The 114,025-nt window shown below is 66.1% G+C and carries 108 protein-coding genes and 1 tRNA gene (2 of these 109 cut by a window edge); 66 read left to right on the top strand and 43 right to left on the bottom strand.

Translation table 11 applies throughout. The features are described 5' to 3' along the window. On the top strand, positions 1-2,155 hold the 3' portion of the coding sequence (locus ACQP2D_RS41480) for a LuxR C-terminal-related transcriptional regulator (protein WP_433681339.1). It extends 455 nt beyond the left edge of the window; the window shows 2,155 of its 2,610 coding nt (coding positions 456-2,610); its start codon lies off the left edge, out of view; the stop codon is at positions 2,153-2,155. A 10-nt stretch (positions 2,156-2,165) separates the two neighbouring features. After that, positions 2,166-3,086 carry an AraC family transcriptional regulator gene (locus tag ACQP2D_RS41475; protein ID WP_433681338.1) on the top strand — a complete coding sequence of 307 codons (921 nt, stop codon included), beginning with the start codon at positions 2,166-2,168 and terminating at the stop codon, positions 3,084-3,086. Positions 3,087-3,254: 168 nt separating this feature from the next. Here the strand turns inward: ACQP2D_RS41475 and ACQP2D_RS41470 are convergent, their stop codons facing one another. The 7 genes from ACQP2D_RS41470 to ACQP2D_RS41440 all read right to left on the bottom strand — a co-directional run bounded on the left by ACQP2D_RS41470 (position 3,255) and on the right by ACQP2D_RS41440 (position 10,298). Beyond that, a complete protein-coding gene (locus ACQP2D_RS41470) occupies positions 3,255-4,007 on the bottom strand; it encodes a DUF427 domain-containing protein (protein ID WP_433681337.1) in 753 nt (250 codons plus the stop codon). Positions 4,008-4,044: 37 nt separating this feature from the next. Continuing rightward, complete coding sequence (locus ACQP2D_RS41465) at positions 4,045-4,509, bottom strand: MarR family winged helix-turn-helix transcriptional regulator (protein WP_433681336.1); 465 nt, start codon at positions 4,507-4,509, stop codon at positions 4,045-4,047. A 114-nt stretch (positions 4,510-4,623) separates the two neighbouring features. Next, positions 4,624-5,682 (bottom strand): acyl-CoA dehydrogenase family protein, encoded by a 1,059-nt coding sequence (locus tag ACQP2D_RS41460; protein ID WP_433681335.1) that lies wholly within the window; start codon positions 5,680-5,682, stop codon positions 4,624-4,626. Next, positions 5,679-6,680, bottom strand: a complete 1,002-nt coding sequence (locus tag ACQP2D_RS41455; protein WP_433681334.1) for an acyl-CoA dehydrogenase family protein — start codon at positions 6,678-6,680, stop codon at positions 5,679-5,681. The genes ACQP2D_RS41460 and ACQP2D_RS41455 overlap by 4 nt, the downstream gene beginning before the upstream one ends. Beyond that, the gene (locus tag ACQP2D_RS41450; protein WP_433681333.1) at positions 6,677-7,819 is read right to left on the bottom strand and encodes an acyl-CoA dehydrogenase family protein; all 1,143 of its coding nucleotides are present in this window, start codon (positions 7,817-7,819) and stop codon (positions 6,677-6,679) included. The genes ACQP2D_RS41455 and ACQP2D_RS41450 overlap by 4 nt, the downstream gene beginning before the upstream one ends. After that, positions 7,819-8,745: an enoyl-CoA hydratase gene (locus ACQP2D_RS41445; protein WP_433681332.1), complete on the bottom strand. Its 927-nt coding sequence runs from the start codon at positions 8,743-8,745 to the stop codon at positions 7,819-7,821. Before ACQP2D_RS41445 ends, ACQP2D_RS41450 begins: the two co-directional genes overlap by 1 nt. Beyond that, positions 8,745-10,298, bottom strand: coding sequence for a FadD3 family acyl-CoA ligase (locus ACQP2D_RS41440; RefSeq protein ID WP_433681331.1), 1,554 nt, complete (start codon positions 10,296-10,298; stop codon positions 8,745-8,747). Before ACQP2D_RS41440 ends, ACQP2D_RS41445 begins: the two co-directional genes overlap by 1 nt. Positions 10,299-10,395: 97 nt before the next feature. Here ACQP2D_RS41440 and ACQP2D_RS41435 point away from each other — a divergent pair, with 97 nt between their 5' ends. The 5 genes from ACQP2D_RS41435 to ACQP2D_RS41415 all read left to right on the top strand — a co-directional run bounded on the left by ACQP2D_RS41435 (position 10,396) and on the right by ACQP2D_RS41415 (position 15,445). Further along, positions 10,396-11,586, top strand: a complete 1,191-nt coding sequence (locus tag ACQP2D_RS41435; protein ID WP_433681330.1) for an acyl-CoA dehydrogenase family protein — start codon at positions 10,396-10,398, stop codon at positions 11,584-11,586. A 23-nt stretch (positions 11,587-11,609) separates the two neighbouring features. Beyond that, the gene (locus ACQP2D_RS41430; RefSeq protein WP_433681329.1) at positions 11,610-12,434 is read left to right on the top strand and encodes an SDR family oxidoreductase; all 825 of its coding nucleotides are present in this window, start codon (positions 11,610-11,612) and stop codon (positions 12,432-12,434) included. Positions 12,435-12,795: 361 nt separating this feature from the next. Further along, positions 12,796-13,527 carry a hypothetical protein gene (locus tag ACQP2D_RS41425; protein ID WP_433681328.1) on the top strand — a complete coding sequence of 244 codons (732 nt, stop codon included), beginning with the start codon at positions 12,796-12,798 and terminating at the stop codon, positions 13,525-13,527. 38 nt (positions 13,528-13,565) lie between these two features. Beyond that, positions 13,566-14,171, top strand: coding sequence for a TetR/AcrR family transcriptional regulator (locus ACQP2D_RS41420; protein WP_433681327.1), 606 nt, complete (start codon positions 13,566-13,568; stop codon positions 14,169-14,171). 86 nt (positions 14,172-14,257) lie between these two features. Next, positions 14,258-15,445: an acetyl-CoA C-acetyltransferase gene (locus ACQP2D_RS41415; protein ID WP_433681326.1), complete on the top strand. Its 1,188-nt coding sequence runs from the start codon at positions 14,258-14,260 to the stop codon at positions 15,443-15,445. Between the two features lie 408 nt (positions 15,446-15,853). Here the strand turns inward: ACQP2D_RS41415 and ACQP2D_RS41410 are convergent, their stop codons facing one another. Genes ACQP2D_RS41410 through ACQP2D_RS41395 form a run of 4 tightly spaced genes read right to left on the bottom strand, consistent with a single transcriptional unit; the run spans position 15,854 to position 19,339 of the window. Further along, positions 15,854-16,942: an NAD(P)H-dependent flavin oxidoreductase gene (locus ACQP2D_RS41410; RefSeq protein WP_433681325.1), complete on the bottom strand. Its 1,089-nt coding sequence runs from the start codon at positions 16,940-16,942 to the stop codon at positions 15,854-15,856. Beyond that, a complete protein-coding gene (locus tag ACQP2D_RS41405) occupies positions 16,939-17,697 on the bottom strand; it encodes a CoA-transferase subunit beta (protein ID WP_433681324.1) in 759 nt (252 codons plus the stop codon). Before ACQP2D_RS41405 ends, ACQP2D_RS41410 begins: the two co-directional genes overlap by 4 nt. Then, positions 17,694-18,566, bottom strand: coding sequence for a CoA transferase subunit A (locus ACQP2D_RS41400; RefSeq protein ID WP_433681323.1), 873 nt, complete (start codon positions 18,564-18,566; stop codon positions 17,694-17,696). Before ACQP2D_RS41400 ends, ACQP2D_RS41405 begins: the two co-directional genes overlap by 4 nt. Beyond that, entirely contained in the window at positions 18,566-19,339 is a 774-nt protein-coding gene (locus ACQP2D_RS41395) for an enoyl-CoA hydratase family protein (protein WP_433681322.1), read from the bottom strand. Before ACQP2D_RS41395 ends, ACQP2D_RS41400 begins: the two co-directional genes overlap by 1 nt. A gap of 53 nt (positions 19,340-19,392) precedes the next feature. Between ACQP2D_RS41395 and ACQP2D_RS41390 the strand changes: the two genes are divergently transcribed. The 5 genes from ACQP2D_RS41390 (at position 19,393) to ACQP2D_RS41370 (ending at position 24,754) form a co-directional block, all read left to right on the top strand. Beyond that, positions 19,393-20,190, top strand: coding sequence for an SDR family oxidoreductase (locus tag ACQP2D_RS41390; RefSeq protein ID WP_433681321.1), 798 nt, complete (start codon positions 19,393-19,395; stop codon positions 20,188-20,190). Positions 20,191-20,227: 37 nt separating this feature from the next. Beyond that, positions 20,228-21,142: an SDR family oxidoreductase gene (locus ACQP2D_RS41385; RefSeq protein ID WP_433681320.1), complete on the top strand. Its 915-nt coding sequence runs from the start codon at positions 20,228-20,230 to the stop codon at positions 21,140-21,142. 1,076 nt (positions 21,143-22,218) lie between these two features. After that, complete coding sequence (locus tag ACQP2D_RS41380; RefSeq protein ID WP_433681319.1) at positions 22,219-23,220, top strand: hypothetical protein; 1,002 nt, start codon at positions 22,219-22,221, stop codon at positions 23,218-23,220. 11 nt (positions 23,221-23,231) lie between these two features. Beyond that, positions 23,232-23,747 carry an ImmA/IrrE family metallo-endopeptidase gene (locus tag ACQP2D_RS41375; protein ID WP_433681318.1) on the top strand — a complete coding sequence of 172 codons (516 nt, stop codon included), beginning with the start codon at positions 23,232-23,234 and terminating at the stop codon, positions 23,745-23,747. After that, entirely contained in the window at positions 23,744-24,754 is a 1,011-nt protein-coding gene (locus ACQP2D_RS41370) for a hypothetical protein (protein ID WP_433681317.1), read from the top strand. The genes ACQP2D_RS41375 and ACQP2D_RS41370 overlap by 4 nt, the downstream gene beginning before the upstream one ends. A gap of 313 nt (positions 24,755-25,067) precedes the next feature. On the opposite strand, the gene ACQP2D_RS41365 is transcribed toward ACQP2D_RS41370, so the two are convergent. Both ACQP2D_RS41365 and ACQP2D_RS41360 read right to left on the bottom strand, forming a co-directional pair. Further along, the gene (locus ACQP2D_RS41365) at positions 25,068-25,484 is read right to left on the bottom strand and encodes a helix-turn-helix domain-containing protein (RefSeq protein WP_011207048.1); all 417 of its coding nucleotides are present in this window, start codon (positions 25,482-25,484) and stop codon (positions 25,068-25,070) included. Positions 25,485-25,844: 360 nt separating this feature from the next. Then, positions 25,845-27,008, bottom strand: a complete 1,164-nt coding sequence (locus ACQP2D_RS41360; protein WP_433681316.1) for a steroid 3-ketoacyl-CoA thiolase — start codon at positions 27,006-27,008, stop codon at positions 25,845-25,847. Between the two features lie 99 nt (positions 27,009-27,107). On the opposite strand from ACQP2D_RS41360, the gene ACQP2D_RS41355 reads away from it, so the two are divergent. Beyond that, complete coding sequence (locus ACQP2D_RS41355; protein ID WP_433681315.1) at positions 27,108-28,415, top strand: cytochrome P450; 1,308 nt, start codon at positions 27,108-27,110, stop codon at positions 28,413-28,415. 121 nt (positions 28,416-28,536) lie between these two features. On the opposite strand, the gene ACQP2D_RS41350 is transcribed toward ACQP2D_RS41355, so the two are convergent. From ACQP2D_RS41350 to ACQP2D_RS41330, 5 genes are read right to left on the bottom strand one after another with little or no spacing between them, the layout of a single operon-like run. Continuing rightward, positions 28,537-28,953: a nuclear transport factor 2 family protein gene (locus tag ACQP2D_RS41350; protein ID WP_433681314.1), complete on the bottom strand. Its 417-nt coding sequence runs from the start codon at positions 28,951-28,953 to the stop codon at positions 28,537-28,539. Continuing rightward, on the bottom strand, positions 28,950-29,840 hold the full coding sequence (locus tag ACQP2D_RS41345; RefSeq protein WP_433685924.1) for a TIGR03619 family F420-dependent LLM class oxidoreductase: 891 nt from the start codon (positions 29,838-29,840) through the stop codon (positions 28,950-28,952). The genes ACQP2D_RS41350 and ACQP2D_RS41345 overlap by 4 nt, the downstream gene beginning before the upstream one ends. 31 nt (positions 29,841-29,871) lie before the next feature. Beyond that, positions 29,872-31,041, bottom strand: a complete 1,170-nt coding sequence (locus tag ACQP2D_RS41340) for a thiolase domain-containing protein (protein WP_433681313.1) — start codon at positions 31,039-31,041, stop codon at positions 29,872-29,874. Beyond that, on the bottom strand, positions 31,038-32,102 hold the full coding sequence (locus ACQP2D_RS41335) for a thiolase domain-containing protein (RefSeq protein ID WP_433681312.1): 1,065 nt from the start codon (positions 32,100-32,102) through the stop codon (positions 31,038-31,040). Before ACQP2D_RS41335 ends, ACQP2D_RS41340 begins: the two co-directional genes overlap by 4 nt. Before the next feature lie 9 nt (positions 32,103-32,111). After that, a complete protein-coding gene (locus ACQP2D_RS41330) occupies positions 32,112-33,074 on the bottom strand; it encodes a Zn-ribbon domain-containing OB-fold protein (RefSeq protein WP_433685923.1) in 963 nt (320 codons plus the stop codon). A 151-nt stretch (positions 33,075-33,225) separates the two neighbouring features. Here ACQP2D_RS41330 and ACQP2D_RS41325 point away from each other — a divergent pair, with 151 nt between their 5' ends. Next, complete coding sequence (locus ACQP2D_RS41325) at positions 33,226-34,263, top strand: LLM class F420-dependent oxidoreductase (protein WP_433681311.1); 1,038 nt, start codon at positions 33,226-33,228, stop codon at positions 34,261-34,263. 22 nt (positions 34,264-34,285) lie between these two features. Next, positions 34,286-35,833 carry an acyl-CoA synthetase gene (locus tag ACQP2D_RS41320; RefSeq protein ID WP_433681310.1) on the top strand — a complete coding sequence of 516 codons (1,548 nt, stop codon included), beginning with the start codon at positions 34,286-34,288 and terminating at the stop codon, positions 35,831-35,833. A gap of 645 nt (positions 35,834-36,478) precedes the next feature. Here ACQP2D_RS41320 and ACQP2D_RS41315 read toward each other — a convergent pair. The 3 genes from ACQP2D_RS41315 to ACQP2D_RS41305 form a co-directional block, all read right to left on the bottom strand. Next, the gene (locus ACQP2D_RS41315; protein WP_433681309.1) at positions 36,479-37,081 is read right to left on the bottom strand and encodes a DUF6461 domain-containing protein; all 603 of its coding nucleotides are present in this window, start codon (positions 37,079-37,081) and stop codon (positions 36,479-36,481) included. A 440-nt stretch (positions 37,082-37,521) separates the two neighbouring features. Beyond that, entirely contained in the window at positions 37,522-38,877 is a 1,356-nt protein-coding gene (locus ACQP2D_RS41310; protein WP_433679144.1) for an IS110 family transposase, read from the bottom strand. Positions 38,878-39,209: 332 nt separating this feature from the next. Then, positions 39,210-40,211: a sigma-70 family RNA polymerase sigma factor gene (locus tag ACQP2D_RS41305; protein WP_433681308.1), complete on the bottom strand. Its 1,002-nt coding sequence runs from the start codon at positions 40,209-40,211 to the stop codon at positions 39,210-39,212. A gap of 184 nt (positions 40,212-40,395) precedes the next feature. Here ACQP2D_RS41305 and ACQP2D_RS41300 point away from each other — a divergent pair, with 184 nt between their 5' ends. After that, positions 40,396-40,812, top strand: coding sequence for a VOC family protein (locus ACQP2D_RS41300; protein ID WP_433681307.1), 417 nt, complete (start codon positions 40,396-40,398; stop codon positions 40,810-40,812). A gap of 62 nt (positions 40,813-40,874) precedes the next feature. Here ACQP2D_RS41300 and ACQP2D_RS41295 read toward each other — a convergent pair whose 3' ends face one another. Continuing rightward, on the bottom strand, positions 40,875-41,657 hold the full coding sequence (locus tag ACQP2D_RS41295; protein WP_433681306.1) for a crotonase/enoyl-CoA hydratase family protein: 783 nt from the start codon (positions 41,655-41,657) through the stop codon (positions 40,875-40,877). A gap of 97 nt (positions 41,658-41,754) precedes the next feature. Between ACQP2D_RS41295 and ACQP2D_RS41290 the strand changes: the two genes are divergently transcribed. Both ACQP2D_RS41290 and ACQP2D_RS41285 read left to right on the top strand, forming a co-directional pair. Continuing rightward, complete coding sequence (locus ACQP2D_RS41290; RefSeq protein ID WP_433681305.1) at positions 41,755-43,404, top strand: acyl-CoA synthetase; 1,650 nt, start codon at positions 41,755-41,757, stop codon at positions 43,402-43,404. 148 nt (positions 43,405-43,552) lie between these two features. Continuing rightward, positions 43,553-44,374: an acyl-CoA thioesterase domain-containing protein gene (locus ACQP2D_RS41285; protein ID WP_433685922.1), complete on the top strand. Its 822-nt coding sequence runs from the start codon at positions 43,553-43,555 to the stop codon at positions 44,372-44,374. Between the two features lie 29 nt (positions 44,375-44,403). On the opposite strand, the gene ACQP2D_RS41280 is transcribed toward ACQP2D_RS41285, so the two are convergent. Continuing rightward, positions 44,404-45,156: a helix-turn-helix domain-containing protein gene (locus tag ACQP2D_RS41280; RefSeq protein WP_433681304.1), complete on the bottom strand. Its 753-nt coding sequence runs from the start codon at positions 45,154-45,156 to the stop codon at positions 44,404-44,406. A gap of 6 nt (positions 45,157-45,162) precedes the next feature. Further along, complete coding sequence (locus ACQP2D_RS41275; RefSeq protein WP_433681303.1) at positions 45,163-45,753, bottom strand: TetR/AcrR family transcriptional regulator; 591 nt, start codon at positions 45,751-45,753, stop codon at positions 45,163-45,165. Positions 45,754-45,842: 89 nt separating this feature from the next. Here ACQP2D_RS41275 and ACQP2D_RS41270 point away from each other — a divergent pair, with 89 nt between their 5' ends. The 6 genes from ACQP2D_RS41270 (at position 45,843) to ACQP2D_RS41245 (ending at position 51,853) form a co-directional block, all read left to right on the top strand. Further along, positions 45,843-46,988, top strand: coding sequence for a cytochrome P450 (locus ACQP2D_RS41270; protein WP_433681302.1), 1,146 nt, complete (start codon positions 45,843-45,845; stop codon positions 46,986-46,988). 65 nt (positions 46,989-47,053) lie between these two features. Next, positions 47,054-47,881 carry an SMP-30/gluconolactonase/LRE family protein gene (locus tag ACQP2D_RS41265; RefSeq protein ID WP_433681301.1) on the top strand — a complete coding sequence of 276 codons (828 nt, stop codon included), beginning with the start codon at positions 47,054-47,056 and terminating at the stop codon, positions 47,879-47,881. A gap of 46 nt (positions 47,882-47,927) precedes the next feature. Continuing rightward, entirely contained in the window at positions 47,928-49,061 is a 1,134-nt protein-coding gene (locus tag ACQP2D_RS41260) for a cytochrome P450 (RefSeq protein ID WP_433681300.1), read from the top strand. Between the two features lie 70 nt (positions 49,062-49,131). Continuing rightward, positions 49,132-49,923, top strand: coding sequence for an alpha/beta fold hydrolase (locus ACQP2D_RS41255; RefSeq protein ID WP_433681299.1), 792 nt, complete (start codon positions 49,132-49,134; stop codon positions 49,921-49,923). 191 nt (positions 49,924-50,114) lie between these two features. Further along, positions 50,115-51,089: a hypothetical protein gene (locus ACQP2D_RS41250; RefSeq protein ID WP_433681298.1), complete on the top strand. Its 975-nt coding sequence runs from the start codon at positions 50,115-50,117 to the stop codon at positions 51,087-51,089. Continuing rightward, entirely contained in the window at positions 51,086-51,853 is a 768-nt protein-coding gene (locus ACQP2D_RS41245) for an SDR family NAD(P)-dependent oxidoreductase (RefSeq protein WP_433681297.1), read from the top strand. Before ACQP2D_RS41250 ends, ACQP2D_RS41245 begins: the two co-directional genes overlap by 4 nt. Here ACQP2D_RS41245 and ACQP2D_RS41240 read toward each other — a convergent pair. Further along, positions 51,850-52,434 (bottom strand): TetR/AcrR family transcriptional regulator, encoded by a 585-nt coding sequence (locus ACQP2D_RS41240; RefSeq protein ID WP_433681296.1) that lies wholly within the window; start codon positions 52,432-52,434, stop codon positions 51,850-51,852. The two genes, ACQP2D_RS41245 and ACQP2D_RS41240, sit on opposite strands and share 4 nt — an antisense overlap. Positions 52,435-52,534: 100 nt before the next feature. Between ACQP2D_RS41240 and ACQP2D_RS41235 the strand changes: the two genes are divergently transcribed. The 5 genes from ACQP2D_RS41235 to ACQP2D_RS41215 all read left to right on the top strand — a co-directional run bounded on the left by ACQP2D_RS41235 (position 52,535) and on the right by ACQP2D_RS41215 (position 57,447). Further along, entirely contained in the window at positions 52,535-53,716 is a 1,182-nt protein-coding gene (locus tag ACQP2D_RS41235) for an FAD-dependent monooxygenase (protein ID WP_433681295.1), read from the top strand. A 341-nt stretch (positions 53,717-54,057) separates the two neighbouring features. After that, positions 54,058-54,360 carry a hypothetical protein gene (locus ACQP2D_RS41230; protein WP_433681294.1) on the top strand — a complete coding sequence of 101 codons (303 nt, stop codon included), beginning with the start codon at positions 54,058-54,060 and terminating at the stop codon, positions 54,358-54,360. Then, complete coding sequence (locus ACQP2D_RS41225; RefSeq protein ID WP_433681293.1) at positions 54,357-55,634, top strand: hypothetical protein; 1,278 nt, start codon at positions 54,357-54,359, stop codon at positions 55,632-55,634. Before ACQP2D_RS41230 ends, ACQP2D_RS41225 begins: the two co-directional genes overlap by 4 nt. A 1-nt stretch (position 55,635) precedes the next feature. Next, on the top strand, positions 55,636-56,292 hold the full coding sequence (locus ACQP2D_RS41220) for a hypothetical protein (protein WP_433681292.1): 657 nt from the start codon (positions 55,636-55,638) through the stop codon (positions 56,290-56,292). Between the two features lie 9 nt (positions 56,293-56,301). Then, positions 56,302-57,447: an RDD family protein gene (locus tag ACQP2D_RS41215; RefSeq protein ID WP_433681291.1), complete on the top strand. Its 1,146-nt coding sequence runs from the start codon at positions 56,302-56,304 to the stop codon at positions 57,445-57,447. Between the two features lie 126 nt (positions 57,448-57,573). Here the strand turns inward: ACQP2D_RS41215 and ACQP2D_RS41210 are convergent, their stop codons facing one another. Beyond that, entirely contained in the window at positions 57,574-58,680 is a 1,107-nt protein-coding gene (locus ACQP2D_RS41210; RefSeq protein WP_433681290.1) for an acyl-CoA dehydrogenase family protein, read from the bottom strand. A 20-nt stretch (positions 58,681-58,700) separates the two neighbouring features. Then, positions 58,701-59,894: an acyl-CoA dehydrogenase family protein gene (locus tag ACQP2D_RS41205; protein WP_433681289.1), complete on the bottom strand. Its 1,194-nt coding sequence runs from the start codon at positions 59,892-59,894 to the stop codon at positions 58,701-58,703. 367 nt (positions 59,895-60,261) lie between these two features. Here ACQP2D_RS41205 and ACQP2D_RS41200 point away from each other — a divergent pair, with 367 nt between their 5' ends. From ACQP2D_RS41200 to ACQP2D_RS41145, 12 genes are all read left to right on the top strand, one after another. Beyond that, a complete protein-coding gene (locus ACQP2D_RS41200) occupies positions 60,262-60,450 on the top strand; it encodes a ferredoxin (RefSeq protein ID WP_354959653.1) in 189 nt (62 codons plus the stop codon). Between the two features lie 43 nt (positions 60,451-60,493). Continuing rightward, the gene (locus ACQP2D_RS41195) at positions 60,494-61,411 is read left to right on the top strand and encodes a 3-oxoacyl-ACP reductase (RefSeq protein WP_433681288.1); all 918 of its coding nucleotides are present in this window, start codon (positions 60,494-60,496) and stop codon (positions 61,409-61,411) included. Positions 61,412-61,730: 319 nt separating this feature from the next. Further along, positions 61,731-62,495 carry an MlaE family ABC transporter permease gene (locus tag ACQP2D_RS41190; protein WP_433681287.1) on the top strand — a complete coding sequence of 255 codons (765 nt, stop codon included), beginning with the start codon at positions 61,731-61,733 and terminating at the stop codon, positions 62,493-62,495. Positions 62,496-62,499: 4 nt separating this feature from the next. Beyond that, positions 62,500-63,351, top strand: coding sequence for an MlaE family ABC transporter permease (locus tag ACQP2D_RS41185; RefSeq protein ID WP_433681286.1), 852 nt, complete (start codon positions 62,500-62,502; stop codon positions 63,349-63,351). A gap of 6 nt (positions 63,352-63,357) precedes the next feature. Continuing rightward, positions 63,358-64,569: an MCE family protein gene (locus ACQP2D_RS41180; RefSeq protein WP_433681285.1), complete on the top strand. Its 1,212-nt coding sequence runs from the start codon at positions 63,358-63,360 to the stop codon at positions 64,567-64,569. Beyond that, positions 64,566-65,597 (top strand): MCE family protein, encoded by a 1,032-nt coding sequence (locus ACQP2D_RS41175; protein WP_433681284.1) that lies wholly within the window; start codon positions 64,566-64,568, stop codon positions 65,595-65,597. Before ACQP2D_RS41180 ends, ACQP2D_RS41175 begins: the two co-directional genes overlap by 4 nt. Next, positions 65,594-66,661: an MCE family protein gene (locus ACQP2D_RS41170; protein WP_433681283.1), complete on the top strand. Its 1,068-nt coding sequence runs from the start codon at positions 65,594-65,596 to the stop codon at positions 66,659-66,661. The genes ACQP2D_RS41175 and ACQP2D_RS41170 overlap by 4 nt, the downstream gene beginning before the upstream one ends. Beyond that, a complete protein-coding gene (locus ACQP2D_RS41165) occupies positions 66,658-67,929 on the top strand; it encodes an MCE family protein (RefSeq protein ID WP_433681282.1) in 1,272 nt (423 codons plus the stop codon). Before ACQP2D_RS41170 ends, ACQP2D_RS41165 begins: the two co-directional genes overlap by 4 nt. Continuing rightward, positions 67,929-69,152, top strand: coding sequence for an MCE family protein (locus ACQP2D_RS41160; RefSeq protein ID WP_433681281.1), 1,224 nt, complete (start codon positions 67,929-67,931; stop codon positions 69,150-69,152). Before ACQP2D_RS41165 ends, ACQP2D_RS41160 begins: the two co-directional genes overlap by 1 nt. Then, positions 69,149-70,558: an MCE family protein gene (locus tag ACQP2D_RS41155; protein WP_433681280.1), complete on the top strand. Its 1,410-nt coding sequence runs from the start codon at positions 69,149-69,151 to the stop codon at positions 70,556-70,558. Before ACQP2D_RS41160 ends, ACQP2D_RS41155 begins: the two co-directional genes overlap by 4 nt. Before the next feature lie 73 nt (positions 70,559-70,631). Then, positions 70,632-71,411: a hypothetical protein gene (locus tag ACQP2D_RS41150; RefSeq protein WP_433681279.1), complete on the top strand. Its 780-nt coding sequence runs from the start codon at positions 70,632-70,634 to the stop codon at positions 71,409-71,411. Next, positions 71,408-71,893 carry a h domain protein gene (locus tag ACQP2D_RS41145; RefSeq protein ID WP_433681278.1) on the top strand — a complete coding sequence of 162 codons (486 nt, stop codon included), beginning with the start codon at positions 71,408-71,410 and terminating at the stop codon, positions 71,891-71,893. Before ACQP2D_RS41150 ends, ACQP2D_RS41145 begins: the two co-directional genes overlap by 4 nt. A gap of 162 nt (positions 71,894-72,055) precedes the next feature. On the opposite strand, the gene ACQP2D_RS41140 is transcribed toward ACQP2D_RS41145, so the two are convergent. The 4 genes from ACQP2D_RS41140 to ACQP2D_RS41125 form a co-directional block, all read right to left on the bottom strand. Further along, the gene (locus ACQP2D_RS41140) at positions 72,056-73,552 is read right to left on the bottom strand and encodes a sensor histidine kinase (RefSeq protein ID WP_433681277.1); all 1,497 of its coding nucleotides are present in this window, start codon (positions 73,550-73,552) and stop codon (positions 72,056-72,058) included. Continuing rightward, entirely contained in the window at positions 73,549-74,283 is a 735-nt protein-coding gene (locus tag ACQP2D_RS41135) for a response regulator transcription factor (RefSeq protein WP_433681276.1), read from the bottom strand. Before ACQP2D_RS41135 ends, ACQP2D_RS41140 begins: the two co-directional genes overlap by 4 nt. A 116-nt stretch (positions 74,284-74,399) precedes the next feature. Next, positions 74,400-75,977 carry an alpha,alpha-trehalose-phosphate synthase (UDP-forming) gene (locus tag ACQP2D_RS41130; protein WP_433685921.1) on the bottom strand — a complete coding sequence of 526 codons (1,578 nt, stop codon included), beginning with the start codon at positions 75,975-75,977 and terminating at the stop codon, positions 74,400-74,402. Positions 75,978-76,064: 87 nt separating this feature from the next. Then, a complete protein-coding gene (locus tag ACQP2D_RS41125) occupies positions 76,065-76,235 on the bottom strand; it encodes a hypothetical protein (protein ID WP_169338030.1) in 171 nt (56 codons plus the stop codon). Positions 76,236-76,423: 188 nt separating this feature from the next. Between ACQP2D_RS41125 and ACQP2D_RS41120 the strand changes: the two genes are divergently transcribed. From ACQP2D_RS41120 to cutA, 4 genes are all read left to right on the top strand, one after another. Continuing rightward, positions 76,424-77,257, top strand: a complete 834-nt coding sequence (locus tag ACQP2D_RS41120) for an alpha/beta fold hydrolase (RefSeq protein WP_433685920.1) — start codon at positions 76,424-76,426, stop codon at positions 77,255-77,257. A gap of 129 nt (positions 77,258-77,386) precedes the next feature. Then, the gene (locus ACQP2D_RS41115; protein ID WP_011207082.1) at positions 77,387-77,629 is read left to right on the top strand and encodes an MbtH family protein; all 243 of its coding nucleotides are present in this window, start codon (positions 77,387-77,389) and stop codon (positions 77,627-77,629) included. A 126-nt stretch (positions 77,630-77,755) separates the two neighbouring features. After that, a tRNA-Thr gene (locus tag ACQP2D_RS41110) sits at positions 77,756-77,827 on the top strand. Positions 77,828-77,913: 86 nt separating this feature from the next. Then, a complete protein-coding gene (gene cutA / locus ACQP2D_RS41105) occupies positions 77,914-78,246 on the top strand; it encodes a divalent-cation tolerance protein CutA (RefSeq protein ID WP_433681275.1) in 333 nt (110 codons plus the stop codon). Between the two features lie 35 nt (positions 78,247-78,281). Here the strand turns inward: cutA and ACQP2D_RS41100 are convergent, their stop codons facing one another. After that, complete coding sequence (locus ACQP2D_RS41100; protein ID WP_433681274.1) at positions 78,282-78,707, bottom strand: HIT family protein; 426 nt, start codon at positions 78,705-78,707, stop codon at positions 78,282-78,284. A 107-nt stretch (positions 78,708-78,814) separates the two neighbouring features. Between ACQP2D_RS41100 and ACQP2D_RS41095 the strand changes: the two genes are divergently transcribed. Continuing rightward, positions 78,815-79,879 (top strand): alpha/beta fold hydrolase, encoded by a 1,065-nt coding sequence (locus tag ACQP2D_RS41095; protein ID WP_433681273.1) that lies wholly within the window; start codon positions 78,815-78,817, stop codon positions 79,877-79,879. A gap of 18 nt (positions 79,880-79,897) precedes the next feature. On the opposite strand, the gene ACQP2D_RS41090 is transcribed toward ACQP2D_RS41095, so the two are convergent. After that, on the bottom strand, positions 79,898-80,272 hold the full coding sequence (locus tag ACQP2D_RS41090) for a PH domain-containing protein (protein WP_354959645.1): 375 nt from the start codon (positions 80,270-80,272) through the stop codon (positions 79,898-79,900). Between the two features lie 240 nt (positions 80,273-80,512). Between ACQP2D_RS41090 and purD the strand changes: the two genes are divergently transcribed. Next, positions 80,513-81,784: a phosphoribosylamine--glycine ligase gene (gene purD, locus ACQP2D_RS41085; RefSeq protein ID WP_433681272.1), complete on the top strand. Its 1,272-nt coding sequence runs from the start codon at positions 80,513-80,515 to the stop codon at positions 81,782-81,784. Positions 81,785-82,099: 315 nt separating this feature from the next. Here purD and ACQP2D_RS41080 read toward each other — a convergent pair whose 3' ends face one another. Continuing rightward, positions 82,100-83,083 (bottom strand): M23 family metallopeptidase, encoded by a 984-nt coding sequence (locus tag ACQP2D_RS41080; RefSeq protein WP_433681271.1) that lies wholly within the window; start codon positions 83,081-83,083, stop codon positions 82,100-82,102. A gap of 132 nt (positions 83,084-83,215) precedes the next feature. Between ACQP2D_RS41080 and ACQP2D_RS41075 the strand changes: the two genes are divergently transcribed. From ACQP2D_RS41075 to ACQP2D_RS41055, 5 genes are all read left to right on the top strand, one after another. Beyond that, positions 83,216-84,382: a pyridoxal phosphate-dependent aminotransferase gene (locus ACQP2D_RS41075; protein WP_433681270.1), complete on the top strand. Its 1,167-nt coding sequence runs from the start codon at positions 83,216-83,218 to the stop codon at positions 84,380-84,382. A 143-nt stretch (positions 84,383-84,525) separates the two neighbouring features. After that, the gene (locus ACQP2D_RS41070; protein WP_433681269.1) at positions 84,526-85,164 is read left to right on the top strand and encodes a TetR/AcrR family transcriptional regulator; all 639 of its coding nucleotides are present in this window, start codon (positions 84,526-84,528) and stop codon (positions 85,162-85,164) included. Between the two features lie 6 nt (positions 85,165-85,170). After that, positions 85,171-86,592, top strand: a complete 1,422-nt coding sequence (purB, locus tag ACQP2D_RS41065) for an adenylosuccinate lyase (protein ID WP_433681268.1) — start codon at positions 85,171-85,173, stop codon at positions 86,590-86,592. A 273-nt stretch (positions 86,593-86,865) separates the two neighbouring features. After that, entirely contained in the window at positions 86,866-87,288 is a 423-nt protein-coding gene (locus ACQP2D_RS41060; protein WP_433681267.1) for an HIT family protein, read from the top strand. 157 nt (positions 87,289-87,445) lie between these two features. Beyond that, positions 87,446-88,402, top strand: a complete 957-nt coding sequence (locus ACQP2D_RS41055; protein ID WP_433681266.1) for an alpha/beta hydrolase — start codon at positions 87,446-87,448, stop codon at positions 88,400-88,402. A 35-nt stretch (positions 88,403-88,437) separates the two neighbouring features. On the opposite strand, the gene ACQP2D_RS41050 is transcribed toward ACQP2D_RS41055, so the two are convergent. Together ACQP2D_RS41050 and ACQP2D_RS41045 are read right to left on the bottom strand one after the other, a co-directional pair. Continuing rightward, positions 88,438-89,346, bottom strand: coding sequence for a DUF2330 domain-containing protein (locus ACQP2D_RS41050; RefSeq protein ID WP_433681265.1), 909 nt, complete (start codon positions 89,344-89,346; stop codon positions 88,438-88,440). Beyond that, positions 89,277-90,053: a hypothetical protein gene (locus ACQP2D_RS41045; RefSeq protein WP_433681264.1), complete on the bottom strand. Its 777-nt coding sequence runs from the start codon at positions 90,051-90,053 to the stop codon at positions 89,277-89,279. The genes ACQP2D_RS41050 and ACQP2D_RS41045 overlap by 70 nt, the downstream gene beginning before the upstream one ends. Between ACQP2D_RS41045 and ACQP2D_RS41040 the strand changes: the two genes are divergently transcribed. From ACQP2D_RS41040 to ACQP2D_RS41030, 3 genes are all read left to right on the top strand, one after another. After that, positions 90,052-90,216 (top strand): hypothetical protein, encoded by a 165-nt coding sequence (locus ACQP2D_RS41040; protein ID WP_433681263.1) that lies wholly within the window; start codon positions 90,052-90,054, stop codon positions 90,214-90,216. The two genes, ACQP2D_RS41045 and ACQP2D_RS41040, sit on opposite strands and share 2 nt — an antisense overlap. A 10-nt stretch (positions 90,217-90,226) precedes the next feature. Next, on the top strand, positions 90,227-92,431 hold the full coding sequence (locus tag ACQP2D_RS41035; protein WP_433681262.1) for a S9 family peptidase: 2,205 nt from the start codon (positions 90,227-90,229) through the stop codon (positions 92,429-92,431). A gap of 143 nt (positions 92,432-92,574) precedes the next feature. After that, entirely contained in the window at positions 92,575-93,276 is a 702-nt protein-coding gene (locus ACQP2D_RS41030; RefSeq protein ID WP_433681261.1) for a DUF2334 domain-containing protein, read from the top strand. A gap of 146 nt (positions 93,277-93,422) precedes the next feature. Here ACQP2D_RS41030 and ACQP2D_RS41025 read toward each other — a convergent pair whose 3' ends face one another. Further along, positions 93,423-94,841 carry a glutamate decarboxylase gene (locus ACQP2D_RS41025; RefSeq protein ID WP_433681260.1) on the bottom strand — a complete coding sequence of 473 codons (1,419 nt, stop codon included), beginning with the start codon at positions 94,839-94,841 and terminating at the stop codon, positions 93,423-93,425. A gap of 580 nt (positions 94,842-95,421) precedes the next feature. Here ACQP2D_RS41025 and ACQP2D_RS41020 point away from each other — a divergent pair. Beyond that, a complete protein-coding gene (locus ACQP2D_RS41020; protein WP_433681259.1) occupies positions 95,422-96,789 on the top strand; it encodes a dipeptidase in 1,368 nt (455 codons plus the stop codon). Positions 96,790-96,876: 87 nt separating this feature from the next. On the opposite strand, the gene ACQP2D_RS41015 is transcribed toward ACQP2D_RS41020, so the two are convergent. Continuing rightward, positions 96,877-97,521: an MBL fold metallo-hydrolase gene (locus tag ACQP2D_RS41015; protein ID WP_433681258.1), complete on the bottom strand. Its 645-nt coding sequence runs from the start codon at positions 97,519-97,521 to the stop codon at positions 96,877-96,879. Positions 97,522-97,616: 95 nt separating this feature from the next. Between ACQP2D_RS41015 and purS the strand changes: the two genes are divergently transcribed. Next, positions 97,617-97,853, top strand: coding sequence for a phosphoribosylformylglycinamidine synthase subunit PurS (purS, locus tag ACQP2D_RS41010; RefSeq protein WP_062988386.1), 237 nt, complete (start codon positions 97,617-97,619; stop codon positions 97,851-97,853). Then, a complete protein-coding gene (gene purQ, locus ACQP2D_RS41005) occupies positions 97,850-98,530 on the top strand; it encodes a phosphoribosylformylglycinamidine synthase subunit PurQ (RefSeq protein ID WP_433681257.1) in 681 nt (226 codons plus the stop codon). Before purS ends, purQ begins: the two co-directional genes overlap by 4 nt. Positions 98,531-98,687: 157 nt before the next feature. Here purQ and ACQP2D_RS41000 read toward each other — a convergent pair whose 3' ends face one another. Further along, a complete protein-coding gene (locus ACQP2D_RS41000; RefSeq protein ID WP_433681256.1) occupies positions 98,688-99,764 on the bottom strand; it encodes a substrate-binding domain-containing protein in 1,077 nt (358 codons plus the stop codon). A 49-nt stretch (positions 99,765-99,813) separates the two neighbouring features. Here ACQP2D_RS41000 and ACQP2D_RS40995 point away from each other — a divergent pair, with 49 nt between their 5' ends. Further along, complete coding sequence (locus ACQP2D_RS40995; RefSeq protein WP_433681255.1) at positions 99,814-100,239, top strand: MarR family winged helix-turn-helix transcriptional regulator; 426 nt, start codon at positions 99,814-99,816, stop codon at positions 100,237-100,239. A 329-nt stretch (positions 100,240-100,568) separates the two neighbouring features. Beyond that, the gene (locus tag ACQP2D_RS40990; RefSeq protein ID WP_433681254.1) at positions 100,569-101,867 is read left to right on the top strand and encodes a M18 family aminopeptidase; all 1,299 of its coding nucleotides are present in this window, start codon (positions 100,569-100,571) and stop codon (positions 101,865-101,867) included. Between the two features lie 123 nt (positions 101,868-101,990). Here ACQP2D_RS40990 and ACQP2D_RS40985 read toward each other — a convergent pair whose 3' ends face one another. Continuing rightward, the gene (locus ACQP2D_RS40985) at positions 101,991-103,286 is read right to left on the bottom strand and encodes a glycosyltransferase 87 family protein (protein ID WP_433681253.1); all 1,296 of its coding nucleotides are present in this window, start codon (positions 103,284-103,286) and stop codon (positions 101,991-101,993) included. Positions 103,287-103,520: 234 nt separating this feature from the next. Between ACQP2D_RS40985 and purL the strand changes: the two genes are divergently transcribed. Both purL and ACQP2D_RS40975 read left to right on the top strand, forming a co-directional pair. Beyond that, a complete protein-coding gene (purL, locus tag ACQP2D_RS40980) occupies positions 103,521-105,815 on the top strand; it encodes a phosphoribosylformylglycinamidine synthase subunit PurL (RefSeq protein WP_433681252.1) in 2,295 nt (764 codons plus the stop codon). A 53-nt stretch (positions 105,816-105,868) separates the two neighbouring features. Further along, the gene (locus ACQP2D_RS40975) at positions 105,869-107,590 is read left to right on the top strand and encodes an alpha/beta hydrolase (protein ID WP_433685919.1); all 1,722 of its coding nucleotides are present in this window, start codon (positions 105,869-105,871) and stop codon (positions 107,588-107,590) included. A gap of 81 nt (positions 107,591-107,671) precedes the next feature. On the opposite strand, the gene ACQP2D_RS40970 is transcribed toward ACQP2D_RS40975, so the two are convergent. After that, positions 107,672-107,962 (bottom strand): YiaA/YiaB family inner membrane protein, encoded by a 291-nt coding sequence (locus ACQP2D_RS40970; RefSeq protein WP_433681251.1) that lies wholly within the window; start codon positions 107,960-107,962, stop codon positions 107,672-107,674. Between the two features lie 411 nt (positions 107,963-108,373). Between ACQP2D_RS40970 and ACQP2D_RS40965 the strand changes: the two genes are divergently transcribed. The 3 genes from ACQP2D_RS40965 to ACQP2D_RS40955 are packed head-to-tail and all read left to right on the top strand — an operon-like array spanning position 108,374 to position 111,203. Next, the gene (locus ACQP2D_RS40965) at positions 108,374-110,125 is read left to right on the top strand and encodes an alpha/beta hydrolase (RefSeq protein ID WP_433681250.1); all 1,752 of its coding nucleotides are present in this window, start codon (positions 108,374-108,376) and stop codon (positions 110,123-110,125) included. After that, positions 110,122-110,856 carry a lysostaphin resistance A-like protein gene (locus tag ACQP2D_RS40960; protein ID WP_433681249.1) on the top strand — a complete coding sequence of 245 codons (735 nt, stop codon included), beginning with the start codon at positions 110,122-110,124 and terminating at the stop codon, positions 110,854-110,856. The genes ACQP2D_RS40965 and ACQP2D_RS40960 overlap by 4 nt, the downstream gene beginning before the upstream one ends. Then, positions 110,808-111,203 (top strand): sterol carrier family protein, encoded by a 396-nt coding sequence (locus ACQP2D_RS40955; protein ID WP_433681248.1) that lies wholly within the window; start codon positions 110,808-110,810, stop codon positions 111,201-111,203. The genes ACQP2D_RS40960 and ACQP2D_RS40955 overlap by 49 nt, the downstream gene beginning before the upstream one ends. A gap of 203 nt (positions 111,204-111,406) precedes the next feature. Here ACQP2D_RS40955 and ACQP2D_RS40950 read toward each other — a convergent pair whose 3' ends face one another. Beyond that, a complete protein-coding gene (locus ACQP2D_RS40950) occupies positions 111,407-112,423 on the bottom strand; it encodes an acyl-CoA dehydrogenase family protein (protein WP_433681247.1) in 1,017 nt (338 codons plus the stop codon). Between the two features lie 68 nt (positions 112,424-112,491). Next, positions 112,492-113,760: an ABC transporter permease gene (locus tag ACQP2D_RS40945; RefSeq protein ID WP_433685918.1), complete on the bottom strand. Its 1,269-nt coding sequence runs from the start codon at positions 113,758-113,760 to the stop codon at positions 112,492-112,494. A gap of 215 nt (positions 113,761-113,975) precedes the next feature. On the opposite strand from ACQP2D_RS40945, the gene purF reads away from it, so the two are divergent. Further along, on the top strand, positions 113,976-114,025 hold the beginning of the coding sequence (purF, locus tag ACQP2D_RS40940) for an amidophosphoribosyltransferase (RefSeq protein WP_433685917.1). The gene runs 1,510 nt beyond the window's last position; 50 of the gene's 1,560 nt are visible here — the first part of the coding sequence; the start codon lies at positions 113,976-113,978; its stop codon lies beyond the right edge, outside the window.

Here is a 114,025-nt window from a genome sequence, read left to right as displayed (position 1 = left end):
GCTGCGTACCGACCTCAACCCGTTCACCCAGCAGCAGAGCGTCGATCTGGTCGAGCAGATGCTCGGCGGACAGCTCGAGGGTTTCACCGCCAATCTGATGTGGGAGTCCTCCGGCGGAAATGCCCTGTTCCTCAGGCATTTGGTGGAGGGCGCGCTGGAGGCGGGTTCGCTGCGGCAGGTGAACGGCGTCTGGCAGCTGCGCGGCCGGGCCGCGGTGACCTCGGAATTGGCCGCGCTACTCGAGGATCGGGTCGAACAGCTGCCCGACTCGGTGCTGCGGGTGCTCGAACTGCTCACCTTCTGCGAGCCCATCGACCTCGACGTGCTCGCCGAAGTGGCGGGTGAGGAGGCCGTGGAGGCCGCCGAAACCCGTGGTCTCATCCGGGTTGTCGAGAACGCCAACCAGTTGATCGTGCGCTACAACCATCCGCTGTTCGGTGAGGTCATCCGGCGCAGGCTCGGCATCGCCTCGGCGCGGCGACTGCGCGGCCGGCTGTACTCCTCGCTCAAGGAGCGGCCGATCAATTCCGCCCCGGACCGCATCCGGCTGGCCGAATTGGCCTTGGACAGTGATAAATCCGCCGATCTCGAACTCTTCGAGGCCGCGGCCGCCGATGCGATCGGGTTGGCCAATCTGCCGCTCGGTGAGCGATTCGCCAGGGCCGCGGTGGAACGTCGGGGCGGGGTGGAGGCCGCGGATCTGCTGGCGCGTGCGCTGCTGTGGCAGGGCCATCGCATCGAGGCCGAACGCACCCTGGCCAGCTTCGATCCGGATCAGATGAGCGAGGTGCAGCTGGCCCGCTGGGGCAGCACCCGGGTGTCGAATCTGTTCTGGGCCATGGGCGATGCCGAGCGTGCCGATGAGGTGCTCGCGATGCTGCGGACCAAGGCGCGGCATCCGAAGATCGTCGCGACCTTCGACGGCCTGGCCTCGGCGTGCGCGGTCAATGAGAATCGGCTCGAGGACGCGTTTTCCGCGGCCGAGGCGGTGATGGAGGCCAAAGGCGCACCGCCGTGGGCGGTTTGGTGGGCCTCCTTCGGCGGTGGACTTGCGTTGGCGCTGATGGGCAAGGGCGAGGCGGCGCGACAGTACGCGGCCCGCGGGCATCAGGTGGAGTCGCATATCGATGGGCTCAACCGGTACATCTCGACCCACGCGGAGGTGCTCGCGCTGACCTTCACCGGTGATCTCGAGGCCGCACGTCGTTGTGCCTCAGGGGATTTCGGCTATTCGTCGGCGGGTCAGTACCTGGCTTGGGGTATGTCGAAGATCCTGCAGGGGACCGTCGACGTGGCACAGGGCCGCTTCCTGGACGGGATCGAACATCTCGAACAGGCAGTGGCCGCGCTCACCGCCGAGGGTGCCGCGGCCTGGCACATTCCGGCGAGAATCCGTTTGGCCGAGGCGTATTCGGCACTCGGCCGGGCGCCGGAGGCCGCCGAATCCATTGCCGAGGCCATCGCGCGCGGCGGCAGGCACAGTGCGGTCTACGACCCGCAATTGGAGATCGCGCGGGCCTGCGTCGCCGCCGCGGAGGGCACCGTCACCCCGGCCATTCGACTGGCCATGGGCGCCGCCGATGCGGCGGCCCGCTCACATCAGCACGCCATCGAGGCCATGGCGCTGCATGCGGCCGCCCGCTTCGGTGACCACTCCGCGGCCGGCCGACTCGCCGATCTGGCGGTTCGGGTCGACGGCGGTTTGGTGCAGGTCCAGGCCAGCCATGCGGTGGCCTTGGCCGCCCACGACGGACCCGGCCTGGATGCGGCCGCCGCCCAATTCGAGCGCATCGGTGCCTTGCTCTCGGCGGCCGACGCCGCCGCCCAAGCGGCATCGGCCCATGAGCGCGCCGGAGACCGCCGCCGCCTGCTGGAATCCGCCGCCACCGCGAACCGTCTGGCCGCGGCGTGCGGCGGCGCGAGCACTCCCGCGCTGCGCCAAGCCGCCCAGCCGTTACCGCTCACCTCCCGTGAGCGCGAAATCGCGAATCTCGTTGCGGCCGGGCTGTCCAACCGGCAGATCGCCGACCGCCTCACCGTCTCGGTCCGCACCGTGGAGGGCCACCTCTACCGTGCCTGCATCAAGATGGACGTGACGGACCGGGAATCCCTCGGAGCGCTCATGCGCGGTGAGTCCTCCGGCGGAGCCAGTTGAGGAAGAAAGGGTGGACATCCTCAGCGAGACCATCGCGGCCATCCGCACGGGCAACCCGACCTCCGGGCTGTTCGTCCGGCACGCGCCGTGGGGCCGTGCCTATCCGGTGGTCCCCGGCGCGGGTTTCCATGTGGTGCTGCAGGGTTCGTGCCTGGCGGTGCCGTCCGGCGGGGAACCGATCGCTCTCGGTGTCGGCGATGTCCTGTTCATGCCGCGCGGTGCCGACCATGATCTGGTCGACCGTCTCGACAGTCCGGTCACCGAGCAGGCGCAGCCGGGTGAGCCGCGCGAGATCATCGGACCCGGCGCCCGCACCGCATTGCTCTGCGGCGCATATGAACTCGGCAGGCAGCGCAGTCACCCGCTGCTCGACGAACTCCCGGAATTCATCCATCTCCCGGCACGTCTCGGCCGGCATCCGTCCCTGCGCGCCGCCGTCGACCTGCTCGCCGCCGAGGTCGCCGAACCGAAACAGGGCAGCGATGCCGCCGTTCCCACCATTCTGGAGACCCTGCTCCTGTTCATCCTGCGCGCCTGGTTCGACGAACAGGCCACCGGGGAACCGGCAAACGGTTGGGCCGGTGCGTTCGCCGATCCGGCGGTCGCCGCCGCCCTGCGCGCCGTACACGAAGAACCTGCCCGTGCCTGGACCGTCCCCGACCTCAGCGATATCGCGGGCGTATCCCGCGCCACCCTGGCCCGCCGCTTCGCCGCCACTGTCGGCGAACCGCCCCTGGCCTACGTCACTCGCTGGCGCATGCTCACTGCCGCGCGCCTGCTCCGCGATACCGACAGTCCCCTCGGCGCCGTGGCCCGAAAGGTCGGCTACACCTCGGAATTCGCCTTCGCCAAAGCCTTCAAACGCGAATACGGCCTGCCGCCGGGCCAATACCGCCGCGCCGATGACCAGCCACCGCTGATCGCGGTCTGAAGCTCACCCGGCCTCAGGGCCGGCAAGGTGCGGCTGGCGGCGCCGTCGAGCCTCCCCGCGACCTGCGGCGCTGCCGAATCGGTCGGACGTAACGCGGAGGGCCTGCCATCGCGGCGACAGGGTCGACCGGCAGTAAGGATTCCCGTGGTCGCGAGAGCTCGAGGTGAATCAGCTGAACGGGGTGTGGGGGCGGGGCTGGAGTTCGCCGTCCACGTAGATATCGACCTTCTCGTTGTAGAAGCAGGCGAGGCCCGCGATCTTCTGGCTCTCCGGGAGTGGGGTGCGGTAGCCCCAGACGATGTCCGGGTATTCCTTGTCCGCGATGTGGACGGTCCAGTATTCGGCGGTGCCTTTGTATGGGCAGCTGGTGTGGGTTGGGGAGGAGCTCAGCAGGTCCATGCGGACGTCGGTCAGCGGGAGGTAATACCGCGCGGGAAGGCCGGTTTCGAAGAGGATGCGCGGGGAGTGGGAGTCGGCGACGGTGACGCCCTCGATCTCGACGCGGACGTGGCGCGAGCTGGCGAGGATATCGACCCGCGAATACGGATCGCGAGGGTGGACGTAGACCGGCTCGTCTTCCTCGAACCACTCGTCCATCGAATTCCAGTCCAGCCGCACCAGCTCGTCGAGTTCGGGAATCGGCGAATCATGGTGGCGCAGTGCGGCACCCGGCGCGGTCACACCGTCGAGCACCACATCGTATTCGGTCGCTTCACCGCGACTCGGGGAATGTTTGGTCTTGCCATTGGGCTCGAGCTTCGCGTGCAGATCCGCGACCGGCAGGTAGTACGTCGGATAGTGCGGTCCTTCCCATACCAGCACCGGCCGTACGGTGTCGGCGACCAGCTGTCCGCGCAGGTACACCCGCACCCGTTTCTGCCCGGTCTCGACCTTCACCCGGCCCCGCATCTGATCAGTCATATCTCCCGACCGTACTCCGCCCGGGTTACCGGCCAGGTCAGTCGCCGACGGTGATCTGCCGCGGCGCCGCCTTCTTCAGGGCGTCCAGCAGTTCTGTCAGATCTGTCTCCATGCGGGCGAGGCGGTCGGTATCGAACTCGGATAGTCGGGTGGCGAGTGCGGCGCCGAAGGCGCGGCGGGCGCGCTGCAGCCGGTCACGTCCGGCCGGGGTGAGTTCGACGACGACGGCCCGCGAATCCTGCGGGTCCTTGCCTCGGGTGGCGAATCCGTCCGCGACGAGTCGCCCGATCAGCGCCGTTGCCGCCGGTTGCGAACATCGATCGATGCGGGCGAATTCACTGACCCGCACGGCGCCGTGTTCATCGAGCACCGCCAGTGCCCGCATCACGGCCCGCGGCAGGTCCTCGCCACTGATCACCCCGGCCAGCCGGGTCAGCCGACCGGCGGTGACGAGTAGATTGACGACGCTGTCCTCTGCGGATGTCACCGGAGTCTGCTGCACACCAATATTATTACATAACCTAACTATCTATGGGTCGTGACCCCCTCTACCTGCGGAAACGATAGCGCCCCGGGGAGCGTGAGAGCTCCGCCCGGGGCGCTGCCGGTGGGGTGACTACGCGGGTTGGACGAGCGGTCGGTGCGGCGCGCCGAACAGCTGGGCGTCACCGTGCGCGCGCTTGAAGAACAGGTGCGCGTCGTGCTCCCAGGTAATGGCGATGCCGCCGTGCAGCTGCACCATCTCGGCGACGATGGTGCTGAACGCTTCCGAACAGTGCAGGCGAGCCGCCCAGACATCCTCGGCCGCCGACGCCGACGCCGACCGCTCCGCGACGGCGGTGGTCGCCGCGTATGAGGTGGACTTGGCCGATTCCACCAGCACATACATATCCGCCATGCGGTGCTTGAGCGCCTGGAAGCTGCCGATCGCGCGACCGAACTGCACCCGTGACTTGGTGTACTCGACCGTCAATTCCAGGCAGCGCTCGGCCGCGCCCACCTGCTCGGCCGCGATGGCGGCCCAGGCGATTTCGTGCAGTCGCGCGGTGACGGCGGCGGGATCGCCGGTCCCGAGCCGTCGCCCTGCGACGCCGGTGAAGGTGATTTCGGCGAGCTTGCGGGTCGGATCCATGGTCGGTACCGCATGCCGGGACACGCCGTCGGCCGCGGCATCGACCTCGAAAAATCCCGTCGGGGTCACCACGACAAGGGTGTCGGCGTGCAACCCGTCGAGAACATAGTGCGCTGTGCCGGACAGTATTTCGCCATCTGCATGCACGCCGGGCACCGTCCAGCCGTCCGCGCCCGCCCAGCAGACGGCGATCGTCCTCGCGCCCTCGGCGACCTCCGGCAGCAGCCGCTCACATGCGTCGATGTCGCCGGAGAGCAGCACCGCCTGCGCGCCGAGCACGGCCGAACCGAGCATCGGCACCCCGGCGAGCGTGCGTCCCAATTCGGTGACCACCAGCAGGGATTCGACCAGACTCGCGCCGAATCCGCCGTATTCCTCGGGAATCGCCAGCGCGGCGACGCCGACCTGCTCGCACAACAGCCGCCACAGCTTCTCGTCGTAGCCGAGCTCGGATTCCATGCCCGCGCGCACCGCCGCGGAGCCCGCGTGCTTGGTCAGCAGCGCTCGGACCGATGCGATGAATTCCTGATGCTCGGTGCTCATGCGGAACCTCGCAGAGCCTCGGCGATCCGGGCGCGATGCAGATCCGGTGTGCCCCAGGCCGACCGAAGCGCCGTCACCCTGGTCAGCCACAGCGACAGGTCGTACTCGGCGGTGTAGCCGATGGCGCCGTGCACCTGTAGCGCCGCCCGCGCGGCGCGATAGGCCGCGTCACCGCAGGCGACCACCGCCGCCGAAACGTCTCGGCCGCGTGTGGTCTCGCCCATGGTCAGCGCCGCCCGGTAGAGCAGCGGCTCGGCCAGATCCAGCCCGATCAGCACATCGGCCAACTTCTGCTTGACGGCCTGGAATTCCCCGATCGGCTTGCCGAACTGCTTGCGCTGCTTGGCATATTCGGTCGCGGCGGCCAAGAGCGCCCGACCCGCGCCCAGCAGCTGCGCCGCATTGGCCAGCGCCCCGGTATCGAAGGCGGCAGCGATGGCGGGCCGTACCTGATCGCTCTCGGCCACTACCTCATCTGCTTCGACGGTGAACAGCCGTCGCGCCGGATCTACCGACCGCACCAGCCCCGTCCGGTGCGCGGTGCGCAGCTGATCACCGTCCGCGATCAGCACCACCTCGGCGGCATCCGCATCCAATGCGACCGTGCCGTGCGCTGGTGACGCAAATGCCAGCGTGCCCAACGACGCACCGTCGGCGAAGCCGGGCAGCCAGCGCGCGGCCAGCGCGGTATCCGGAAGGGCCTGCAGCAGTGCGGGTATCGCGGCCGCCGTCTCCACCAGGGGGCCGGGCGCGGCGGACCGGCCGATCTCCTGGAATGCGACGACCAGATCGATCGGCTCCGCGTCCATGCCGCCGTGCCGCTCCTCGATGGCAAGGCCGAGCGCTCCCGCACCGGCCAACTGCCGGATGAGCCCGCGGCCGGGTTGCGGATCTCCACTGGCCCACAACCGTACGGCCGCGGGGGTGCGTCCGGCATCGAGCAGCTTGCGCAGGCTGGTGCCGAAGTCGAGTTGTTCCGGGCTGAGCGCGAATCTCATCGGCTGCTCCCTCTCGGTAATCCGAGCAGCCGCTCGGCGATGATATTGCGCTGAATCTCGTTGGTACCGGCGTAGATCGGGCCGGACAGCGAGAACAGATAGCCGTCGGTCCACGGCCCGGACCGTTCGGCCGCGCCGCCGAGTACCTCCAGTGCGGTCTCGTGCATGGCGATATCGAGTTCGGACCAGAACACCTTGGTGATCGACGATTCCGCGCCCAGCTTGCCGCCCTCGTTCAGCCGGGTGACCGTGCCGAAGGTGTGCAGTCGATAGGCCTCGCTGCCGATCCAGGCGTCGACCACCGCATCGCGCTGCGCGGTATTGGTGTGATCGCCGGTATCGAGCCACAGGTCGATCAGCCGCTGCGCGGTCGCGCTGAAGCGGCCCGGACTGCGCAGCGACAGGCCGCGCTCATTGCTCGAGGTGCTCATCGCGACCCGCCAGCCGTCACCGGGCTCGCCGATCACATCGCGATCCGGCACGAAGACATCGTCGAGGAAGATCTCCGCGAATCCGGGCTCACCGTCCAACTGCGGGATCGGCCGCACCGAAACACCATCCGCCGAGAGCGGGAACATCACATAGGTGAGTCCGCGATGCCGCTCGGCGTCGGGATCACTGCGGAACAGCCCGAAGGCCCAGTCCGCGAACGACGCTCGTGAACTCCAGGTCTTCTGTCCGCTCAGCAGCCAGCCGCCGGTGGTGCGGCTCGCGGTCGAGCGGATACCGGCCAGATCGCTGCCCGCCTCCGGCTCGGACCAGGCCTGTGCCCAGATATCGTCGCCGCGCGCCATCCGCGGCATGATCCGGTCCAGCTGCTCCGGGGTGCCGTGCTCGAAAAGCGTCGGTGCCAAGAGGAAGATGCCATTCTGGCTGACCCGCCCCGGCGCAGCGGCGGCGTAATACTCCTGCTCGAAGAGCACCCACTCCAGCAGCGAGGCATCGCGTCCGCCGTACTCCCGCTGCCAGGAGACGACCGATAGGCGCGCATCGGCGAGGGTGCGTTCCCATTCGCGATGCGCCTCGAAACCGGCCTTGGTATCCATCGAGGGCAGCGGTTTCGCGGGTTTGTTGGCGGCGAGGAAGTCGCGAACTTCCTGTTGGAATTCGCGGGTCGCCTGATCGAGATCCAGATCCACTACGTTGTCCCGTTCTGCTCGGACGTCGACTTGGTGGTCACCGAGGCCGATGCGGAGGCCGAAGTGGTCGCGGTGCTCTTCATCGACTTGGCGTTCATGCCGCCGAGTGAATCCGCGCCGACCTCGGCATTGTGCGCGTGCGCGAAATGGTGCAGGCCGAATGCCGAATCCATGCCCGCGCGCATACCCATCAGATCCTCGGCCTGGTTGACCGCCTTCTTGGTCAGCGCCAGCCCGAATTGCGGCATGGTGGCAATCTTTTCGGCCAGCGCGAGAGTTTCGGTTTCGAGTTCGGCGCGCGGCACGACGCGATTGACCATGCCCCATTCCTTGGCCTGGGCCGCATCGAAGCGATCCCCGGTGAACAGGAATTCCTTGGCCGCGCGCGGCCCCATCACCCACGGATGCGCGAAATACTCCACCCCCGGAATGCCCATGCGGACAACGGGATCGGAGAAGAACGCGTCATCGGAGGCGATAATGAGATCGCAGACCCAGGCCAGCATGAGCCCGCCCGCGATACACGCGCCCTGCACCATCGCGATGGTCGGCTTGGGGATTTCCCGCCAGCGCCGGCACATCCCCAGGTACACCTCGGTCTCGCGGGCGAAGCGCTGATCGCCGCCGACCCGGTCGACATGGTCCCACCACAGCGTGGCCTTGTTCTGATAGCGCACATGGTGATCGCGCCCCGGCGTGCCGATGTCATGGCCCGCGCTGAAATGTTTTCCGTTGCCCGCCAGGACGATCACCTTGACCTCGGCGTCTTCGACGGCACGCTCGAACGCGGCATCGAGGGCATAGGTCATCACCGAATTCTGCGCGTTGCGGTAGTCCGGCCGGTTCAGCGTGACGATCGCGATCGGGCCGCGCCGCTCATAGATGACGACGTCTCCCTCATCGGGAACACCGTTCTCGTCGGACATTACGACTTCTCCTCACGTAGTTGACGCTTGAGCACTTTCCCGGCCGCGCTATAGGGCAGTTGGTCCCGGAATTCGATGAATCGCGGCACCTTGAAATTGGCCAGCACGGTGCTCGCGTGCGCGCGCACCTGCTCCTCGGTAAGCGCGGCACCCGGTTTGCGCACCACGAATGCCTTGCCCACCTCACCCATTCGGGTATCCGGCACCCCGATGACCGCGGATTCGGCCACGCCGTCGAGCCGGGCCAGTGCCTGCTCGATCTCGGCCGGATACACATTGAAACCGCCGGAGATGTACATATCCTTGAGCCGGTCGGTGATCTTCAGGTACCCGCGCTCGTCGAGTGTGCCGATATCGCCGGTGTGCAGCCAGCCTTCGGCATCGATGGTTTCGGCGGTGCTCTCCGGATCGTTGAGGTAGCCGAGCATCACATTCGGCCCGCGCAGCAATACTTCGCCCTCTGGGCTCAGCCGCAATTCGAAATCGGCGATCGGGCGGCCACAGGTGCCCGCGATGGTGGCGGCATCGTCATCGGCCCGGCACATGGTGCCGAATCCGGCGGCCTCGGACAATCCATAGCCGGTGATGACCACAGTGAAATCGAGTTCCGAGCGCATGCGCTCGACCAGTACCACCGGCACGGTCGCCGCACCGGTCACCGCGACGCGCAAGGTGCTCAGGTCGTAGTTGTCCCGGTCCGGGAAGTCGAGAATGGTCTGGTAGATGGTCGGCGGTCCGGGCAGCACGGTGATCTTCTCGTCGCCGACCAGGCGCATGGTCGCGGGCACATCGAAGGTCGCCTGCGGAATGACCGTCGCGCCGGTCACCAGGCAGGCGAGTATGCCCGCCTTGTAGCCGAAGTTGTGGAAGAACGGGCTGACGACCAGATAGCGATCGGAGCCGGTCAAGGTGGTGCACTCGGCCCATGCGCGCACCACCGACAGCGCCTGCCGATGCGCGACCAGGGTGCCCTTGCTGCGTCCGGTGGTGCCGGAGGTGAACAGGATGTCGGAAATATCCTCCGGGTCGACGCCTTCGGCGCGCCGCACGGCCTCGGCCACCGAGACCGATTCGGCGATACCGGCGAGCTGCGACCAGTTGACGGCCGCGGCGTCGGTGGTTTCGGTGCCCGGCTCCACCGGGATGACCACCACCGTGTCGATACGCAATTCCGGTGCGGCGGAGCGCAATTCAGCGAGCCGATCCCGGCCGAGGAAGGTTCCGGCGATGAACAGCGCCTTGGCCTCGACGCGCTCGAGCACATCGGCGGCCTCATCGGCGACATAGCGGGTATTGAGCGGTACCAAGGCCGCGCCCGCGTAGTGCGCGCCCAGCGCGGCGACCACCCAGTGGTAGGTGTTCGGTGCCCACATGGCGACTCGGTCGCCCGACTGCACGCCGCGGGCTATGAGCGCCCGCGCCACCTCCTGCACCGCCGTCAGCAACTGCGTCCAGTCGAGCCGGACCGGGCCGTCGCCGAGGGCGGGCGCGGCGCCGAAGGAGCGCGCGGCATCGTGCAGTGCCATGGGTGTCGTTTGTGCAGGGGTTGTCACGGTTGTCCTCACCGTCGGCGGGGTCTTTTGCTGCCTTTGCTCGATCAAAGTGGTCAGCCTCTAACAAAGCAAGTGCTTGGTAGGTTATCCTACCGGCGTGGGTGCGATCCAGACCTCAGATTCCGACACTGCTGCACAGGACGCGCGGTTTTCCGCAGAAGTGCGCGAGTGGTTGGCCGAGAACCTCAACGGCGAGTTCCGCGCGCTGCGCGGTCTCGGCGGGCCCGGCCGCGAGCACGAGGCCTTCGAGGAGCGGCTCGCCTGGGACCGGCACCTGGCCGCGTCCGGGTGGACCTGTCTCGGCTGGCCCAAGGAGTGGGGTGGCCGCGAGGCCTCGGTGCGCCAACAGGTGATCTTCCACGAGGAGTACGCCAAAGCGAATGCGCCGGCGCGGGTTTCCCATGTCGGTGAGGAATTGCTCGGTCCGACCGTGCTCGCCTTCGGAACCCAGGCGCAGAAGGAACGGTTCCTGCCCGGGGTCCGGAATGTGACCGAGCTGTGGTGCCAGGGCTACTCCGAGCCCGGCGCTGGCTCGGATCTGGCCGCCATCACCACCAGTGCCCATCTCGACGGCGACGAATGGTCGATCAACGGGCAGAAAATCTGGACTTCGCTGGCCCATGTGGCCGACTGGTGCTTCGTGGTGGCGCGCACCGAAAAGGGGTCGACCCGGCACAAGGGCCTGTCCTACCTGCTGGTTCCCATGCATCAGCCGGGTATCGAGGTCCGCCCGATCATCCAGTTGACCGGCACCTCGGAATTCAACGAGGTCTTCTTCGACAATGCGCGCACCGCCGCGGATCTGGTCGTCGGCGATCCGGGCGACGGCTGGCGCATCGCCATGGGCACGCTGACCTTCGAGCGCGGCATCTCCACCCTCGGCCAGCAGATCCGGTTCGCCCGCGAACTCGCCGATATCGAGGCGCTGGCCCGCCGCACCGGTGCGGCCGACGATCCGCTCATCGCCGACCGGATCGATAAGGCGTGGGTCGGCCTGCGTGTGCTGCGCGCGCACGCGCTGCGCACCATGCGCGATACGACCGCCGATGACGGCGGACAGGCCTCGGTCTCCAAGCTGCTGTGGGCCAACTGGCATCGCGGCCTCGGCGAACTCGCCATGGCCGTGCTCGGCCCCGCCGGACTGGTCGCCGACGCGAACGATCTCAATGAATGGCAGCGGCTGTATCTGTTCACCCGCGCCGATACGATCTACGGAGGTTCGAACGAAGTGCAGCGCAATATCATCGCCGAGCGCGTGCTCGGATTGCCGCGGGAGGCTCGGCCGTGAGTGCAGCATCGCGAGGCGATTCCATGGGGGCTGGCGGTCGGGAGACGGGTGGGCCCGGACCGCTTTCCGTTGCGCCGCAGCCCATTCCGGGCCACGGTCTGCTGGCCGGACGCACTGCCGTGATCACCGCCGCCGCGGGCACCGGCATCGGGTCGGCCACCGCGCGCAGGCTGCTCGCCGAGGGCGCCGATGTCGTCGTATCCGACTGGCACGAGCGGCGACTGGCCGAAACCGAGGTCGAACTGAAGGCCGAATTCCCGGATCGCCGGGTCGCATCGATCGCCTGTGATGTGCAGAGCACCGAACAGGTCGATGAGCTGATCCGCGGTGCGGCAACGGCATTGGGCCGCATCGACATCATGGTCAACAATGCCGGACTCGGCGGCGAGACCCCGGTCGTCGACATGACCGACGAGCAGTGGGATCGCGTCCTCGACATCACCCTCAACGGCACCTTCCGCTGCACCCGCGCGGCCCTCGGCTACTTCCGCGACGCGGGCCACGGCGGCGTCATCGTGAACAACGCCAGCGTGCTCGGCTGGCGCGCGCAATACGGCCAGGCCCACTACGCCGCCGCCAAGGCGGGCGTGATGGCCCTGACCCGCTGCAGCGCCATCGAGGCCGCCGAATTCGGTGTCCGGATCAACGCGGTCGCCCCGAGCATCGCCAGGCACGCCTTCCTGGACAAGGTCAGCTCGACCGAACTGCTCGACCGCCTCTCCGAGGGCGAAGCCTTCGGCCGCGCCGCGGAACCGTGGGAAGTCGCGGCCACCATCGCCATGCTCGCCAGTGACTACACGACCTATCTCACGGGCGAAGTGGTATCGATCAGCAGCCAGCGCGCCTGACCAACCCGGCCGCCACGGAGCGAGCCTTACGAGCGACGTTCGCGGCCCGTCTCGCGTCCGAGTCGTCGAAGCGCATGCGCCGCAGGCGCGAGTCTCGACGGCTCGGACGCGAGGCCCACCCGTCGCCCGACCACCACCCCTCATCGAATCGCTAGGCGATGCTGACATTAGGGGGGCCGCGAACACGCCGCGCGCATGCGCGGCAAATCCGACACAGCGCAGTAGTGCGATCGCCTTTCGGCCACTGCGATCTTGGGCCTCGGTTGGGCGTCTGATCAGGTAAAAAAGGTCGGGACGTGGTGCAGCCAGGTGTGCCATGCTGGGTGTGGTCGGATCCCGCACTCTCTAAGGGGCGATGGCTATGGGCCCGGATCGCCCACATGCCCGCGAACAACTGGAACTCGAGTTGGTCCGCGAAGTCGTGCTGACCAGGCGACGGCTGGACAGCCTGGTGCTAGCGGCGCTCACCCTCGGCGCCGAACTCATGGACCACACCTCCGAACGCGCGACCGCGACCAGGGCGGCCCAAATTCTCGAACAATATGCCGTCGACGAAACCGCGGTCGCCCGCGATCCACGCGGCGCGTTGCGTGCCGATATGGCGCGAGATCACGCGCGCGCCAGCCGAATCGGACTCAGTTCCGAATCGGGTGTCGGTTCGGAACAGGACCGTCGACGGCGACGGCAGACGGCATTGTTGTGTGAAGTGCGAGCGGATCTGCTCGACGTTGTTCGCAAATGTCGCAAATTCCGCTTCGATCGCGTCGCATTCGCCGATGAGATCGCGCAGGGCCTGTGCGCAGCCACCGACAAGCTGGTCGTCGGCGCGGATATGGACACCTACCGCGCTTGGCAGCGCGGCATGGTCCTCAAACTCATCGAGGAACCGGTCCAGTTCGGTCCGCCGCGGGTAATGGCCACCGTCGACGCTGGTCCCGATCGCGGCCCGCTGACCGTCGAATGGGACAGCTGTGAGCGCCGACTCGCGTTGGTGGCCCGGATGGCGCGTGCGGGCATCTCACCGGTGGTGATCTGCGATCGACTGCTGGCGGATCTGTCGGTGTCCTCGCCGCTGCGCTATTCCATGCGCTGACACCTCCCGGGTTCCCCAAGCAAATGCTTGGTTGTATTATGGCCCGTGTGACCGCATCAGACGCCTCGAAATCAGCACGGCGCAATGAACTGCTCGCGCTCGCGGCCCAACTGTTCGCCGAGCGTGGACTGCGTGCGACGACCGTGCGCGATATCGCCGATGCGGCCGGGATTCTATCGGGGAGCCTCTATCACCACTTCGATTCCAAGGAATCGATGGTCGATGAGATTCTGCGCGGCTTCCTCGATGATCTGTTCGGGCGCTACCGGGAGATCGTCGCGTCCGGGCTGAGCTCGCGAGATACCTTGGAAGCCTTGGTGATCGCCTCCTATGAATCCTTCGACCGCTCGCATGCGGCGGTGGCGATCTATCAGGCCGAGGCCAAGCGGCTGCGCGATTCGGAGCGGTTCACCTATATCGCGGATTACAACCGCGAATTCCGTGAGCTGTGGCACCGGGTACTGATCAATGGCGTCGAGGACGGCAGCTTCCGGCCGGAACTCGACGTCGAACTGGCCTACCGATTCCTGCGCGACACGGTGTGGGTTGCGGTGCGGTGGTACGAGCCCGGCGGCTCGATCACCGTCGAGAATCTCGCCAAGCAGTACCTGACCATCGTGCTCGACGGCCTCACCGTGCCGTAAGTCCATTTCGGCGGTCGGTGGTTATCCGAGCACCGCCTCCGGGCCCGTCGCTTCCGGCCGGGCAGCACACCAACTAGGAGTTCTAGATGTCAGCACCATCCGCTCGCCGCCCATACGCCCCCCTGCGGGATGCCTATGTGATCGATGCCGTGCGCACTCCGGTCGGCAAGCGCAATGGCGCGCTGGCCGCGGTGCATCCGGCCGATCTCGGTGCGGCCGCGCTGCGAGGTCTGCTGGACCGCAATTCGATCGACCCGGCAATGGTCGACGATGTGATCGTCGGCTGTGTCGACAATATCGGCCCGCAGGCCGGCAATATCGGCCGCACCATGTGGCTGACCGCCGGTTATCCGGAGGAGGTGCCCGGCGTCACCGTCGACCGGCAGTGCGGATCCTCCCAGCAGGCAATCAATTTCGCCGCGCAGGCCATTATGAGCGGCACGGCCGAGGTGGTCGTCGCGGGCGGTGTGCAGAATATGAGCGCCATTCCGATCTCGGCAGCCATGCTGGCGGGTAAGGAGTACGGGTTCGATTCGCCGTTCGTCGGTGCGCAGGGCTGGGACCATCGCTATGGCACCGGCGAGGTTTCGCAGTTCAACGGCGCGCAGATGATCGCCGACAAGTGGAATATCAGCCGAGAAGAGATGGAGCGCTGGGCATTGCGCAGCCATGAGCGCGCTCGCGATGCCATCAAGAACGGCCGCTTCGATCGGGAGATCGTGCCGGTCGGCGAATTCTGGATCGACCAGTGTCCGCGCGAGACCACGCTGGAGAAGATGGCGTCGCTGCCGGTGCTCGCCGAGGGCGGAACGCTGACCGCCGCGGTCGCCAGCCAGATCTCCGACGGCGCGAGCGCGACCCTACTCGCCTCCGAATGGGCCGTCGAGGCCTACGGATTGCGCCCGCGCGCCCGCATCCACCACGTGAGCGCCCGCGGCGCCGACCCGATCATGATGCTCACCGGCCCCATTCCCGCCACCAAGTGGGCATTGGAGAAGACCGGCCTGACCATCGACGATATCGATGTCATCGAGATCAACGAGGCCTTCGCCCCGGTCGTACTCGCCTGGCTGCGTGAGACCGGCGCCGATCCGGACAAAGTGAACGTCAACGGCGGCGCGATCGCCCTCGGCCACCCCCTCGGCGCCACCGGCGCAAAGCTTTTCGCCACCCTCCTCAACGAACTCGAACGCGTCAACGGCCGCTACGGCCTGCTCACCATCTGCGAAGGCGGCGGCACCGCCAACGCAACCATCATCGAACGCCTCAGCTGAGAGGCTTGTGCCTCCCCGAATGTTCAGGCCATACAACTAAGAGCCGCACAGCTTTTCGACAGGTCCTGCATCGAGTACCGACTGTTGGGCGTGCCCGACGAGTTACCCATGTACTCACGAGATCAGTTGTCGCCGAGCACCCAAGGGCCGCCCCATCGGAATAGTTTCCGATGGGGCGGCCTTCTGGATATCTCCGTCGCTCCGGTGAACGCCTGAATCCACGGTCGCGGTAGTGGCGGCTTTCGTTGTCGGAGATTTTCGTTCGAGGGGACAGCGGCGAATCGGCTGAGCGTCCACGGCCGCAAAGGCAGAGTTGCGTGATGGGCGGATGGACGGGCATGTGAAAGGCCGCCCCGGCCAGGAGGATTCGGGGCGGCCTTTGGTAGTAGACCGAGGCGGCGGCTTCGGTTATGACGTGCTCGGGGTTGCGCCGTGGTCGGTGGTGAGGGTGGCGATGGTGTCGATTCGGGTGACGGCGTCGGCGACTATGCGGTCGATGAGTTCCTTGCAGGTGGGGAGGTCGTCGATGATGCCGGTTACCTGGCCTGCGGCCAGGACTCCGGCTCGGGTGTTGCCCTCGACCAGGCCGGCACGCAGGAGCATGGGGGTGTTGGCGGCCATGATCACCTGGGACCAGGTGAGGTCCTTGGCCTTTCGCATGGCCAGGCCGTCGCGGACCATGGTCGACCACTTCATGCCGGTCATGCCCTTGAACTTCGCGGCGTTCGATACCGCGGCGGCGAGGCCGCGCCAGCGGCCGGAATGTTCCAGGCGGTCGACGAGTTCGGTATTCAGCACGCGATGCGGCATACCGTCGACCTTCAGCGAGACGACCGTGTCCTGTAGCTGCCGCTTCAGGTATTCCTGTTTGACGGCGTCGGGGACGGTGCTCTCCTTGGTGAGCAGGAAGCGCGTACCCATCGCGACACCCGCCGCGCCGTAGGCCAGTGCGGCCGCCAAACCACGGCCGTCGAAGAATCCGCCCGCCGCGACGACCGGAATATCGACCGCGTCCAGCACCGACGGCAGCAGCAGCGTGGTGGCCACCGGACCGGTGTGCCCGCCGCCCTCGCCGCCCTGCACGATCACCGCGTCGGCGCCCCAGGCGGCCACCTTCACCGCGTGCTTGGCCGCGCCGATCGACGGAATCACCACCACGCCGGCATCTTTCAGCTTGGCGATGAGCTCCTGCTTGGGCGCGAGCGCGAACGACGCGACGGCGACCCGTTCGCGGATCAGCAGATCGATCCGTTCGGGTGCGTCCGAGGCGTCCGCGCGGATATTGACGCCGAATGGCTTGTTGGTGTGCGCCTTGGTCTTCGCGATCGCGGCTTCCAATTCGGCGAAGGTCATGGTCGCCGAGGCCAGAATCCCGAGCCCACCCGCCTCGGCGGTGGCCGAGACCAGACTCGGTCCGGCCACCCAGCCCATACCGGTCTGCACGATCGGATGTTCGATGCCGACCAGTTCGGTCAGCGGCGTCCGCAGCACGCTCATGACGGCACCTCCGATTCCCGAACCTTCTTGGGATCGAGCACCTCCCGGATCAACCGCAGCTCCTCCGCGCTCGGCAGCCGGGTCTCACCCGCATCGGCGAGGCCCGCGATCTCGAACGAGGTGTTCTCGGCGACCTCGGCGGCGGTGACGCCCGGATGCAGACTGCGCGCCCGCATGGTGTGCTCGGGCCCTTCGAAATCGAATACGCCCAGATTGGTGACCACCCGGTGCAGGTGATGGAACCGATACGCCGGATTGGCCGGATCGACCTTGTCGTAGCCGACGCCGGAGACGATATCGACCCGATCCACGAAGACCCGCCGGGTATGCCGCGAAACCCAGTAGCTGGTCGGATGATTGATGGTGTTGCCCGGTGCCCCGCGCACACCGAACATCTGCCTGGTCGGCTGCTGCAGCGGGCCGAATGCCGACAGGTTCTGATTGCCGAACCGATCGATCTGGTTGGCCCCCATCACCACATGGCGACGACCGGAGGCCACCACATCGAAGACCCTGCGGAATGGAATCCACCCCTCGATCGGGGACTTACCGCCCAGCGGGGGAGTGTCGGCGAAGAACAGCGCTTCGCCATCGGAGAGCAGCAGATCGGGTTCGGTGGTCAACTTGGCAAGGCGCGCACCGATGATCGACATCGGCGACATCGGCGATGCCATGATTTCCCCCGCGCCGCTGAAGATCTCGGCACAGGCCACCGCGCAGACCTCGGCCCGGGTAACTGTTTCGGTCGCTATCACTTCGACACCTCCTGTGCGAACTCGCGAACAGCGGCTTGGTACTCGTCCTCGGAGACCGCGAGATATTTGTCGACGAACCGCTGCCAGGACTCCGGCGTCTTGGCCGCTTCCACATAGTGCTTCTGGAACTTCTCGTCCCGGCCGTAGCTGTCCGCGGCCAGGGTGAAGTGCGCGCCGCCGGGCGCCTCGACCACACCGTCGACCAGCATCCGGTTGAGCAATAGCGACTGCAGCGGAACGGCTTTCACCAGCTCCTCGGTCTCGACCACCCGCTCCACCGAGACGTAGCGACGCTCGGCGGCCAGGCAGTAGAGATCGTCGAAGTACGGATCGACACCGGTGTATGCGGCATTGCCGTGCTTATCGCCGATATTCAGATGGACGAGCGCCGCATCGAGTTTCAGCGCGGGCATCGCGACGAGCGTTTCGCCGTCCGAATAGGGCGAGGCGACGGTCTTAAGCTCGCCATCCCAGAAATTGACGACATCGGATCCGAGCCCGGCCCGGATCGGCAGGAACGGCAGTCGTGCGGCCGCCGCCTCCAGTCCGCATTTCAACATGCCCTCGTCCATCTCCCGCGCCACCAGCGCGCCGGAGGTGCGGGCCTTGGCGAACCACGGATCGTAGAACGGCGGCGAATCCAGGGATACGAAGCCGTAGTACGCCTTGCGCACCTTGCCCGCCGAGCACAGCAGACCGAGATCCGGTCCGCCGTAACTGACCACGGTCAGATCCGTGATATCCGAGCGCAGGATGGCCCGCACCAGCGCCATCGGCTTGCGTCGCGAGCCCCAGCCGCCGATGCCGATGGTCATACCGCTGCGCAGTTCGCCGACGACCTCGTCGAGCGACATTCGCTTGTCCCGCATCAGTTTTCCCTGCTCTCTTCCTTGCGCGCGGCCAGATCGTCGTCGAACCGGGCGCGGATCTCATCCGCCACCCCGGCCAGATTCAGTTCGAAGGTGAAGCCCTGCTCGTAGCGGTAGCTGCGGTGCACGTCCTGCACATCGATGCCATTGAGCGCCCGCTTCGCCGCGCGGATCACCCGGCCGTCCTTGGCCGCGATGTTCTTGGCGAGTTCCAGTGCGGCGGCGTCGAGTTCGGCGCGCGGCACCACCTGATAGACCGATCCGTAGTGCTGCAACTGCTGGGCGGTGATGGTGCTCGCGGTGTAGAACAGCGCGCGCATCAGATGCTGCGGCACCAGGCGCGAGAGATGCGTGGCCGCGCCGAGCGCACCGCGGTCGACCTCGGGCAGGCCGAAGGTGGCGTCATCGGAGGCGATCACCACATCGGCATTGCCGACCAGGCCGATACCGCCGCCGAGGCAGAAGCCCTGCACCGCCGCGATGACCGGCACCGGGCAGTCGTAGACCGCGGCGAACGCCTCGAAACAGCCGTGATTGGCGTCGATCAGCGCCTGATGGCCCGGCGTGCGCTGCATCTCCTTGATATCGACACCGGCATTGAAGCCGCGGTTCTCGGCGCGCAGCACCACGACCTTGGTCTCCGGATCGCGCCCGGCCGCGCGGATCTCATCCGCCAGGGTGAACCAGCCGTCGGACGGTATGGCGTTGACCGGCGGATAGTCGACCGTGACCACGGTGATGCCGGTTGATTCGGAGTGACGGTTGATCCCCATCGCATATCCATTCGTGGTTGGCAAAGCAAGCAGTTGCTTGGTAGGTTAGCACGGTGGCAGTCGAAATCGATCTCACCGGCAGCGTCGTTCTGGTCACCGGTGGTGTGCGCGGGGTGGGTGCGGGCGTCAGCAGGGCATTCCTCGCCGCTGGCGCGACCGTTATCGCCTGCGCGCGACGTCCAGCGGACGTGCCCGTGCGCCACGACGGTCGAGAGATCGAGTACCTGCCCTGCGATGTGCGTGACGCCGACGCGGTACAGGGGCTGGTCGATGCGATCGTCGCGCGCCACGGCCGCCTCGACCATCTGGTCAATAACGCGGGCGGCGCACCGTTCGCCCTCGCCGCGACCGCGAGCAAGAACTTCCACAGCAAGATCGTCGAACTGAATCTGCTCGCGCCGCTGCTGGTTTCGCAGGCTGCCAATGCGGTGATGCAGCAGCAGCCCGGCGGCGGTTCGATCGTGATGGTGTCCAGCGTCAGCGGTCACCGGCCCTCGCCGGGTACTGCCGCCTATGGTGCGGCCAAGGCGGGCATCGACAGTCTGACTGCCACGCTCGCGGTCGAATGGGCCCCGAAGGTTCGGGTGAATTCGCTGGTCGTCGGCCCGGTCGAGACCGAACAGAGTCAGCTGCACTACGGCGATCAAGACGGTGTCGACGCGGTCGGCGCGACCATTCCGCTCGGTCGGATGGCCCGGCCCGACGATATCGGCGGCTGCGCCGTATTCCTGACCTCACCGCTGGCCGCCTTTGTCAGCGGCGCGACGCTGCTGGTGCACGGCGGGGGTGAGCGTCCGGCATTCCTTGCCGCGTCGAACGCCAATGTCGCCGAGCAGCCCGCCGAGGCCTGAACAACCGAACCCGAAAACGAAGAGGACACAACAGGTTATGGACACCGAGCAGATCTGCGCGGGGCGCGTCGTCATTGTCACCGGCGCTGGTCGCGGTATCGGCCGGGCGCACGCGCTCGCCTTCGCCGCCGCCGGGGCGCACGTGGTGGTCAACGATCTGGGCTCCGCCCTGGATGGTGCGGCGACCAGCGAGACTCCCGCCGAACAGGTCGTCGCCGAGATCAAGGCGCTCGGCGGGGAGGCCGTGGCCAATGGTGACGACATCGCGGACTGGGACGGTGCGCGCAACCTCATCCGCCAGGCCGTCGACACCTTCGGCGGTCTGGATGTGCTGGTCAACAATGCCGGATTCGTGCGCGACCGGATGCTGGTGAACCTCGGCGAGGACGAGTGGGACGCGGTGATCCGGGTGCACCTCAAGGGTCACTTCGCGACCATGCGCCATGCCATCGAGTACTGGCGCGGCGAATCCAAGGCCGGTCGTCCGGTCGACGCCCGCATCATCAACACCAGCTCCGGCGCGGGCCTGCAGGGCAGCGTCGGCCAGGGCAACTATGGTGCGGCCAAGGCGGGTATCGCGGGCCTGACCCTCACCGCCGCTGCCGAATTCGCGCGCTACGGCGTCACCGTCAACGCCATCGCCCCCGCCGCCCGTACCCGCATGACCGAGACCGTCTTCGCCGAAACCATGGCCGCCCCCGAGGACGGCTTCGACGCGATGGCTCCGGAAAACGTTTCGCCGATCGTCGTCTGGCTGGGCAGCCCGCAATCGGCGGCTGTCACCGGCCGGATGTTCGAGGTCGAGGGCGGCAAGGTGGCCCTGGCCGATGGCTGGCGCCACGGCACCGCCGTGGATCGCGGCGCGCGCTGGAACCCCGCCGAACTCGGTCCGGTGGTAGCCGACCTGATCGCCAAGTCCGTTCCGCCGGAGCCGGTGTACGGCTCTGTTTGATTTGCAGCGCCTGCGGCGCTGCGTGTTCGCGGCCCCCTGGTGTCTCGCGTCCGAGCCGTCGAGACTCGCGACTGCGTCGCATGCGCTTCGACGACTCGGACGCGAGACGGGCCGCGAACGGTTGCTCGTAAGACTCGCTCCGTGGTGGTCGCCTCGAGCGGGTAGTTCGGTGCCCGAGGCGCACTGTCCGGTGGTCGAGGTTCGTGCTTGCAGTGCATGCGCTTCCACGGCTCGGACGCGAGACGGGCCGCGAACGGTTGCTCGTAAGACTCGCTCCGTGGTGGTCGCCTCGAGCGGGTAGTTCGGTGCCCGAGGTGCACTGTCCGGTGGTCGAGGTTCGTGCTTGCAGTGCATGCGCTTCGACGGCTCGGACGCGAGACGGGCCGCGAACGGTTGCTCGTAAGACTCGCTCCGTGTGGGTCGGCAAGTGCGGTCGCTCCGCGCCTGACGAACGCCGAGCGAGAGGGCATTACGGCGCGTGCGCTTCGAGGACTCGGCCGAATTCCCGTGCACCGTCGTCAGCAATACGTCGGTGTGCCAGCCTTGGCGCATCATGCAGTCCGTTGCGCGAGGCCGCTGTGACGAGGGCAGGTTCGCTGTGTCGTCCGAACCGGCCGTGCCGACGCCGGATTTCGGGTGTTGACCGGTCTCCGGGGGACCTCGGCATACGTACTGGTCCACCGGTTTTGCCAGGGATGCGCGTAGGGGATTAACGCGGAAGTGTGTTCGGGATTACACCTGAACTTCCGAAGGCGCGATCTGGGCGTTCGACCGGTTCCGGGCAGAAGGTCGGTCGGGCGCATCTTATGCCGTGCGTGGCCCGACCGACTGCGCGGTTTTGGGCTGCGGTTTACTATGGGCTCCCGTCCGTCAAAGTCCCGGAATTTGTGCGTTGCGACCGGGCAACAGATCTGCGCTATATCGAATCAGGGGAAGGCTGGCGCATGGCCGTTGGTCGCACGTCGCGTGTGGTTGCAGTGCTTGCGACTGTGGCTGGCCTTGCGCTCCTCGGGGGAGTGTCGGCCGAGGCCCAGCCCGGCAGCGCGTGCCCACAGTGCGCGGACCCCAATATCCCTGTGCCAGATGCGACCAGCGATGTATGGAAGCCCCTGGCGATTCCGGGCCAGTCGAGTGTCGGTTCACCACTTGATCCGACCGATGCGGCCGCGGGTATCAACCAGGCCGCCGGTCCCGGTTCGGCCGCGGGTTCCGCCGCCGCTGGCTCCGCGGCCCTCGGCGCGACGGGTCTGCTCGGCGCACTCCTCGGCGGCGGCTCGGTCGGCGTGGGCACCATTATCGGCACGGGCTCCGCGGGCGTTGGCGCGATCATCGGCACCGGTTCGGCGGGTGTCGCCACCATTCTCGGCATCGGTTCGGCGGTGGTGGCCGGTACCGGTTCGGCGGCGCTGGGCACCGGATCCGCCCTCCTCGGAACAGGTTCCGCGGCAGTCGGTTCCGCTGCTGTCGGCACCGGATCGGCGCTGGTTGGCACGGGTTCGGCCGCGGTCGGTTCGGCCGGTGTCGGATCCGCTGGTGTCGGTTCGGCCGGAACCGGTTCCGCCGCGGTAGGTTCCGCGGCCGTCGGCTCCGCCGCGGTCGGCTCGGCGTCCCCCCTGCTTTTGCTCCTGATCCCACTGCCCGCGCCGCCCGCTCCGGCGGTGCCCCCCGTTCCGATCATCGTCCCGCCCGCGCCGCCCGCACCGGCGGCACCGCCCGCACCGGCGGCACCGCCCGCACCGGCGGCACCGCCCGCACCGGCGGCACCGCCCGCGCCGGCGGCACCGCAACTCGCGCCGGTCCCGGTGGCCGCGCCGCTCGCTCCCGCTCCGGAGCAGGTGCCGCCGCCGCCCGCACCTCCGGCCGCCCCACCCGCGGCCCCGGCCAGGCCGAATCCGGACGTCCGGCCGACCAGTGCCGACGACGGCCTGCCCGAGCCCAATGTGCTCGGCGTGGTAAGCGGCCTGATCGTGCTCGCGCTGGCCGGAACTGCTTCCGGCGCAGTGAGTTTCCAGAGCGCGTCGGCCGCACAGGCCCGCATCGATGCCGCGCGTGCCGAGTTCTTCGGACCGAGGACGTAAAGGGGCGTTCGATGAGTCAGAGCAGAACGCAAACCGGGCTCCGGGCCTATCGACGGGTGGCGGCGGCGGTCGACGCGGTGTGCGCCGTCGCCGCGGATTCCGATGCGACCACCCTGGACGAGGTCGTCGCCTCCATTGCCAGCGAGCGGCGTCGCGAGATCGAAATCGCCAGTGCGGAACTGGGTCCCGGCGTCTGCGGCCAGCGCCGCTTCTATCCGGACCGCGATGTGATCGTGCTCGCCACCGCACTGCCGAGCCGAGAGCACACCCTCGCACACGAATTGGGCCATATCGTCTTCGGCCACGAGGGCGTGCCCGCGCCCGAGGTGACACTGGAGGCCAGTGACGATCTGATCGCCTACATGCTCAGCCAGCGTGCGCATCAGCAGATCGTCGACGACGGTGCGGACGAACTCGCCGAATGGGAGGCCGAAACCTTCGCCGCCATGCTGATGACCCGACTCCGCGTGTTCAACAACCGGGGCGCAGGCGTCTCGGTTCTTCGATTCGATGAGGCGCTGGGATGACCCTCTGGTTGACGGCCATGCTGGTCTGGGTTGCGGCCGGTGCGCGTGTCGGCCGGGTACTGGTGAAGCCCGCGACGACCGCGCGGGTGGCGATCGTCGTCGCGGTCGCGGCGGTCGCACTCGGGGCCACCGTCGCGGTTCCCGAAATCGCTCTCGCCATCGACAATCTGCTACCGCGCGGTCTGCATTCGGGCCTGCTGTCCGACGGTGTCGTGACCTCGGCCTGGATGCTGTTCGCGACCGCGACCTCGGTGGTCGCGTCCGCGGCGTGGCCGGTCGTCTCCCGCCGCAATCTGCGTCAGATCGCATTCCTGATCTACGGCATCGGCTCGGTCGCGGTGGCGGTGAACCTGTTCTGGTCCACCACTTTCGGCTGGATGGTGGTCGCGCTCGGCTGCGTTTTCATTGTCATCACCGGTGTGCGCAACCTGGACTGGACAACGCTCGGTCGCGGTATCGCGATCTATACCGCCGGGACCACGCTCGTCGCGGTGCTCGCCGTGCTGCAGATCCGCCGGGCCTTCATCGACGCGCCGGTCGCGAAACCCGGCGAACCGAACTGGGGTTGGCCCGCTTGGGCGGCGGCGGCCCTGCTCATCGCGTTCGGCGCGGTGTGGATCGTGGTCGAGCTGTGGGTGCGCGCGCGAATCCTGTTGCGGCAGATCAAGGTTCTGCACCGCATCATGATCGGCCGGTTCCCGGAGGTGGTCGCGCATGACCAGCCGGGTACCTCCACACAGCTCGAGGCATCCGATCAGGTCGCGCAGATCATGGATGCGTTATATCTGCAATCCGGCGGCGGCGTCGAGCTGGTCAGCGCGGGTCCGCCACCGCCACTGGTGTCCGCGCGGGCCGACCGGGTCGCGCAGTGGGCGCGAAACCCATTGGGTGAGGTGGTAGTCGACGCGCGGTGGATTGCTCCGCCGGAGGGTATTAGTCCTCGCGGGTGGGTCCAAGCAATCGCGCGCGCCTACCGAGCGGGCGCGGCATCGTCGGCCCGGAATTGATCGAGTGACATCAAAACCGATCAGCTCGAGGCATTCCGGAGGGCTCGCTCCGGGTATTCAATAAGGTTGACATAGCAAGGAATCCGGCACCGCTTCCGCAGTGCCGCATTCCTTGTGTCTGTCGACGTATCCGCGCAACTGATTTCATCAGTAGCGGGTCTCTTAGGGGCGCGCTTTTATCGCAACCCGGTATGCGCCACCAAGCCCACAACTTTAGGGGCACCGTAGGCGCGCCCGCGGTCTGGTGGGGCCATACCCATGACGCAGTACGGTGCGACCCTGTGGGTCGCACCGTACTGCGCTGCGGGAGAACCTATTCGGTGCCATCCGGAGGAATTTCGGGCAGACCTTCGCTTGCCCGCAATTTCTCCGCCATGGAGGTGAGGAGGTTCTGTGATTCTTCGGACAGGTCGAACGCCCTACTCGACAGCCGTCGCAGCCCGTAGCCCTGCAGCTGGGACAGCAACTCCAGATCGTGATCGATCTTGGCGGCATAGATGTCGTTGAAGAAGTAGTCCGGTTTGACCTTGAAGAACTTGGCCAGTGCAGCCACCGTTTCGTCCGACGGGTTGGTCCGCTGTCCCGACCTCAACTGCGAGAGGTACGGTTTCGAGATCGGATGTCCGGAGGCCGTCAGCGCAGCCGCAACCTCCGCGTTGGTGTGCGGCTTGCGCCCCGGGGGATGCACGGTTTCGAACAGCTTGTTCAGCCGCGCCGCGAAATCAGCCATTGTGAGCCGCCCAATTCCCTTCGCTGTACTAACAGTCGTTATCTCGGATACGTATCATTGATATTAGCGGCTCAGTAACTGAAAACCTACGCCTGATTCAGGATTTCCTTGAAGCTTCTAGGTGCCGCTCCCGGGAAGGCACTGCGACGGTTGCGTTTGCGGGTCACGCCAACGGCTCTTGGGAAAACGTGGTGTGAACCGGTTCTTGCCCGTCGCGAGCACCTTCCCCGGCAGACCGATGATAACCCCAAGATAGCTGACGGGTCATCTAGTGGCGTGTCCTGGTGTTTGTGTGGCGTACGACACGTTTTGGGCTCATTGGGATGAACGTTCAACAAAGCGCGGAATTGGTTGAAACTCTTACAATCTCTCGATGATGGTGCCTGTCGCCAGTGCCCCGCCCGCACACATGAGCACCATCGCGGTGCTGCCTCCGGTTCGCTCCAGTTCGTGCAAAGCCGTTGTGATGAGCCGGGATCCGGTCGAACCCACCGGATGTCCGAGTGCGATAGCGCCGCCGTTTACATTTACCCGGTCCATGTCCGGCTTGTGTACAGACGCCCATGAAAGTGCAACTGCCGCAAAAGCCTCATTGATCTCGAAAAGGTCGATGTCGCCGATATTCATGCCGGACCGTTCGAGCAGTCGGGTGCACGCCTGCACCGGCCCGTCGAGGTGGAACTCGGGCTCCGCGCCGACCAGTACCTGCGTCACGATCCGTGCGCGCGGACGCAAACCCGCTCGCCGCGCGGCCTTTTCGTCCATCAGCAGCACCGCGGCCGCGCCGTCGGAGATCTGCGATGAGGTGCCCGCGGTGTGGATTCCGCCCTCCAGCACCGGCTTGAGCTTGGCCAGTCCCTCCAGGGTGGTTTCGCGCAGGCCCTGATCCCTTGTCACGTCCAGCTTCTCGCCGGTGAGATTGCCTTCCTTGTCGACCGCTGGCGCGGTCACATGCAGCACCTCGCGGTCGAAGCGGCCCTCGGCCCAGGCCTTGGCGGCCAAGCGCTGCGAACGGACGCCGAGCTCGTCGAGATCGGCGCGAGTGATGCCGCGCCGCTTGGCAATACGCTCGGCCGCCTCGAACTGGTTCGGCAGATCGATATTCCAGGAGGCGGGCCGACGTGGACCGGCGTGCTCGCCGACGTTGGCGCCCAAAGGAACTCGGCTCATCGCCTCCACGCCGCAGGCCATGCCGATCTCGATGGCGTCGGTCGCGATCAGGCCGGCGATGAGGTGGTTGGCCTGCTGGGCCGAACCGCACTGGGCGTCGATGGTGGTGGCGCCGACCTGCCACGGCAGCCCGGCATGCAGCCAGGCGACCCGGGTCACGTTATTGGACTGCTCGCCGGCCTGGGTGACGCAGCCGCCGATGACCTGCTCCACCTGTGCGGGATCCAGATGTGCCTTATCGAGCAGCCCGCGCTGAGCGAGGCCGAGCAGTTCGGCGGCGTGCAGACCGGCGAGCCAGCCGCCGCGCTTGCCGATGGGGGTGCGAGCGGCCTCGACGATGACGGGTGTGCCCATGTCCAACCTTTCTTCAGGGACAGAAAAATGAAACGTGTGTTCATACCTGCGACAGGCGAATCTGTCCTGTTCTTCCCTCATTATGCAGCCTATGCTTCAATGATTGTAGAACGTGTTTCAGTTTGTCGAAGGAGACATCTGGTGGTTGATCCGCGGAATGCCCGGCCGAATCTGCCGGATGGGTTCGATGTCACGGACCCGGACATTTACGCCGAGCGTGTTCCGGTGGAGGAGTACGCCGAACTGCGTCGCGCCGCACCGATCTGGTGGAATCCGCAGCCCCCCGAAGTCGGCGGCTTCCACGACGAGGGCTTCTGGGTGGTGAGCAAGCATGCGGACGTCAAGGAGGTCTCGCGCCGCAGCGATGTGTTCTCCACCTTCGAGAACACCGCGATTCCGCGCTTCAACGACGACATCACCCGCGAGCAGATCGAACTGCAGCGCTTCGTCCTGTTGAACATGGACGCACCCCAGCACACCAAATTGCGCAAGATCATCTCCCGCGGCTTCACTCCGCGCGTGATCAACGGCCTGCGCGCCGAACTCAAGGCGCGGGCGGAGTCCATCGTGAAGGAGGCGGCGGAATCCGGCTCCGGTGACTTCGTCACCCAGGTCGCCTCGGAGCTGCCGCTGCAGGCCATCGCCGAGCTGATCGGCGTCCCGCAGGAAGACCGCGGAAAGGTCTTCACCTGGTCGAACGATATGACCGGCTATGACGATCCGGAGAACGAGGCCGATCCGGTGGCCGCCTCCGCCGAGGTGCTCGGCTACGCCTACCAAATGGCCGCGGCGCGCAAGGAATGTCCGGCCGATGACATCGTGACCAAGTTGATCGAGGCCGATGTCGATGGCGATGAGCTGACCCCGGAGGAGTTCGGCTTCTTCGTCATCATGCTGGCCGTCGCGGGCAATGAGACCACCCGCAATGCGATCACCCATGGTATGGCGGCCTTCCTGGAGCATCCGGACCAATGGGAGCTGTTCAAGAAGGAACGCCCGGCCACCGCCGCCGACGAGATCATCCGGTGGGCGACCCCGGTCACCTCGTTCCAGCGGACCGCGCTCGAGGACACCGAACTCGGGGGTGTGCAGATCAAGAAGGGCCAGCGGGTGATCATGCTCTACCGCTCGGCCAACTTCGACGAGGAGGTCTTCGAGAATCCGGAGCAGTTCGACATCACGCGAAAGGACAACCAGCACTTGTCCTTCGGTGGTACCGGTGCGCACTTCTGCATCGGCGCGAATCTGGCCCGGATGGAGGTCGACCTGATCTTCAACGCCATTGCCGACGCCATGCCCGATATCACCAAGCTCGGTGATCCGAAGCGACTGCGCTCGGGCTGGCTCAACGGTGTCAAGGAGTTCCAGGTCGACTACAAGGGCTCGGGCTGCCCGGTCGCGCACTGACACGTCGCGGACCCAGGCTTGTGTCGGCAGCCTGGGTCCACACGAAAGGGCCCTCGTACCGGTAGTCCCCTTGCCGGTACGAGGGCCCCTTTCGTGCTGCCCCGAGGGGGAGGCAGCGTGCTCAGGTAGCGGGCTTCGCGGTCGCCATGGCGCGGTCGACCTCCCAAAATGCCCGCAGCGCAGCGATTTTGCCCGTTTCGTCCACCTTGTAAGTGAAGACGCCCTCGGCATCGATCTGGTGCCCGCCCATCCTGGTGCGGATCAGGCCGGTGAAGGCGATCTCATTGCCGCAGGCGAACGAGTCCCCGAAGTGGAATTCGATCGAATCGGTCTTCGCGATCGCCATATCCCAGAATGCCGCGATGGCCTCCTTGCCGCGATGGCCCCTGCCCTCCGGATCGAAACCCGAAGGGCCGATGGGATCTTCGACAATGCCGTCGGTCGCGAACAGATCGACCCACGCCTGCTTATCGCGCGCTCGCACCGCGGCCTGCGATGCGAGTCCGGCGGCCCGTGCTGGATGTTCGGTGGTACTCATACTGCTGCCTTCGCGACGATGGGTTCCTCGATATTCTTCGCGGCGAAGCGGCGCAGTGACTCCTGCTTGGCCGCCAGTTCACCCTCGAAGCCGATGCCATCGGCCAGCCACGGGATCACGATCGCATCGGTCACCCCGGCATCGGCCAGATCCTGATATCCGGTGCGCCCGAACTTGTCGACGCACACCGCCTGGATCTCGAACGGCACCTGTTCACGGCCGAATTCGGCGCGCAGCGCGCCGAGCTTGCCGATGGTGGTGCACAGTTCGGCATAGGTCATCATCGCCGAGGTCCAGCCGTCACCGACCTTGGCCGCCCGGCGCAGCGCGGGTTCGGTGTGGCCGCCGATATAGAACGGGACCGGCTGGCTCGGCGCCGGGCTGATCTGCAGCGGATCGAAATCGAAGAATTCCCCGTGGTACTCCACCATGCCGCCGCCGAGCACCAACTTGATGACCTCGATCATCTCGTCGACTCGCGCGCCCCGCTTCGCGTAGGGCACCCCACACCATTCGAATTCCTCTGGTGCCCAACCGATTCCGACGCCGAATCCGAACCGGTTGCCGGACAGGTTGGCTACCGAGCCGACCTGCCTGGCCAGCAGCAGCGGATTGCGTGAACCGAGCTTGAGCACGTTGGTGTAGAAGTGAATTCGGCTGGTCACGGCCGCCATAGCGGTCGCACCGATGAGCGGGTCGACCCACGGTGTCTCCGGTCCCCAGAACCGACTGCCGTCGGCGGTGTAGGGATACTTCGCGGCCGCCGACTTCATGTAGAACAGCGAGTCGGGGAGTGCGATCGATGAAAATCCGCACTCCTCAGCCGTTTTCGCCAGCTCGGGCAGCTGCTCCAGCGGACTCAGCGCGATGCCGAGGGTGAACTTCAATGTTCCTTGGCTCATATCAGCGGTCCTTGCCTCAGTGCGGCTGCTCCGAGCCCACAACCCACATGGCGAAGTACTGCGACCCGCCGCCGTACGCGTGCCCGAGCGCCTTCTTGGCATTCGCGACCTGGTAGTCCCCGGCCCGGCCCATGACCTGTTTGGCGGCCTCGGCGAACCGGATGAGTCCGGAGGCGCCGATCGGATTCGAGGAGAGCACGCCGCCGGATGGGTTGACCGGCAGCGTTCCGCCGATCTCGGTCTCGCCCTTATCGGTGAGTTTCCAGCCGTCGCCCTGGGGAACGAAGCCCAGGTTCTCCAGCCACATCGGCTCGAACCAGGAGAACGGCACGTAGATCTCGGCCACGTCGATCTCTTTGAGCGGGTCGGTGATTCCGGCGGCCTGCCACAGCGCGGCGGCCGCATCCTGTCCGGCCTGCGGATTGACCTGATCGCGTCCGGCAAAGGTGGTCGGCTCGGTGCGCATGGCGGTGCCGTGCACCCAGGCGACCGTCTTACCGGTGGCCTCGACGGCCTTCGCGGCTTCCTCGTCACCGATCACCACGGCGCAGGCGCCGTCGGAGGACGGGCAGGTCTCGTCGAATCGGATCGGATCCCACAGCATCTGGGAGGAGAGCACCTTCTCCAGCGTGATGTCGGGCTGGTGCAGGTGCGCGAGGGGATTCTTCGCGCCGTTGCGGCGATCCTTCACCGCGACCATCGCACCGATATGGCCCGGTGCGTTCGACCGGCGAATGTAGGAGCGCACATGCGGTGCGAAGTAGCCGCCCGCCCCCGCGCCGACCGGCATGGTGAAGGGCACCGGAAACGACAGCGCCCACATGGCATTCGATTCCGACTGCTTCTCCCAGGCGATGGCGAGCACCCGCTTGTGCACCCCGGCCTGCACCAGATTGGCGGCGACGATACCGGTCGAGCCGCCGACGGATCCGGCGGTGTGCACGCGCAGCAGCGGTTTTCCGGTGGCGCCCAAGGCATCCGCCAGATACAGCTCGGGCATCATGACGCCCTCGAAGAAGTCCGGCGCCTTGCCGACCACCACCGCATCGATATCGGCGATGGTGAGCCCGGCGTCGTCGAGTGCACGATCGATGGCCTCGCGGCACATGCCCGCCATGGACACATCGGTTCGTTTCGTCACGTGATGGGTTTGTCCGGTGCCGAGCACCGCAGCGGGAAAGCTCATCGGCTCGCCTCCGAATCCAAAACGGCTACCAGGTTCTGCTGCAGCGCCGGGCCGCTGCTGGCGTGGGCGAGCGCCCGATTCGCGGTGCCCGCCATGATCGCCTCGGCCGCGAAGCCGATGCGCTCCAGGCCCGCCGCGAACATCGGATTGGCGGCGAGTGCGCCGCCGGACGGATTCACCTTGGTCTCGGGCCGCAACCCGATCGCCTCGGCGAGGATCAGCTGCTGATGGCTGAACTGCGCGTGCAGTTCGGCGATATCGAAGCCGCTGGTATCCCCGCCGGTAACCGACTGTGCCGCGGCCGCAGTCGACGGTGAGACGGTCAGATCGCGGGCGCCGAGATTGGGTGTGTCCACCCGGTGCGCCATGCCGGTGAGCCAGGCCGGGCGCTCGCAGAGTTCCCGAGCCCGGTCGCCGACCGCGAGCACAATGGCAGCGGCACCGTCGGTGATCGGTGCGACATCGTGCGCGCGCAGCGGATCGGCGATATACGGTGCGGCGAGCAGGGTTTCGATATCGCCGGAGTCACCGGCGGCGACCGCCGCCATATCGCGTTCGGTCCAGCGCCCCGCGTCCAGCCCGGCCCGCGCCTGCAGACCCGCGATCGACCAGGCGTCCGGCCAGAGCGGGGTGACCAGGTAGGGATCGAGCTGCATGGTGAGCACCTGGCGCAGCGTGCCCGCGGAGGACTTGCCGAAGCCGTAGACAAGCGCGGTCTTCGCCTGTCCGGAGCGCAGTTTCACGAATGCCTCGTACAGCGCCCAGGCGGCGTCCATCTCGACATGCGATTCGTTGATCGGCGGTACCGCGCCGATGGCGTCGACCGCCGAGATGAAGGAGAAGGCGCGGCCCGCGAGGTAATCCGAGGAACCGGAGCACCAGAAGTCGATATCGGACTTGGTGATGCCGAGTCGGGTGTAGAGCTGCTGGAAGACGGGCACCAGCATCTCGACACCGTTGGTGGTGCCGAAGGTCTCCGGCACATGCGGTGCGTGGGCGAATCCCACGACCGCGATGTCGGTGCCAGAGTTGGCGCTTGCGCCTGTTACTGCGTTGGTCAACGTGGCCTCTCAGAGGTGGTGCTTGTACGTCTCGTAGTCGGCATCCGGCTCGCCGGTGGGGCGGAAGTGGTCAACATTGCTGAGCCCGAAGCCCCACTCCTCGCGCGGCTTCCACACCGCCTCCACCCGCATGCCCATGCGCACCTCGCTCGCGTCGCAGCCGAGCACCAGGTGCAGCACCGGGATATCGGCGCCGTCGAGCAGCACATAGGCCGCGACATACGGCGGCTTGATGCGCTGGCCCATGAACGGCACATTGACGATGCAGAAGGTGGTCACAATGCCGCGGTCGGGCAGTTCGACGATCTCGTCGGTCGGCCTGCCGTCGGTCGGATTGGCGCCGCGCGGCGGGAAGTACACCTTGCCCGCGGCGTCGGTGCGCCCGCCGAGCAGTTTGCCCTCGGCCAGGCCGCGCAGGTAGACGGTCTCCTGCGGGGAGGCGCTGTGCATGTAGTTCAGGTCGACCGGTGTGATGAGCACCGTGACCGGCTCGCCGTCCGAACCGGATGGCGCTGGTGCGGTGGAGGTTTCGCCCGGTTCGAAGCAGACGATGTCCTTGATGCTGCCGGTGGGCTCGGCCGCCCACCGGGCGACCACGCGCTGGCCGGTGTGGATGTCCTCGGGTGCGGCGACGTCGACGGCGTGCAGCATGGTGGTGTCCGCGCCGTCGAGTTGGATCAGCGCCCAGGCGAACGGGCGGTCGAACGGCTGGCCGGGCAGCGGATCGCGGACCCAGGTCCACGACCGGACGGTGCCGGTATCGGCCACGTCGACGAATTCGGTCAGCGCCGCGGAGGTGACCGGATCGTATTCCGGCGGCGGTACCAGCACCCGGCCGTCGGAGCCGCGCACGCCCACGATCTTGCGGCCGCGCAGCTCGGTCAGGAAGGTGCCGATGACCGGCCCGACCGACCGCGTGTAGTCGAATTGCACCCGAAGGGGTGCGCTGAGTACATCGGGCGGTGTGTTCAATTCCGGCCCTCTCTCATCCGCGATTGTGCCGGATGCGGTATTCCCCTGAGTCACGATATCGAGTAGAACAGGTTCTTATTCTGGTGGCAAGAACTTGCTGGCCCTTTCGAGCGACCTGCAAGCGGACGCCAGCGAGAGAAAGAGGTCGCGCATGAAGTTCGGATTGCAACTCGGGTATTGGATGGCGCAGCCGCCACAGAATGCGGGCGAGTTGGTGGTCGCCGCCGAGGCGGCCGGTTTCGACGCGGTGTTCGCCGCCGAATCCTGGGGATCGGATGCCTTCGGGCCGCTGATGTGGTGGGGCTCGGCCACGCAGCGGGTGCGGCTGGGCACATCGGTGGTGCAGATGTCGGCCCGCACCCCGGCCGCGACGGCCATGCACGCGCTGACGCTGGACCATCTCAGCGGCGGCCGGGCCATTCTCGGGCTCGGCGTCTCCGGGCCGCAGGTGGTCGAGGGCTGGTACGGGCAGCCGTTCGCCAAGCCATTGCAGCGCACCAGGGAGTACGTCGGCATCATTCGCCGCATCCTGGAGCGGCAGGCGCCGGTCACCAATGACGGGCCGCAGTACCCGCTGCCGTACAACGGACCGGGATCGACCGGACTCGGTAAGCCGCTCAAGCCGATCGTGCACCCGCTACGAGCGGATATGCCGATCTGGCTGGGTGCGGAGGGGCCGAAGAATGTCGCGCTGACGGCCGAGATCGCCGATGGCTGGCTCGCGATCTACTACGCGCCGCGGCTGGCCGGGATGTACAACGACTGGCTCGATGAGGGCTTCGCCCGGGCGGGCGCGCGGCGTTCGCGGGACGATTTCGAGATCGCCGCGAGCTGTCAGGTGGTGATCACCGACGATCCCAAGAGCGAACTCGAGCGGATGCGCTGGATCATGGCGCTCTACATCGGCGGCATGGGCGCGCCGGAGCTGAATTTTCACGCGCAGGTCTACCGGCGGATGGGCTACGAGCGCGAGGTCGACGAGATCGGCAGGCTCTTCCAGTCCGGCAAGAAGGCCGAGGCCGCCGCAATGGTGCCGGATGAGCTGATTTTGGATACCGCGATCATCGGCGACGAGGAGCATGTGCGTAAGCAACTCGAGGTTTGGGAAGCCGCCGGGGTCACCGAGATGCTGGTGTCTGTTCCAGATATCGAGCAATTGCATCGGCTCGCACCCCTTGTACAGATGTAGAACACGTTCTAGATTCGTAGGGGTGACGCAGGTAGAAATTCTCGGTCTCTGGAACATCGCGAACGCGGAACCCGATCGGATCGCCCTGGTGGATCCATCCGGCCGTGAAGTGACCTATCGCGAATTGGCCACGCTCGCAAACCGTTACGGCACCGGCCTGCGGGCCCTCGGTCTACAGCCCGGTGACGTGCTGGTCAGCATGGTGCACAACTGCGTCGAGGCGGTCGCCGCCTACTTCGCGGCCTACCAGGCCGGGCTCTACATCGTCGCCGTGAACTGGCATCTGACCGGCCCCGAGGTCGCCTACATCCTGGCCGACAGCGAGGCCAAGGCCTTCATCGCGAGCGATCGGTTCGCCGCCGTCGCGATCGCCGCGGCGGATGAGGCCGGACTGCCGGCCACCGCGCGCTTCGCGGTCGGCGAGATCGAAGGCTTCAAGTCCGTGGCCTGGCTGGGTGCCGCCGATACCGGTCGCCCCGATAATCGGACCACGGGTGCGCCGATGCTCTACACCTCGGGAACCACGGGGCGGCCCAAGGGTGTTCGGCGTCCGCTCACCGGCACCGACCCGGATGTCGTTCCGGTGGCTTCGACCGCGTTCTTCGGTCTGTTCGAGCTGAAGCCCTACGACGATCACGTGCACATCTGCGGTTCGCCGCTGTATCACACCGCCGTGCTGAACTTCGCGACCATCTCTATTCAGTTGGGGCACAAGCTCGTTCTGATGGATCGCTGGGACGCCGAGGAAATGCTGCGGCTCATCGACAAATATCGGGTGACCCACAGCCATATGGTGCCGACCCAGTTCCACCGGCTGCTCGCGCTGCCCGCGGAGGTGCGCGCGAAGTACGACGTGTCATCGCTGCGCAGCATGGTGCACGGCGCGGCCCCGTGCCCGGGCGAGACCAAGCGGCAGATGCTGGAGTGGTGGGGGCCGACGGTCACCGAGTACTACGCGGCGACCGAGGGCGGCGGCACGGTCATCAACGGTGCCGACTGGCTGAAGAAGCCGGGCTCGGTGGGCAAGGCCTGGCCCTGGTCGGTCATCAAGGTGCTCAGCGAGGAGGACGGCTCCGAGTTGCCCACCGGGGAGCCCGGTCTGGTCTATATGAAGATGGGCGCGTCCAGCTTCGAATACCACCACGCCAAGGAGAAGACCGAAGAGTCAAGGGTCGGTGACCTTTTCACCGTCGGCGATATCGGCCACCTCGACGAGGACGGCTACCTCTACCTGCACGACCGCCGCTCCGACCTGATCCTGTCCGGTGGTGTGAACATCTACCCGGCCGAGATCGAGAACGTCCTCACCACCCACCCGAAGGTCGAAGACGTCGCGGTCTTCGGTCTGCCGCACCCGGATTGGGGCCAAGAGGTCAAGGCCGTCGTCCAGCCGGCAGCCGGTATCGAGGGCAACGACGAACTCACCACCGAACTACTGGCCTACGCCGCAACCCAATTGGCGAAATACAAAATGCCCCGCTCCATCGACTACCTCGACGAACTCCCCCGCGACCCCAACGGCAAGCTCTACAAGCGCAAACTCCGCGACCGCTACATCCCCGCCTCATAGCGGAATCGCTGTCGCACACCCAGTGATGGTCGCGCACGAGGTATACCTTCTGCGCGACCATCACTGCCTGTGCGTCACGTGCATTGGTTGTGCGCCAGTGGAGTCAGTTGTTCTCGCTGATGGCCAGTCTTGTGCGCGGCGCGCAGTTGGGTTGCGTCGCTTGGTGGCCCACTCTGTGCGTGACGGTCAGTGGGTGTGTGGCAGCGGCAAGGGGGTGCCGTCCGGCGCGCAGTTGCGCTGTGTCAGTTGGGACTGCCCGGCGCTCTCACCGTGTGGATTGCATACGCGTGCAGTCTCGCCGCTTACCTGGTGGCGCCGGTCATCGTTGACTGGACTCCTCGCTGCATGTCCGCCCGCCCCGTCTGTCCGCCCGTGCCCGCTAATTGCCTGACCTGCTCGTCGGCCCGGTCTGCCTATCCGCTCGGCTTATTCAATCGTCCGACCACACCTATCCGCGGGCCTGCTCGTCCGCCCAGTGTGCTCGTCCACCTGGCGTGCCTGTGTCAACACCGGCCCATCCGTGACGCACCCGTTCCGGCTCAACCATGACCCAACCGGCTCCGAAGACGTCCGGAAGTGCCGATTATGTGATGGTTGGTCTGCATCACACGAATCGCCGGCACGCGTGTTCGGGTGACTCGGCAGCTACCGCGAGGCTGGGGGCAGGAGCCGACCGCTGAGGACGGGACGGTTGTTGAGGTCATCCAGAGGCACCCCGACGCCGAGGTTCTCTGCAAGCCTGTAGAACATTCCGAGGGACCCCAAGGGACCGTATTCGTCTTCTTCGGGTCGGGCGCCGAGGGCCTGCATCTCGGTGTCGAAGCGGTGCGGGTCGCTGCCAGTCCGTGCGAAGCTGTTCGTGGTGTCGAGTCCGGTGATGAGGCGGCCGTCCTCCGCGTACCGGAACACCTCTCCCGGTTTCTCGCTGGCGTGCAGCTCCAGTGCCGCGGTTCCGATCGAGGCACGCAACACCATTCCTCGGTCTTGGATGCCTTTCCAACTGCCGTGCTCCCACGCCCAGGCCCAGCTTCGGTAATGCCCTGCGCTGACCACATATCCGTCGTCTGCGTAGAGAAGGCCGCCCAGCTCGTTGCGGAAGTCATTCGGCCCGCGCACCGCCACGGTGTTGTGGTCGACGCCCATCCGCTCCAATAGCTCCTGGGCGCTGATCTGACGCGCGAAGGTGAGGTTGACCAGCGGCAGATCCGTGTCGTACATCCACCCAAGGCCCCCGGTCGTGGTGTTCACGATGCCCCCGGTTCGTTGATCGCGATCGGGAAACACAGTCCATGATCATGAAACCAGGCGTCGTCATCAGCTGAAGCAGTCACAGCGGCTGACACTGCCATGAGCCACCGACATCCATGGCCGCGTCCCCGCCCCGGACCGTCGTCTAGCAGCGACGGCCCCTCCGGCGGACAAGCCGGTTCCATGCGGCGGGCTGTTGCGGGACTCGATGGAAGTCCAACGTCCGGAAATCAGCGTAAGTCGTTTCGTGTCAAGCGGTTCGGTCGGTGCCCTCATCCGTCGTGGTCCCTGCATAGCGGTGATGGGGTTGAGCCCAGCAGCGTGTAATCGGGTTGAGGTGACGACGGGCGGGGCTGCCCATGATTTCCGGCGAGATCACGCAGTGTCTCTATGCCGAGTGGGGCTCGCCCCGACCGGCCGCTCGATGGCCGCTCAATTGGTCAGGCGGCCACCGGGATTGGGGTGTCGGTTGGTTGTGTGCCGTGGGTGGCGGTGTGTGGATCCCAGCGTCGGCCGGTGGTGATGACGGCATGCAGGTGTCGCAGGATGGCGGCGGCGATGGCGGCTTGGGCTTGGGTGGGGCTGAGTTTGTTGTCGTCGCGGCTGGTCAGGTGCCGGTAGCGGGCGGCATAGACAGGGTTGGCGCGTTGGGCGCCCCAGACCGCCCGCCAAGCGGCTAGGCGCAGGCTGGGCCGGCCTTGGCCGGTGAGTTTGGTTCGTCCGGTGAACGTGCCCGAGAGTTTCTCCCGGGGTGCCAGTCCGGCGTGTTTGACCAGAGCGCGGGCGGTGGTGAACCGGGTGGGGTCACCGGTTTGGGCCAGGATCGCGGCAGCACCGACCGCGGAGAGTCCGGTGATGGAGGTGACCAGGTCGGTGAGTCGAAGTTCGTTGAGCACGGCTGTCATTCGGTCCTCGGTGTCGGTGAGGCGGCGTTGGTTTTCGATCCAGTCGCCCAGCAGCAGCTGCACTCGTTCCAGTGCGCCGCGCCGGTGCGCGACCACCCCGGCCTGGTCGTCGAGCGCGTTGAACACGTTGCGCGCGATCCGCAGCGAGGGTTTCTGACCTCCCCGGCGTGTGATCTCGCGGCGGACGGCCTGCTCGAGGCGGGTCATGCCGAGGCGGCGGGTGCGGGACAGATCGCCGCCGTCGCGATCGCAGATCACGCTCAACGTCGCGACCCAGGTGCGAGATCGGAACGGTTGGCGCGCGGTGTCCAGCGCGGCGGGCCACACGCATTCCAGTAATGCGCGCAGCTGCTGGATTTGGCTGACCATCTCCACCAGCAACTGCTCACGTCGCGCACCGAGATGCCGCAACCGGCCCCACGTTTCATCCACTGGTTCGGGGACATAGCAGCGCAACTGCGCGGTCAGCCGGGCGATCAGCACCGCGTCTTTTTCATCGGTTTTGTCGCAGGTGAGGTCCTCGGCGCGGCGTGACCAGGAGGTCATCGACGGTTGGACGCACACGAACGCCATGCTGCGGTCGGCGGCCAGCTGGCCCAGTACTCGCCACCGGTGTCCGGTCGGTTCGCACGCCACCGTCACACCGGTGAAACCCGCCGTGACCGCCCGCTGACCTGCCCAGTCCAACGCGGCACCCAGATCCCAAGCGCGGCATCGGAATGTTTTGCGCGCCAACACTTTCGAGTCGTGATCGGTCACCACGACCATCTGTTTGCGATCAGCCAGATCGATCCCGACGATAGCGTTATCGACCGGGACCAGCGCCCGCAACCGCGCCAAACGTGCGTTTCGGTTGCGATCACCCCGCGACAAGCCACTACTGTTACCCACGAACGTCTTCCTCCTGCGATGGGACACCAAGCCCGACAAGCGCATCAGGAAGGCGTTCCTATCCCGCGGACCGACACGCAGAACGTCTTTCTATGCCGCATATCGCGCGTTTGAGGTCAGTCGATCGCTCAAGACCTACCTACCCGGCGTGCTCAACTTCCGCCCGGCCTGCTCGCCTCCGCCCGGCCTGCTCGCCTCCGCCCGGCCTGCTCGCCTCCGCCCGGCCTGCTCGCCTCCGCCCGGCCTGCTCGCCTCCGCCCGGCCTGCTCGCCACCGCCCGGCCTGCTCAACCACCGACCCACCCACCCCCGCGGACCACCGGCAGCGAAACCTCAGACGGGCTCGCGCAATTCCGGTGCCAACCCGAACAGCGGGAACAGCTTCTCCGTGTCGAGGAAGAAGTTGAGGCCGGCGATGCTGTCGCCGTCCAGTTCGAGCACCGTGATCGACCACGGAACCCAAACGCCTGCTTCGCTTTCGTGTGGTTTGTAGTGGCCGAAGGCGGGGTGGCCGTTGGCGCCTGCCAGGCGGACCATGCGGGAATCGCGGCAGCCGCTGCCGGTGCCGAGCATGAAGGCGGCCACATTCTCGGGGCCGGAGATCCACAGTTCGATCGGCGGCATGGACAGTGCCACATCGGCTTTCAGCAGGGTGGTCAGGGTGTCCATATCGTAGGCCTCGAAGGCCTTGACGAAATCGTCGACGAGTTTGCGCTGATCGTCGTCGGATTCGTCGTAGCGGTCGGTGTCGGCGGGCTGCACCTTCGACATGGTCGCCCTGGCGCGCTGCAGTGCGCTGTTCACCGATGCGGGGGACATGGTCAGCGCCTCGGCCGTCTCGCTGGCCGAGAATCGCAGCACCTCCCGCATGATCAGGATGGCGCGCTGGGTGGCGGGCAGATGCTGACAGGCGGCGACGAATGCCAGCCGCAAAGTGTCCTTGGCGGAGGCGTGTTCGGCCGGATCCGAGCCGAAGGCAAGCGCATTGGGGATCGGTTCGATCCAGACGTAGTCCGGCTGCGGCATGGGCAGCGGCGAATCCGGCCGCGACGGACCGGAAAGATCCATCGGCCTGGCTCGGCGCTGTGGGCCGTCGAGCATATCCAGGCAGACATTGGTGGTGATCTTGTACAGCCAGGACCGTAGGCTGGCGCGCCCCTCGAACGAGTCATAGGACTTCCACGCGCGGGTGAAGGTTTCCTGGACCGCGTCCTCCGCTTCGAAGGAGGAACCGAGCATGCGATAGGCGTAGGCGCACAGCTCTCGCCGATGTCCTTCGAAGGACTCGAGGACGTCCGGGGTGAGGCCGACGGTGGAGCCGGACGAGTCGTTCATGGGTGTCACCCTGCCACAGCCCACCGACACATTCGAGATCTAAACGCTTCCTACCTGCGGAATCAAGATCACCACGATGGGGATGTCGGCTTGTGCCCCGGGTTCACGGGCGCCGCCGCGATGAGTTCGGCGTGGTCGTGCCGTCTATACCTATAAACCGCCGAAGACGACGTAAGGACCCCCAATGCCCAGCAAGATGATCTTCATCAATCTCCCCGTCGCAGACCTGGGCCGGTCCAAGAATTTCTACGAGGCCATCGGCTGGAAGGTGAACCAGGACTTCACCGATGAGAACGCCGCCTGCATCGTCATCGACGACAATATCTGCGCCATGCTGCTCACCAGGGACTTCTTCACGACGTTCAGCAAGCGCCCGATCGCTGATACCGTCACGACGGTCGGCGGCGCATTCGCGCTATCGTTGGCGAGCGCGCGCGAGGTCGACATCCTCACCGAGGCCGCGCTCGCCGCTGGCGCCACCGAGGAACTCAACGAGGATCGCCGCGCCGAGGAGGCCCAGGTCGGCATGTTCGGCCGCACCTTCATCGACCCCGACGGCCACCAGTGGGAGCCCTTCTGGATGGACTACCCCGGCAATTGATCCGCCGCGGCCGAATGGTGGCCCGCGTGCCACCATTCGAATCGCCTCGGCGAGAACGGAATTCAGCTGCCGGTGAAGGTGGGTTTGCGCTTTTCGGCGAAGGCCTTGGGGCCCTCCTTGGCGTCGGCGGTCCGGAACACCGCCATGCCGAGTTTGGCCTCGATCTGGAAGGCGTCCTCTTCCGGCATGGCCTCGGTCTCCCGAATGGTGCGCAGAATAGCCTGCACCGCAACGGGTCCGTTCGCCGCGATCTGCGCGGCGAGTTCGAGTGCCTTGTCCAATGCGGTGCCGTCGGGGACCACATGCCCGATCAACCCGATCTCCTTGGCCTCGGCGGCGGTAACGTGCCTGCCGGTCAGCAGAATGTCGGCGGCGACGGTGTAGGGAATCTGGCGGACCAGCCGAACGGCCGAGCCGCCGAGCGGGAACAGGCCCCAACGAGCCTCGGACACACCGAATTTCGCGCCTTCCCCGGCCACTCGGATATCGGTGCCCTGCAGGATCTCGGTGCCGCCGGCGATGGCCGGGCCCTCCACCGCCGCGATCAGCGGTTTGGTGAGTCGGCGGCCCTTGAGCAGCGCCTCCAATTTGGTGGGATCGAAACTGCCCGCGGTCGAGGCGTCGCCAGGGTGCCGGGCCGACATCGCCTTGAGGTCCATACCAGCGCAGAACGCGCCGCCCGCGCCGGTCAGGATCGCGACGCGGATATCGGGATCATTGTCCACCTGATCCCAGGCGTCGCGCATGATCGCCATCATTTCGGCCGACAGCGCGTTGCGGGCCTCGGGGCGATTCATGGTGACGATGAGGACGTGATCGCGCTTCTCGACGAGGCAATCTGGCATTACTCGATCTCCTGACACTCCAGGGAGCCGGCGGAGCCGGCCGGGGCGGGCAAATTCAGCCTTGTCAGAAACAGTAACACGTTCTATTTTTAGCTCTGTGAGCTACAACATAGCGGACCTAGTCGAACACGCCATCGATCTGATGCCCGACCGCGTAGCGCTGGCCGACGACGGCCGCGAGGTGACTTACGCGCAGCTGGAGGAGCGTGCCAATAAACTCGCCAACTACCTGCTGCAACAGGGTGTCCAACCGGGCGACAAGGTGGGCATCTATTCGCGGAATACGATCGAGGCCGTCGAGGCCATGGTCGCGGTCTTCAAGGCCCGCGCCGTGATGATCAACGTGAACTTCCGATATGTCGAGAACGAGTTGCAGTATATTTTCGACAATTCGGATATGGTCGCGCTGATCCACGAACGTCGCTACAGCGACCGGGTGACCGGAGTTCGCCCCAGGACGCCCCTGTTGAAAACGGTCATCGTCGTGGACGACGATACGACCGGCGCCATTCCCACCGCAGCGGATTCGGTGGAATACGAGGCGGTGCTCGAGCAGTCCTCGGGTGAGCGGAACTTCGGCGAGCGGTCCGCCGACGATATCTTCATGCTCTACACCGGCGGTACCACCGGCCTGCCCAAGGGGGTGATGTGGCGGCACGAGGATTGGTGGCGCGTACTCGGCGGCGGCATCAACTTCCTGACCGGCGAATACGTCGAGGACGAATGGCATCAGGCCAAGACCGGCGCGGGCAATCCGCAGATGGTCCGCTTCCCGATTCCGCCGATGATCCACGGCGGCTCACAGACGGCGACCTTCCACAGCCTCTTCGACGGCGGCAAGGCCGTGATGATCCCGGAGTTCACCGGGCACGGAGTGTGGCAGCACATCGACCGGCACAAGATCAACCTCATCTTCATCACCGGCGACGCCATGGCCCGGCCGATGGTCGACGCCCTGCTCGAGGGCAATCCGGAAACCGGCGCACCGTACGACCTTTCGAGCCTGTACCTGATCGCGAGCAGTGCCGCGCTGTTCTCGCCGACGCTCAAGGACAAGTTCCTGGAACTGCTGCCCAACCGGATGATCACCGATTCCATCGGCTCCTCCGAAACCGGTTTCGGCGGTCTTTCCGTTGTCGCCAAGGGCGCCAACCACACCGGTGGTCCCCGGGTGAAGATCGACGCCGCCACCCAGGTGCTCGACGATGACGGCAATCCGGTGGTGCCGGGCTCCGGGCAGGTCGGCTTCCTCGCGCGCAGCGGCCACATTCCGGCCGGCTACTACAAGGACGAGGCCAAGACCAAGGCAACGTTCAAGGAGTTCAACGGAATCCGCTACTCGATTCCGGGTGACTACGCCCGGGTCGAGGAGGACGGCACCGTCACCATGCTCGGCCGCGGTTCGGTGAGCATCAACAGCGGTGGCGAGAAGATCTACCCGGAGGAGGTCGAGGGCGCGCTCAAGATCCATCCCGAGGTCTTCGACGCGCTGGTTGTCGGGGTTCCCGACGAGCGGTGGGGACAGCGGGTGGTCGCGGTCGTGCAGTGCCGCGGCGATAAGCGGCCGACGCTCGAGGAACTGCGCCCGGTGCTCACCCAGGAGATCGCGCCCTACAAGCTGCCGCGCAGCCTGTGGTTCGTGGACCAGATCAGGCGCAATCCGGCGGGCAAGCCGGATTACCGCTGGGCCAAGGCGCAGACCGAGGAGCGCCCGGCCGACGAGCACGCCGAGGCGAGCGGCAAGTAAAACGGCAGGTACGGCCCGAGACCGGCAGGGCTGCCGCGAAATACGCGGCGGCCCTGTGCCGTTCGCGGTCGTTCGGGGCGGGACACGGCGGCATCGTTCGTGACGCAGCCGTTCGTGGCTGGCATTGGGATAGGAGATCGCATTGGCAATGCGCTATGGATTTTTCGAGGCCACCGCGAATGGCTTCGCGCCGTTGCCGTTCGCGGCCAGCGCCTGGTCGCCGAAGATGCTCAACGGCCCCGCCATCTGCGGTCTCATGGCCAGAGCGCTGGAGCGACAGCACTGTTCGGAAGGGTTCACACCGGCGCGGCTGACCGTCGACCTGTTCCGCCCGACGCTCAACAAGCCGGTGACCGTGGTGACCGAACTGGTCCGGGAGGGGCGGCGAATCCTGGTCGCCGATGCCGCGCTGATGCAGGACGGCGAGGATATGGCCAGGGCGACTGCGATATTCCTGAAGCGATCCCAGCAGCCGCCGGGCAGCCTGTGGACCCGTGCCCGCGATCCGGAGCCGCCCTCGGTGCCGGTCGCGACGGGCCCGACCGTACCGCTGTGGGGCAGCGACGCACACGCCGACGGCTGGTCGTCCAGCATGGGCGAGCATCAGAACGACAGCCGAAAGCGCATGTGGCAGGTACCGATGCCGGTGGTGGAGGGGGAGCCCCCGTCCGGATTCGTCGGAGCCGTGGTGATCGGTGAGTCGACCAGCCTGATGACGAACTGGGGCAGTGCCGGGATCGGCTTCATCAATACCGATATGACGCTGGCTCTGGCGCGCACACCCGTCGGACTGGAGATCGGCGTGGAGGCCGACAATCACATCAGCGCGGACGGAATCGCCGTCGGCAGCGCGACATTATTCGATCGATCCGGATCCTTCGGCACCTGTGTGGTGACCGCGCTGTCGAATGCCGAGCGCCAGGTGGACTTCTCCGATGATTCGGTGCTCCGCGCGAGAGTCGGGATCTGACTGCCGATCCGGGACGACTCGCGATGCCGCTACGCGGCCGTATGATCCTCGATCAACCCGACGAACAATTGCCGGATCGGCTCGGGGACGGTGGTGCGGAATCGTTGGACGTGGATCTCGAACGGCTTGCCGGTCTTGCGATTTCGGAGTCGGATGGTGGGGTCACGGCGGCCGATGTACACCCGGCCGGTGTTCCATAGGCGGTGGAAGTCGGGCTGTGTGCCCAGCTCGCGCAGTAGCAGTTGGACATCGGCTCGTTCACCGGCGCGGCCCGCGTAACCGCGGAAACGCCCGACCATCAGATCGGCCTCGCGTTCCCATTCCTCGATCACCAGCCGTGCCCGCGGATCGGTGAACATCCAGCGCAGCACGTTGCCATTCGGCTGCAGGCCGGGAAATGCCGCGTCGAAGGCCGCATTGCAGTCGATGACGTGCCAGCCGTCATCGAGCGCGGCGGCCAGATGCGGTGTCAGGGCATCGAGTGTCCTGCGGACCGCCGGGCCGGGCTGCGGCGGTCCGGCGTCGGTGAACCGTTGCTGTGCAAGGTGATACAGATGTACGCGCTCATCCGGATCCAGGCCGAAAACCTGGGCCAGGGCGTCGAGTACGGACGGACTCGGATTGAACGCCCCACCCTGTTCGATCTTGGCGAGGTAGCCGACGCTGGAATGGATCGCCTCGGCCAGTTGCTGTCGACTCAGGCCGCCCGGATTCGCCGCGGTCGGTCGCAGCCGCCGCGCACGCACGAATTCGGCAAGCGTCGGCACCCGTAGCTCATCCATAGGACCTCAATCTTTTTGCGTCGCACCGCTTTGCGCAACCTCGATCAGCGCCAGCGCCGCACGACTGATCCGCGCGGCGGCATCGTCGAGATCCGGTTGACCGACATCGAGCCAGGCGATCACCGCGTCCAGGATGAAGGCGGGGATGACCTGCGCCGCCCAGTCCTGCCACGGTCCGTCCGCGATCGCGGTGGTGAGATACCGCTGGGCCAACAGCGTCGAATAGCTGCGGACCAGATCGGTGACCTCACGGAATTCGGGCTCGCGAACGGCGTGGCGGAACAGCAGGCGAAAGGCCTCCGGATCCGCGGCGGCCGCGGCCAGCAAGGCGGAAATGCTGGTGCCGTCGATATTTTCGGTGCCGACCGCATCGCCGAGTCGGGTGTAGGCGCGTTCGAGTACGGCTCCGTACAGATCGGCCTTCGAGGCGAAGTGCCGGTACAGGATCACATGCGTGATGCCGGCTTCGGCGGCGATGTCATCGAGACCCGTTGCGCTGAAGCCGTTTCGGGCCACGGCGCGGGTGGCGGCGGCCAGGATCTGTTCGCGTCGCTCGGCGCGCGGCATGCGTCGCGCGGGCGTCGGGTTCTTCGGCAAGACATCACCTCCTTGTTCAAGTGGAATGATACAAGTGATTATGTTTAAGTTGACTTGTACAAGCTAGCGTGTAGCTCGAGGAGTGAGCCATGACCGCCGATTCGCCGGAACTCGTCTGCCCCTTCACCGGCGGCGATGCCACGCCCACCTCGATCAGCCGGGTCCGCACCGCCACCGGCGACGAAGCCTGGAAGGTCACCGGCTATCGCAAGGTCAAGGAGTTGTTCACCGACGTACGGCTCGGACGCTCCCATCCGACGCCGGAAACCGCGGCGCGGTCATCGGAATCGGTGTTCTTCGGTCGGCCGTTCGGCAACTTCGAGACCGAGCCCGCCGATAACGCCCGCATGCGCGGACTGCTGAATCCGATGTTCTCGGCCAAGCGGATGCGCGAACTGACCCCGCGGGTCGCCGCGTTCACCACCCAACTGCTCGACGACATGGCCGAACAGGGCTCGCCCGCCGACCTGCACAAGGCCTTCGCCGAACCGCTGCCCCTGCTGGTCATCAGCGAACTGCTCGGCGTGCCCTACGAGGATCGCGCACAGTTCCGCGCCTGGAGCGAGGCGCTGTTCGACACCAGCGACGGCGCGAAATCGGGACAGGCCGGGGCCGAGTGGTTCCTCTATTGCAAGTCGCTGGTCGAACGGCGCCGCCGCGAGCCGGGCGAGGGCGTGATCGCGAAGCTGTGTGAGGTGCCGGACCTGCCCGACGATGCCATCGCGACCCTGTCGATGGGGTTGCTCTTGGCCGGGCACGAGACCACGGTCGTCGAAATCGGCCTGTGCACCGTGCAATTGCTGCGTAATCCGACGCAGTGGCAGAAGCTGGTCCAGCGGCCGGAACTGATACCGGGCGCGATCGAGGAACTGCTGCGGGTACACGACTCCACCGCCTTCGCCCGCTATGCGCGCACCGATATGGAGATCGACGGCGTCACCGTCCGGACCGGCGATCTGGTGCTGTTGGATGTCGATTCGGCCAACCACGATCCGGAGATCTTCACCAACGCACGCCAGCTCGACGTCACCCGCGCGGAGGGCCAGCATCTGGCATTCGGCTACGGCCTGCACTACTGCACCGGTGCGCCGCTGGCCCGCATCGAACTGCAGGTCGCCTTCGGTCAGCTCATATCCCGCTTCCCGACCCTGCATCTGACCGTCGATCCCGACACCCTGCCGGTGCGGGAGAACGTGGTCACCAAGGGCCTGACCGCATTGCCCGTCGCATGGTGACCGCGGTCCGGATCTGCACCGCGCTCGCCTCTCTCCTGGTCGGTGTGGCGGCTCCGACTTCCGCTATGGCCGAGCCCGTTTCGTGCGCACCGGCCGCCGCGACCATTGCCGCGGCCGCGGTCGTGCGGGATGAGGACTGGGCCGAGGGCTTGGCCTATGACGCGCACGGCGACCTCTGGGTCTCGCGGGTGCGGCGCAATGAGGTGGTGCGCTACGACCCGTCGGGTCGGGTGAGCGCCACCGTGGCCGTCCCGTATCCCGGCGCGGTGAAACTCGGTCCGGACCAACGGATCTACGTGACGTACGGCAACTTCCTCACCAATCTGGTGCCGGGTGCGACCGGCGGTGGCGTCGTCCGCATCGACCCCGAAGCCGCGATACCGGAGGCCGAGACCTTCGTCTCCGGACTCGGGATGGCCAATGGCGCGGCCTTCGATGCGGCGGGCAACCTCTTCGTCGCCGACACCTCGACCGGCGTCGTCCGGATCCGGCCCGACGGCCGTATCGATACCGAATGGTCGAGCCGGGCAAAGCATTTCGGCGCCGATGGCATTCTGATCGACGGCAATGCCCTCTACGTCACGCTGTATCTCAGCCCGAACGGCCGCATCCTGCGCATCCCGCTCGACGACCCGGCGCACGCCACCGTCGTCGCGGATCTGGCCGCCGGACCCGGCGCACCACCGCTGCCCGACGATCTGGCCATCGGCCCGGACGGCCTGCTCTACGACGCCACCACCTCCGGGCGACTGGTGCGCATCAACCCGGCAGACCACTCGACCTGCACCATCCTGACCGGCGAACCGATGACCTCGATCGTCGTAACGCCCGAGCGCGACTTCCTGGTCGGCACCGCGAGCGGAAATCTGCTGCGGGTGCGTCCGACCGACTGAAATCGACTGTCCTGCCCGAGAACTCAGACATAGTAAGGAGTGCGCCATGACCGTGGAATCGACGCATGGCTGTCCGGTGACCGGTTCGGTCGACACCATCCGCCGGACGCGGACCGCACTGGGCGACGAAGGCTGGCTGGCCACCAGTTACGCGCAGGTCCGGACGCTATTCGCCGATCCACGGCTGGGCCGCGCCCATCCGACGCCGGAAACCGCGGCGCGGGTATCGGATTCGGTGTTCTTCGGCGGTCCGCTCGGCAATTTCGAGACCGAGCCCGCCGATCAGGCGCGGCTGCGCGAGTTGGTGGTGCCGTTCTTCTCGCCGCGGCGGATGCGCGATCTCGGGCCGCGGGTGCAGGAGCTGACCACCCGGTTGTTCGACGAGATGGCCGCCAAGGGCGCACCCGCGGATCTGCATACCGCGGTGGCACTGCCGTTGCCGCTGCTGGTCATCTGTGAGCTGCTGGGTGTGCCCTACGCGGACCGCGATCAGTTCCGCGCCTGGACCGAAGCGCTCGGCGACCAGCAGGACGGTGCGAAGGTGCAGCAGGGGGTCGCCGGGCTGTTCGAGTACTTCATGATGTTGGTGCAGCGCAAACGCAGCGATCCCGCCGATGATGTGCTGTCGCATCTGTGCGCCAGGGACGACCTGTCCGATCAGGGCATCGCAACCCTCGGCCTCGGACTATTGTTCGGCGGCCACGAGACCACAGTGGTGCAGATCGGGGTCGGCGCCAAACGGCTGCTGGAGAATCTGACGCAATGGCAGGCGCTGGTCGACGATCCCGCCTTGGTGCCGACCGCGATCGAGGAGTTGCTGCGGGTGGCCGACGCCACCCAGATGCCCCGCTATGCGCGCACCGATATGGAGATCGACGGCAATGCGGTGCACGCGGGTGATCTCGTTCTGCTGGACCTGACCGCGGCCAACCATGATCCGACGGTCTTCGCCGATCCCCACCGCGTCGATGTGACCCGCAAGGACGGCTCCCATGTGACCTTTGGATACGGCGCGCGCCACTGCATCGGCGCACCGCTGGCCCGGATCGAACTGCAAACCGTATTCACCCAGTTGGTGACCCGCTTCCCGACCATGCGGCTGGCCGTCGATCCGGCCGCGGTGCCGATGCGTACCAACACCTTCACCGGCGGTGTCGAGGAGTTGCCCGTGAAGTGGTGAAAACCGTTGGCGTAACCGGATCTTGTTAGGCTGCACCCTTTGGGGGATGCAGGCTGACAGGAGTACGGTTATGCCCTTCGTAACCTCCGCTGGCGCGAAAGTCCACTTCTTCGACAGCGAAGGGACGGGGCCAGCGGTGGTGCTGGGGCACGCCTTTCTCATGGATCACGAGATGTTCGCGAAGCAGGTTGCCGCACTGGCACCGAAATACCGTGTCATCTCGATCGATGCGCGCGGGCACGGGCTGACCGAGCACGATGACAGCGCCTTCAGTTTCTGGGATCTGGCCCGCGACGCCTGGGCGGTGCTCGACCGGCTCGGCATCGACCGGGTGGTCGTCGGCGGCGCCGGACAGGGTGGATACACCGCGCTGCGCATGGCATTGCTGTGCCCGCCGCGGGTGGACGGCTTGATCCTGCTCGGCTGCTCGGCGCGGGCGTACAGCGAGGTGCAGCGCATCGGCTACCGGCAGGTCACCGATGCCTGGACCGGGACCGCGCCGTTGGCGGCGATCGCGAAGATGGTCGCGGGCCTGGTCATCGGCGGCGACCGGGCCGATCATCAACCGTGGCTGGCGAAATGGCTGAGCGGTGATCGGGAACGCGTCGCCGCGGCGGCCGACTGCCTGGTCAATGTGGATGACATCACCGACCTGCTCGGCGATATAGCCTGCCCGGCATTATTGGCACGCGGTGCCGCCGACCCCGCCTTCGATCACGACACCATGGACGCATTGGCACAGGGACTCGGTGGCCGGGTGGAATTCCATACCGTCGAGGGTGCGGCGCACACGCCGAATCTGACCCACGCACGCGAAATCGACCGGCTGATGCTGGAATTCCTCGCTCGACTCGGCCGGTAGTACTACTGGCCGGTGGTACCACTGGCCATGGGGTGACCAACGCCTGGTCCGGCGAAACTCTTGCCCAGAGCGCGGCGCACTTGTTGTATTCGATATGGCGACGCCGCCAATTCCGTTCCGGTCGAACGTGATTCACATAAACGCACTGGGGGTGTCGCCGTCGTGCGGCCCCGGCGTGGGTAGGAAATGCAATGAGGGTTTCTTTTCTGTTCGGTGGCCAGGTCAGCCTGACGGCGGAGGTCATCGATGAGTTCTGCGCGCGGTGTCCGGCCATCGTGCTCGCCTATGACGAGGCCGCCGCGGCGACCGGATTATCGGTGGATCGCCTGCGTGCCAGGGAGATGGCCGAAGAGCTGGCGAGCGCACCGGAGGATCGGCACAGCCTCGGCGCACTGCGTCAGGCGGCATTCGCGCTCGGGCTGGCCGAGGAGCTGTCCGCACGCGGTTTCGAGCCGGAGGCGGCCGGTGGTCTGAGCCTCGGCGCGCTGATCAGCACCTGTGTGGCCGGAGCCGTGTCGCGATATGAACTGTTCGGCATGCTGCACCACCGTCGGCTGGTACCGGAGTCGCCGGAAGGCGTTGCCGCGCACGGGATGGGACTGATGTACGTACCGATCGAGGACGATCCGGCGAACTACTACGGTGAGCGACGGCCCGGTGTGCACCTCGCGGTGGATACCGGTCCGATCGATGCGGTGCACCGGTCGTTCGTGCTGTCGGGCTATCTCAGCTCGCTGCAGGAGATACTGGCCGAGATCGAGGCGTCATCCGATACCCGGCAGATGTTCGTCCTCGATGCGTACAAGGGTGCGTTCCATTCGCCGCTGCAGCAGCATGCCGCGGACTTCATGCGCGGTTTCGTCGACGGCATGACCTTCCTCGATCCGAAATTCCCGGTCTGCTCGCCGGTGCGCCAGCGCAGCCTGACTACCGCCGACGATGTCCGAGATTTCGTGCTGCACAACAACTTACTGTCGGCCAGGTATGAGCCGTTGATCCAGGAGATGGATCGCATCGGCGTGCGCGGCGGCCTGATCATCGGGCCGGGTCTGCCGCAACCCGCGGTTCGTCCCTTCCCGGTGGAATTGGTAGCCGAGCCGACCGATCTCGACCGGCTGCCGGAATTGGCGGTGCTGCTCGGCGAGCGGGATGTGCAGAGCGTATGAAGCGTTTCGAACAGCGCCGGGTGCTGGTGACGGGAGCGGGTTCCGGAATCGGCCGGGCGATCGTATTGCGGCTGCTCGCGGAGGGCGCGACAGTGGTCGGTATGAGCCGGACCGGCGATGGCCTCACCAAGACCGAACAGCTCGCGCTCGATCAGGGCGATGGCGACCGGCTCACCGTTGCGGTGCTGGATATTTCGGATGAGGCGGCCGTCGCGCATACCGTGCCCGCCGCGATCGCCGGGACCGGCGGTCTGGACGTTCTGGTGAATGCCGCCGGGATCGTGCGGATGTCGCATACCCATGAGACCGGCACCGAGCTGTGGAATACCGTCCTCGGCACCAATCTGACCGGATCGTTCCTGGTCACCAGGACCGCCTTGCCCGCACTGCTCGATTCCGGGCGCGGCGTGGTGGTCAATATCAGCTCGAATGCCGCATCCTATGCGGCGCCGTATCGGGCGGCATATGCGGCGAGTAAGGGCGGGCTGGAGGCCTTCACGCGGGTGCTGGCATTGGAGTACAGCAAGCGGAATCTGCGTGCGGTCTGCGTCTCGCCCGGCGGTATCGAGACGGCCATGACCTACAGCCTGTTGGATGTGCCGCCGGATATCGACCCGGGCCTGCTGAGCAAGATGGCTCCGGCCATCGGCCCGCTGCTCGGTGCACCGGAGATGGTCGCGGGCGTGGTCGCCATGGTCGCCTCCGATGACGGCGAATTCATCACGGGCACCACAATTCACGTCGATGGCGGCGCGCACATCTAAATGGGCGAGGAAGTCAGATAACGCTGGAGGGTCGGTGCGATGTCGGCGATGATCTGCTCGTGGGTCAGGCCGACCACTGGCGGCAGCTCGAGCACGTAGCGGCACAGTGCGAGCCCGAGCATCTGGGTGACGATCAATCCCCCGCGGCGCTGCGCGTCGGCCGGATCGCCGAAGCGCAGTACCGCGGGGAGCACCTGTTCGGTGAAGATCTGCCGAAAGCGTTCGCTCACGGTCTCATCGGTGATCGATGAGCGCAGCAGAATCACCAGCACCTTGTTATCGGGCTGGTCCTCCCAGATCGCCAGGAATCGGCGAACCAGCAACTCGCCGAGGCCGCTCGGCTCGGCCGATGCCAGATCCGGCAGATCGAGGCGCACATCGACGGCCGCGGCGAACAGTCCGTCCTTGCTGCCGAAGTAGCGCATCACCATCGACGGATCGATGGCGGCGTCGGCGGCGATGGCGCGGATGGTCGCCTTGCGGAACCCCTCCGCGGCGAAGCGGGCGCGGGCGGCTTCCAGGATGGTCGCACGGGTCGCGTCCGAGCGGCGCGCAGGCGGTTGATCAGCGTCGATACTCATGCCAACAAGTGTAGGCCAACAACTGTTGACTTTCCTAGCCGAACGGGGCTACGGTTATGCCAACAAGCGTTGGCCTACAGATGTTGACTTAGGAGTTCCGATGAACACCACCCCGCTGCCGGAGACCACTTCAGTCGTCATCGTCGGGGCCGGTCCGGCCGGATTGACCACCGCGATCACCCTCGCCGACGCCGGAATCGACTTCGTCCTGCTGGACCGGCTCGCCGAGGGCGCCAATACCTCCCGCGCCGCCGTCGTGCACGCCAGGACGCTGGAGGTGCTCCAGGAACTCGGCATCGCCGATGAACTCGTCTCCCGCGGCATCGTGGTGCCGACCTTCACGGTGCGCGATCACGGCCGCACCCTGGCCACCGTGCAGTTCGACGGACTGCCCACCGAGTATCCGTACACGCTGATGGCTCCGCAGGACACCACCGAGGCGGTCTTGCTCGAGCGGCTGCGCAAGGCGGGCGGCGAAGTACAGCGGCCCTACGAGATCACTCGGGTCGCCGACGAAAATGGCGGCGTCACAGTCGAATACACCGATGCCTCCGGCGCGAGCGGCCGCATTCGCGCGGACTATGTGGTCGGTGCGGACGGTATGCACAGCGTCGTCCGGGAGCAGGCGGGCATCGGCTTCACCGGCGCGACCTACCCGGAATCCTTCGTACTCGCCGATGTCCGGATGGACTGGCCGATCGCGCGCAACGAAGTGGCGCTGCACCTTTCACCCGAGGGCGTGACGGTGGTGGCGCCACTGCCCGATGACACCGAGCCCAACCGCTACCGTGTCGTCGCCACCGTCGCCGAGGCCCCCGAACACCCGACCGTCGAGGACATCCAAACCATCCTGGACACTCGCGGCCCCGGCGGCACCGTAAAGGTCCGCGAGGTGCAGTGGAGCTCGCGCTTCCGGGTGCACCACCGGGTGGCCGACCACTACCGCGCGGGCCGGGTGCTGCTCGCAGGCGACGCCGCCCACGTGCACAGCCCGGCGGGCGGGCAGGGCATGAACACCGGCATCCAGGACGCAGCCTTCCTCGGTCCCTTGCTCGCCCGAGTCATCAACGGCGAGCCCGACACTGTGCTGGACACCTACGAAACCACCCGCCGCCCAGTAGCTCTCGGCGTCGTCGCCTTCACCGACCGCATGACCAAGATGGCCACCCTGCGTCCCCTGCCGGCCCGCCTGGCCCGCAACACCGCGATATCGATCCTGACCAGCATCCCCACCATCCGCACCAAACTCGCCTACCAACTGGCCGAACTCGCCAACCGCTGACCGACACCGAACGCCTCTGCCCGCCAGCGGAGGCGTTCGTCATTCCGGAGAGTCCCAGCCCCGGTAGGTGGACTTCCACGCGATAGGAGGCACACCGGTGGCTCGAGGGGTTTCAACGACTCTCGAATCCGAGCCTTGATACGGTGGCCCACGATCTCGGCGGAACGAACTACTGAACTGATTCGCCGTAGGTGCCGGGGGTGTTCACGTCCTCAATGGAACCGATCTTCGCGCAGTCGCGTCCAACTACTGAGGCGAGTGGTCTTCCAGCGGTCCCGTCCCCGGGACCGGGCCGAGCCATATCGGTATGAAGGAGCGTGGGCATGGCCAGTGTTCTAACCGTGGACATCGAGGTGCTGACCAAGGCTGTCCAGGCACTGAACAGCGCCGAACAGGTGCTGAACGAGGCGATGACGGCGATGTCCAAAGACAGCCACAAAGATATCGGTACCAAGGAACTCAACGACGCCGCCGACAGTTTTCAAACCCGATGGAAGTACGGCATCGAGCGCATCGGTGAGTCGGCCGAGGTGACCGCGGAGGGGGTCTCGCAGTGCCTCGCGGCCTATCAGGCGACGGACCTCGCCTTCACGAAGGCGCTCGAAGAGGCCGAAGCCGGCGTTGACGCCGAGGAGAAGGCGTGACCGAGAACCCCTATCCCAACCTGGGCTTCAACCCGGTTCCCGGCGCGGTCAGCGACGTGACCGGTCTGCAAGAGCAGATCAGCACATCGTACGAGGCGGTCAAAGAGACCAATCAGCTGTTGAGCCGTTTGCGCAACAGCAACGACGATGTGTGGAAAGGCGATGCTGGCAATGCATTCCGCGCGAGCTTCGACGCCACGCTGGCGCAGGATCTCGGCTATGCGCAGAGCTCGCTCGAAAAAGCGGTCGCGCTGATCCAGGAGTGGCACACGAACCTCGTCGGCTTCCAAGAGACCGCCAGGGGACTGGAGACCGAGGCGGCGGAAGCCAAGGGACAGCACACACAGGCTGTCGCGACTTTGAACCAGGCCAATTCCAATCCAGATCTGTTACTGGCGAACCAGCGTTTCTCGGACGCGGAAAGCCTGCAGGCAGCACAGACCCGCCTCAACGCGGCGGTCGCCCAGGTGAATTCCGCCAGCGCATCCGTTGATGATCGGCAAGCGAAGATCGATGCGATCATCAAACGCGCACGCGAGCTCGAAACCGCTCACGACACCCTCGCCCGTCGAATCGCCAGTGAATTGGATGCCGCCGCAAAGGATTTCGCTCCCAGTCCGCCCGACAAGAGCATCTGGGATCGGATCACCGACGCTGTCAAGAGCCTGGGCGAATGGATCGATGAGCACCGTGCGGGGATTCATCAAGCGCTGTCGATCGTCGCTGCGGTCGGCAGTGTTATCGCCGTGTGCACACCCCCGCCGATCGATGCGATAGGTTTTGCGGTCGCGGCAGCCGCGACGGTTGGTCTCATCGGACTTGATTTGTCCGATCCAGAAATACGACGAGGCCTCGCGAACGGCGAACTCAGCGCGTGGAAGACGGTTGGCCTGGACTCGTTGGGAATTGCCCCTGTCGGCGGCGCTGGTATTTCTGCGGCCAAGGTCGGATTGAATCTCATCAGGGGTGGTGAGGCTGTTGCGGTCGGGGCACGTGCCGCACAGACAGTTGGCACAGCTGAACGATTCGGCACTGCGGCACTGAACGCCGTGACGCACGAACCGCTGCTATCGTCCAAGATCGTTTCCGCACTCGGCGGCGCGAAAGTCGCTGAGGCGTTGAAGCTCGATGGCCCGGCGACCAAGGTACTGCAATTGACCGGAGCCGCCGGGCCGCACGCGTCCGTCTCGGCAGTCGAGGCAGTAGATGTGTTCGCCCGATCGGGTAAAGCCGTGAAGGCGATGATCAACCCGCTGACCGGAGGCCAAGACTGAGATGTCGATTACCGCCACAACCGCGAATATCTCCATCGCGGTCGACGTGCCGCAGGGATATGTCGACCTGCCACTCGAAACAATTGATGATTCGATCGCACAAGCGGAATCGTTGTTCGCGTCACTCGGACCCGGTGCAGTGAGTTCAGCTGCACCAGCGGTCCTCCAGGCATTGCGGGTCCTGCTTACCCGACTGGCGCAGCTCAACACCGTCTACTGCGGCCTCGGGAGACATATGTCGGCGGATGGTCAGCAGATCTCGTCGACGTTGACCATCACGGTAAGCGAGTATGGCGAGCGAAGAAATCCGCGGTTGACGCTGGGAGATGTACTTACCGGGCGTCTCGACGCTGGTGAGAAATACAAAAACGCAGAATTCTTGGAGATCTCGGGGCGATCGGTGCTGTTCCTCGACAGGGTGAGGTCTGTGCCGACCCCCGACCTGCCCGGGTACGACGCGTCCGAGCTCGAGCAGTCCGTCTATCAAATCGAGGCGGTCGTTTCGTCGCCGGACGGATCCGCGATCGCTGTCATCGAATTGTCGACGCCATTCGTAGAGCACGGAGACGAATACCTGCTGCCGATTGCGGCGATGGCTGCATCGATAGAATTCACGATAACCCCGTTACAGTCTGCGATGTTCTCGCTGGATCTATGAGGCGTGGTCATGTCCCACAACAAAGCTCCCGGGGTACCTCCGGCAATATCCTGCCCTGAAACCAAGGCGGCGGCACGGAGGGGAGCGGTCGGCCGTTGGTCGTTGATGCTGATCGGCTTGGTGTGCCTGCCGTTGACTGTGGTACTGATCGACGTTGGAGACCGTATCGAGTCGGCGACTCTATCCAGGCTTGTCGATTTCGTCAGGAATCTGGCCGCTGGCGGCATGACTGTCGGCCTCATCGTGGGCGGCGTCTTGATCTGGATCAATCGGAGAAGACGCCGAGCGATCAGACGGTACCCCTGGATTGTCTGGCGAATAAACTATATCGCTACCGGACGCTACGAATGGGTGGAACTGCTCGACCGGAACGGTCACGTGGTTTCCGGTCTGATTTTGAGCACATGGTCCAAAGATATCGGAAAGCTCGTAGATCGCAACACATCAGAGATTTGGTTTGCCGGAGACCCGGCGAAGTATGGCGTAATTTCCCGACCTGGTGGCAGCGACCTCCGATACGCATATGTTTCCAAACTCCAACCGCCACCGCGGTGGACTTTTCGGACGGAAGAACCGAAAGGCGACATCGGAATGGGTGTACCGATGACAGGTGTTCCGAAGTATGAACTGGCGCGAGAAAGCGGTCAGTTGATGATGAAGCCCGTTGGAGAGCCGGGCGCAACCCCGGCCCGGCATGGTGCCAAGGGGGACAGCAGGTATCCGTCACCCCGTATGGTCCGGCGGGTCTCGGCATTCGCCTTCGACTGGGTCCTACACCTCGGCATCGGGCTCGGCGCGGCAATCGCTCTCAGCCCCGAGTTCTCGTTCGAGGCCGCCACACGGTTCGATTGGAAGCATCTCGGCGTGAGCCCGGTCATCGCGCTCGGGTGTTGGCTGTTGACCTCTGCGGTCGACCGAGTCTTAGTGCAAGCGGTCTTCCATACGACGGTGGGCAAGGCGTTGTTCGGATTGGTCATCATTCGCCCCGGCGACGGCACGTACCCTTCGTTCGGAAGATTGCTGGCCGTGTGGTTGGTCAATGTGTATCTCGTAGTGGCAATTCCGATCGATGGACCGGGGCCGGACAGCATCGAAGACTACTTTCTGCCAGCTGTACGACGACGAGATCTACAGCGGGACAGGGCAATCCAATGAATTTAGGGCGACGTTGCTCAGAGGGAGTCGCCGCACAATCGGCCCGCCGGTGGCAGGTCCGGCGGGCCGATTCGGGGCGGATGCCGACCCTTTCGAGCGACGTGCAAGCAGTCGTCAGCGGCGGGGTCAGGCAGGGGTTTCCGCGAGGAGTGAGCCGATGGCTCGTAGGTGGTCGGTGGCCGTGCCGAGGGCGAATTCATTGTGTTTGGCGGCGGTGAAGTAGTTGTGCACGATGTGGTCGCGGTCGATGCCGACGCCGCCGTGTACGTGGACCACGGTGTGCGCCACCCGATGTCCGGCATCGGCGGCCCAGAATTTGGCGGTGTGCACCGCTTCAGCGCTGGCCAGATCCTCGGAGACCCGCCAGGCGGCCTGGGTGACCGCCAGCCGCAGGCCCTGGACGTCGATGTAGGCGTCGGCGAGGCGCTGGGCGACGGCCTGGAAGCTGCCCACCGCCTTGCCGAATTGTTCACGCTCGCGGGCATATTCGGCGACCAGCTCGAGTGCGCGTTCCAGCGTGCCCAATTGCTGCGCGCTCAGTCCGAGCCAGGCGCGGGTCAGGATCCAGTCCAGGATCTCCCCGCCGGAGGCCACCGTGGCGACCAATTCGGCCGGGGTGTCGTGGAATTCGACGCCGAACTCGGCGCTGAAGTCCACCACGCGCTGGGCGGTCACCTTGACCGTCGCGTCGGCGGGATCGACCAGGAACAGGGCCGGAGCTCCGGAAACGGTGGCGGGGATCAGGATGCGGGCCGCGCGGTCGGCGTAGGGCACCGTGGTCTTGGCGCCGGTGAGCCGCCAGCCGCCATCGGCCTCGTGCGCCACCGTGGTCGGCTTGGTCGGCTCCCAATTGTGTTCCTCGGCCAGCCCGGCGGTGAGGATGATGCTGCCATCGGCCGCCCGGCGCGCCCAATCCTGCTGGGCCCCCGAGCCGAACTGTGCGAGCGCGCCCGCGCCGACCACGATCGACCACAGGTACGGCACCGCCGCGACATGCCTGCCGAGTTCGCGCAGCACGGCGCTCTGCTCGAGTGCGCCGAAGTCGCCGCCGCCCACCGCTTCGGGCAGTGCGGCGGCCAGCACGCCGGTCTCGGCGAGGGACTGCCACAGCGGCTCGTCGAAGCGGCCCTCGGCGTCGAGTTCGCGGATCCGGTCGGCGGTGACCAATTTGGCGCAGACCTCGGCGGTCAGGCGGGTCAGGTCGAGCTGAGCTTCGGTGGGTGTGAAATCCATGGTGTCTATGTGCTTTCTGCTCAGCGCGCCGCGGCGGGTTGCTTGAGTGCGGTCATGGCGATGATGTCGCGCTGGACCTCGTTGGTGCCGCCGCCGAAGGTCAGGATCAGCGCCGCGCGGTGGAACCGCTCCAAGCGTCCGCGCAGTTCCGCGCCGGGGGAGTCCTGGCGCAGATATGCCTGCGGGCCGAGGATTTCCATCAGCAGGCGGTAGGCCTCGGTGGCAAGTTCGGTGCCGTAGACCTTGCAGGTCGAGGCGTCCCATGGCCGCGGCGCGGCATCGCCGCCCGCATCGGCCCGGCTGGCGATCTCCCAGTTCAGCAGCTTCAGGTACTCGACCTTGGCCTGCACCTTGGCCAGATTGAGCCGCACCCATTCCTGGTCGATTACCCGGGAGCCATCGCCGGCCTTGGTATTGCGGGCCCATTCGGTGGTCTGGTTCAGCGCGACGGTGAGCGGACCGGCGGAGGTCAGTGCGACGCGTTCGTGGTTGAGCTGATTGGTGATCAGCGCCCAGCCGCCGTTCTCCTGGCCGACGAGCGAGCTGGTGGGAACCCGGACGTCCTGGTAGTAAGTGGCGCTGGTGTCCGGTCCGGCCATGGTGTGCACCGGGGTCCAGGAGAAGCCCTCGGCCGTGGTCGGCACGATGAGCATGCTGATGCCCTTGTGCTTCTTGGCAGTCGGATCGGTGCGCACCGCCAGCCAGACATAGTCGGCGTAGGCGATCAGGCTGGTCCACATCTTCTGGCCGTTGATCACGTAGTCGTCGCCGTCGCGCACCGCCGTGGTGCGCAGGCTGGCCAGGTCGGTGCCCGCGCCCGGCTCGGAATAGCCGATGGAGAAGTGCAGTTCGCCCGCGGCGATCTTGGGCAGGAAGAACTTCTTCTGCTCCTCGCTGCCGTAATGCATGATCGTCGGCGCCACCGAATTGATGGTCAGGAAGGGCACCGGCGCGCCCGCGATGGCCGCCTCATCGGTGAAGATCAGCTGATCCATGGTCGGGCGATCCTGCCCGCCGAACTCCTTGGGCCAGGCCAGGGTGAGCCAGCCGTCGCGGCCCATTTCCTGAACCACCTCGCGGTAGACGTTGCCGTGCCCGTACTCGCCGGTGGTCGCGCTCAGCGCGGCTCGGCGCTCCGGGGTGATCAGCCGCGCGAAATAGTCGCGCAGCTCCGCACGGAGCTGTTCCTGCTGCGGCGTGTACGCAATGCGCATGGCAGTACCTCTTGGGGGATGGTCAGCCGACGGAGCTTGCGGAGTCGGCGGGGTGGGTATAGCGGATGGGGATGGTCAGCCGACGGAGCTTGCGGAGTCGGCGGGGTGGGTATAGCGGATGGGGATGGTCAGCCGACGGAGCTTGCGGAGTCGGCGGGGTGGGTATAGCGGATGGGGATGGTCAGCCGACGGAGCTTGCGGAGTCGGCGGGGTGGGTATAGCGCAGCCTTCGTTCGATGTCGGTTAACCGATCATTGCATATGAACTGAAACATGTTCCAGTATTGCGAGCGAATGTGGTCGATGACGACGCACGACATCAGATCGTGTTGTTAGGCTTCGACTAGAGCATCAGTGAAGGAGTTGCCATGAAGGTCAGTGTCGATCTGGACCAGTGCGAAGCCAATGGAATCTGTGTCGGAATCGCCCCCGACGTCTTTGAACTCGATGATGACGATCAGCTGCACATCTTGGTCGGCGAGGTCGCCGAGGATCGGCTCGATGATGTCCGCGACGCGGTTGCCCAGTGTCCGAAAGCGGCCCTCCGGCTGCAGTGACGGGTGCTTGCCGTAAATAGGAACACGTTCTAGAGTCGGGCCCGTGAGTGATGCAGACAACAACGGTGTGAGTCTCGCGGGCCGGGTGGCCATCGTTACCGGTGGCGGCGCGGGACTGGGACGGGCCGAGGCGCTCGCCCTGGCGGGTGCGGGCGCGTCGGTGGTGGTCAACGATCTGTCGGAATCGGATGCGGTGGCCGAAACGCTCGCCGATATCCGGGCGCTCGGCGCCAAGGCGGAGTTCGTCGCGGGCAGCATTGCCGAGCGTGCGACCGCCGATGCGCTCATCAGCACCGCCGAAGAGGCGTTCGGCGGCGTCGACATCGTGGTGAACAATGCGGGCATCACCCGCGACCGCATGCTGTTCAACATGTCCGATGAGGACTTCGACGCGGTGATCGCGGTCCATCTGCGTGGTCATTTCCTGTTGTCGCGTAATGCGGGCGCCTACTGGCGGGCCAAGTCCAAGGCGGCGGGCGCGCCGATCTACGGCCGGCTGGTCAACACCTCCTCCGAGGCCGGACTGCTCGGCCCGGAAGGGCAGGCCAACTACGGTGCCGCCAAGGCCGGTATTACCGCGCTGACGCTCTCCGCCGCGCGCGGGCTGTCCCGTTTCGGTGTGCGCGCCAATGCCATTGCGCCGCGGGCGCGCACCGCCATGACCGAGGCGGTCTTCAGTGCGGCACCGGAGGGCGGTATTGATCCGCTCGCGCCGGAGCACGTCGCCCGCTTGGTCGCCTTCCTCGCCTCGCCCGCCGCCGACGCGGTCAACGGGCAGCTGTTCGTGGTCTATGGGCCGATGGTCGCGCTGATGGCCGCACCGGTGGTCGAGCAGCGCTTCGATGCGGCCGGTGACCAGTGGAATTCCGCTGATCTCGCCGCCACGCTCGGCGGTTACTTCGCGGAGCGCCCCGCCGGGCGTACGTTTTCTGCATCTTCACTGATCGATCTCGACCGCTAGCAACTGCTTGCAGGTAGCTTGCAATGGTCGGGTCGCTCAGTGATGGCAGCTGCCATCGAGTGGCTGACCAGCTGTTGATCACCACTTCGGCAGTTGGTAGACATGGGAGCCAAGGTGTGTCCCGCCTCACAAGGGTTAGGTCATCCTGAATTGATACAGGTTGCAAATTCGTAGGCCGAATCAAGCAAAAAGAGCTGTTTAAAAGTGTCGAAAAGCTTCCTACGGCAATGTGAACGTGTTCTAATCGTTGCGGCGATGCGGCCGAGGAGGGGCATCGTGCGGTGTGCAGTATTAGCAGGATGAGCAAGGAGGATCGCGCATGAACGAGGTCCTTGCCGTGCCATTGCGTGCTGTTGGCGGGTTTTTCGAACTTGTTGCCGACGTTGCGCGGGCCAGCATTCGACGACCGTTCCAAGGGCGCGAGTTCATTGATCAGGCCTGGTTCATCGCACGCGTTTCGATCATTCCGACACTGTTGGTCGCGATTCCGTTCACCGTGCTGGTGAGCTTCACGCTCAACATCCTGTTGCGCGAAATCGGCGCCGCCGATCTCAGCGGCGCGGGTGCGGCATTCGGCGCGGTCACCCAGGTCGGGCCGATTGTCACGGTATTGATCGTCGCTGGCGCTGGCGCCACCGCGATCTGCGCGGATCTCGGTGCCAGAACCATCCGCGAGGAGATCGATGCGATGCGCGTGCTCGGCATCGATCCGATACACCGGCTGGTCGTGCCGCGGGTGCTGGCCTCGATGTTCGTGGCATTGCTGCTGAACGGCCTGGTGTCCACCATCGGCATCGTCGGCGGCTTCCTGTTCTCGGTGCTGCTGCAGGATGTGAATCCCGGTGCGTTCGTCAATGGCATCACCCTGCTCACCCATCTGCCCGAGCTGGTCATCTCCGAAGTGAAGGCCGGTTTGTTCGGGCTGATCGCCGGACTGGTGGCCTGTTATCTCGGCCTGAATGTCAAAGGTGGTCCCAAGAGTGTCGGTGATGCGGTGAATCAGACCGTTGTCTTCGCCTTTATGGCCCTGTTCGTGGTGAACGTCGTGGTCACCGCCGTCGGCATCAAGTTCTCGGCGCGGTGAGGCGATGGCGTTCGTAATCCAGTCCCGATTCCCGCGTACCGTGCGGCGAGTGCGTCGTTTTTCGGACTCACTCGATTCGGTGGGTAAACATGCGGTGTTCTATGCGCAGACGATCGGTTCCATCCCGCGCGCCCTGCTGCACTATCGGACCGAGACGATTCGATTGATCGCCGAGATCAGCATGGGCACAGGCGCTTTGGCCGTGATCGGCGGCACGGTCGTCATCGTCGGCTTTCTCACGCTGTTCACCGGCGGCACCATCGCGGTGCAGGGTTACAGTTCGCTCGGCAATATCGGCGTCGAGGCGCTGACGGGCTTCTTCGCGGCATTCATCAATGTGCGCATCGCGGCGCCGGTGATCTCCGGAATCGGTTTGGCCGCAACGATCGGCGCGGGTTCGACCGCGCAGCTCGGCGCCATGCGGGTGGCCGAGGAAATCGACGCGCTGGAGTCCATGGCGATTCGGCCGGTGCCGTATCTGGTCGGCACCCGGGTGCTGGCGGGCATGATCGCGATCGTGCCGCTGTACGCGCTGGCGGTCATCTGCTCGTTCATCGCGAGTCGCTTTGCCACCGTGGTGATCTACGGGCAGTCCGCGGGCGTCTACGACCACTACTTCTCCACATTCCTGATCCCCAGCGACATCCTCTGGTCCTTCGCCCAGGCGATCTTCATGGCCTTGGCGGTCATGATGATCCACACCTACTACGGCTACAACGCCGCGGGCGGACCGGTCGGTGTGGGGATCGCGGTCGGCAATGCGGTGCGGGCCTCACTGGTCGCGGTGGTCACGGTGACACTGCTGATCTCGCTGGCCATCTACGGCACCTCCGGCAACTTCCATCTCTCCGGGTAGAGCGGTATGGCAACGAAGCAATCGGGAAGCGGCCTCGGCGCGGCACTGCGCGGCGGGCTGGGGCTGAAGCTGGCCGGGCTCGGCATGGTGCTCGCGCTGGTCGCGGTCGTGTCGGTCGCGATGGTCATGTTCGTCGGTGGGTTCACCAAGACGGTGACCGTCACGGTCGACGCACCGCGCAGCGGTCTGGTGCTCGACCCCGACGCCAAGGTGAAGATTCGCGGTGTGGAGATCGGCCGGGTCTCGGAAATAAAGCAGACCGGCGATGGCGCCAGGCTGACGCTGGCAATGGATCCCGAACTGCTGAAAATGGTTCCGTCCAATGCGGCCGTGGATATCAAGTCCACCACGGTATTCGGCGCCAAATACATCAATTTCATTGTGCCGGAACAAGCCTCGTCCACCTCGCTGAAACCCGGTGCGACCGTCACCGCCCAGTCGGTGACCGTCGAATTCAATACGCTGTTCCAGCATTTGACCGATGTGCTGCACAAGATCGAGCCGGAAAAGCTCAATGCCACCCTCTCGGCGCTGGGTACCGCGCTGCAGGGGCGCGGCGAGAAGCTCGGTGATCTGCTCGCCCGCAGCGATGCCTACCTGCGCGATATCAACCCGAGTCTGCCCGCGCTGCAACGGGATCTGGTCGCCTCGACCGGCGTCACCAACCTGTACGCCGACACCGTGCCGGATCTGCTGCGCACCACCGATAACGCGACCGTGACGGCCAGGACGATCGTCGAGGAGCAGGAGAACGTCGATGCGATGCTGGCCAACCTCATCGGACTGGCCGATACCACCGGCTCGGTCCTGCGCGAGAACGAACACCCGCTGGTGACGGCGCTGGATCTGCTGCGCCCGACCACCCAGCTGCTCAACGACTACAAGCCCGCGCTGTACTGCCTGGTCGTCGGCCTGGCCAATGTGCTCCCGATCGGTGAGGACATCTTCGGCGGGCGGTTCGACGCGGTGCCGCTGAATGCGAGTTTCATGCCCGGTGCCGATGCCTACCAGTACCCGCAGGATCTGCCGAAGGTCAACGCCACGGGCGGGCCGCACTGCGACGGCGTCGTCGACCGGGTGCCCGACAGTCACGCGAACTTCGTGGTCACCGATACCTCCGAGGGTCATGTCTGGACGCCGTCGACGACGACACATCTGAACGGTCCCAAGGTGTTCCAGATCCTGTTCGCCGGACTGCCGGGGGTGGGGCAGCCATGAGCAGTACGCGCGCGACAACCATCAAGCTGACCATCTTCACCGTGGTGATGGCCCTGGTCCTGGCCGGGCTGGTGGTGGTGTTCAGCCAGATGCGCTTCGCCAGGGAGAGCGGCTATCACGCGGTGTTCACCAGCTCGTCCGGCATGCTGGACGGCGCCAAGGTGCGCATTGCCGGTGTGCCGGTCGGTTCGGTGACCGGTGTGCACGTCGGCAAGGACAATCTCGCGCATGTCGATTTCGACGTGGACGTCAAGTACCGGCTCTACACCAGCACCAAGGCGACCATCCGCTACGAAAACCTGGTCGGTGACCGGTATCTCGAACTGCTGGAGGGGCCGGGTACCGCCCAGGTGATGTCGAAGGGCGGCACCATCGGGCTCGACCGGACCTCGCCCGCGCTCGATCTCGATATGCTGCTCGGCGGCTTCCGGCCGCTGCTGCGCGGCCTGGATCCGGCCCAGGTCAACGATCTGACCGAGGCGCTGCTGCAGGTCTTCCAAGGGCAGGGCGGCACGCTGGTAGCACTGCTGAACAGCTCGGGATCATTCGGTAAGACCCTGGCCGACCGAGATGCGTTGATCGGCAGTGTGATCGAGAATCTGAAGACCGTGCTCACCACGATCGATGAGCGCGATCAGCAGTTCGGTACCACACTCGAGGAATTGCAGCGCCTGGTCAGCGGTCTGGCCGCGGATAAGGATCCGATCGGCGCGGCGCTGCCGCGGATCGCGGGCGCGACAGGGGATCTGACCGATCTGCTGCAACAGGCCCGACCGGATCTCAAGACCACCTTCGAGCAGGCCGGCACCCTCGCCGCCACCCTCGACGACGGATCCGACACCATCCAGTGGGTACTGGACCGGCTGCCCGACACCTATAAGAAGCTGGTCCGGATCGGCGCCTACGGATCGTTCCTGAACATGTACGTGTGCGGCACGAACTTCCTGGTCGACGGTCCCGACGGCAAACCGCTGCACATCACCCTGCCCGGTTTGCAGACAACGGGAAGGTGTGCGAAGAACCGATGACAGAAACCCGATCACGCACCGTCTCGCTCGGCATCATCGGCATTGTCGTCGCGACCGCGATCTCGCTGTCGGCCCTGCAGGTCGACCGGTTGCCGTTCATCCGCTCCGGCGCGACCTACACCGCGTATTTCGCCGATGCGGGCGGACTGGTGCCCGGTGACCAGGTACAGGTCGCCGGGGTGCGCTCCGGACGGGTCGAACAGGTGCGCTTGGATGGTGCCAAGGTCTACGTCCGGTTCACCCTGAACGAATCGATCGTGCTGGGAAATAAGACGAGCGCCGCCATCAAGACGAATACGGTGCTCGGCCGCAAATCGCTCGAGGTGACACCGTCGGGCACCGGTTCGACCCGGACCGACGATACGATCCCGCTGGACCGCACCACCTCGCCCTATTCGCTCACCGACGCGCTCGGCGATCTGTCGAATACCGTCAAGGGCCTGGATATGGATCAGGTCAACAAGACCCTCGACGCGCTGTCGGCGACCTTCGCCGACACCCCGGCCCCGCTGCGGTCGGCACTCGACGGCGTCACCCAACTCTCGCGCAGCCTGAACGCCCGGGACAAGGCGCTGACCGATCTGCTCGGCCGGGCCCAGAATGTCACCAAGGTGCTGGCCGATCGCAGCAATCAGATCAACGCGCTACTGGTCGACGGCAATGAACTGCTCGGTGAATTGGACCGGCGGCGCGGCGCGCTCAGCCAGTTGATCGTGTACGTGAACGGACTCGCCCAACAGCTGAGCGGATTCGTCAACGATAACGAGGCCCAGCTGAAACCCACACTGGACCGGCTGAATTCGGTGCTGGCACTGCTGCAGTCGAATAAGGACAACCTCTCCAAGGCGCTCGACGGGCTGGGTCCGTTCGCGGCCGCGCTCGGCGAACAGGTCGGCAGCGGTCCGTACTTCCAGGCGTATGTCTCCAACGCGACCACGCGCGGCCTGCAAATTCTGGTCGACGCGCTGGTGTGGCCGCAGCATGTGCCGGACTCCTTCCGCGCCTACCTCACCGATCCCGCGCTGCCGTCGATCGAGCCCGCGATTCAGGAGCCGCCGCGATGAACGCCCTACGCACCATTCGTACCGCGCCGCGGTGGGCGCGGGTGCTCGCCCTCGCCGTCATCGCCGCGCTGGTCGTCGCCGGGGCATGGACTCTGGTGTCGCGGATCGGAAAGACCTCGGTCACCGCGTATTTCCCGTCCACGAACGGTCTGTACGCCGGTGACGACGTGCGCGTGCTCGGGGTCAAGGTCGGCCGGATCGACTCGATCGATCCGGGCAAGGACAAGGTTCGGGTCGAGATGACGCTGGACCGCGGTATCGATATTCCCGCGGATGCCAGGGCGGTCATGATCTCGCCGTCGCTGGTGTCGGCGCGGTTCATTCAGTTGGCGCCCGCCTATACCGGTGGACCGAAGCTGGGTGACGGCGGCGTGATTCCGATCGAACACACCGCCGTTCCGGTCGAATGGGATGACATCAAGACCGAACTGTCCAAGCTGGCAACGACGCTCGGGCCGGTCGGGGATGACAAGCAGGGCTCGTTCGGCCGGTTCGTGAACACCGCCGCCGACAATCTCGGCAATGGCAACGCGCAGGCGCTGCGCGATACCCTGCGCGAGCTGTCGCACACCTTGAGTACGTTGTCGGACGGGCGCACGGATCTGTTCGGCACCATCCGCAATCTGCAGCAGTTCGTGGATGTGCTGTCCAAGAGCAACGATCAGATCGTGCAATTCGGCGGCCGCCTGGCCTCGGTGTCGTCGGTGCTGGCGAATGTTTCCGGTGATCTCGGCGCCGGGCTGGACAATCTTGATATCGCCGTCGGCGATGTCAAGCGGTTCATCGACGAACGCGGCGGTGCGCTGACCGAGGGTGTGCAGCGACTGGCCGAGGTCACCCAGAACCTCGCCGATAAGCGGCCCCAGCTCGAGCAGGTATTGCATGCCGGGCCAACGGCTCTGGTGAACTTCTACCAGATCTACGATCCGGCCCAGGGCAGTCTCACCGGTGCGGTCGTCGCGCCGAACTTCGCCAATCCGTTCGCCTTCCTCTGCGGCGCGGTCGAGGCGAACGACGCCAACGGATCCGATCAGAGCGCCGCACTGTGCAGGCAGTACCTGGCACCGGTGATCCAGCAGCTCATGATGAATTACCCACCGCTGCTGGCCAATCCGGTGTCCAACCAGACCGCGTTCCCGCACCAGCTGGTCTACAGTCCGCCGAGTCTGGCCGCGAGCGGACCCAGTGCCGACCCGGTCGCGGAGTCGAATCCGGTCACCGTGCCGAACGGTATCGCCGGACTGGCCATTCCGGGAGGAGGGCGATGATGCGACGCCGAGGAATGCGGCTGGCCGGTGCGGCGATCGGCGTGGCCGTCGCGCTGGGAGTCAGTGGCTGTCAGTGGGACGGGCTCAACTCACTGCCCATGCCGGGTGCGGCCGGAAACGATCCGAACGCCTATGAGGTCAAGATTCAGATGCCCAATGTCACCACGCTGACCCGGAATTCGCCGGTCCGCGTCAATGACGTGACGGTCGGCACGGTATCGAAGATCGAGGTGGAGGGCTGGCACGCACTGGTCACCGTCAACCTGAAGCACGATGTGAAGCTGCCGGCCAACGCGACCGCCAAGGTCGGGCAGACCAGTCTGCTCGGCAGCAATCACCTCGAACTCGCCGCGCCGAAAGACCCGCGGGGTGAGCTGAAGGCCGGCGATGTGATCCCACTGGACCGGGCCGATGTCTATCCGACCACCGAGCAGACGCTGTCCTCGCTGTCGGTGGTGCTCAACGGCGGCGGTATCAGCCAGCTCGAAACCATCACCCATGAACTCAATGCCGCGTTCACCGGCCGTCAGGATGCGATCCGGGACCTGCTGCCGCAGCTGACCCAGCTGACCACCACGCTGGACACCCAGACCAAGGACATCATCGATGCGATGGGTGGACTCGACCGGTTCGCGGGCACGCTGGCCCAGCAGAAGGATCGGGTGGCCGCGGCCATCGAGCAGATCCACCCGGCGCTGACCGTGCTCGCCGATCGCCGCGAGAACATCACGAATACCATTACCGCCCTTGGTGATCTGAGCGATGTGGTGCAGCGGATCCTGACCCAGGGCGGGGACGATCTGAAGGCGAATCTGCGGAATCTGGCACCGGTGCTGGAGACCCTGGCCAGCACCGGGAACAGCCTCGTCGAGGTGATGAAGTTGATATTCACCTTCCCGTTCCCGATGAAGAATCTCGACAACGCGGTCAAGGGCGATTACATGAACCTGCTCATGACCGTCGATCTCACGGGTAAGCGGCTGGATTCGAACTTCCTGACCGGCACCCCGCTGGGCGGTCGGTTCGGTGGGGTCGAGGGCGCACTCGGTGGGCTGGCCGGTACCGCGGAGGGCAATAGCGATCCGGCGACGGCGCCGCTGCAGCCATCGCCCGCGACACCCGCCCCGATACCGAGTATCCCTGGGCTGCCGCCGATTCCGGGGCTGCCCGCGATTCCCGGTCTCACCGTTCCGCCCGCCGGACAGGCAGGTGCGGGCCGATGAAGCTGACGCGATTCGTCCGGATCCAGTTGACCATCTTCTCGGTGCTGACGGTGATCGGCCTGGTGGTCATGGGCGGCGTCTATGTGGGGCTGCCCGCCATGTTCGGCATCGGCCGCTATGAGGTGACGGTCAAGCTGCTCGCTACCGGCGGGCTGTATCCGACGGCCAATGTCGCCTACCGCGGCACGAATATCGGCAAGGTGGAAGAGGTTCGGCTCACCCCGTCGGGTGTGGACGCCAAGCTGTCCATCGATAGCGATTACAAGATTCCCGCTGACGTCGACGCGTGGGTGCGCAGTGTCTCGGCCATCGGCGAACAGTACGTCGATCTGGTTCCGGTCTCGAATCCCAAGGGCGGCAACCTGTCCGACGGTTCCGTGGTCCCGGTGGATCGCACCAGGCTGCCGGAGGACATCGGTTCGGTGCTCGACCGCTCCGACCGCCTGTTGGCCAGCATCGCCGACACCAAGCTGCGGCAGGTGATCGACGATGCGTTCACGGCGTTCAACGGTGCCGGACCGGATCTGCAGAAATTCATCGACTCCGCATCGCTGCTGGTGCAAGAGGCGCAGGCCAATGTGGAGCCGACCAAGGATCTGCTGGAGAAGATCGGCCCGCTGCTGGACACCCAGAACCAGTCCGATGCCGCGATCCGGTCCTGGACCCGTGACCTGGCAACGGTCACCGACCAACTGCGCGCCCATGATCCGGCGCTGCGCAATCTCATCGAGAAGACTCCCGGTGCTGCGCAGCAGGTGAGTTCGCTGTTCCAGGATCTGCGGCCGACACTGCCGATTCTGCTGTCGAATCTTGTCAGCATCGGTCAGGTCGGGGTGACCTACCACGCCGGTCTGGAACAGGTCCTGGTGGTCTATCCGCCGCTGGCCGCCGCCTTTCTGACGGTCATCCGCGGACCGGTCGAATACGGCGCGGTCGTCGACTTCCACCTGGAACTCAACGATCCCCCCGGCTGCACCACCGGCTTCCTGACACCGGAGCAGCGCCGGTCACCGGCTCAGCTCGACTTCCCGGATACCCCGCCCGGCCTGTACTGCAAGGTGGCGCAGAACGCCAGGGAAGCGGTCCGCGGTATCCGCAATACGCCGTGTATGGAGGTGCCCGGCAAGCGGGCGCCGACACCGGAACTCTGCCGCGATCCGGTCGGCTATGTGCCGGAAGGCAATAACCCACCGTTCGGCCCACCGCAGCCGGTGACGCCGTCCGGCGACCCGATCGGCGACCAGGGCTCGACCCACCCGGCGGCGCACACTACGACATTGGATCCCGGCAGCGGGACGTTCATGGGACCGGACGGACGCACGTACCGTCAGGGGGATATCGGAAAGGACGGATCCGGCACGATACCGTCGAGTTGGCAGGCGATGCTTCAGGAGCAGCAACAATGAGTGAACGCAGCGAGCGAATCATCGACACAGCGTGCTTCGCTCATGGCGGAGCCGAGCGTAGCGAGGTGCAGCCATGAGTGAATCCAGTGTGGTCAGGAGTCGGATCCGGCGACGTGCGGTGCGTTCGGCGGGGCCGCCGCCGGAGGACACCCTCGAACTCGAGGCCGAAGACGGCGCGGACGCCCCCGAGCTATCCAAGGCGGTCGCGGTCGATGTGACGGTCAAGGCCGAAAAGGCCACGCCGGTCGCCGACAGTGCGCGCGAGTCCGCGGAAGGCGCGAGCGAGGCCGCGGATTCCGAACCCGTGAACACACTGGAGATTCCCAGCGTGGCCGATGCCGTCGACGCCGAGCCGAAGTCCGGCCCGCCGCGGTGGTTGCTGGTCGCCGGGGCCGCCGCGGCCGCGCTCATCGCGATCGCGCTGGTGGTGTCCACCGGATTCTTCACCTATCAGCTGCACAGCGCCAGCGAGCGCGATGCGCGGCGCGCGGACTACACGCAAACCGCCAAGCAGGCGATCCTCAATCTCACCACCATCAAGGACGACACCGCCAAGGCCGATATCGATCGCGTCCTCTCGGTGGCCTCCGGCGAACTCAAGGCCGAATACTCGCAGCGCAAGGATGCCTACGCGAGTGTGGTCGAGCAGGCCAAGGTGAAGGCCACCGGCGAGATCATCGAATCCGCCATCGAGAGCGAGGACGGGGATTCGGCGCGCGTGTTGGTCGCCGCCAAGCAGACCCTGACCAATGCGGGCATGGCGGATCCGCAGACGCGGTTCTACCGATTCCGTGTCACCGTCACTCGCGGCGATAACGGGATCACCGCCTCACAGGTGGAGTTCGTAGCATGAATCGGCGGATGGTTCTCGTGGCGTCGGCCGTCGCCCTCGTCATCGTTGCGTTGGCGGCGATCTGCGGAGTCACCGGATACAGGTACTGGAACGACCGCAAGAGCGAACAGGCGCGCACCCAGGTGGTGCCCGCCGCCCAGCGCACCGTCGAGGCGATGTTCACCTACAACTTCAAGACGGTGGACGCCGAATTGCCCAAGGCGGCGGTCAATCTCACCGGTAGCTTTCACGACGACTACCTGAAGCTGATCAGGGAGGCCATCGCACCGGGCGCCAAGGAGAAGGAACTCAACGTTCAGGCCACCACCCAGGCCACCGGAGTCGTCTCCGCCGAATCCGCGCACGCGGTGGTGCTGCTGTACCTGAATCAGGTGACCACGAGCAAGGATGCGCCGCAGGCCAATATCAGCACCAGCCGGGTGAAGGTGAGCCTGGACAAGGACGGCGGGCACTGGCTCGTCTCGGCGGTCACGCCGATCTGATTCGCGCTCAGCTGGTTTCGCGATTCTCGGAGCAGTCGTACGGTGAAGAGCGGTTCGGCTTCCCCGGTGCACCATCTTGCCGCCGTGCAGTCTCGTGTCCGCTTGATGCCGCCCACGCCTTACCGGGGACGGGCGACAGATGCTGTCGGAGACGTTGCCCGCTCACCGCGTCGAGCGCGGAATGCGCACGGTAAAAGTAGTGCCCGTTCCGGGAGTGCTGGCGGCGGTGACCGAACCGCCATGCGCGGTAACAAGGGCCTGCACTATCGATAGGCCGAGGCCGCTGCCGCCGCTGCCGCGGGTGCGGGAGGTGTCGGTGCGGTAGAAGCGTTCGAAGATGCGTTCGGCCTCGTCGGCGGGCAGGCCTTGGCCGGTGTCGGCGACCTCGACCAGGACTTCGTCCTCGGCGGGTGTCAGCCGCACCGTAACCGAGGCGTCCTGCGGCGTATGGATGAGGGCGTTGTTGAGCAGATTCGCCAGCACCTGGCGTAGCCGCGCGGCATCGCCGATGACCTCCAATGTGCCTTCGCCGGAGTTGATTTCGAGCTCTATGCGGCGCGGCGGGCCCTCCTGCGATGTTGCTGCCGCGACAGCTCGGGCGCTGTGCACGGCATCGCTGGCGACGGCGAGAAGGTCGACAGGGTCCTGCTCCAGCGGGCGTTGCGCATCCAGGCGCGCCAACATCAACAGGTCCTCGACGAGTATGCCCATCCGCTGCGACTCGCGCTCGATCCGGTCCATGAACATCGCCGGATCCGTGGTCGCGCCTTGGCGATACAGTTCGGCGAAGCCGCGAATGGTGGTCAGCGGAGTGCGCAGTTCGTGGCTGGCGTCCGCGACGAAGCGGCGCATCTTCGATTCGGAGTGCCGCGCCGCCGCCTCGGAGGCCTCCGTCGCGGCGAAGGCCCGCTGGATCTGTGCCAGCATGCCGTTGAGCGATTGGGACAGCCGGTCCACCTCGGTATTGGTGCCGCGCACCGGAACTCGGCGATGCAGATCACCGGCGGCAATGGCGGCGGCGGTCTTCTCGACCGCGCGCAGCGGGCGCAGGCTGCGACGGATCACGAAGTAGGCGAGCACGGCCAGCGCGGCGAGTACCGCGGCGCCGACGACCAACTGCAACATGATCAATCGGTTGACGGTGTCGATGTTCTCGGTGAGCGGCATCGCCACCGTTGTCGTCGTATCGGCCGACACCGCCGTCATGGTCCGCCATTTGACCGTCGCGCCGTCCTTGGAGCCGACGGTTATCGGTTTGGTGAGGACTCGGCTCCCCGGTGGGTCGGTGGTCGGCCGCACCTCGGGTAGACGCGGCAACTCCGGATCGGCCTCGACATTGAACGGCCTGGTCTCGAGGTAGGCGGTGCCGTTACCACCCGGCGTCGGTTCGATGTGCACGTAGAAGGTGCTGGACGGATGCGGCGGATTCGCCGGGCTCGGCGGTCGCGGCCGGGACCACGCCATGACCGCATCGCGGAGCTGCTGATCGGTGCGATGCAGCAGTGAGTTCTCCAATGCGGAGGTGACCACCATGCCGGAGGCCAATAGTCCGAGCGCGGACAGCAGTACAAGTGCCAGCACCAGGGTCACCCGCAGCGGTACCGCCGATGATGCGCGTGACAGTTTGCGGCGGATCCAATCGATGCGGGCGGTGGTCATTTCTCGGACGAGCGGCGATTAGGCGCGCGCATCACGTAGCCGACGCCACGCAGGGTGTGGATCAGTCGCTGATCGCCGGTGTCGACCTTCTTGCGCAGATAGGACACATAGGTCTCGACCACCCCCACCTCACCGCCGAAGTCATAGCGCCACACATGATCCAGGATGCGCGGCTTGCTCAGCACCGTGCCGGCGTTGACCATGAAATACCGCAGCAGGGTGAATTCGGTGGGGGACAACGCGACCGGCTCGCCCGCCTTCCACACCTCGTGGGTGTCGTCGTCGAGTTCGATGTCCTCGAACCGAATTCGCGAACTCTCGCGCTGCGGGGCGGTATGACCGAAGCGGCGCAGCACGACTCGCAGCCGGGCCACCACTTCCTCGAGGCTGAACGGTTTGGTGATGTAGTCGTCGGCGCCGAGGGTGAGTCCGGCGACCTTGTCCTGTACGTCATCGCGGGCGGTGAGGAACAGCACCGGCGCGTCGATGCCGTCGGCGCGCAGGCGGCGCAGCAGCCCGAAGCCGTCCATACCCGGCATCATCACATCGACGATCAGCGCCTGCGGCCGGAAGCTGCGCGCCTTGTCCAGTGCCTGTGCCCCGTCGACGGCGGTATCCACCGCGAACCCCTGATAGCGCAGACTCACCGACAGGAGCTCCACGATCATCGGCTCGTCGTCCACCACCAGCACCCGAGCCTCGGGCGTGGTCTCCGCAGGCACACCACTCATTGCTTCATACTCCGGCAATCGACTGGGAACTGCCTGGACCTTAGCTGGGTGATTCCTGTGAGCGCTCGGGTGCGGTGCGAACGGGTCCGGGTAAGTCCCGCTCCGTCGTGGCCGGGTCAGCGTCGGGGCGCACGCTCTTCCGGGTACACATCGTCGTCGGTGAGCAGCGCGCTGCCCGCGACCTGGTCCTGAGCGAGTGCTTCCAGGAATGCCCGCGCCCAGCGGTCCACATCGTGGGCGAGCACTTGGCGGCGCAGCGAGCGCATCCGGCGGCGGCGGGTGTCGCGATCGTCCTCCAGCGCGGAGACCACGGCATCCTTGACACTGTTGAGGTCGTGTGGATTGCACAGGTAGGCCTGCCGCAATTCCGCTGCGGCGCCGGTGAATTCGCTCAGCACCAGGGCGCCGTTGAGGCCGCTGTGACAGGCCACGTACTCCTTGGCGACCAGATTCATGCCGTCGCGCAGCGGCGTCACCAGCATGACGTCGGCGGCCACGAAGAAGGCGATGAGTTCGTCGCGGGGGATCGGGCGGTGCAGATAGTGCACGACCGGATAGCCGACCCTGGCGAATTCGCCATTGATCCGGCCGACCTGACGCTCGATATCGCCGCGCATCTGGATATAGCTGTCCACCCGCTCGCGGCTCGGGGTGGCCAACTGCACCATGACGGTGTCGGCCGGATCCAGCCTGTCCTCCAGCAGCAGTTCCTCCAGCGCGGCGAGGCGGATATCGATGCCCTTGGTGTAATCCAGGCGGTCGACGCCGAGCAGAATATTCTTCGGATTGCCGAGTTCGGCACGGATCTTCGCGGCGCGCTCGCGCACCGAGCGGCGGCGCGAATGCTCGTCGAGTTCGGCCGATGCGATGGAAATCGGGAATGCGCCGACCCGGACGGTCCGGAAGCCGACCTGTACGACGCCGAGTTTGGAGCGCACGCCGACGGTGCCGCGTGAGGTGGGCTGTCCGGCCAGCCGGCGCGCCAGGTAGAGGAAGTTCTGCGCGCCGCCGGGCAGATGGAAGCCGATCAGGTCGGCGCCGAGCAGGCCCTCGATGATCTCGGTCCGCCACGGCATCTGCATGAACAGTTCGACCGGCGGGAACGGAATGTGCAGGAAGAATCCGATGGTGAGGTCCGGCCGCAGCATGCGCAGCATCTTCGGCACCAGCTGCAGCTGATAGTCCTGCACCCAGACGGTGGCGCCCTCGGCGGCGACCTTCGCGGTGGCCTCGGCGAAGCGCCGGTTCACGGTGACGTAGGCGGCCCACCACGCGCGGTCGTAGACCGGGCGCACGATCACATCGTGGTAGAGCGGCCACAGCGTGCCGTTGGAGAAGCCCTCGTAGTAGTCGGCGACCTCGGCCGCGGACAGCGGCACCGGATGCAGTTCCAGGCCGTCCTCGATGATCGGGTCGATATCCACATCCGGAACCCCGGCCCAGCCGACCCAGGCCCCCTTGTTATTGCGGAGCACCGGCTCCAGCGCGGTGACCAGACCACCCGGGCTGCGCTTCCATCGGGTGGAGCCGTCGGGTAGTCGCTCGAGGTCGACCGGGAGCCGATTGGCGACGACAACGAAGCCGGAGCCCGCCCCATTCGCTTCGGCGAGCGGCGAGGGGACCACCGTGGTGTCGGGTTCGGATGGTGGCTCTGGAATGGCGTGTTCGGAGTTGTCGGACGGCTGTTGGGTCATCTGGTCCACTCACGCATCCTTTGCGCGTCGCTGTTCCCGCTTGAAGTTATCGGATAGTCGACGGCCCCGTTGACGTCGCGTCGGTGGCTACTCGCCCCGTGAGTTGGGTCCTATGCCGAGCATCGACAGCAGCATCCGGCATTCGTCGGCATCCTCCGCGTAGGCCGCGACAACGCGCTGCGCCTGACGGGCGGTCTCGTCGGCGAGTGGTTCCAGATCGTCGTCCGCGATGTCGTTCGCGCTGCTCTTCGCGGCCATCTTCTTGTCCTCCCGGCTCAGTACGCTCGTACGTGCGAATAGTCAATGTTATCCGGACCCGGCACGAGTGCGCCGCACCCGGATGCCGGTGACCTAGGACACGTCCGCGCTCGCGCCCGTCGCCCGTGCGGCGGAAATCGGGCCCTACTACCGTGGACGCGCAGCACCAACTCCACGAAAGGGACGATATGCCGCTGGCCACGGTGAACGGAATTTCGCTCAACTACCAGGTCAAGGGCGACCGGGCCGCAGGCACGGATGTGCGGGGCGCTGGGCCGCTCGTCGTCATGATCATGGGTACCGGGAGCCCGGGGCGGGTCTGGGAGCTGCATCAGGTGCCGGCGCTGGTCAAGGCCGGATATCGGGTCTGCACCTTCGACAACCGCGGCATCAAACCGTCCTTCGAGGCGGCCGCCGGCATGACACTCGAGCAGTTGGTCGGCGATACCGCCGGACTCATCGAACTGCTCGACGAGGGCCCCGCGCTGGTGGTCGGCACCTCGATGGGCGCGCGGGTGGCCCAGGAACTCGCGCTGGCGCGTCCGGAGCTGGTGCGCAAGGCGGTATTCATGGCCGCGCACGGCCGTCTCGACCAGTTCCAGAAGACGCTTTCGCTCGGCGAACACGAACTCGACGCCAGCGGGGTCCAGTTGCCCGCGAAGTACGAGGCCGCGGTGACCGCGGTAATGAATATGTCGCCCGCGACCATGGCCGATCCGAATGCCGCCCGCGACTGGCTGGACCTGTTCGAATTCACCGGCGGTCCGGTGACGCCGGGTATCCGGGCACAGCGCCGCATGGACCACGATTTCGACCGGGTGCAGGCCTACCGCGGCATCAAGGTGCCGTGCCTGGCCGTCGGTTTCGCCGATGATCGAATGATTCCGCCCTATCTGTCCAGGGAGGTTGCCGAGGCCATTCCCGGTGCGCGCTACCTGGAAGTTCCTGATGCGGGGCACTATGGTTATCTCGAGCGTCCGGAAGCCGTGAACAAGATCCTGCTCGATTTTTTCGCGGCCTGAGGTAACCGCCTACGCGTAACGTCTGCCTTGCTAGGGTCGACACAACGCTCTGGGAGCTTCCGGCGCTCTAACAGCGCTTGGATGCGCCAAGGGTTATCCCGTACACGCGCCAGTATCCAGTGAGGTGAAATGAGCACCAACCCCTTCGATGACGAAGACGGCCGCTTCTTCGTTCTGGTAAACGATGAGGAACAGCATTCGCTGTGGCCCGCCTTTGCGGAGGTTCCGGCCGGATGGCGAGTCGTTTTCGGTGAGGACAGCCGCGCCGCGTGCGTCGAGTACGTCGAGAAGAACTGGACCGACATGCGTCCGAAGAGTCTGCGTGACGCTATGGCCGCCGATGACGCGGCCAGGCAGGGCGCCCAGTCCTGATCAGCGGTATTCGATACTGCGCCGGGGCCGAATGCTGAACCGTCACTGCGTGACACCGTAAGCCGGTGTCACGCAGTTGGCGTGCCCGGTTATGATTGGCACCGTTTGTTGAGTCAGATACCGTCCGCCTCCTTAGCTCAGTGGTAGAGCACTCGCCTTGTAAGCGAAAGGTCGTCAGTTCAATCCTGACAGGGGGCTCCGATACGGGCGTGCCGTTTACGGCGCGCCCGTTTCTTGTAGCTCGGACTTCACGCCACGTATCGAAGGCCGCCTACTGTGGCCGGGTGGCAGTGGCGAGAGTGTGGTCGGTTACCTCCACGACCCCGACCGAGGACGACGCGAGAGCCATCGCGAGGGCGGTGGTCGAGGAACGACTCGCCGCGGGTGCCGAGGTCACCGGCCCGGCCCTATCCGTGTTCTGGCATCTCGGCAAGCTCGGTGAGGGCCAGGAATGGCGCGTGAGCTTCACGACGTCGGTGACGGCGCGCGACCGTCTCGCCGCCCGGGTGTGTGAGTTGCACCCGTGGGATAGCCCGGAAGTCACGGCGACCCCGGTCGAATGGTGCGTCGACAGCTATGCCGAGTGGGTCGAACGGGCAACTGCCGCACCGGAATAGGGCCGCGTTCGACGGCCCCTTCGGTTCGACTGCGCTCAGTCGGGGACGTTGGCTCCGTAGCCGAGTTCGCGGAGCGCTTTTTTGATCTTGGCCTGGGCCTCGTCGAGGGATTCCGGGGTGGGGTTGTGTTGCGCGCCGGAGATGTCGAAGTTGCCCATGGTGAAGGCCGGGAAGACGTGGACGTGCAGGTGGGGGACTTCGAGACCGGCGATGAGCAGGCCCGCGCGCGGCGCGTCCCAGGCCTCGCGAACGGCCTGACCGATCTTCTGCGCGACACCATTGAGACGGGCGAAGGTGTCGGGGTCGATGTCCTGCCACTGGTCGATTTCCTTGCGGGGAACCACGAGGGTGTGGCCCTGAGTGACCGGGGCGATGGTGAGGAATGCGACGAATTCGTCATCCTCCCAGACGAATCGACCCGGCAGCTGGCCCGCGATGATCGCGCTGAAAACGGAAGGCATGCACCGGAGGCTACTCGGGTCGCTGTTCAGGGTGGTGTTGACGCCGATCTAAAACTGTGTCTAAGGTACACATATTAGTTTCCGATGGACACAGTTTAAGGAATGACATGATCGCCATCGCACTCGCCGCCACCGCCGTCTCCGTCGCTCCCGCGGGTCTGCTCGCCCACCGTCAGCTGCGTCGCCGCGCCAACGCGCACGCACTGCGGATCGACACCCTGAACGGCATCGCCGAATCCGGCTTCGTCACCATCGGCGGCATCGAGCAGTGGATCGAGATCCGCGGCGAGGACCTGGCCAACCCGGTGCTGCTGGAACTGCACGGCGGCCCCGGTGCGACGAACACCTACTTCGCCACCCGGACCCGGGCCTGGGAGCGGCATTTCACGATCGTGCGCTGGGATATGCGCGGTGCGGGAAAGACTTTCGGGCGCGGTGCGCAGGGGGAGGTGAGCTTCGACCGGCTCTTCGCCGATGCGCTCGAGGTCACCCGGTATGTGCGCGAGCGTCTGCACCAGGACAAGGTGGTGCTGTTGGCCAATTCGTTCGGATCGGTGCTCGGACTTCGCCTGGCGCGCAATCATCCGGAGCTGTACTCGGCCTACGTGGGCACCGACCAGAACATCACCGGCGGCGAGCGCGACGACAGCGCATTCTTCGCTGTGGTGCGGCGTTTGCGGGATGCCGGAAAGCGTTCTGCCGCAGTGAAGCTGGAGCAGATGGGTCCTGATGCCACCCGGTGGACCGCCGAACAATGGGGCCGGTACGCGAAACTGGCGACCAGCTCCGACCCCATGCTCACCGAGGTCCTGAAGAAGCTGATCATGCCGTCGATGTGGTTCTCGCCGCAGCACCGGCTGCGCGATCTGAAGGCGGGCGCGGACGGTATGAAATTCTCCGAGCGGATCGGCGTCGAATCGGTACACTTCGACGCCTGGCGCGAGGGCACCCGATTCGAATTGCCGTTCTTCATCTTTCAGGGCGAATACGACAGCCTGATGCCCGCGGCCAGGGCACGCCGCTATTTCGACGATGTCCAGGCCCCGCACAAGGAGTTCGCGCTGATCTCCGAGGCCAACCACTTCGCGGCGTTCTGGCAGCCCGAGCAATTCCTCGAGCTGCTGCTGACCCGGGTACGGCCGGTGGTGACCCGAACGACCGTATCGGCCTAGGACCTTCGCGTCGGCAGGTCAGGCGACGTAGTGCGAAAGGATGCTCTGCACCTCGTAGATGTCGACCTGGCGGTTGAACCGCTTCTGCACCGGCTCGTGCGTACCGGAGATCCAGATGCAGAGTTCGGCATCCAGGTCGAAGGTGCCAGCGGTTTCCACCGAGAAGTGTGTGATCGCCCGGTAGGGAATGCTGTGGTAGCTGACCTTGCGGCCGGTGACACCCTGCTTGTCGACCAGGATGAGACGGCGGTTGGTGAACAGAATCGCGTCGCGGACAAGCAGATACGCGGCATAGACCTGTTCGGCGTTGCCCATCAGCCTCGCGTATTCCTCTTGCGCCCTGCCAGGATCGATCCGTCCGGCATTGCCCATCAGTCCATCGATCAGACCCATCGTCAGCACGTCCTTTGCGCGGTGGAGTCGGCTGGTGCGCCCCCTCTCATCAATGATCCACCCGACACCCACCGGTAGCCGTTAACGTGACGACTGATTTCGTGAACACCTCGGTAACTGTCCGGGCGCTCCCGAGAATGAGCCAGGATTGCGCGGCCGAAGTTACGACGTATCCAACGACCGGCAAAAGTTCCGGGGAGGCGGGAAAGCCATGGTTGGCGACAACCTAAGCTGTTGCCCGTGCGCGTACTCGTCATCGGTTCCGGAGCCCGTGAACATGCCCTCGTCCTGGCCCTGCGCCGGGACCCCGCGGTGACCGCGCTGTTCGCGGCGCCGGGCAATGCCGGGATCGCCCAGCACGCGCAGGTCAAGCCGGTCGATCCCTGCTCGGCCGAGGCGGTGGTCGCCCTGGCCACCGAGCTGGACGCGGAGCTGGTGGTGATCGGACCCGAGGTGCCGCTGGTGCTCGGCGTCGCCGACGCGGTGCGGGCCGCGGGCATCGCCTGTTTCGGCCCGTCGGCCGCGGCCGCCCGCATCGAGGGTTCGAAGGCCTTCGCCAAGGACGTGATGACCGCCGCCGGGGTCCGCACCGCGCACAGTGAGATCGTGGACAATCCGGCCGAACTCGACGCCGCACTCGACCGCTTCGGTCCCACCTGGGTGGTCAAGGACGACGGGCTCGCCGCGGGCAAGGGTGTGGTGGTCACCGCCGACCGGCACGCGGCCCGCGATCACGGTGCCGAATTGCTCGAGCAGGGCCATCCGGTGCTGTTGGAATCCTTCCTCGACGGTCCGGAGGTTTCGCTGTTCTGCCTGGTAGACGGCGAAACGGTGGTGCCGCTGCTGCCCGCGCAGGATCACAAGCGCGTCGGTGACGGCGATACCGGGCCGAATACCGGCGGGATGGGCGCGTACACGCCGCTGCCGTGGTTGCCCGAGGCGACCGTCACCGCCATCGTCGAGGATGTCGTCGAGCCCGTCGCTGCGGAACTGGTGCGGCGGGGCTGTGGCTTCTCCGGTCTGCTCTACGCGGGTCTGGCGATCGGCGCGGCCGGACCCGCCGTCGTCGAATTCAATTGCCGCTTCGGCGATCCGGAGACCCAGGCCGTGCTCGCACTGCTGGAAAGTCCGCTCGGCGAATTGCTGAACGCCACCGCCACCGGCACCCTGGCCGAGGTCGCCGCACCGCGTTGGCGCGACGGCGCGGCCGTCACGGTCGTGATCGCCGCCGAGAATTACCCGGGTCGGCCCCGCGTCGGCGATGTGATCACCGGGGCGGGCGAGGGAACCGCCGACGACACATCCGCGGTCCTGCACGCGGGCACCGCACTGCGCGAGGACGGGGCCCTGGTCTCGGCGGGTGGTCGAGTGCTCAGCATCGTCGGCACCGGCTCGGATCTGGCCGCGGCCCGCACCAATGCCTACGACCGGATCGCCTCGATCAAACTGCCGGGCAGCCACTTCCGCACCGACATCGGCCTGGCCGCCGTCGAGGACCGCATTTCGGTCTGAACGGCATCAACCGGCACTAGCGGCCACAACAGAGCGAGTCCTACGAGCGACGTTCGCGGCCTGTGTCGCGTCCAAGTCATCGAAGCGCATGTACCGCACGAGCCTCGGTCGCTGGGCGGCGCACCTCCGACACCGAACTACCCCGCCCCAGGCGACCCACTACGGAGCGAGTCTTACGAGCGACGTTCGCGGCCCGTCTCGCGTCCGAGTCGTCGAAGCGCATGCGACGCAGTCGCGAGTCTCGACGGCTCGGACGCGAGATACCAGGGGGCCGCGAACACGCCGCGCCGCAGGCGCGGCAAATTTCAACACAGCTCAGCCGAAGCTGAGACCGTGCGCTGCCAACCACTGCTGCGGGTCCACATGCTGCCCGTTGACGATGACCTCGAAATGCAGATGCGGACCCGTGGAATCGCCGCGGTTGCCCATCCGGGCGATCTGCATACCCGCGGGCACGCGTTCGCCGACGGATACGAAGAAGTCGTACATATGGCCGTAGACGGTGATGCTGCCGTCATCGTGGCGGATGCGCACCCAGAGCCCGAAGCCCTGCGCGGGGCCCGCATCGATGACGGTTCCGCTGGCGACGGCGTAGATCGGGGTGCCGATCGGGCCCGCGATATCGATGCCGTTGTGGAAGGTGCCCCAGCGTGAACCGAAACCCGAGGTGAAGACGCCGCGCGTCGGCAGCACCATGCCGGTGAGGCCGGGCAGCAGCGCACCCGCGGTGGCCGGCGCGCTGCCCGCCATCCACGGCTGATACTCCCCGGAGACCGCCGCCGCGGCCTCCGCCTTGGCGCGTTCCAGGGTGGCGCGGGCGGCCGCCGCGACCACCTCCTGCTCGCGGATGCGTTCGCCATTGGCGATGGCGTTCAGATAGCGCTTCACCGACGGCGGCGTGGACTGCATCTGCTGCGGATAGGCGAAGGCGACGCGCTGCGCCTCATCGGGCCCGGGTGTGCGATCGGTGACGGCCCAGGCGAACGAGGAATCGGCTGCCGCGAAGATGGCGGTGGCGGTGACCCCGGCGATCAGGATCCGGTGTTTACGCAGGAGTGCCCGATAGTCCGGCTCGGGCCGTGCCTCCCATAGCGCGCGCAGGTCGGGTGCCGGTTGTCGGCGTAGCCAGAGCAGACCGTCTTTGCATTCACCGAGCACCTCACGCGCCCGTCCCGGCAGCGCGCGCAGTTCGCAATCGCGCCGTTCCCGCCCGGCGGCGCGCCAATCGGGCGGTATGACACCGATGCCACCCACCCCTGGTATTCGATCCAGCCGCGCGCGGCGCGCCTTGTCGAGCATTAGCGCTGACCATAACCCGCGCGACGCGTTCGACACCTGCCGAATCGCGCGGCCGGTCGCATTTCTCCGCAGTAGCACAAAACCCGAGGATCGGCGAACCGACGAGATGGGGGACCGTCTACCGTACGTCGGGTGTCCAGAGAATCTCGCCGGTCGACCATTCCACCTTTTTACGTGATGGATGTCTGGAAGGCTGCTGCGGAACGTGCCAGGACCCATGGCGACGTGCTGGTGCTGGCGGCCGGGCAGCCGTCCACACCGGCCCCCGCCCCGGTGCTGCGCGCGACAAAGCTGGCGATCGAATCCGAATTGCTCGGTTACACAGAGACTTTCGGCATTCTCCCGCTGCGCGAGGCCATCGCCGAACACCACCGCGATACCTACGGATACGACGTCGAACCAGACGACGTCGTGGTGACGACCGGATCCTCCGGCGCGTTCACCCTGATCTTCCTGGCCGCATTCGACGCCGGGGATACCGTCGTGGTGGCCCGTCCGGGATATCCGGCCTACCGCAACACCTTGGCCGCGCTCGGCTGCCGCGTCATCGAACTCGATTGCGGTGCCGAAACCCGATTCCAGCCCACCGTGGCCATGCTCGAGGCGCTGCCGGAGCCGCCGGCGGGGCTGATCGTGGCCAGCCCGGCCAATCCGACCGGCACCATGATCGATCCGGATGAACTCGCCGCACTGGCCCGCTGGTGCGATGCGCACAACACCCTGCTGATCTCCGATGAGATCTACCACGGCATCACCTACCAGGGCGTCAGCGTGGGGCGGACCTCATCGGCCTGGGAGACCTCGCGTACTTCGGTGGTCATCGGATCGGTCTCCAAATACTTCTCGATGACCGGCTGGCGCCTCGGCTGGATGCTGGCGCCGAGCGGATTGCGGCCCGCATTACAGCGGCTCGCGTCCAATATGACCGTATGTCCACCCGCGGTCTCGCAGTACGCGGCGCTGCACGCGTTCGGCGCCGAGGCCAAGGAAGAACTCGACGGCCATGTCCGTCGCTATGCCATCAATCGGCAACTGCTGCTCGATGGCCTGCCGAGACTGGGCATCACCGAGCTGGCCCCAGCCGACGGCGCCTTCTACGCCTACGCCGATATCGGCCATCTCACCGACGATTCGCGCAAATGGTGTGCCGAGGTGCTCGACCACACCGGCGTCGCACTTGCGCCCGGCGTCGACTTCGACACCGTGGCGGGACACCGGACCGTGCGTTTCTCCTTCGCGGGTGCCACCGCGGATATCGAGGCCGCACTCGTTCGGCTCGGTCACTATCTACGTGGTTGATCACGCTGTCCGCCAACGAGTTTGCATAGTTGCTCACCAAGCAGGCGCAGATACGGTAGAACAACGATGCTGGGTTTTCACTCTCTGGTTTCCTCTCTCTGATTTCGCACGGATGAACTGATGACGACTGGCACGATGGCACGGTGATAACCGCGACGACCCCGAAAGGCGAACGGCGTCGCCAGGCTTTGGTAGCGGCCGCCGCAGAGTTGCTACTCGAAGGCGGATTCGATGCGGTGCGGCATCGCTCGGTCGCGACGCGCGCCGACCTTCCGCTGGCGTCGACGACGTACTACTTCGAATCGCTCGATGATCTGATCGCCCGGGCGGTCGAGTTCAGCGGCAATGCGGAACTGGACGCGATGCGCCGCCGGGTCGGCGAGGTGAGTCATCGCCGCCGCGGTGCCGAGGCGACCGTCGATCTGGTGCTGGACCTACTGGTGGGGCCGGACGGCCACGACGAGGGCGCGCGCGGACAGCTGATCGCGCGCTACGAGCGTTCGGTGGCCTCGGCGCGGCACCCCGAACTGCGGGAAGTCCAGCTACGACTGAGGGCGCAACTCGACGAATTGCTCGCCGATGTGCTGCGCCGCTCCGATCGGGCGGTCCGCTCGGAGCAGTTGCGCAGGATGGTCGCGGTGGTCGACGGGGCCGTGGTCGCGGCGCTGAGCGAAATGGACCCGGAGCCAAGGCGAATGGCGCGCGGTGCGTTGCTGGAGGTCATCGATATCGTCGCGCCCGCGACGCCGCAGCAGGTCGACAGGTTCAGGTCACTAGACTAGCCAGACGTGAGCCTCGTCCCGAACGTCCTTGCTACCCGATACGCCAGCCCCGAGTTGGTGCATCTCTGGTCGCCCGAGCACAAGATCGTGCTCGAGCGGCGGCTGTGGCTGGAGGTGTTGCGGGCGCAGTCCGAACTCGGCATCGAGCTGCCCGCTGGCGTCATCGATGACTACGAGCGGGTCATCGACCAGGTGGATCTCGCCTCGATTGCCGAACGTGAGCGGGTCACCCGCCACGATGTGAAGGCGCGCATCGAGGAATTCAACGCACTCGCCGGACATGAGCATGTGCACAAGGGCATGACCAGCCGCGACCTCACCGAGAATGTGGAGCAGCTGCAGATCCGGCTCTCGCTCGAACATGTGCACGCGCACGGTGTCGCGGTCGCGGCCCGGTTGGCGCAGCGGGCCGCCGAATACCAGACGCTGGTGATGGCGGGCCGTTCGCACAATGTCGCCGCGCAGGCCACCACGCTCGGCAAGCGGTTCGCCTCCGCCGCCGACGAACTGCTGATCGCATTGACCCGGCTGCGCGAACTCATCGACCGCTACCCGCTGCGCGGCATCAAGGGCCCGATGGGCACCGCACAGGACATGCTCGACCTGCTCGGCGGCGATCCGGCCAAATTGGCGACCCTGGAGCAGCAGGTCGCGCGGCATCTCGGTTTCGCCAATGTGCTGACCAGCGTCGGCCAGGTGTATCCGCGCTCGCTCGACCACGACGTCCTCTCGGCCCTGGTGCAGGTCGGTGCGGGTCCGTCGTCGTTCGCGCACACCATCCGCCTGATGGCGGGCCATGAGCTGGTCACCGAGGGCTTCCAGCCCGGCCAGGTCGGCAGTTCGGCCATGCCGCACAAGATGAACACCCGCTCCTGCGAGCGTGTCAACGGTCTGCAGGTGGTGCTGCGCGGTTATGCATCGATGGCCGCCGAATTGGCTGGCGCGCAATGGAATGAGGGCGATGTCTTCTGTTCGGTCGTGCGCCGTGTCGCGCTCCCGGACGCCTTCTTCGCCATCGACGGCATGATGGAAACCTTCCTCACCGTGCTCGCCGAATTCGGCGCCTACCCCGCCGTCGTCTCCCGCGAACTCGACCGCTACCTGCCATTCCTCGCCACCACCCGGATGCTGATCGCCGCGGTCCGTGCTGGCGTCGGCCGCGAAACCGCCCATGAGGTCATCAAGGAACACGCGGTGGCCGTCGCACTCGCCATGCGCGAACAGGGCCGCGAACCGGATCTGCTGGACCGTCTCGCCGCCGACTCCCGCCTCCCCCTGGACCGCGTGGAATTGGATGCCGCCCTGGCCGATAGGTCCGCCTTCGTCGGTGCCGCCGAAGCGCAGGTCTCCGACGTCGTGGCCGCGGTGCACAAGCTCGTCGACCAGTACCCCGAAGCCGCCCGCTACACCCCGTCGCCGATCCTGTAGCCCCGAGATCGCTCGGCTGCTCGCAATTCGTTTGCGGAGCCGGATTCACGCGGAATCCGGATCTTAGAGGTCCGCCCAACGCTTCGGGCCTCGGCGCTGCGACCGGTCCTCAGTGCTGGGCCGCGGCTATCGGGCTGGCTGGGCGACCCTGGCGGGCGGTCCATCTGGAGCGCGGGTGCCAAGCGGCGAGTGCCCCGGGGCTGAGGTCTCGGCGCGGGATGGACGGCCATTTTCCGGTCCGAGTGAGGGTGTGGGGAGGGTTAGGGTTTCCGCGTGAATCCGTACACGATCTTTGCCGACATCATTGCTGGGCGGGCGGAGGCCAGCAGGGTGTTCGAGGACGATGATGTGGTGGCGTTTATGGATATTCGGCCGATGACGCCCGGGCATTTGCTGGTGGTGCCGAAGGTGGCGGCGCGGAGTCTGGCGGAATTGGATCCGGCGGTCGGGGGGAAGCTGTTCCAGGTCGGGCAGAAATTGGCGGGGGCGCTGCGGGCCAGCGAGGTGGGATGTGATGGAGTCAACTTCTTCCTGGCCGACGGGGTGACCGCCGGTCAGGAAATATTCCATGTGCACCTGCATGTCATTCCGCGCACGTCGGGTGACGGGTTCGGGTTGCGCGGGCGGCCGACCAGTCCGCGCCGTGCCGACCTGGATTATCTGGCGAGTTCGATCCGCGGCGCGCTCGATCGCTGAGCCGTCGCGCGGGAGTGCTGTGGCTGCCGGTTTGGCGTGAAAGTTGTTGCGTACCGGATAGTTTGCCGTGGAAACGTGGGGATTTCGAATGTCCTCCCCAACGTCGCGGCGTGCGTTACGTTGGTGGTCATTGTCATGCGGTGACGGAGGTGGGGACATGCGGCTAACGAGGATAGCCGTTGCGGTGCTGGCCTTGGCGATCGCATCAGTGGGCCCCATGGTCGTCGATCCCGCGACGGCATCGGCGGCACGAGTCGATCGGATCGATGAGCTGAGCCAGACGCGCTCGGCGATCTTCATCGAATCGCCATCGATGGGACGGATCGTTCAGGTCCAGGTCCTGCACCCGGCGGATGGCGGCGCGCACCCGACCTTCTACCTACTCGACGGTCTCGATCCGGGCATCAACCAGAGCACCTGGACCAATGCCACCGACGCCGAGGCATTCTTCGCGCGGAAGAACGTGAATGTCGTGCTGCCCGTCGGCGGCCAGGCCAGCTACTACACCGATTGGCAGCAGGACGATCCCACATTCGGCCGCTACAAGTGGGAGACGTTCCTGACCGAGGAACTCCCGCCGATCATCGACGCGCGCTACGGCAATGGCGTCAATGCCGTCGGCGGACTCTCCATGGGCGGCAATGCCGCCTTCATCCTCGCCGTCCGCCATCCCGAAATGTACCGGGCGGTCGCGGGTTACAGCTCCTGTCCGGACACCACCCTCGCCACGGGGGCGGTGATGTTCTCCATCGCCAACCGCGGCGGCAATCCGGTGAATATGTGGGGTGCTGCCGGCAGCCCCGCCTGGGCCGAACACGATGCCGCGGCACTCGCGGATCGCCTGCGCGGCAAGACGATCTACCTCTCCACCGGCACCGGCATCCCCGGCCCGCACGAGGCCGAGGTCAAACCCCAACTGGCCGAGAACATTTTCCTCGGCGGCCCCGTCGAGGTAGGCGTCAACACCTGCGTCATCGAATTCGAACAGCGCCTACGCGCCCTGAACATCCCCGCCCAAATCGACTACAGCCCCACCGGAACCCACTCCTGGTCCTACTGGCAGGACACCCTCCACACCTCCTGGCCCACCATCGCGCCCGCCATCGGCGCCTGACCCCTGCCCCCGATGTCCCAGAGAGGGCGGCTCGTTCAGGTGCGGAGGATGCGGATGATGGCGAAGATGACGGCGAGTGTGGCCAGGGATGCTGTGCCGAGGATGACGAGGCCTGCGGGGAGGCCGAAGAGTTCGATGCTTTCGGTTCGGTGGATGGTTTGGTAGGTCCGCGCGTCGGTGGTGTCGGGGTCGAAGGTGAAGTCGGAGTGGATATCTGCGGGGCGGTCGATCGAAACTCGCAGTTCGGTCAGGTAGTCGTGGCCGTTCGCCGCCAGTTGGGTGAGTTGGGGATCGGTGGTGGTGACTCGGCCCGCGAAATCGACGGATACCGTCTGGGTGGTGGCATCTGGGTCGGTGCGTCGCAGGCGGTGCTCGCCCAGTGCGTAAAGATGGACGTACTGTGCCTGTTTCGCGGCGCTCGACATGCGCATCGGGTAGACGAATCGGTCCGAATCGAAGGTCAGGCGAACCGGATCTATTGCGCCGTCCAGTGGTTTGGCGCTGGTGAGGCGCATCGCGACGAATGACCAACCCTCGCGCAGATAAGGATCGAGGGTGCCGATCACCTCGGGACGCATTTCGTAGCCGTTGTCGCTCAGCCACTTTCGAATGCCGTCCAGGTTGCCGCCGGACAGGGTGGTCGCCTCCAGCGGACCGAGCTGGACGCGATCGACGACGGTGGGACCGCCACCCGCGGCGCTCATCGCACCCTCGCTGGCGGAACCCCGCGACGACCGCGAGAACCATCGACGCTCCGTGACGATTCTGGGCGCGGTCAGATTCCGCAGTTCGGTGAAGGTCGCCGCATCACCGCTTGCGACAGTGGCCGGTTTCGGTGTCGGCACGATCAGCGCCGCCTGGTCGGTGCCGGATTTCAGGGCAAGTCGCATGAGGACGGTCTCGCGGTGTCCGTCCCAGCCCACCAGCGCCGTCTCCTCGCCCACCGAGGCCGGGCGACCGGGCGGATTGGCCACCCCGCCGCAGGCACAGGCGGAAGCCGGTGCGAGCGTACCGATTCCGGCCGTGGCGAAAAGAATCGCCGCCACGGCCAGCAGACGAACTGCGATTGCGGCAGGCATGGCCGCGAGCCTACTGGGATTCGCGGCCGTACAGCCGCATTCTCGAGTGCGCGCCGATTCTCAGGCGCGCCCCGATTGTCGAGCGCGCGCCGATAGCTATTGACGCCGTGGATCTCGACACCGTCGAAGCCCGCCGCGATCGCATTGGCGGCAGCCGACGCGTAATGCCCTATGAGGGCGGCGATTTCGGCGCGGTCGAACGCACCGGGCGTGATCGGATCGGCCTTGGTGCCGTCGAGCAGATGCGCCCGATCGTCATCCACCACCGAGGACGGTCCGGCGGGCCAGGAGCCGTCGACCCGTGCCAGCGGATGTCCCTTGCGCTCACCGTGCATGAGCTGGGCGATTATGCGCCCGCCTGCCGCGTGCACCGCCTCGGTGACCCGCCGCCAGGCGTCGATGTGCCGACCGGTCTGCAGCCCCGGCACCCAGGCCTCGCTCTGGCCGGTCGAATGCGGCCAGATGCCCTCGGTCACGATCAGTCCGGCGCTGGCCCGCTGCGCGTAGTCGTCGGCGACATCGGCGGTCGGCGAGCCGTCCGGATGTGAGCGCCACCGCGTCATCGGTGACATGACGATCCGATTGGGCACGAACGCCACCGCCACCCCGTTCCTCTCCGACAAACTCGTGCAGGAGCGCAGGCTCCTCGGCCGGGCACTCGAAGATATGCACCGAGCCTGTGCGGTACTCGACGAGATCATCAGCTCGGCGGGCGAGGAGGTGTCGGAACAGTAGGGTGGAGCCCATGGCTCTCGACAGTGGAACGATTACCAGCTCCGGCAATGGATCGGCGGTGGTGGCGGCCCCGATCGCCAAGACGGTGCCCACCGAGCGGGTGCATCACGGCGACGTCTTCATCGACGAGTACGAATGGCTCCGCGATAAGGAAAGTCCAGAGGTCATCGCCTACCTGGAGGCCGAGAACGCCTACACCGACGCCCAGACCAGGCATCTCGGCGGCCTGCGGGACAAGATCTTCGACGAGATCAAGGCGCGCACCCAGGAGACCGACCTGTCGGTGCCGACCCGGATGGGTGAGTTCTGGTACTACTCGCGCAGCTTCGAGGGCAAGCAATACGGCGTGCATTGCCGCTGTCCCATCGTCGCCCCGGCGGGAACGACGGGCGCGGAGGAGGCAGCCGAAGGGATCGACGCCTGGACTCCGCCGCGACTCGAAGTCGATTCCGAGATCCCCGGGGAGCAGGTGCTGCTCGACAGCAATGAGCTCGCCGATGGCCACGACTTCTTCGCACTCGGCGCCTTCTCGGTCAGCCACGACGGCAATCTGCTCGCCTACTCCGTCGATACCAGCGGTGACGAGCGCTACATGCTGCGATTCAAGGATCTGCGCACCGGTGAGGTGCTCGCCGACCAGATCGCGGGTACCGCGCCCGGCGCGACCTGGTCGCTGGACGGTACGCACGTCTTCTACCAGACGGTCGACGAATCCTGGCGGCCCGATACCGTCTGGCGGCATCGGCTCGGCACCCCGGAGGCCGATGACGTCAAGGTCTTCCACGAGCCCGATGAGCGCTACTGGGTGAGCATCGGCGCGACTCGCTCGGAGAAGTACCTGATGATCTGGGTCGGCTCCAAGATCACCACCGAGGGTCTGGTGCTCGAATCCGACAATCCGGAGGGGGAATTCCGGGTCATCCTGCCGCGGCGTGAGGGTGTCGAATACTCCGCCGAACATGCGGTGGTCGGCGGCGAGGACCGGTTCCTGATCCTGCACAACGATGTGGTGGACGGGGTGAAGGCGGAGAACTTCGTGCTCGCCGAGGCCCCGGTATCGGATCCGTCGAATATGACGCTGCTGATCGGACACAGCGACGATGTGCGGCTCGAGGATATCGACCCGTTCGCCAGCCATCTGGTGCTGAGCTACCGGCGCGAAGCCCTGACCCGCGTCGCCATTTGGCCGCTGACCGAATCCGGCTATGGCGAGCGGCGCGAACTCGAATTCGATCTGGAACTCTTCGCGGTCGGTTCCGGCGCCAACCCGGAGTGGGAGCAGCCGACGCTGCGCATCGGGCTCACCTCGTTCATCACGCCGATGCAGGTCTTCGACTATGTGCCAGCGACCGGTGAACTGCTGCTGCGCAAGGAGCAGCCGGTGCTCGGCGACTTCGATGCGAACGACTATGAGCAGCACCGGGATTGGGCGGTCGCGGCGGACGGCACCCGGATCCCGATCTCGCTGGTGCGCAGGAAGAACCTCCCCGAGGGGCCGAAACCGCTATTGCTGTACGGATATGGCTCCTACGAAGCCAGCATGGATCCGTCCTTCTCGGTATCGCGGCTGTCACTGCTCGATCGCGGCATGGTCTTCGCGGTCGCGCATGTGCGCGGTGGCGGGGAAATGGGGCGGCTCTGGTACGAGCACGGCAAGACACTCACCAAGAAGAACACCTTCACCGATTTCGTCTCCTGCGCAAGGCATCTTATCGATACCGGCGCCACGTCGCCGGACCGGCTGGTCGCCGACGGTGGCAGTGCGGGCGGTCTGCTGATGGGTGCGGTGGCGAATCTGGCGCCCGAACTGTTCAAGGGCATTCTGGCCAATGTGCCCTTCGTCGACCCGCTCACCTCGATTCTGGATCCATCGCTGCCGCTCACCGTCATCGAATGGGACGAGTGGGGTAACCCGTTGGCGGACAAGGACGTCTACGACTACATGAAGTCCTACGCCCCCTACGAGAACGTCGAGGCCAAGGACTATCCGGCGATTCTGGCCATTACCAGCATCAACGACACCCGCGTCCTGTATGTCGAACCCGCCAAGTGGGTCGCCAAACTGCGCGCGACCAAGACCGGCGACGCACCACTGCTGCTCAAGACCGAAATGAGCGCGGGCCACGGTGGCGTCAGCGGCCGCTATGAGAAGTGGAAGGAAGTCGCGTTCGAATACGCCTGGGTCCTCGACACCCTCGGCCTCGCGGAGGCCTAGTGCAGGTGTGCGCGGTCGGTACGCCCGGCCGCGCTACCCCGCGGTCTCGGGTGCCGATCACGCGACACTGGTGTGACGGACTGTTCGTCGGCGGGTCATCCGCCCTGCACGCCGAGTACATCTGCGGCTGGCACCGTGGGTGCATGAACGCTGAGCTGATCGTGTCGATCTCCGGGATCCGGGACACCACGCGGGATGCGGCAATCGAATTCGCGGCCGAGATGGATCGCCGCGACGTGCGCCTCTCGCTGCTGGTGGCGCCCCGGCTCAAGAACGGGTACCGGTTGGTCGAGGATGCGGCGACGCAGTCCTGGCTGCGCGGCCGCCGGGCCCGCGGCGATGCGATCGTGCTGCACGGCTACGACCAGGCGGCGACCAAGCGGCGCAGAGCCGAATTCGCCACGTTGCCACGGCACGAGGCGCGGCTGCGGCTCACCGCCGCGGATCGGGTGCTGGAACAGGTGGAACTGCGCACCCGGCTGTTCGCGGCCCCGCGCTGGGATGCCTCCGCCGGTGCGATCGAGGCACTGCCGGAGGTCGGCTTCCGGCTCGCGCTCGGCCTGACCTCGATCCTGGATCTCGAACGGAACGTTGCGCAGAAGGCGCGCGTCTACGGCATAGGCGAGGGCTTCCGCGCCGAGCCGTGGTGGTGTCGCGCGCTGGTGCTGGGTGCGGCCAGGACCGCACGCCGCGGTGGTGTGCTGCGGCTGGCCGTTTCCGCCGCGCAACTGGGCCGCTCCGGTCCGCGTCAGGCCATGCTCGACGCGGTCGATCTCGCGCTGTTCCACGGTGCGACCAGCGAGGTGTACCGCTGGGAGCCGTTCACCGCCGCCAGGGCGGCTTGATCGGCACAAGTCGTGTGGGGGGTGTGTCGGCACCGCCGCACGAGGGGCGCGCCGCCGCCCGTATTGGCGTAACCGGGCGGCGGCGCGCGGCCCGGTGCGGGGACCGTGGAGGTCAGGTCAGCGGCACCGAGGTTCGGTCGTGGTGGTCACGACTTCGACTGTGCCGCAGCCGCTTCGGTGGTTTGCTCGGTCGGTACCGCCGGGGTCGCGTTGTGGGTGAATCCGCCTGCCTCGGCGCGGGTGAGCGAGGTCGTCAGCGGATGCTTCGCCAATTGTTCGAGGCAGCGGACGATATCCGCGAGCAGCAGATCCGCCATGTCGTGGCTGAATCCGTGCCGGATCACCGCCCGCATGACGGTTTCGTCCTCGCGATCGGGGGGCAGCGGGTACGCGGCGATCAGCCAGCCGCGGGTGCGGAGCCGATCGGAGAGGTCGTAGAGGTTGAAATCGGGTTCGCCGCGCAGCCGCCACGACACCGCGGTGATGCCATAGTGCGGATTGCCGCCGTGGATGATCTCGAACGGCCCCAGCCGCGTCAGACCGTCGGACAGGTACTGGGCGACGTGGTAGATCGCCGACTGCAGCCGGGTGTAGCCGGTGCGGCCGAGGCGGATGAAGTGGTAGTACTGCGCGACCACCTGTCCGCCGGGACGGGAGAAGTTGAGGTTGAAGGTGGGCATGCTGCCGCCCAGGTAGTCCACATCGAAGATCAGTTCCGCGGGCAGATCGGCGGCCTCGCGCCAGATCGCCCAGCCGGTGCCGAGCGGGGCCAGGCCGGTCTTGTGGCCGGAGGCATTGATCGACTTGACCCGCGGCAGGCGGAAGTCCCAGATCAGATCCGGTGCGGTGAACGGTGCGAGGAACCCGCCGCTGGCGGCGTCGACATGGATCGGAATGTCCAGGCCGCTGACCGCCTGTACCTGGTCGAGGGCCTTGCTGATCCCCGCGACATCCTCGAACAGTCCGGTGAAGGTCTGGCCGAAGGTCGGCACCACCATGATGGTCCGGTGATCACAGTGCGCGGCCACATCGTCGGGATGCATGGTGAGCCGATCGCCGCGTAGCGGTATCTGGCGGATCTCCACATCGAAGTAGCGCGCGAATTTCTCCCAGCACACCTGCACCGGGCCGCAGACGAAATTCGGCGTACCGGTGCCGCCGCGCTTGCGCCAGCGGAGTTTCGCGGCCAGGCCGCCGAGCATCGCCGCCTCACTGGATCCGGTGGTGGAGGTGCCGAGCGTGGTTGCCGGATCGGGGGAGTGCCACAGATCGGCCACCATCCGCACACAGCGCCGCTCCAGCTCCGCCGTCTGCGGATACTCGTCCTTGTCGACGATGTTCTTGTCGATGGATTCGGCCATCAACAGCAGCGCCTTGGGATCGATCCAGGTGGTGCAGAAGGTTGCCAGGTTCATTCGGGATACGCCGTCGAGCATGAGTTCGTCGTGCACGATCTCATAGGCGACGTCGGGAAGTAGCTCGGGAGCCGGGAATCCGCTTTTGGGTGCGGTCCGGTCCAATGCTGGCATCGCGAATAGGTCGTCGGATTCCGGGTTAGCCCTCATCTCGCCTCCAGCGCACTCGCAGCAATTGTCGTCAAACAGCTGATACCAGTTCCGTGGCGTTCGAAACTAGCTGTGTCACTTATATATTCATCGAGATCCTATTAATGCTAGCTATTTGAACGTCAGCATGTGGACTATCAGCATGTCACATAGCAAGTGCTATCCGCTACGGAATCCCACATCGGCGACCGGGCCGTCGAGACGCCCTTCGTCATCAAGAGAAATCCAACGTTTTCGCTCGTGCTCGGGCGCGGGGACCCCGAGATCAGGAGCCGGTTTCGGGCAATACGCGCAATCCACCGGAGTTGACGCTCGACCATTGCTTCCTGCAGTGCTCGATTGCCATCTTCGGTGAGCAATTGGTGGAGGCGGGTCCGCCTGTCACTCGGCCCGTCTGCGCGCGCACGGTTCCCAATTGCTGGCAATATCCCCGCACACCATCGCGTCGATGACCGCGTGCGGCACCCACGACGCGGCGCGGGAATGCGCGGATCGGATCGGGTCGGCGTGTAAGAGTGGTGTCGGCGGTGGCATTTATTCTGAACGGTTTTCGAGGACGATACGATCAAGTGAGGCTGGCATGATTTCCGACGATCCCCGTACCGCCGACCTGCGCGCGCGGGTGGCCGCTCTGATGCCGCAGGCGAAAATAGATCTCACCCAACTGGTTTCGTTCAAATCGGTGGCCGATTCGCGGCAGTTCCCTGCCGAGGAATGTGACCGGACCGCGCAGTGGGTGGCGGACGTGTTCGCCGCGGCCGGACTGACGAAGGTGGGCCTGCACGAAACACCCGACGGCAGCAAGGCGGTCATCGCCTCGCGTCCCGCGCCCGAAGGCGCGCCGACGGTATTGCTCTACTGCCACTACGACGTTCAGCCGCCATTGGATGACGGCGCCTGGCGCACGCCGCCGTGGGAGCTGACCGAGAAGGACGGTCGCTGGTACGGGCGCGGCAGCGCGGACTGCAAGGGCAATATCGTGATGCACCTGACCGCGCTGCGCGCGCTCGGTGCGGATCTGCCGCTCGGCGTGACACTGGTCGCCGAGGGCTCCGAGGAACAGGGCACCGGCGGACTGGAACGATTCGTCGAGGCCAATCCGGAGCTACTGCGTGCCGATGCGATCCTGGTCTGCGACAGCGGGAATTTCGCCGTCGGGGTGCCGACCTTCACCGAGACATTGCGCGGCAACGTCAATGTCATCGTCACCATCGAAACGCTGGCAGGGCCGATGCATTCCGGCATGTTCGGCGGTCCCGCCCCCGATGCGCTCGCCGCGCTCGTCCACCTGCTCGCATCACTGCACGACGAACACGGCAACACCACCGTTGCCGGTCTGCCCAATGAGCAGCGCTGGCCTGGCGTGCAGTACCCGGAGCACCAATTCCGCACCGACGCCGGCGTACTCGGCGGCGTCGAACTCACCGGTGACGGTACCGTCGCCGATATGCTCTGGGCGCGTCCGTCTCTGACGGTCCTCGGCATCGATGCACCGAAGGTGGTCGGCTCAGCAGCGGCCGTTCAGGCCTCCGCGCGTGCCCGCCTCAGCCTGCGCATTCCCCCGGGCACCGATCCGGACCAGGCGCTGAAACTGTTGACCGCGCATCTGCGCGCACATACTCCGTGGCGCGCCCAGCTCACGGTGGAGACCGAAGCGACCGGCGCACCGTTCCGATCCGCGAGCGGCGGCCCCGCGCGCACCGCGATGGACGCCGCACTCACCGCCTCCTACGGCCGGGCGACAACCACCCAGGGCCAGGGCGGCTCGATCCCCCTGTGCAACGTCTTCGCCGACACCTACCCCAACGCGGAGATCATGCTCCTCGGCGTCGAAGAACCGAAATGCCTCATCCACGCCCCCAACGAAAGCGTAGACCCCACCGAAATCGAACACATGGCCCTGGCCGAAGCCCTCTTCCTCACCACCTACGCCGAACAGCGCCCCTAACCCCGGGCTCCCACCACGCACTCACGCAGGCACCTTCTCGATGTCTACCTGCATGAGCGCATGGCGATCGGATGTCCGAATCCGAGGCTAGAAGTATTGGTGGGTTTCGGGGGAGATGACGGTGAAGTCTGTTCCGGCGGGGCGCATTTCGGATAGGCGGGTGAAGTAGATGCCCTGGGCGTCGGGGTGGATGATGCCGAAATGGATGGGGAAGGCGGTGCGGGGGCTGACGGCGCGCAGGTAGTCGACGGCCTCGCTGATGCGCATCCATGGGGCGGAGGCTGGGATCGCGAGTACGCCGACCGGGACGGGTGGCACCCATAGGGAGTCGCCGGGGTGGACCAGTTGTGCTGGATCGTCCGGGGTGCCGAGTTGGAAGACGGTGTTATCGATGACCGGGATTTCCGGGTGGATCACCGCATGCCTGCCGCCGCCTCCGGTGATCTGGAGGTCACCGAGGGTGATCACATTGCCCGCGTGCACCGCCTCCCACGGTTCGTCGCGAAGCTGTGCGGTCTGTGGATCGCTGAACAGGCGCGCGTTCGGATTGTTGTCGAGCAGCGCTCGGATCCGGTTCGGATCGATATGGTCGGGGTGCTGATGGGTCACCGCGATGGCGTCCAGGCCGGTAATGCCCTCGAAGCCGTGCGAGAAGGTACCCGGATCGAACAGCACCTTCTTGCCGTGCAACTCGACGAGGACGCAGGAGTGGCCGAAGTGGGCTATGCGCATGGGGCCATGCTATTTGACAAGACCCCGACCGTAGCTCGGACAAGCTGGACAACTACGCTGCTCAGGTAACCCCAACACCACCTGAGGAGCAACGCGTGGCACGAGTCGTGGTCGAGGTGATGCCGAAGGCCGAGATCCTGGATCCGCAGGGGCAGGCCATCGCCGGTGCACTCCCGCGCCTGGGATTCGCCGGAGTGTCGGATGTGCGGCAGGGCAAGCGATTCGAACTCGATGTCGACGACAGTGTCAGCGACGCGGAGCTCGAACAGATCGCCGAGGCGCTGCTCGCCAACACCGTGATCGAGGACTGGAAGGTCGTGCGGGTTTCATGACGGCTCGCATCGGGGTCATTACGTTTCCCGGCACGCTCGATGATGTCGACGCCGCCAGGGCGGTGAAACTGGCGGGCGCGGAGGCGGTCAGCCTGTGGCATGCCGATGCCGATCTGAAGCAGGTCGACGCGGTGGTCGTGCCCGGCGGCTTCTCCTATGGCGACTACCTGCGCGCCGGTGCCATCGCCCGGTTCGCGCCGGTGATGGGCGAGGTCGTCAAGGCCGCGGGCAAGGGCCTGCCGGTGCTCGGTATCTGCAATGGATTCCAGGTCCTGTGCGAAGCCGGTCTGCTGCCCGGCGCGCTGACTCGCAACGAGGGCCTGCACTTCGTGTGCCGCGATGAATGGCTGCGCGTCGAATCCGCGAATACCGTGTGGACCTCGCGTTTCGAGCCCGGCGCCCAGATCCTCATCCCGATCAAGAACGCCGAGGGGCGCTACCAGGCCTCCGAGCGGGTGCTCGACGAACTCGAGGGTGAGGGCCGGGTGGTATTCCGCTACGCCGGCGACAATCCGAACGGGTCGCAGCGTGATATCGCGGGCATCGCCTCGGCCGACGGCCGGATCGTCGGCCTGATGCCGCATCCGGAGCACGCCACCGAGCCGCTGACCGGTCCGAGCGATGACGGCCTCGGTCTGTTCCTTTCGGTGCTCGACACGCTCGTCGCCGCCTCGTAGATCCGATGCGAGCCGCATGACGGTGCGGCGTGTTCGCGGCCCGAATAGCGGTATCGCGTAGCGATTCGATGAGGGTGGCGGTCGGGCGGCTGGCGCCTGCGCTCCGGCCGGTCGGCGAACGATCGCTCGCAATGACCGGTCCGTGGTGGTCACCGCGTCAGGTGATCTGGGCGATGATGTCGAAATCGACGCCGTCGGCCACTGCGATATAGCCGTGCTGCTGGGCCTGGTTCCCGAGGAATCTCCTGGTGCCACCGGGTGTTTCGAGCAGCACGCCCGCATCGAGCGCCGCGTGCACCGCTGGCACATGTAGTGATCCGACCGTCTCGCCGATGGCGCGCAGCGTGTGGATCGCCTCGTAGCTCATATTGCTGAAGCTGGTCAGCGCGGGCGCGAAGTCGCCGTGTAGTCGGCGGTAGCGGGCCAGCCGGTCGCGTCCGTCGCTGGTGTGTGGGTCCACGAAGAAGCTCGATGCCACATAGAAGTTGTGATTGGCATCGGGGCCGCCCGCCAGCAGCACATTCTCGTCGGCGGCCGGGCTGATGCGCAGCAGCGTATCGGCGCGCCCGGTCGCGGCGAACTGCCTATTGAAGCGGGAGACATCCGCGCCGACCATCAGAATGATGACGGCGTCGGCCTTGTCCAGCGCGGGATGGCGGAGGAAGTCGCCGAAATCCGGTGCGCCGAGCGGGACGAACCGCTCCAGCACGATGGCACTCGGATCGGGCAGACTTCGGCGCACCGCCTTTGCCGATTCGCGCGGCCAGATGTAGTCGTTGCCGATGATCGCCCAGCGGCGCACGCCGTATTCGCGCGCCAGCCAGTGCACCGCGGGCAGGGTCTGGCCCGCCGGATGTTCGCCGAGCATCAGCACCCCGGGGCGCTCATTGGTGAGGCCCTCGTGTCCGGTCGCGAAGAGATATGGCACCCGGCCGGCATTGGCGCGTGCCACCGCCAGCCGCACCGCGGAGGTATGCCAGCCGGTGATCGCATGCACCATTCCGGTGGCGAGCAGCGCCGAAACCTCGTCGGCGACGGCACGCGGGTTCCGGCCGCCATCGATATTCGTAGTACGAATTTCGCGGCCGAGAAATCCGGCGCCAGAGTTGCTTTCATCGACGGCCAGGGAAATCGCGGCATCGCACGATGCGGCGACGATACCGCCCGGTCCCTGCATCGGAACTATGTTCAGTATCTCGATCGTGCCGTCTGGGCTCTCGCCGAACGCTGACATTCGGTACTCTTCTTCTGGTTCGAGCGAAATTCATGGCAGGCAGGAAATAATGACGACCATTGTAAGCGGATATTCCACGCTGCATGGTGCGCTGCGTGCCGCGGAACGGCGTTGGCTGAGCCACCTTGACGCCGCCCTGTGTGCCAGGCAACTCACGGCCGATCAGTGGTCGATGCTGTCGAATCTGTCCACCGAGTTCGGGGTCACCATGAGTGAGCTCGCGGCCAGGTCACAGCTACCGCCGTCCTCGGCGACCAGGCACGCCGATGCCCTCGCCGAACGCGGTCTGATCTTCCGGGTCGCCGCCGAGGACGACCGCCGCCGCATCCTGATCGGCCTGAGTCGGCTCGGTTCGGATCTGGTCGATTCGGTGCGGTCCGAAGAGGTGCGCGCCGAGCAGCAGTTGCGCTCGCGTATCGGTGCGCGCCGTTATGCCGAGCTGATGCGTTTACTCGAACTCGTTTCCGCCGAGTAGTTCTCAAAGTAAGGTCAGCCTTAATCGTCGGATGAATTAATCCGGCGAAACGTCCCGAGCGCTCGGTTCCGTATCTATGAACGAGCGGAATGGCGTTGCTTCAGTTGAGTTCCGGAATTAGTTCGGTGTCCTCGACGGCCCACCTGATGTAGGCCTTCATTGTGCTGCCCCGATATTCGACCATGGAGTGATCTATGACGAGATCAGGTTGTACTCGAGCGCGACAGTGAGTCCTGGTGACCGCGATCTTCGTCGGAGCACGCCGCCATACTGATCAAAGATCGTGCAGCGCTACGAGGTCCTTGCGATGTCTGCTTAGGATCGCAGACATGCCCGTTTCCGCTACCACTGCCACGGCCGCCGGTTTGTGTGCCTTCATCGATGACTCGCCGTCGCCGTTCCATGTCTGTCGGACGGTCGCGCGGGAGCTGGAGGCGCATGGCTTCACCCCGCTCGCGGAATCGGAGCCGTGGCCATCGGACGGGCCGAGCCGACACTACGTCGTGCGCGGCGGTTCGCTGGTCGCCTGGGCGACGGCCGATGCGTCGGGCGCGACGCCGTTCCGAGTGGTCGGCGCGCATACCGACAGCCCGAATCTGCGGGTGAAGCAGCATCCGGATCTGGTATCGGTCGGCTGGCAGCTGGTCGGGCTGGAACCGTATGGCGGCGCCTGGCTCAACTCGTGGCTGGATCGCGAACTCGGCATCTCCGGGCGGCTCAGCGTGCGCGACGGAAATGCGATGCGCGACAGCCTGGTTCGCATCGATGAACCGATTCTGCGGGTGCCGCAGCTGGCGATCCACCTCTCCGAGGACCGTCGCGGCGTCACCCTGGACCCGCAGCGCCACGTCAACGCGATCTGGGGTATCGGCGCGCAGCCGCGCTCCTTCCTCGATTTCGTCGCCGAACGCGCGCAGGTCGATCCCGCCGACGTGCTCGGCTGGGAGCTGATGACCCATGACCTGGCGCCGAGCCGTTCGGTCGGACGTGACGGCGATCTGGTGAGCGCACCGCGGCTGGACAATCAGGGCACCTGCTACGCGGGACTGCGCGCCTTCCTCGCGGCGATCGCCGAACCCGGTGCGGCCATTCCGGTGCTGGCGATGTTCGACCACGAGGAGGTCGGCAGCCAATCCGATCGGGGCGCGCAGTCCGATCTGCTGCCGACGGTGCTGGAGCGCATTGTGCTCTCGCGTGGCGGCGGCCGCGCCGAATATCTGGCCGCCCTGGCCGGATCCATCTGTGCCTCCGGTGATATGGCGCATGCCACGCACCCCAACTACCCGGACCGGCACGAGCCCGCGCACCGCATCGAGGTCAATGGCGGCCCGGTGCTCAAGGTCAATCAGAACCTGCGCTACGCCACCGACGCGACCGGTGCTGGCGCATTCGCGTTGGCCTGCGCCCAGGCGAATGTGCCGTTGCAGCGCTACGTGCACCGCGCCGACCTGCCGTGCGGTTCGACGATCGGTCCGATGACCGCCGCCCGCACCGGCATGCCGACCGTCGATGTCGGCGCACCTCAGCTGGCGATGCATTCGGCGCGGGAAATGATGGGCGCGGCGGATGTTGCGGCCTATGCCGCCGCGCTGGCCGCCTTCCTGACCCCCGCGCCGGTCGACCGGTAGTTCATTCGGCCTACCAGCTGCCGGAAGTCGTTCGTTGCCAGCACGGGCGAAACCGACAACGGCTGCTCTGGTGACAGTGCTCGATGACCCGCGCCGATTGTTCGTACGGCGCGGGTGCCGCCGCTAGGCGTCGACCGTCTCCCGGCTGTCCGCGGTGCTCGGGTGGTATTTCGCGACCGCGATGACGAACACCACGAGCGTCGCCCATACATAACTGCTGCCGATGATCTGCTGCCACCAGGCCCAGCCGAGTTCGAGGTCCTTCGAATGCGGCAGCAGCCATTGCGGGCCGATCAGGAACAGCAGAGTGAAGGCGGTGACGGTGCCGATGAACCAGCGATTGCGGGTGCCGCGGGCGATGGCGTCGGCGGCGACGAGCAGGGTGGGGGCGATCCAGACCCAGTGATGCGACCAGGAGACCGGCGAGACCAGCAGCACCGCGGCCGCGTTGACCAGCAGCGCGGCCACCTGCTGGCCGGCGTGGATCAGCCGGTGCATCCACACCGCCGCGAGGGCGATCGCGATCAGCGACACCGTGATCCAGATCAGCGTCGCCAGCGAATCGGAGACGCCCAGGCGGAAGGCCATACCCTTGATGGACTGATTGCCCGCGAAGTAGGGCGGGCCGATGCGGCCGGTATCGAACATCGTGTGGAACCAGTATTCGGCCGAATCGCTGGGGAACAGCAGGAATCCGAGTCCGATGGCCGCGACCGCGGAGACGATCAGCGTGGCCGCCGCCTTCCAATCCCGGCGCAGCAGGAAGTAGAGCAGATATCCGGCCGGGATCAATTTCACCGACACCGCGATCCCGATCAGCATGCCGCGTGGCCAGATCGGTTTGCGGACAAGGCAATCCATGGTAATCGCGGCCATCAGCACCAGATTGATCTGACCGAAGCCGAAGGTCGCCCGAGTCGGTTCGAATATCTGCGCCACCGCGACCGCGCCGATGACAAGCGCCAGCATGGTCCGCCGCTCGAGGGTCGGGCGCAGGCGCGTGAGCACCAGCCACAGCGTGATGCCGAGGCTGAGCACCGAGGTGGCGGTCACCAGCACCTCGGCCAGCACCAGCGGCATCAGCGCGAGCGGTGCGAAGAACAGGGCGGCCAGCGGGGGGTAGGTGAACGGCAGTCCGATCCCTTCGACCGGGGGCATCGGACCGTACAACTCGCCATCGTCGAGCCAGACGCGCGCGCCGTTGCGATAGACCTGTAGATCGATGTAGCCGTTCCACCAGTGCACCAGCAGTGAGACGGTGGCCGAGATGACGAACAGGCCCACGGCGATCAGCAGCCAGCGCACCTGCGGGTTCGACATCGATAGCCGCGGCGAGCGGTCCGAGCCGGATTCGAGTCGGATGTTCGGCGTGGTGACGGGCTGCTCCGCCGGATCCGCAACCCCCGATCGATCGTTCACGGCCAAAGCGTAGCGGTCGCGACGTCGCGCAATGTGTGCCGACCCTAGGCATTCACCCCGATCTACACCATGTTCCGCATCACATTCGGTGTCCTCGAATTCGGTTCGGGCGCCCGCAAAACCCGGCGTTCCGGGCGAGGCGTCGATGCGACCGGCCGCCCACCGAGGGCCACAGCTAAACTTCAGGGCGAATCCCCAGCTTCGCGCTCCGGCCCGAAAGGACCCTGGTACTCCGTGACTCCGCAGGTCGACACCGTCAGCGCAGCCGCAGCGACTCCCGATGCCCCGCAGCCGTACAAGGAGCTCGGTCTCAAGGACGACGAGTACGCGCGGATCAAGGAAATCCTCGGCCGCCGGCCCACCGACGCCGAACTGGCCATGTACTCGGTGATGTGGAGCGAGCACTGCTCCTACAAGTCTTCGAAGGTGCATCTGCGCTACTTCGGCGAGACCACCACCGAGGAGATGAAGTCCTCGATGCTGGCCGGCATCGGTGAGAACGCGGGTGTCGTCGATGTCGGCGACGGCTGGGCGGTCACCTTCAAGGTGGAAAGCCACAATCACCCCTCCTATGTGGAGCCGTATCAGGGCGCGGCCACCGGCGTCGGCGGCATCGTGCGCGACATCATGGCCATGGGCGCGCGGCCCATCGCGGTCATGGACCAGCTGCGCTTCGGCGCGGCGGACGCATCCGATACCCGGCGCGTCGTGGACGGCGTGGTGCGCGGTGTCGGCGGCTACGGGAACTCGCTCGGGCTGCCGAATGTGGGCGGCGAGACCGTCTTCGACGCCTCATATCAGGGCAACCCACTGGTTAACGCGCTGTGCGCGGGCGTGATGCGGGTCGAGGATCTGCATCTGGCCTTCGCCTCCGGCACGGGTAACAAGATCATCCTGTTCGGTGCGCGCACCGGTCTCGACGGCATCGGCGGTGTTTCGGTGCTGGCCTCGGACACCTTCTCCGGTGACGAATCCGGGACAGGCCGCAAGAAGCTGCCGAGTGTGCAGGTCGGCGACCCGTTCGCCGAGAAGGTGCTCATCGAGTGCTGTCTCGAGCTGTACGCGGCCAAGCTGGTGGTCGGCATCCAGGACCTCGGCGGTGCCGGATTGTCCTGCGCCACTTCCGAACTCGCGGCCGCTGGCGACGGCGGCATGCATATCGATCTGACCAAGGTGCCGCTGCGCGCCAAGGGGATGACCCCGGCGGAGGTGCTCTCCAGCGAATCGCAGGAGCGCATGTGCGCGGTCGTCACGCCGGAGAACGTGGACGCGTTCATGGCCGTCTGCCACAAGTGGGATGTGCTGGCCACGGTCATCGGTGAGGTCACCGATGGCGACCGGCTGGTGATCAGCTGGCACGGCGAGACCGTCGTCGATGTGCCGCCACGCACCGTCGCGCACCAGGGCCCGGTGTACGAGCGCCCGGTACAGCGGCCGGACTTCCAGGACGCGCTGGTCGCCGACACCCCGGACACCCTGCCCCGGCCGAAGACGGCGGAGGAATTGCGCGCCACCGTGCTGCAGATGATCGCCAGCCCGCAGCTGTGCAGCCGCAGGTGGATCACCGAGCAGTACGACCGCTACGTCCGCGGCAATACCGTGCTCGCCGAACACGCCGATGCCGGTGTCATCCGGATCGATGAGCAGACCGGCCGCGGTATCGCGCTGGCCACCGACGCGTCGGGCCGCTACACCAAGCTCGACCCGTACACCGGCGCACAGCTCGCGCTGGCCGAGGCCTACCGCAACGTGGCCACCACCGGTGCGACCCCGAAGGCCGTCACCAACTGCCTCAACTTCGGCTCCCCCGAGGATCCGGGCGTGATGTGGCAGTTCCAGCAGGCCGTGCGCGGTCTCGCGGACGGCTGTGTGGCCCTTGGCATTCCGGTCACCGGCGGCAATGTCAGCTTCTACAACCAGACCGGTCAGGACGCCATCCTGCCGACCCCGGTGGTCGGCGTGCTCGGCGTCATCGACGATGTGCACCGGCGCATTCCGACCGGCCTCGGCCTCGAGCCGGGCGAGACGCTGATCCTGCTCGGCGAGACCGCCGACGAATTCGGCGGCTCGATCTGGTCACAGGTGGCCCATGACCACCTCGGCGGCGTGCCGCCCAAGGTCGACTTCGCCCGCGAACAGCTGCTCGCCGAGGTGCTGACCGCCGGATCGCGCGACGGCATGATCAGTGCGGCGCACGACCTTTCGGAGGGCGGCCTGATCCAGACCGTGGTCGAGGCCGCGCTCGCGGGTGAAACCGGTTGCCGCGTCCTGCTGCCCGAGGGTTCGGATCCGTTCGTGCAGCTGTTCTCCGAATCGGCGGGCCGGGTGCTCGTCGCGGTGCCGCGCTCGGAGGAGACCCGCTTCACCAAGATGTGCACCGCGCGTGAACTGCCGTGGTTGCGCATCGGTGTGGTCGATCAGGGTTCGGATTCCGTTGAGGTGCAGGGGCAGTTCTCGATCAGCCTGGACGAATTGCGCGAGGCGCACGAGGGCACGCTGCCGAAGCTGTTCGGAGCCAGCGCCGTTTGAGCGCGCCGGAGGCTGGCGAGGTCTCGGTAGCCCTACGCGACGGCGTCGGCAGGATTGTCGGCGCCGTCGAGCGCTTTTTCCGTCCGAATTATGTCGGGATCATCGTGGCCACGGTGTTCTTCGGCTGGTCGCTGACACCCTCGCTGCTGCCGCGTGATTGGCTGTTCGAGGGGCTGGTCAGCGGTATCAACGCGGCCATCGGCTACGGCGTCGGCTGTCTGTTCGAGTGGGTGTACCGCAAATGGATACGCAAGCCGTTGCGTCGCAAGCTCGCTCAGCTGCCCGCATCGGTCACGCGACAGTGGGCGCGTCGGCCGAAGTGGCTCTCGGGTGCGGTCAAGACCACGATCGTGCTGGCCTGTCTCGGCGTCGGGGTGTTTCTGCTGGTCGAGTCGGCCCGGTGGCAGCGCGAAATCACCGCGCTCATGGCCATGGAACCGATCACGACCTCCAGCTTTCTGCGCACCGGTGCGTTGAGCGCAGTGGTCGGTGCGATAGCCATCGGCGTATTTCGTGCCCTGCGCAGGATCGTCCGTTCGATCGCGTCCGAGTTGATCCGGCGCGCCCACTTTCCGCGCCAGCTGGCCGTGCCGACCGGCGTGCTCATCGTGGTCGTCGCGGCGGTGCTGCTGTTCAACGGCGTACTCACCAAGGTCTTTTTCGATGTGGCGAATTCGGCGTTCAGCGTGCGCAACGGGAACACCTCGCCGAATGCCGTACAGCCGCAACTGCCCGAGCGTTCCGGCAGTCCGAATTCGTTGGCGGCCTGGGACACCCTCGGCTCCGAGGGCCGCTGGTTCGTCTCGTTCGTGCCGACCGCCGCGCAGATCAGCGAGGTCACCGGGAAGCCGGGGCGCGAGCCGATTCGGGTCTACGCCGGTCTGGAGTCGGCCGACGGTCCGCAGGCGCAGGCCGAGTTGGTCGCGGCGGAATTGGAGCGCACCGGCGCGTTCGAGCGCAAGGTGCTGGTGGTGGTGACGACGACGGGCACCGGCTGGGTCGATTCGACCAGTGCCGAATCCATCGAGCTGATGTACGGCGGCGATACCGCGATCGCCGCGACCCAGTATTCGTACTTGCCCAGTGTGCTGTCGTTCCTGTCGGATAAAGATAAGGCCACCCGGATGGGAAAGCTGGTCTTCGACAAGGTCTATGAGCACTGGTCGGCGCGGCCGGAAGGGGCGCGGCCCAAATTGCTCGTCTATGGCGAGAGCCTGGGCTCACAGGGCTCCGAGGGCGCGTTCACCGGCCTGGCCGATATTCGCTCGCGCACCGATGGCGTGCTGTGGGTGGGACCGCCGAATTCCAACCGGCTGTGGAGCGAGGTCACCGCCCGCCGCGATCCCGGCACACCGGAGATACTGCCGACCTATGCCGACGGACTGGTGGTGCGCTTCGCCGACGGTCGCGGGGACCTGTGGAAGCCTGGGGATACCTGGCTGCCGCCCCGGATCGCCTATCTGCAGCACGCCTCCGATCCGGTGATCTGGTGGTCGCCGGATCTGCTCTTCTCCGAACCGGATTGGCTGCGCGAGCCGCGCGGTCCCGATGTGTCGTCGCGGATGGCGTGGTATCCGATCGTCACGTTCTGGCAGGTCGCCGCGGATCTGCCCAATGCCCAGCGGGTCAGCGACGGACACGGGCACAACTACGGCGATCTGGTGCTCGATGGGTGGGCCGCGATCGCGCAGCCACCGGATTGGTCGGCCGATGTGGTGGACCGGATCCGGGATTATCTGGCGATCTCCGCGGCCCGCGAGCATCAATTGAAATAGCGTGGGTCGGATGGGTGCTCGGCAGGCTACGCCCCTGGACGGGCCCGAACCCCTCGTCGCCGGGCTCGCCCAGGTGCGCTCTCAGCCGACGGATTTGAACGGATCGTGCTCCGCGATCAGTTTCTCCATCCGCGCCTCGTCCAGGCGGCGGCTGATGGTCGTCGCCTCTCGTTGATCGCGAACCACTTTCGCCAGGGTGAAGGTGCTCGACACCAGAAACAGCACGGACATGCCGAGGAAGCCGCGCTGCGCGATATCCAGTGGGAGATAGCAGATGCCGACGCCGGTCCCGAAGAAGCTGACGCCGAACGCGATCGCGGCTTGCGCGAGAAAGGCCGAGGTGGTTTTCGGCTGGGCGTTGGGAGTGCTCATGGGTACCGAGTCTGCTGAATCGTGGTAGCACGCAACCGCGTACAACTACTCGAGTGCTGTGGGTAGTTGCCGATTACATCCACCCGGACCGACACGTGGTGTTTCGGCCGATCGGGAAGTTCTGTGCCACAGGGGAATACGCCGATCATCCGGCATTCCAACCGAACCCGATCATGACGAAGCGAGAAGTTCGCGGCCCGCCTCGCGTCCGAGTCGTCGAAGCGCGGGTGCCGTGGGCGCGAGATCGACGGTTCGGACGCCGGACATCATGGCCCGCGAACACGCAGCGCCGCGGGCGCTGGAATTGGACACAGCCCGCATACTGTTCCTGTGAAGATCGCTACGGACCCGTTATCGCCCGTGCCCGATCCGGACCGCCACGATCTGGGCATCGCGCCGTCTCGCTGACCGATGCTCGACTCCGACACCACCCTGACGAAGCTGCGCGCGCGCGGCATCGTGGTGGTGCGGCGTGCCGAGGACATTATCGATCTCAACTATGTCGGACTGGTCTTCGCGACGATCTTCTTCGCACTGTCGGTGACCCCGTCGCTGGTACCGCGAGACTGGCTGTTCCAAGGGCTGATCAGCGGTATCAATGCCGCGCTCGGTTACGGCCTCGGCTGTGTGCTGGAGTGGCTGTTCCGCCTCTGGGCCCGGCCGAGGCTGGCCGAGCTGCTGGACGGTCGGATCGCGCCGCCGCCGACCTGGGTGCGCTATGCGGTGAAATCCGCCATCCTGCTCACCGCCGCCGTGACCGCGGCGGTCATGCTGGTGCAGTCGGCGCGCTGGCAGCGCGAGATCACCGCGCTGATGGGGATGGAAGGCACCACCACCCCGGCGTATCTGCGCACCGGATTGCTCAGCATCGCGGTGGCTGCGGGGGTGGTCGCGGCCTATCGGACGTTGCGCGAGATCATCCGGTTCCTGGCCCGCCAGCTCAACCGCTGGGTGCGGGTGCCACGTGAGCTGGCGCCATCGGCCGGATTCCTGGTCCTGGTGATCCTGACCGTCACCGTGTTCAACGGTGTGGCCTCGCGTGCCTTCTTCGCGGTGGCGAACTCGGCGTTCAGCGTGCAGAACGATCACACCTCGCCGAATGCCATCCAGCCGGTGCAGCCCGAGCGGTCGGGCAGTCCGGCATCGCTGGCGACATGGGATTCGCTCGGTTTCGAGGGTCGCTGGTTCGTCTCGCACGGTCCCTCCGCCGCCAGGATCGCCTCGATCACCGGTAAGCCCGCGCGCGAGCCGATTCGTGCCTATGTGGGTCTGGAGTCGGCGCAGAGCGGCGAGGCGCGGGCCGAACTCGCGGTCTCCGAACTGGAGCGCACGGGTGCGTTCGACCGAAAGGTGTTGGTGGTTGTCACCACCACCGGTACCGGCTGGGTGAATTCCATGGCGGCCGGTGCCATCGAGTACATGTACGGCGGCGATACCGCCGTCGTGGCCTCACAGTATTCGTATCTGCCCAGTGTGCTGTCGTTTCTCGCCGACCGCGGCAAGGCGACGGATGCGGGTAAGCGGCTCTTCGACGCGGTGTACGAGCATTGGTCGGCGCGGCCGGAGAAGGCACGGCCGAAATTGCTCGTCTATGGCGAGAGTCTCGGTTCGCAGGGCTCGGAGGCGGCCTTCGATGGACTCGCCGATCTGCGGTCGAAGGTCGACGGTGCGCTGTGGGTCGGGCCGCCGAATTCGAATCGACTGTGGGAGCAGTTCGTTGCGCGCCGCGATCCCGGTTCGCGCGAGGTCGAGCCGCTCTACGCCGACGGTCTGGTGGTCCGATTCGCCTCCGACAGTGCCGATCTGGCGCGGCCGTCGACGGAATGGCGCGCCCCGCGCATCGCCTATCTGCAACACGCGTCCGACCCGATCGTCTGGTGGTCCTCGGATCTGATCTTCTCCCAACCGGATTGGCTTTCCGAGCCGCGCGGTTCGGATGTCTCCTCGCAGATGCGCTGGTGGCCGTTCGTCACCTTCTGGCAGGTGACCTGCGATCTGTCCAATGCGCAGGGCGTCACCGACGGGCACGGGCATCGGTACGGCAGCCTGGTGCTCGACGGCTGGATCGCCGTTGCCGCACCGCCGGATTGGACCGTGGAATTGTCCGACAAGATCCGGACACAGCTCGAGGCCGCCGAGGATTACGAGCGCGAGATCAAATGACACCATTCGGACGGATCGCGAAAACCGCTGTTGCCGTGGGCATTCCGCTGGCATGGAGCAATTGGCTGCTGCCGCGTCTGAACCTGGAGCTGCGCGGCCGCACGGCGGCCAATGCCGGGTTCGCGACCGGGTACGCACTGGTGTTCCGGGGCCGACCGAACTGGCTGTCCGCGCGCGGCCTCTGGTGCGGACTCGCCGCGGTGGGTGTGGTCGCCGCCGGTTACGGTGCGGCCGTCGCCATTCCATCGGTTCGCGATCGCCTCGCCCAGCTCACCGATCGCGCCCCGGAGGTGCCATTCGGCGAGTGGGTTTTCGTAGCTATCCCGGTCGGCACGGTCTACAGCGAGGAACTCATCTTCCGGTCGACGCTGGATCCATTGTTGGACAACACTTTCGGGCCACGTACCGGTTCATTGATCGGGGCCGCGACATTCGGCCTCTGGCATATCCATCCCGCGAGCGCCGCGGGGGACAGCGTCCCCGCATCGATCGCCGCGACCGCGGTCGGCGGCCTGGTATTCGGCCTCCTGCGTCGACGCACCGGAAGCGCCACCGCCCCGGCCCTGCTGCACTACGCCGTGAACGCCGGTGGTGCGCTCGTACCGCGCATCGCCGCCCGGCTCGGAACGGCTGGTCGAGGCCACTCCCGGCCTTGTCGGCGCCGGTCAGTAACCTCGGCACCGTGGCAGGACGAGCAAAGGTGGATCCGGCGGAACTACGGGCGGCCGTAGCGGCGGTCAGCACCTGGTTGCGCGACGCGTCGGCGCCCGCCCCGGCCAGGCCCGAACTGGCCGCTGCGGTGCGCACCACCGCCCGCACCCTCGCCGCCGCCGCACCCGGCCATTCCGTCGAGGTCCGCATCCCACCGTTCGTCGCGGTGCAGTGCATCGAGGGCCCGCGGCACACCAGGGGCACACCACCGAACGTCATCGAAACCGACCCGCGCACCTGGCTCCTGCTCGCCACCGGCCTGCTCCACTTCGACGCCGCGGTGGCGGACGGCACCGTCAACGCCTCCGGCAGCCGAGCCGCCGAAGTCGCCCATTGGCTCCCCATTACGCGCGCCGTCACGGACTGACGATTTCTCCCGGCCCGCCGCACCGTCCACGTGCGGACTGCCCGGGGTTCCGTCGAACGTAGTCGAATGGTGGTCGCCCACGCCGAATTCGACCGCCGTATTACTACGCTCGGCGAGCTGCCGGAGGCGGAGAGCGCAGCTGTGGCCCACGATTTGCCCAGAGGAGGCGTGAATTTCCGGTGAAGGATGCGAGGATTCGCAGGCTAAGGGTAGACGGTGTCGGCGGCCCGGGTCAGGCGGTCCAGCAGCGCGGTCCTGATGGCCGGGCGGGACCCGAAGACCAGCGTGAAGGTCGCCTCACGCAGTGAGCGCTCGGCGAGGTTACCGCGCGTGACGGCCGCGCTGCCGACTGCGGTCACAAGAGCCGTCGCCGCGCGGACCGCGAGTTCGGAGGCGCGGGCGCGGGCGAGGTAGACATCCGACTGTCCGGTGAGCGCATCGTCGAGTGCGGTTCGGATGCGGGCGGATTCGGCGGCCAGCGCGATGGTGTCGACGCCTAGGCGGGCGAGTTCGCCGAGGCAGCGGCGCACGACACCGAGGGCGAGTGCGCCATTGCGCCACGCGGCCAGGATGAAGGTGGCGTGGAAGTTGCGCAGCGGAATTCGGTTCTCCACAGCGGAATCGGGAATCAACACACCGTCGAAGGTCAGCGAAACGGTCTTGCTCGCATCGGCGGCGATGAGGGAGAGCGGGGTGGCGTGCAATGCGGGTCCCGATTCGGCGGGTACCAGCACGCTGACCAGCGAACCCGCATCGTCCGCATCGCGCGCCATGACACCGAGGACGTCCACCAGGCCCCACCCGGTGACAAAGGGCGCGATGCCGTTGAGTAGATAGCCACTGTCGACGCGTCGGGCGATCAATCCCGGTTCATCGTTCGCGCCAGCGTAACTCACTCCTGAGCGCACCCGCCCGCGCCGTAGATCCTCGGTAAGTCGTTCCCGCAGTTCGAGATTCGGTGAGTTGGCGACCCGGCGCGCGACCCCGAGATGCTGCGCCCAGACGAAGGTGGTCGCCAGACATCCGGCCACCAGGATCTCTCCGGCGGTGGTGAAGGTGGCAATGTCCATATCATCGGCCATGGTCGCGCCGTAGAACCCGTATTCGGCGAGTAGGTCGAAATGTGTGTGCGGAATCTCACCGCTGCGGTCGACGGCGTCGGCCTGTGGTGCGAATACTTCATCGGCCAGATACTGCGCGTGTTCGATCCACGAATTCACACCACCATCTTGGTGCATCCCGCACACCGCGTCGCACCGTCCACCGTCGGCTCCGGCCGCAGCCGGCCTCAGCCGCGGGCCGGATCGCGCCGATGCAGGCCCCGGTAGTCGTAGTACCGCGTAATGAGGGTGCCCAGCACCAGCCCGATCGCGAGCCCGATCACCGCCATCCACACTCCCCGCGACAGCCCCGCCGCGAAGTTCGCATCGAAGTAGAGAATGGCGCGCACACCCACGAAGACCTGGTGCATCGGCTCGAATTTCGCCAGCCAGCCCAGATATCTGGGCGTCGCCTCGATCGGCACGGTGCCGCCGGAGGAGGGCAGGCCGAGGATGATGAACAGGATCAGATTGACCAGCAGTCCGGCCGAGCCGAGCGCCGCCAGCACCGACAGCCCGGTGATCCCGACCGCAATGATGGCCAGCGCGCTATAGAGGAACAGGGTGAGCGGATGGTCGATGGGCATATCGAGCAATCGCGCCACACCGAGGAAAACCCCCGCGACGATATTCGCGGTGATCACCATCACACCCCACTTGATCAGCAGCGTATTGAAACGGGAGATCGGGGTGACCGGAAAATGCACGTACCACGGCCCGTATTCGGTGGGCACGAAACCGAGCGCGGCATCGATCATGGTGTGGATGGTCATCGAACCGACCAACCCGGCGAGCAGGAGCAATAGCGCGTAGAAGAACGCGGTCAGCCCCTGCCCGGTGCCCGAGGGCAGCGGACGGAACGGCGTGATGACGATCTGCACCGGATCCGCGAGCGCCACCCGCGTCGCACCGGTCAATTCGGGCGCGGGCGCGCCGCCGGGCGGCGGTGTCAACTGCGCGCGGACCTGTTCGGTCAGCTGCTTGCCCACCTGTTCGTTCACCTGGGTCAGCGCCCTGGTGCCAATGGTGGTGACGATCTCGGTGACGAACGCGCCACTGCGCGGATTGGTCTGCAGGGTGAGCGTCGGGCGCTGGATATCGCCGGGTACCACGCTGCCGACGCCGAGAATGCCGAGTCGTTTGCTGAAATCGCTTGGAATCAGGATGGTTCCGTACACCGCGCCCGACTGCATCTTCAGCTGGGCCTCGTTGATGCCGAGCATCTGCAGATCGACCTTGTCCGCCGGGATGCCCTGACGCAGCGCGTCGCTGATCTGGTTGCCGAAGTTGACCTGTCGCTGCTGACCCGGAGCGCCGATGGTGTCACCGACATCCTGATTCACCAGTGCGATCGGAAAGTCGTGCAGGTTCTTCTCCGGATCGACGACATAATCCAGATACATCGTGCCGAGCAGCGCCATGAACAGGGTCAGTACCGCGATCGGGGCCAGCCACATGCGCGCGGTGAAGCGCCGGTCCGACGCAGCGGTTCCCCTGCCGTCCGTAGTCGTCACGGCTGGCACGGTACACCGGGTCGGGCCGAGAAACGGCAGCATCGCTCGGCGATTGCTGTACGGACGTGGTGGCGGTGACCGCCGCGCAGGATGCACCCGTAGAATGGCCATTGCGCACAGCCCGCCCGAACAGGGAGCAAACGGTGACCAACGCCGAAATGCCGGTCGAAACAACCCCCGATCAGGTCGAGAACGAACCACGCGAAGA

Origin of the sequence: Nocardia sp. CA-119907 (genome assembly GCF_050955995.1) — a bacterium.
Taxonomy (GTDB): Bacteria; Actinomycetota; Actinomycetes; order Mycobacteriales; family Mycobacteriaceae; genus Nocardia.
Note: the sequence above shows the minus strand (reverse complement) of the source record. Positions and strands in the feature narration are given on the sequence as shown.

Coding starts and splice junctions, on each gene's coding strand:
- ACQP2D_RS41470 (WP_433681337.1), bottom strand. CDS start 4,007: ATGACTGATCAGATGCGGGGCCGGGTGAAGGTCGAGACCGGGCAGAAA.
- ACQP2D_RS41460 (WP_433681335.1), bottom strand. CDS start 5,682: ATGAGCACCGAGCATCAGGAATTCATCGCATCGGTCCGAGCGCTGCTG.
- ACQP2D_RS41455 (WP_433681334.1), bottom strand. CDS start 6,680: ATGAGATTCGCGCTCAGCCCGGAACAACTCGACTTCGGCACCAGCCTG.
- ACQP2D_RS41445 (WP_433681332.1), bottom strand. CDS start 8,745: ATGTCCGACGAGAACGGTGTTCCCGATGAGGGAGACGTCGTCATCTAT.
- ACQP2D_RS41430 (WP_433681329.1), top strand. CDS start 11,610: ATGGGGGCTGGCGGTCGGGAGACGGGTGGGCCCGGACCGCTTTCCGTT.
- ACQP2D_RS41425 (WP_433681328.1), top strand. CDS start 12,796: ATGGGCCCGGATCGCCCACATGCCCGCGAACAACTGGAACTCGAGTTG.
- ACQP2D_RS41420 (WP_433681327.1), top strand. CDS start 13,566: ATGGCCCGTGTGACCGCATCAGACGCCTCGAAATCAGCACGGCGCAAT.
- ACQP2D_RS41415 (WP_433681326.1), top strand. CDS start 14,258: ATGTCAGCACCATCCGCTCGCCGCCCATACGCCCCCCTGCGGGATGCC.
- ACQP2D_RS41410 (WP_433681325.1), bottom strand. CDS start 16,942: ATGAGCGTGCTGCGGACGCCGCTGACCGAACTGGTCGGCATCGAACAT.
- ACQP2D_RS41400 (WP_433681323.1), bottom strand. CDS start 18,566: ATGCGGGACAAGCGAATGTCGCTCGACGAGGTCGTCGGCGAACTGCGC.
- ACQP2D_RS41395 (WP_433681322.1), bottom strand. CDS start 19,339: ATGGGGATCAACCGTCACTCCGAATCAACCGGCATCACCGTGGTCACG.
- ACQP2D_RS41385 (WP_433681320.1), top strand. CDS start 20,228: ATGGACACCGAGCAGATCTGCGCGGGGCGCGTCGTCATTGTCACCGGC.
- ACQP2D_RS41375 (WP_433681318.1), top strand. CDS start 23,232: ATGAGTCAGAGCAGAACGCAAACCGGGCTCCGGGCCTATCGACGGGTG.
- ACQP2D_RS41370 (WP_433681317.1), top strand. CDS start 23,744: ATGACCCTCTGGTTGACGGCCATGCTGGTCTGGGTTGCGGCCGGTGCG.
- ACQP2D_RS41365 (WP_011207048.1), bottom strand. CDS start 25,484: ATGGCTGATTTCGCGGCGCGGCTGAACAAGCTGTTCGAAACCGTGCAT.
- ACQP2D_RS41360 (WP_433681316.1), bottom strand. CDS start 27,008: ATGGGCACACCCGTCATCGTCGAGGCCGCTCGCACCCCCATCGGCAAG.
- ACQP2D_RS41355 (WP_433681315.1), top strand. CDS start 27,108: ATGATTGTAGAACGTGTTTCAGTTTGTCGAAGGAGACATCTGGTGGTT.
- ACQP2D_RS41350 (WP_433681314.1), bottom strand. CDS start 28,953: ATGAGTACCACCGAACATCCAGCACGGGCCGCCGGACTCGCATCGCAG.
- ACQP2D_RS41340 (WP_433681313.1), bottom strand. CDS start 31,041: ATGAGCTTTCCCGCTGCGGTGCTCGGCACCGGACAAACCCATCACGTG.
- ACQP2D_RS41325 (WP_433681311.1), top strand. CDS start 33,226: ATGAAGTTCGGATTGCAACTCGGGTATTGGATGGCGCAGCCGCCACAG.
- ACQP2D_RS41305 (WP_433681308.1), bottom strand. CDS start 40,211: ATGAACGACTCGTCCGGCTCCACCGTCGGCCTCACCCCGGACGTCCTC.
- ACQP2D_RS41300 (WP_433681307.1), top strand. CDS start 40,396: ATGCCCAGCAAGATGATCTTCATCAATCTCCCCGTCGCAGACCTGGGC.
- ACQP2D_RS41295 (WP_433681306.1), bottom strand. CDS start 41,657: ATGCCAGATTGCCTCGTCGAGAAGCGCGATCACGTCCTCATCGTCACC.
- ACQP2D_RS41285 (WP_433685922.1), top strand. CDS start 43,553: ATGCGCTATGGATTTTTCGAGGCCACCGCGAATGGCTTCGCGCCGTTG.
- ACQP2D_RS41280 (WP_433681304.1), bottom strand. CDS start 45,156: ATGGATGAGCTACGGGTGCCGACGCTTGCCGAATTCGTGCGTGCGCGG.
- ACQP2D_RS41270 (WP_433681302.1), top strand. CDS start 45,843: ATGACCGCCGATTCGCCGGAACTCGTCTGCCCCTTCACCGGCGGCGAT.
- ACQP2D_RS41265 (WP_433681301.1), top strand. CDS start 47,054: ATGGCCGAGCCCGTTTCGTGCGCACCGGCCGCCGCGACCATTGCCGCG.
- ACQP2D_RS41260 (WP_433681300.1), top strand. CDS start 47,928: ATGACCGTGGAATCGACGCATGGCTGTCCGGTGACCGGTTCGGTCGAC.
- ACQP2D_RS41255 (WP_433681299.1), top strand. CDS start 49,132: ATGCCCTTCGTAACCTCCGCTGGCGCGAAAGTCCACTTCTTCGACAGC.
- ACQP2D_RS41250 (WP_433681298.1), top strand. CDS start 50,115: ATGAGGGTTTCTTTTCTGTTCGGTGGCCAGGTCAGCCTGACGGCGGAG.
- ACQP2D_RS41245 (WP_433681297.1), top strand. CDS start 51,086: ATGAAGCGTTTCGAACAGCGCCGGGTGCTGGTGACGGGAGCGGGTTCC.
- ACQP2D_RS41240 (WP_433681296.1), bottom strand. CDS start 52,434: ATGAGTATCGACGCTGATCAACCGCCTGCGCGCCGCTCGGACGCGACC.
- ACQP2D_RS41235 (WP_433681295.1), top strand. CDS start 52,535: ATGAACACCACCCCGCTGCCGGAGACCACTTCAGTCGTCATCGTCGGG.
- ACQP2D_RS41220 (WP_433681292.1), top strand. CDS start 55,636: ATGTCGATTACCGCCACAACCGCGAATATCTCCATCGCGGTCGACGTG.
- ACQP2D_RS41215 (WP_433681291.1), top strand. CDS start 56,302: ATGTCCCACAACAAAGCTCCCGGGGTACCTCCGGCAATATCCTGCCCT.
- ACQP2D_RS41210 (WP_433681290.1), bottom strand. CDS start 58,680: ATGGATTTCACACCCACCGAAGCTCAGCTCGACCTGACCCGCCTGACC.
- ACQP2D_RS41205 (WP_433681289.1), bottom strand. CDS start 59,894: ATGCGCATTGCGTACACGCCGCAGCAGGAACAGCTCCGTGCGGAGCTG.
- ACQP2D_RS41200 (WP_354959653.1), top strand. CDS start 60,262: ATGAAGGTCAGTGTCGATCTGGACCAGTGCGAAGCCAATGGAATCTGT.
- ACQP2D_RS41190 (WP_433681287.1), top strand. CDS start 61,731: ATGAACGAGGTCCTTGCCGTGCCATTGCGTGCTGTTGGCGGGTTTTTC.
- ACQP2D_RS41185 (WP_433681286.1), top strand. CDS start 62,500: ATGGCGTTCGTAATCCAGTCCCGATTCCCGCGTACCGTGCGGCGAGTG.
- ACQP2D_RS41180 (WP_433681285.1), top strand. CDS start 63,358: ATGGCAACGAAGCAATCGGGAAGCGGCCTCGGCGCGGCACTGCGCGGC.
- ACQP2D_RS41175 (WP_433681284.1), top strand. CDS start 64,566: ATGAGCAGTACGCGCGCGACAACCATCAAGCTGACCATCTTCACCGTG.
- ACQP2D_RS41170 (WP_433681283.1), top strand. CDS start 65,594: ATGACAGAAACCCGATCACGCACCGTCTCGCTCGGCATCATCGGCATT.
- ACQP2D_RS41165 (WP_433681282.1), top strand. CDS start 66,658: ATGAACGCCCTACGCACCATTCGTACCGCGCCGCGGTGGGCGCGGGTG.
- ACQP2D_RS41160 (WP_433681281.1), top strand. CDS start 67,929: ATGCGACGCCGAGGAATGCGGCTGGCCGGTGCGGCGATCGGCGTGGCC.
- ACQP2D_RS41155 (WP_433681280.1), top strand. CDS start 69,149: ATGAAGCTGACGCGATTCGTCCGGATCCAGTTGACCATCTTCTCGGTG.
- ACQP2D_RS41150 (WP_433681279.1), top strand. CDS start 70,632: ATGAGTGAATCCAGTGTGGTCAGGAGTCGGATCCGGCGACGTGCGGTG.
- ACQP2D_RS41145 (WP_433681278.1), top strand. CDS start 71,408: ATGAATCGGCGGATGGTTCTCGTGGCGTCGGCCGTCGCCCTCGTCATC.
- ACQP2D_RS41140 (WP_433681277.1), bottom strand. CDS start 73,552: ATGACCACCGCCCGCATCGATTGGATCCGCCGCAAACTGTCACGCGCA.
- ACQP2D_RS41135 (WP_433681276.1), bottom strand. CDS start 74,283: ATGAGTGGTGTGCCTGCGGAGACCACGCCCGAGGCTCGGGTGCTGGTG.
- ACQP2D_RS41130 (WP_433685921.1), bottom strand. CDS start 75,977: ATGACCCAACAGCCGTCCGACAACTCCGAACACGCCATTCCAGAGCCA.
- ACQP2D_RS41125 (WP_169338030.1), bottom strand. CDS start 76,235: ATGGCCGCGAAGAGCAGCGCGAACGACATCGCGGACGACGATCTGGAA.
- ACQP2D_RS41120 (WP_433685920.1), top strand. CDS start 76,424: ATGCCGCTGGCCACGGTGAACGGAATTTCGCTCAACTACCAGGTCAAG.
- ACQP2D_RS41115 (WP_011207082.1), top strand. CDS start 77,387: ATGAGCACCAACCCCTTCGATGACGAAGACGGCCGCTTCTTCGTTCTG.
- ACQP2D_RS41100 (WP_433681274.1), bottom strand. CDS start 78,707: ATGCCTTCCGTTTTCAGCGCGATCATCGCGGGCCAGCTGCCGGGTCGA.
- ACQP2D_RS41095 (WP_433681273.1), top strand. CDS start 78,815: ATGATCGCCATCGCACTCGCCGCCACCGCCGTCTCCGTCGCTCCCGCG.
- ACQP2D_RS41090 (WP_354959645.1), bottom strand. CDS start 80,272: ATGGGTCTGATCGATGGACTGATGGGCAATGCCGGACGGATCGATCCT.
- ACQP2D_RS41080 (WP_433681271.1), bottom strand. CDS start 83,083: ATGCTCGACAAGGCGCGCCGCGCGCGGCTGGATCGAATACCAGGGGTG.
- ACQP2D_RS41055 (WP_433681266.1), top strand. CDS start 87,446: ATGCGGCTAACGAGGATAGCCGTTGCGGTGCTGGCCTTGGCGATCGCA.
- ACQP2D_RS41040 (WP_433681263.1), top strand. CDS start 90,052: ATGACGATCCGATTGGGCACGAACGCCACCGCCACCCCGTTCCTCTCC.
- ACQP2D_RS41045 (WP_433681264.1), bottom strand. CDS start 90,053: ATGTCACCGATGACGCGGTGGCGCTCACATCCGGACGGCTCGCCGACC.
- ACQP2D_RS41035 (WP_433681262.1), top strand. CDS start 90,227: ATGGCTCTCGACAGTGGAACGATTACCAGCTCCGGCAATGGATCGGCG.
- ACQP2D_RS41030 (WP_433681261.1), top strand. CDS start 92,575: ATGAACGCTGAGCTGATCGTGTCGATCTCCGGGATCCGGGACACCACG.
- ACQP2D_RS41025 (WP_433681260.1), bottom strand. CDS start 94,841: ATGAGGGCTAACCCGGAATCCGACGACCTATTCGCGATGCCAGCATTG.
- ACQP2D_RS41020 (WP_433681259.1), top strand. CDS start 95,422: ATGATTTCCGACGATCCCCGTACCGCCGACCTGCGCGCGCGGGTGGCC.
- ACQP2D_RS41015 (WP_433681258.1), bottom strand. CDS start 97,521: ATGCGCATAGCCCACTTCGGCCACTCCTGCGTCCTCGTCGAGTTGCAC.
- purQ (WP_433681257.1), top strand. CDS start 97,850: ATGACGGCTCGCATCGGGGTCATTACGTTTCCCGGCACGCTCGATGAT.
- ACQP2D_RS41000 (WP_433681256.1), bottom strand. CDS start 99,764: ATGTCAGCGTTCGGCGAGAGCCCAGACGGCACGATCGAGATACTGAAC.
- ACQP2D_RS40995 (WP_433681255.1), top strand. CDS start 99,814: ATGACGACCATTGTAAGCGGATATTCCACGCTGCATGGTGCGCTGCGT.
- ACQP2D_RS40990 (WP_433681254.1), top strand. CDS start 100,569: ATGCCCGTTTCCGCTACCACTGCCACGGCCGCCGGTTTGTGTGCCTTC.
- ACQP2D_RS40970 (WP_433681251.1), bottom strand. CDS start 107,962: ATGAGCACTCCCAACGCCCAGCCGAAAACCACCTCGGCCTTTCTCGCG.
- ACQP2D_RS40965 (WP_433681250.1), top strand. CDS start 108,374: ATGCTCGACTCCGACACCACCCTGACGAAGCTGCGCGCGCGCGGCATC.
- ACQP2D_RS40960 (WP_433681249.1), top strand. CDS start 110,122: ATGACACCATTCGGACGGATCGCGAAAACCGCTGTTGCCGTGGGCATT.
- ACQP2D_RS40945 (WP_433685918.1), bottom strand. CDS start 113,760: ATGTGGCTGGCCCCGATCGCGGTACTGACCCTGTTCATGGCGCTGCTC.